This is a genomic window from Labilibaculum antarcticum (assembly GCF_002356295.1).
Taxonomy (GTDB): domain Bacteria; phylum Bacteroidota; class Bacteroidia; order Bacteroidales; family Marinifilaceae; genus Labilibaculum; species Labilibaculum antarcticum.
Genome location: NZ_AP018042.1, coordinates 5,363,449 through 5,478,791, shown reverse-complemented (window position 1 = coordinate 5,478,791; position 115,343 = coordinate 5,363,449). Strand labels below are relative to the sequence as shown.

General features: G+C 36.0%; 98 protein-coding genes (1 of these 98 running past the window's edge). 58 read left to right on the top strand and 40 right to left on the bottom strand.

What is annotated here, in order from left to right; genetic code table 11:
* Window positions 1-213: 213 nt before the first annotated feature.
* Together ALGA_RS21860 and ALGA_RS21855 are read left to right on the top strand one after the other, a co-directional pair.
* Entirely contained in the window at window positions 214-882 is a 669-nt protein-coding gene (locus ALGA_RS21860; RefSeq protein WP_096432980.1) for a DNA alkylation repair protein, read from the top strand.
* Window positions 883-927: 45 nt separating this feature from the next.
* Window positions 928-1,263, top strand: a complete 336-nt coding sequence (locus tag ALGA_RS21855) for a cupin domain-containing protein (RefSeq protein ID WP_096432978.1) — start codon at window positions 928-930, stop codon at window positions 1,261-1,263.
* Between the two features lie 25 nt (window positions 1,264-1,288).
* Here ALGA_RS21855 and ALGA_RS21850 read toward each other — a convergent pair whose 3' ends face one another.
* From ALGA_RS21850 to ALGA_RS21835, 4 genes are all read right to left on the bottom strand, one after another.
* Complete coding sequence (locus ALGA_RS21850; protein ID WP_096432976.1) at window positions 1,289-2,290, bottom strand: succinylglutamate desuccinylase/aspartoacylase family protein; 1,002 nt, start codon at window positions 2,288-2,290, stop codon at window positions 1,289-1,291.
* Window positions 2,280-3,155: a 30S ribosomal protein S6--L-glutamate ligase gene (gene rimK, locus ALGA_RS21845; RefSeq protein ID WP_096432974.1), complete on the bottom strand. Its 876-nt coding sequence runs from the start codon at window positions 3,153-3,155 to the stop codon at window positions 2,280-2,282. The genes ALGA_RS21850 and rimK overlap by 11 nt, the downstream gene beginning before the upstream one ends.
* Window positions 3,156-3,171: 16 nt before the next feature.
* Window positions 3,172-3,633 (bottom strand): ATP-dependent zinc protease family protein, encoded by a 462-nt coding sequence (locus ALGA_RS21840; protein WP_096432972.1) that lies wholly within the window; start codon window positions 3,631-3,633, stop codon window positions 3,172-3,174.
* A 242-nt stretch (window positions 3,634-3,875) separates the two neighbouring features.
* A complete protein-coding gene (locus ALGA_RS21835) occupies window positions 3,876-4,712 on the bottom strand; it encodes a mechanosensitive ion channel family protein (RefSeq protein ID WP_096432970.1) in 837 nt (278 codons plus the stop codon).
* A 317-nt stretch (window positions 4,713-5,029) separates the two neighbouring features.
* Here ALGA_RS21835 and ALGA_RS21830 point away from each other — a divergent pair, with 317 nt between their 5' ends.
* The 3 genes from ALGA_RS21830 to ALGA_RS21820 all read left to right on the top strand — a co-directional run bounded on the left by ALGA_RS21830 (window position 5,030) and on the right by ALGA_RS21820 (window position 10,433).
* Window positions 5,030-6,394, top strand: a complete 1,365-nt coding sequence (locus tag ALGA_RS21830) for an MATE family efflux transporter (protein WP_096432968.1) — start codon at window positions 5,030-5,032, stop codon at window positions 6,392-6,394.
* Between the two features lie 149 nt (window positions 6,395-6,543).
* Window positions 6,544-9,147 (top strand): T9SS type A sorting domain-containing protein, encoded by a 2,604-nt coding sequence (locus ALGA_RS21825; protein WP_096432966.1) that lies wholly within the window; start codon window positions 6,544-6,546, stop codon window positions 9,145-9,147.
* Between the two features lie 158 nt (window positions 9,148-9,305).
* Window positions 9,306-10,433: a lactonase family protein gene (locus ALGA_RS21820; RefSeq protein ID WP_096432964.1), complete on the top strand. Its 1,128-nt coding sequence runs from the start codon at window positions 9,306-9,308 to the stop codon at window positions 10,431-10,433.
* A gap of 360 nt (window positions 10,434-10,793) precedes the next feature.
* Here the strand turns inward: ALGA_RS21820 and ALGA_RS21815 are convergent, their stop codons facing one another.
* The 4 genes from ALGA_RS21815 to ALGA_RS21800 all read right to left on the bottom strand — a co-directional run bounded on the left by ALGA_RS21815 (window position 10,794) and on the right by ALGA_RS21800 (window position 13,648).
* Window positions 10,794-11,105, bottom strand: a complete 312-nt coding sequence (locus ALGA_RS21815) for an ASCH domain-containing protein (RefSeq protein WP_096432962.1) — start codon at window positions 11,103-11,105, stop codon at window positions 10,794-10,796.
* 52 nt (window positions 11,106-11,157) lie between these two features.
* Entirely contained in the window at window positions 11,158-11,589 is a 432-nt protein-coding gene (locus ALGA_RS21810; protein ID WP_096432960.1) for an NUDIX hydrolase, read from the bottom strand.
* A gap of 85 nt (window positions 11,590-11,674) precedes the next feature.
* Window positions 11,675-12,100, bottom strand: a complete 426-nt coding sequence (locus ALGA_RS21805; protein WP_096432958.1) for a VOC family protein — start codon at window positions 12,098-12,100, stop codon at window positions 11,675-11,677.
* 102 nt (window positions 12,101-12,202) lie between these two features.
* A complete protein-coding gene (locus ALGA_RS21800) occupies window positions 12,203-13,648 on the bottom strand; it encodes an SDR family oxidoreductase (RefSeq protein WP_096432956.1) in 1,446 nt (481 codons plus the stop codon).
* Between the two features lie 249 nt (window positions 13,649-13,897).
* Between ALGA_RS21800 and ALGA_RS21795 the strand changes: the two genes are divergently transcribed.
* From ALGA_RS21795 to ALGA_RS21760, 7 genes are all read left to right on the top strand, one after another.
* Window positions 13,898-14,893 carry a GntR family transcriptional regulator gene (locus ALGA_RS21795; protein ID WP_096432954.1) on the top strand — a complete coding sequence of 332 codons (996 nt, stop codon included), beginning with the start codon at window positions 13,898-13,900 and terminating at the stop codon, window positions 14,891-14,893.
* An 89-nt stretch (window positions 14,894-14,982) separates the two neighbouring features.
* The gene (locus ALGA_RS21790) at window positions 14,983-16,464 is read left to right on the top strand and encodes a xylulokinase (RefSeq protein WP_096432952.1); all 1,482 of its coding nucleotides are present in this window, start codon (window positions 14,983-14,985) and stop codon (window positions 16,462-16,464) included.
* A 45-nt stretch (window positions 16,465-16,509) separates the two neighbouring features.
* Window positions 16,510-17,835, top strand: coding sequence for a xylose isomerase (xylA, locus tag ALGA_RS21785; protein ID WP_096432950.1), 1,326 nt, complete (start codon window positions 16,510-16,512; stop codon window positions 17,833-17,835).
* A gap of 60 nt (window positions 17,836-17,895) precedes the next feature.
* Window positions 17,896-19,503 (top strand): D-xylose transporter XylE, encoded by a 1,608-nt coding sequence (gene xylE / locus ALGA_RS21780; RefSeq protein ID WP_197705648.1) that lies wholly within the window; start codon window positions 17,896-17,898, stop codon window positions 19,501-19,503.
* 270 nt (window positions 19,504-19,773) lie between these two features.
* Entirely contained in the window at window positions 19,774-21,960 is a 2,187-nt protein-coding gene (locus tag ALGA_RS21775; protein WP_096432948.1) for a GH92 family glycosyl hydrolase, read from the top strand.
* Window positions 21,961-22,004: 44 nt separating this feature from the next.
* Window positions 22,005-22,841: an endonuclease/exonuclease/phosphatase family protein gene (locus ALGA_RS21770; RefSeq protein WP_096432946.1), complete on the top strand. Its 837-nt coding sequence runs from the start codon at window positions 22,005-22,007 to the stop codon at window positions 22,839-22,841.
* 773 nt (window positions 22,842-23,614) lie between these two features.
* Window positions 23,615-25,105 carry a gluzincin family metallopeptidase gene (locus ALGA_RS21760; protein ID WP_145957698.1) on the top strand — a complete coding sequence of 497 codons (1,491 nt, stop codon included), beginning with the start codon at window positions 23,615-23,617 and terminating at the stop codon, window positions 25,103-25,105.
* Window positions 25,106-25,307: 202 nt separating this feature from the next.
* On the opposite strand, the gene ALGA_RS21755 is transcribed toward ALGA_RS21760, so the two are convergent.
* Both ALGA_RS21755 and ALGA_RS21750 read right to left on the bottom strand, forming a co-directional pair.
* Window positions 25,308-26,174, bottom strand: a complete 867-nt coding sequence (locus ALGA_RS21755) for a mechanosensitive ion channel family protein (protein WP_096432940.1) — start codon at window positions 26,172-26,174, stop codon at window positions 25,308-25,310.
* A 49-nt stretch (window positions 26,175-26,223) separates the two neighbouring features.
* Window positions 26,224-27,990, bottom strand: a complete 1,767-nt coding sequence (locus tag ALGA_RS21750; protein ID WP_096432938.1) for an APC family permease — start codon at window positions 27,988-27,990, stop codon at window positions 26,224-26,226.
* A 967-nt stretch (window positions 27,991-28,957) separates the two neighbouring features.
* On the opposite strand from ALGA_RS21750, the gene ALGA_RS23090 reads away from it, so the two are divergent.
* A complete protein-coding gene (locus ALGA_RS23090) occupies window positions 28,958-29,383 on the top strand; it encodes a BLUF domain-containing protein (RefSeq protein ID WP_162845514.1) in 426 nt (141 codons plus the stop codon).
* Window positions 29,384-29,471: 88 nt separating this feature from the next.
* Here the strand turns inward: ALGA_RS23090 and ALGA_RS21740 are convergent, their stop codons facing one another.
* From ALGA_RS21740 to ALGA_RS21715, 6 genes are all read right to left on the bottom strand, one after another.
* On the bottom strand, window positions 29,472-30,632 hold the full coding sequence (locus ALGA_RS21740) for a hypothetical protein (protein ID WP_197705647.1): 1,161 nt from the start codon (window positions 30,630-30,632) through the stop codon (window positions 29,472-29,474).
* Window positions 30,633-31,412: 780 nt separating this feature from the next.
* Window positions 31,413-31,964 carry a hypothetical protein gene (locus ALGA_RS21735; protein WP_096432934.1) on the bottom strand — a complete coding sequence of 184 codons (552 nt, stop codon included), beginning with the start codon at window positions 31,962-31,964 and terminating at the stop codon, window positions 31,413-31,415.
* Window positions 31,961-32,332, bottom strand: coding sequence for a hypothetical protein (locus ALGA_RS21730; protein WP_096432932.1), 372 nt, complete (start codon window positions 32,330-32,332; stop codon window positions 31,961-31,963). Before ALGA_RS21730 ends, ALGA_RS21735 begins: the two co-directional genes overlap by 4 nt.
* Before the next feature lie 36 nt (window positions 32,333-32,368).
* Entirely contained in the window at window positions 32,369-32,878 is a 510-nt protein-coding gene (locus ALGA_RS21725) for a M15 family metallopeptidase (protein ID WP_096432930.1), read from the bottom strand.
* A 3-nt stretch (window positions 32,879-32,881) separates the two neighbouring features.
* Window positions 32,882-33,400 carry a GRAM domain-containing protein gene (locus ALGA_RS21720; RefSeq protein WP_096432928.1) on the bottom strand — a complete coding sequence of 173 codons (519 nt, stop codon included), beginning with the start codon at window positions 33,398-33,400 and terminating at the stop codon, window positions 32,882-32,884.
* A gap of 135 nt (window positions 33,401-33,535) precedes the next feature.
* Window positions 33,536-36,091, bottom strand: a complete 2,556-nt coding sequence (locus tag ALGA_RS21715) for an AAA family ATPase (RefSeq protein WP_096432926.1) — start codon at window positions 36,089-36,091, stop codon at window positions 33,536-33,538.
* Between the two features lie 1,131 nt (window positions 36,092-37,222).
* On the opposite strand from ALGA_RS21715, the gene ALGA_RS21705 reads away from it, so the two are divergent.
* The 3 genes from ALGA_RS21705 (at window position 37,223) to ALGA_RS21695 (ending at window position 41,751) form a co-directional block, all read left to right on the top strand.
* Window positions 37,223-37,960, top strand: coding sequence for a DUF6261 family protein (locus ALGA_RS21705; RefSeq protein WP_096432922.1), 738 nt, complete (start codon window positions 37,223-37,225; stop codon window positions 37,958-37,960).
* Between the two features lie 624 nt (window positions 37,961-38,584).
* On the top strand, window positions 38,585-40,393 hold the full coding sequence (locus ALGA_RS21700; protein ID WP_162845513.1) for a SpoIIE family protein phosphatase: 1,809 nt from the start codon (window positions 38,585-38,587) through the stop codon (window positions 40,391-40,393).
* A gap of 575 nt (window positions 40,394-40,968) precedes the next feature.
* On the top strand, window positions 40,969-41,751 hold the full coding sequence (locus ALGA_RS21695) for a hypothetical protein (RefSeq protein ID WP_096432918.1): 783 nt from the start codon (window positions 40,969-40,971) through the stop codon (window positions 41,749-41,751).
* A 94-nt stretch (window positions 41,752-41,845) separates the two neighbouring features.
* On the opposite strand, the gene ALGA_RS21690 is transcribed toward ALGA_RS21695, so the two are convergent.
* The 3 genes from ALGA_RS21690 to ALGA_RS21680 form a co-directional block, all read right to left on the bottom strand.
* Window positions 41,846-42,421, bottom strand: a complete 576-nt coding sequence (locus ALGA_RS21690) for a hypothetical protein (protein ID WP_145957697.1) — start codon at window positions 42,419-42,421, stop codon at window positions 41,846-41,848.
* Window positions 42,422-42,543: 122 nt separating this feature from the next.
* Complete coding sequence (locus ALGA_RS21685) at window positions 42,544-43,635, bottom strand: acyltransferase family protein (RefSeq protein WP_096432914.1); 1,092 nt, start codon at window positions 43,633-43,635, stop codon at window positions 42,544-42,546.
* Window positions 43,636-43,776: 141 nt separating this feature from the next.
* A complete protein-coding gene (locus tag ALGA_RS21680) occupies window positions 43,777-44,373 on the bottom strand; it encodes an ankyrin repeat domain-containing protein (RefSeq protein ID WP_197705646.1) in 597 nt (198 codons plus the stop codon).
* Between the two features lie 296 nt (window positions 44,374-44,669).
* Between ALGA_RS21680 and ALGA_RS21675 the strand changes: the two genes are divergently transcribed.
* Entirely contained in the window at window positions 44,670-46,730 is a 2,061-nt protein-coding gene (locus ALGA_RS21675) for a helix-turn-helix domain-containing protein (RefSeq protein ID WP_096432912.1), read from the top strand.
* Here ALGA_RS21675 and ALGA_RS21670 read toward each other — a convergent pair whose 3' ends face one another.
* The 5 genes from ALGA_RS21670 to ALGA_RS21645 all read right to left on the bottom strand — a co-directional run bounded on the left by ALGA_RS21670 (window position 46,731) and on the right by ALGA_RS21645 (window position 51,921).
* Window positions 46,731-47,171: a hypothetical protein gene (locus ALGA_RS21670; protein ID WP_096432910.1), complete on the bottom strand. Its 441-nt coding sequence runs from the start codon at window positions 47,169-47,171 to the stop codon at window positions 46,731-46,733.
* Between the two features lie 35 nt (window positions 47,172-47,206).
* Window positions 47,207-47,848: a hypothetical protein gene (locus ALGA_RS21665; protein ID WP_096432908.1), complete on the bottom strand. Its 642-nt coding sequence runs from the start codon at window positions 47,846-47,848 to the stop codon at window positions 47,207-47,209.
* Complete coding sequence (locus ALGA_RS21660; protein WP_096432906.1) at window positions 47,832-48,317, bottom strand: RNA polymerase sigma factor; 486 nt, start codon at window positions 48,315-48,317, stop codon at window positions 47,832-47,834. The genes ALGA_RS21665 and ALGA_RS21660 overlap by 17 nt, the downstream gene beginning before the upstream one ends.
* A gap of 319 nt (window positions 48,318-48,636) precedes the next feature.
* Entirely contained in the window at window positions 48,637-49,953 is a 1,317-nt protein-coding gene (locus ALGA_RS21650) for an MFS transporter (protein ID WP_197705645.1), read from the bottom strand.
* A 51-nt stretch (window positions 49,954-50,004) separates the two neighbouring features.
* The gene (locus tag ALGA_RS21645) at window positions 50,005-51,921 is read right to left on the bottom strand and encodes a RecQ family ATP-dependent DNA helicase (protein ID WP_096433816.1); all 1,917 of its coding nucleotides are present in this window, start codon (window positions 51,919-51,921) and stop codon (window positions 50,005-50,007) included.
* 348 nt (window positions 51,922-52,269) lie between these two features.
* On the opposite strand from ALGA_RS21645, the gene ALGA_RS21640 reads away from it, so the two are divergent.
* The 4 genes from ALGA_RS21640 (at window position 52,270) to ALGA_RS21625 (ending at window position 58,257) form a co-directional block, all read left to right on the top strand.
* Complete coding sequence (locus tag ALGA_RS21640; RefSeq protein WP_096432902.1) at window positions 52,270-52,719, top strand: MarR family winged helix-turn-helix transcriptional regulator; 450 nt, start codon at window positions 52,270-52,272, stop codon at window positions 52,717-52,719.
* Window positions 52,720-52,795: 76 nt separating this feature from the next.
* Window positions 52,796-54,148: an MATE family efflux transporter gene (locus tag ALGA_RS21635; RefSeq protein WP_096432900.1), complete on the top strand. Its 1,353-nt coding sequence runs from the start codon at window positions 52,796-52,798 to the stop codon at window positions 54,146-54,148.
* Window positions 54,149-54,153: 5 nt separating this feature from the next.
* Window positions 54,154-56,466, top strand: coding sequence for a bifunctional glutamate--cysteine ligase GshA/glutathione synthetase GshB (gshAB, locus tag ALGA_RS21630; RefSeq protein ID WP_096432898.1), 2,313 nt, complete (start codon window positions 54,154-54,156; stop codon window positions 56,464-56,466).
* A gap of 186 nt (window positions 56,467-56,652) precedes the next feature.
* A complete protein-coding gene (locus ALGA_RS21625) occupies window positions 56,653-58,257 on the top strand; it encodes a fumarate hydratase (RefSeq protein ID WP_096432896.1) in 1,605 nt (534 codons plus the stop codon).
* Window positions 58,258-58,312: 55 nt separating this feature from the next.
* Here ALGA_RS21625 and arfB read toward each other — a convergent pair whose 3' ends face one another.
* Together arfB and trpB are read right to left on the bottom strand one after the other, a co-directional pair.
* Window positions 58,313-58,729: an alternative ribosome rescue aminoacyl-tRNA hydrolase ArfB gene (gene arfB / locus ALGA_RS21620; RefSeq protein ID WP_096432894.1), complete on the bottom strand. Its 417-nt coding sequence runs from the start codon at window positions 58,727-58,729 to the stop codon at window positions 58,313-58,315.
* 146 nt (window positions 58,730-58,875) lie between these two features.
* Window positions 58,876-60,078: a tryptophan synthase subunit beta gene (gene trpB / locus ALGA_RS21615; protein ID WP_096432892.1), complete on the bottom strand. Its 1,203-nt coding sequence runs from the start codon at window positions 60,076-60,078 to the stop codon at window positions 58,876-58,878.
* A 381-nt stretch (window positions 60,079-60,459) separates the two neighbouring features.
* Here trpB and ALGA_RS21610 point away from each other — a divergent pair, with 381 nt between their 5' ends.
* The 10 genes from ALGA_RS21610 (at window position 60,460) to ALGA_RS21565 (ending at window position 66,078) form a co-directional block, all read left to right on the top strand.
* Window positions 60,460-61,224, top strand: coding sequence for an SDR family NAD(P)-dependent oxidoreductase (locus ALGA_RS21610; protein ID WP_162845512.1), 765 nt, complete (start codon window positions 60,460-60,462; stop codon window positions 61,222-61,224).
* Between the two features lie 133 nt (window positions 61,225-61,357).
* The gene (locus ALGA_RS21605) at window positions 61,358-61,762 is read left to right on the top strand and encodes a DUF134 domain-containing protein (RefSeq protein ID WP_096432888.1); all 405 of its coding nucleotides are present in this window, start codon (window positions 61,358-61,360) and stop codon (window positions 61,760-61,762) included.
* A gap of 4 nt (window positions 61,763-61,766) precedes the next feature.
* Window positions 61,767-62,084: a NifB/NifX family molybdenum-iron cluster-binding protein gene (locus ALGA_RS21600; protein WP_096432886.1), complete on the top strand. Its 318-nt coding sequence runs from the start codon at window positions 61,767-61,769 to the stop codon at window positions 62,082-62,084.
* 10 nt (window positions 62,085-62,094) lie between these two features.
* Entirely contained in the window at window positions 62,095-62,280 is a 186-nt protein-coding gene (locus tag ALGA_RS21595; protein ID WP_096432884.1) for a DUF5320 domain-containing protein, read from the top strand.
* Window positions 62,281-62,294: 14 nt separating this feature from the next.
* Complete coding sequence (locus ALGA_RS21590) at window positions 62,295-62,492, top strand: DUF5320 domain-containing protein (RefSeq protein ID WP_096432882.1); 198 nt, start codon at window positions 62,295-62,297, stop codon at window positions 62,490-62,492.
* 221 nt (window positions 62,493-62,713) lie between these two features.
* The gene (locus tag ALGA_RS21585; protein WP_096432880.1) at window positions 62,714-63,052 is read left to right on the top strand and encodes a NifB/NifX family molybdenum-iron cluster-binding protein; all 339 of its coding nucleotides are present in this window, start codon (window positions 62,714-62,716) and stop codon (window positions 63,050-63,052) included.
* Between the two features lie 2 nt (window positions 63,053-63,054).
* Window positions 63,055-63,915: a damage-control phosphatase ARMT1 family protein gene (locus ALGA_RS21580; protein ID WP_096432878.1), complete on the top strand. Its 861-nt coding sequence runs from the start codon at window positions 63,055-63,057 to the stop codon at window positions 63,913-63,915.
* Complete coding sequence (locus ALGA_RS21575; RefSeq protein ID WP_096432876.1) at window positions 63,905-64,771, top strand: nucleotide-binding protein; 867 nt, start codon at window positions 63,905-63,907, stop codon at window positions 64,769-64,771. Before ALGA_RS21580 ends, ALGA_RS21575 begins: the two co-directional genes overlap by 11 nt.
* A 1-nt stretch (window position 64,772) precedes the next feature.
* Window positions 64,773-65,660, top strand: coding sequence for a P-loop NTPase (locus tag ALGA_RS21570; protein WP_096432874.1), 888 nt, complete (start codon window positions 64,773-64,775; stop codon window positions 65,658-65,660).
* Between the two features lies 1 nt (window position 65,661).
* Window positions 65,662-66,078, top strand: coding sequence for an acyl-CoA thioesterase (locus tag ALGA_RS21565; RefSeq protein ID WP_096432872.1), 417 nt, complete (start codon window positions 65,662-65,664; stop codon window positions 66,076-66,078).
* A gap of 200 nt (window positions 66,079-66,278) precedes the next feature.
* Here ALGA_RS21565 and fabF read toward each other — a convergent pair whose 3' ends face one another.
* The 10 genes from fabF to ALGA_RS21515 form a co-directional block, all read right to left on the bottom strand.
* Entirely contained in the window at window positions 66,279-67,526 is a 1,248-nt protein-coding gene (gene fabF, locus ALGA_RS21560; RefSeq protein ID WP_096432870.1) for a beta-ketoacyl-ACP synthase II, read from the bottom strand.
* A gap of 24 nt (window positions 67,527-67,550) precedes the next feature.
* On the bottom strand, window positions 67,551-67,715 hold the full coding sequence (locus ALGA_RS23715; RefSeq protein WP_096432868.1) for a 3-oxoacyl-[acyl-carrier-protein] synthase III C-terminal domain-containing protein: 165 nt from the start codon (window positions 67,713-67,715) through the stop codon (window positions 67,551-67,553).
* 20 nt (window positions 67,716-67,735) lie between these two features.
* Window positions 67,736-68,485: an NADH-quinone oxidoreductase subunit B family protein gene (locus tag ALGA_RS21550; protein WP_096432866.1), complete on the bottom strand. Its 750-nt coding sequence runs from the start codon at window positions 68,483-68,485 to the stop codon at window positions 67,736-67,738.
* 5 nt (window positions 68,486-68,490) lie between these two features.
* Entirely contained in the window at window positions 68,491-69,753 is a 1,263-nt protein-coding gene (locus ALGA_RS21545; RefSeq protein ID WP_096432864.1) for a malic enzyme-like NAD(P)-binding protein, read from the bottom strand.
* 10 nt (window positions 69,754-69,763) lie between these two features.
* The gene (locus ALGA_RS21540) at window positions 69,764-71,266 is read right to left on the bottom strand and encodes a hydrogenase large subunit (RefSeq protein ID WP_096432862.1); all 1,503 of its coding nucleotides are present in this window, start codon (window positions 71,264-71,266) and stop codon (window positions 69,764-69,766) included.
* A 92-nt stretch (window positions 71,267-71,358) separates the two neighbouring features.
* Window positions 71,359-72,783, bottom strand: a complete 1,425-nt coding sequence (locus ALGA_RS21535; RefSeq protein ID WP_096432861.1) for a complex I subunit 5 family protein — start codon at window positions 72,781-72,783, stop codon at window positions 71,359-71,361.
* A gap of 6 nt (window positions 72,784-72,789) precedes the next feature.
* Complete coding sequence (locus ALGA_RS21530; RefSeq protein WP_096432860.1) at window positions 72,790-73,419, bottom strand: hypothetical protein; 630 nt, start codon at window positions 73,417-73,419, stop codon at window positions 72,790-72,792.
* Window positions 73,420-73,429: 10 nt separating this feature from the next.
* Complete coding sequence (locus ALGA_RS21525) at window positions 73,430-74,335, bottom strand: respiratory chain complex I subunit 1 family protein (protein WP_096432859.1); 906 nt, start codon at window positions 74,333-74,335, stop codon at window positions 73,430-73,432.
* 1 nt (window position 74,336) lies between these two features.
* Entirely contained in the window at window positions 74,337-76,367 is a 2,031-nt protein-coding gene (locus tag ALGA_RS21520) for a proton-conducting transporter transmembrane domain-containing protein (RefSeq protein ID WP_096432857.1), read from the bottom strand.
* Between the two features lie 11 nt (window positions 76,368-76,378).
* Window positions 76,379-78,388, bottom strand: coding sequence for a proton-conducting transporter transmembrane domain-containing protein (locus ALGA_RS21515; protein ID WP_096432855.1), 2,010 nt, complete (start codon window positions 78,386-78,388; stop codon window positions 76,379-76,381).
* 137 nt (window positions 78,389-78,525) lie between these two features.
* On the opposite strand from ALGA_RS21515, the gene ALGA_RS21510 reads away from it, so the two are divergent.
* Complete coding sequence (locus tag ALGA_RS21510) at window positions 78,526-79,242, top strand: Crp/Fnr family transcriptional regulator (protein WP_096432853.1); 717 nt, start codon at window positions 78,526-78,528, stop codon at window positions 79,240-79,242.
* Between the two features lie 158 nt (window positions 79,243-79,400).
* Here ALGA_RS21510 and ALGA_RS23420 read toward each other — a convergent pair whose 3' ends face one another.
* A complete protein-coding gene (locus ALGA_RS23420; RefSeq protein ID WP_231706014.1) occupies window positions 79,401-79,514 on the bottom strand; it encodes a SulP family inorganic anion transporter in 114 nt (37 codons plus the stop codon).
* Window positions 79,515-80,021: 507 nt separating this feature from the next.
* Between ALGA_RS23420 and ALGA_RS21500 the strand changes: the two genes are divergently transcribed.
* The 4 genes from ALGA_RS21500 (at window position 80,022) to ALGA_RS21480 (ending at window position 84,557) form a co-directional block, all read left to right on the top strand.
* On the top strand, window positions 80,022-81,257 hold the full coding sequence (locus ALGA_RS21500) for a threonine/serine exporter family protein (protein WP_096432851.1): 1,236 nt from the start codon (window positions 80,022-80,024) through the stop codon (window positions 81,255-81,257).
* 707 nt (window positions 81,258-81,964) lie between these two features.
* Window positions 81,965-82,579, top strand: a complete 615-nt coding sequence (locus ALGA_RS21490; RefSeq protein WP_096432847.1) for a MarC family protein — start codon at window positions 81,965-81,967, stop codon at window positions 82,577-82,579.
* Between the two features lie 120 nt (window positions 82,580-82,699).
* A complete protein-coding gene (locus ALGA_RS21485) occupies window positions 82,700-83,128 on the top strand; it encodes a DUF1801 domain-containing protein (protein WP_096432845.1) in 429 nt (142 codons plus the stop codon).
* A gap of 409 nt (window positions 83,129-83,537) precedes the next feature.
* On the top strand, window positions 83,538-84,557 hold the full coding sequence (locus ALGA_RS21480) for a zinc-binding alcohol dehydrogenase family protein (RefSeq protein ID WP_096432843.1): 1,020 nt from the start codon (window positions 83,538-83,540) through the stop codon (window positions 84,555-84,557).
* Between the two features lie 451 nt (window positions 84,558-85,008).
* Here the strand turns inward: ALGA_RS21480 and ALGA_RS21475 are convergent, their stop codons facing one another.
* Complete coding sequence (locus ALGA_RS21475; protein ID WP_096432841.1) at window positions 85,009-85,863, bottom strand: AraC family transcriptional regulator; 855 nt, start codon at window positions 85,861-85,863, stop codon at window positions 85,009-85,011.
* A 597-nt stretch (window positions 85,864-86,460) separates the two neighbouring features.
* On the opposite strand from ALGA_RS21475, the gene ALGA_RS21470 reads away from it, so the two are divergent.
* The 11 genes from ALGA_RS21470 to ALGA_RS21420 all read left to right on the top strand — a co-directional run bounded on the left by ALGA_RS21470 (window position 86,461) and on the right by ALGA_RS21420 (window position 95,860).
* On the top strand, window positions 86,461-87,099 hold the full coding sequence (locus tag ALGA_RS21470; protein ID WP_197705644.1) for a nitroreductase family protein: 639 nt from the start codon (window positions 86,461-86,463) through the stop codon (window positions 87,097-87,099).
* 8 nt (window positions 87,100-87,107) lie between these two features.
* The gene (locus ALGA_RS21465; RefSeq protein ID WP_096432839.1) at window positions 87,108-87,404 is read left to right on the top strand and encodes a putative quinol monooxygenase; all 297 of its coding nucleotides are present in this window, start codon (window positions 87,108-87,110) and stop codon (window positions 87,402-87,404) included.
* A 623-nt stretch (window positions 87,405-88,027) separates the two neighbouring features.
* On the top strand, window positions 88,028-88,324 hold the full coding sequence (locus ALGA_RS21460) for a putative quinol monooxygenase (protein WP_096432837.1): 297 nt from the start codon (window positions 88,028-88,030) through the stop codon (window positions 88,322-88,324).
* A gap of 43 nt (window positions 88,325-88,367) precedes the next feature.
* Window positions 88,368-89,384 carry an L-dopachrome tautomerase-related protein gene (locus tag ALGA_RS21455; protein WP_096432835.1) on the top strand — a complete coding sequence of 339 codons (1,017 nt, stop codon included), beginning with the start codon at window positions 88,368-88,370 and terminating at the stop codon, window positions 89,382-89,384.
* A 60-nt stretch (window positions 89,385-89,444) separates the two neighbouring features.
* Window positions 89,445-90,233 (top strand): glycine betaine ABC transporter substrate-binding protein, encoded by a 789-nt coding sequence (locus ALGA_RS21450; protein WP_096432833.1) that lies wholly within the window; start codon window positions 89,445-89,447, stop codon window positions 90,231-90,233.
* A gap of 28 nt (window positions 90,234-90,261) precedes the next feature.
* Window positions 90,262-91,056, top strand: coding sequence for an SDR family NAD(P)-dependent oxidoreductase (locus ALGA_RS21445; RefSeq protein ID WP_197705643.1), 795 nt, complete (start codon window positions 90,262-90,264; stop codon window positions 91,054-91,056).
* A gap of 9 nt (window positions 91,057-91,065) precedes the next feature.
* Entirely contained in the window at window positions 91,066-91,941 is an 876-nt protein-coding gene (locus ALGA_RS21440) for a radical SAM protein (RefSeq protein ID WP_096432829.1), read from the top strand.
* A 41-nt stretch (window positions 91,942-91,982) separates the two neighbouring features.
* The gene (locus ALGA_RS21435) at window positions 91,983-92,528 is read left to right on the top strand and encodes a nitroreductase family protein (RefSeq protein WP_096432827.1); all 546 of its coding nucleotides are present in this window, start codon (window positions 91,983-91,985) and stop codon (window positions 92,526-92,528) included.
* A gap of 467 nt (window positions 92,529-92,995) precedes the next feature.
* Window positions 92,996-94,483, top strand: a complete 1,488-nt coding sequence (locus tag ALGA_RS21430; protein WP_197705642.1) for a phospholipase D-like domain-containing protein — start codon at window positions 92,996-92,998, stop codon at window positions 94,481-94,483.
* Between the two features lie 23 nt (window positions 94,484-94,506).
* Window positions 94,507-94,791, top strand: a complete 285-nt coding sequence (locus ALGA_RS21425) for a hypothetical protein (RefSeq protein ID WP_197705641.1) — start codon at window positions 94,507-94,509, stop codon at window positions 94,789-94,791.
* Between the two features lie 85 nt (window positions 94,792-94,876).
* On the top strand, window positions 94,877-95,860 hold the full coding sequence (locus ALGA_RS21420) for a cation diffusion facilitator family transporter (protein WP_096433809.1): 984 nt from the start codon (window positions 94,877-94,879) through the stop codon (window positions 95,858-95,860).
* Between the two features lie 55 nt (window positions 95,861-95,915).
* Here ALGA_RS21420 and ALGA_RS21415 read toward each other — a convergent pair whose 3' ends face one another.
* On the bottom strand, window positions 95,916-97,553 hold the full coding sequence (locus ALGA_RS21415; RefSeq protein WP_096432825.1) for a helix-turn-helix transcriptional regulator: 1,638 nt from the start codon (window positions 97,551-97,553) through the stop codon (window positions 95,916-95,918).
* Between the two features lie 207 nt (window positions 97,554-97,760).
* Here ALGA_RS21415 and ALGA_RS21410 point away from each other — a divergent pair, with 207 nt between their 5' ends.
* From ALGA_RS21410 to ALGA_RS21355, 11 genes are all read left to right on the top strand, one after another.
* The gene (locus tag ALGA_RS21410) at window positions 97,761-100,286 is read left to right on the top strand and encodes a sugar-binding domain-containing protein (protein ID WP_096432823.1); all 2,526 of its coding nucleotides are present in this window, start codon (window positions 97,761-97,763) and stop codon (window positions 100,284-100,286) included.
* Window positions 100,287-100,311: 25 nt separating this feature from the next.
* Entirely contained in the window at window positions 100,312-101,577 is a 1,266-nt protein-coding gene (locus ALGA_RS21405) for a glycoside hydrolase family 117 protein (RefSeq protein WP_096432821.1), read from the top strand.
* A 302-nt stretch (window positions 101,578-101,879) separates the two neighbouring features.
* Window positions 101,880-102,647 (top strand): hypothetical protein, encoded by a 768-nt coding sequence (locus tag ALGA_RS23295; protein WP_197705640.1) that lies wholly within the window; start codon window positions 101,880-101,882, stop codon window positions 102,645-102,647.
* Between the two features lie 402 nt (window positions 102,648-103,049).
* Window positions 103,050-105,053, top strand: a complete 2,004-nt coding sequence (locus tag ALGA_RS21395) for a fructose-1,6-bisphosphatase (RefSeq protein ID WP_096432819.1) — start codon at window positions 103,050-103,052, stop codon at window positions 105,051-105,053.
* A gap of 224 nt (window positions 105,054-105,277) precedes the next feature.
* Window positions 105,278-105,889 carry a leucine-rich repeat domain-containing protein gene (locus ALGA_RS21390; protein WP_096432817.1) on the top strand — a complete coding sequence of 204 codons (612 nt, stop codon included), beginning with the start codon at window positions 105,278-105,280 and terminating at the stop codon, window positions 105,887-105,889.
* Between the two features lie 435 nt (window positions 105,890-106,324).
* Window positions 106,325-106,699: a hypothetical protein gene (locus ALGA_RS21385; protein WP_096432815.1), complete on the top strand. Its 375-nt coding sequence runs from the start codon at window positions 106,325-106,327 to the stop codon at window positions 106,697-106,699.
* A gap of 111 nt (window positions 106,700-106,810) precedes the next feature.
* Window positions 106,811-107,302, top strand: coding sequence for a hypothetical protein (locus ALGA_RS21380; RefSeq protein ID WP_096432813.1), 492 nt, complete (start codon window positions 106,811-106,813; stop codon window positions 107,300-107,302).
* Between the two features lie 287 nt (window positions 107,303-107,589).
* Window positions 107,590-108,570, top strand: coding sequence for a bile acid:sodium symporter family protein (locus ALGA_RS21375; protein WP_096432811.1), 981 nt, complete (start codon window positions 107,590-107,592; stop codon window positions 108,568-108,570).
* Window positions 108,571-109,617: 1,047 nt separating this feature from the next.
* Window positions 109,618-110,910, top strand: a complete 1,293-nt coding sequence (locus tag ALGA_RS21370; RefSeq protein WP_096432809.1) for a hypothetical protein — start codon at window positions 109,618-109,620, stop codon at window positions 110,908-110,910.
* The gene (locus ALGA_RS21365; protein ID WP_096432807.1) at window positions 110,903-112,168 is read left to right on the top strand and encodes a hypothetical protein; all 1,266 of its coding nucleotides are present in this window, start codon (window positions 110,903-110,905) and stop codon (window positions 112,166-112,168) included. Before ALGA_RS21370 ends, ALGA_RS21365 begins: the two co-directional genes overlap by 8 nt.
* 408 nt (window positions 112,169-112,576) lie before the next feature.
* A complete protein-coding gene (locus ALGA_RS21355) occupies window positions 112,577-113,218 on the top strand; it encodes a transposase (RefSeq protein ID WP_096432803.1) in 642 nt (213 codons plus the stop codon).
* A gap of 143 nt (window positions 113,219-113,361) precedes the next feature.
* On the opposite strand, the gene ALGA_RS21350 is transcribed toward ALGA_RS21355, so the two are convergent.
* Window positions 113,362-115,343 carry the 3' portion of an AAA family ATPase gene (locus tag ALGA_RS21350; protein WP_096432801.1) on the bottom strand. It continues 1,576 nt past the right edge of the window, so only the last 1,982 of its 3,558 coding nucleotides appear in the window; the start codon falls outside the window, past its right edge; the stop codon is at window positions 113,362-113,364.

Below are 115,343 nucleotides of genomic sequence, written 5' to 3'. Positions count from 1 at the left end.
TAAACTTAATAAAAATAACAATCTTTACCTATTGACATTGCAATCATACTTTCTTAATTTAAAATTTAGAAAGACAATTAATATGATGTTTACTATGCAATGCAATCAAGCCTAAATCGGTTATGCTAATTTCTTTTATAATAGAGGATCTAATAAAATGAAAATAGTAAACCGAAATGCTTTAGGTAAAAAACGAAAAATCGCTCGTTGATAATGGAAACACAAAATATTGGGACGGATAAAATTGTAGAAATTTACAAGAAGAATGCTAATCGTGTGTTCGCAATACGAATGGAATCTTATATGAAAAAGCATTTTTCTTTCTTGGGAATTCCAAAATCTTTGAGAGCAGATATAAGCAAAGAGTTTTTACAAGGGAAAAGCAAAAGTAAGGAGATTGATTGGGAATTTGTATTTCACATGTTTGATTTACCTTACCGGGAGTATCAGTATTTAGCTTTGGAATATCTGCGTAAGCTTGAAAAAAATCTTCAGAAATCGGATATTGAGTTGATTGAAAAATTGATACTTACAAAATCGTGGTGGGATTCAGTTGATTCTTTAGCTCCTCTTGTTGGTGTTTTGTGTCAAAAATATCCTGAGTTGAAGAAAGAGATTCTGGAGAAGTGGATTTTGAATTCAAATATATGGTTGAAAAGGGTAACGATCATTTTCCAACTAAAATACAAAAACGAAACCGATACCGAATTTCTAAGCAAAGCAATTCTTTCAAATAATCTGAGCAAAGAGTTTTTTGTGAATAAAGCAATTGGTTGGTCTTTGCGTCAGTATTCAAAGTATAATGCTGATTGGGTAAAAGTATTCATTTCAAGACATTCATTAGCACCATTAAGTGTTCGTGAAGGAAGTAAGTACTTGTAAATTAAATGTTGATGATTTAGTGTAAACCTTTAATTAATAAAGAGTATGGACAATATTTATCCTGAAATGATTAAAAATCTTCCAGAAGTTGAGCTTCCTTATACTGGAGTTCGTGCTTGGCTGCTGCAAGGAGAAAATCAACAAATTGTATTCTTTGATTTTGATGGTATCGGTGAAATTCCCAGACACTCTCACGGAGCAAGATGGGGAATTGTGATAGCAGGGGAAATGGAACTCTGCATTGGGGGAGAAAGGACGATTTACAAAAAGGGAGATTGCTACAATATCCCTGAAGATGTTTTACATTCAGCAAAATTCATTAGTAGAACTATTCTTATGGACTATGTTTCAGAGAAAGACAGGTATACTATAAAAAAATAGCCAAACGAATTGGCTATTTTGTTTCTTATTCTACCAGATAGTCCGGAGAGATTAAATCATTATTAAATTCGTCTATTTGAGTTTCTAGGCTAACATGAAAAAGAGCATCCCCTTTATGCACCATAGGCGCTGTGTTTACGCAAAATACGTAACAGTCAAACGGAGCAAAAACTTTCTTTTCATAGTCTCCGTATGGATCGGTTATTTCTCCCAATATTTGTTTTTTAACCACCCAGCTTCCATTTGTAACCCGTAATTGAAACATCCCGGAATTGGGTGCTCTTAACCATTGAGCTTTAGGAATTACCACGGGAGATTGTTTTAATTCCAGATCTCCATCCTGTAATCCTAAATATTTCATCACGTTTACTGCTCCTTCTACTCCGCAACTTATAACTTCTTCATCCAGGTCATTCGATTTTCCACCTTCAAACAGTAAAATCGTTTTTCCCAAATTGCGAATGGTATCACGAACAGATTTAGAAATGTATTCGGAATTTAATATGAATGGCGCATTAAAAATTCGTGCAAGTTGCAGAGATTCTTCTTCTTTGGTGACACAACGGATCTGAGGGAAATTAGATCTGTCTGCTCCGCCAGAATGAAAATCGATCACATAATCAACTTTTGGCGCAATTTCTTTTGTGAACCGGTAGGCAAACTGACTTGCAAGAGAACCATTTAAATAGCCAGGAAACATCCTATTCAAATCTCTTCCGTCGGGAAATTCCCGGCGAAGATTTAAGAAGCCAAAAACATTAAAAACGGGTATACAGATAATCATTCCCCTTTTGGGCTTATTGTATTTTTTTCGAATAATGTTACGAACAATTGCAATTCCATTGACTTCATCTCCGTGCACACCACCCATTAAAAGTAAGGTTGGACCATCTTTTTTTGCCCGTTCAACAATTACAGGCACCCTAATACTATTTCGAGTGTGTAATTTAGCGACTTCCAATTCTAAGAAAGCACGTTCGCCTCTCTTAATTTCCTTACCTAGAATAGTAAACTTATCATTCAACATTTCTTTCAATATATCTGATTATTTGCTTCGCAATGTCCTTTTTTGTAGCCATTTCGATACCTTCCAAACCAGGAGATGAATTTACTTCTAAAACCAATGGTCCGTTTTCTGATTGCAACATGTCTACTCCGGCAATGCCTAATCTCATTGCTTTTGCTGCCTTTATTGCTGTATTCTCCTCTTCGTCCGTCAATTCAATGATGGTTGCAGAGCCTCCCCGATGAAGGTTTGATCTGAATTCGCCTTTTAAAGCTTGTCGCTTCATCGCGCCAATCACTCGTCCATCAACCACAAAAGCTCTTATGTCAGAGCCTTTCGATTCTTTAATGAACTCTTGTGCAATCACTCGGGCTTTTAGTCCGTTAAATGCTTCAATAACCGAAGTGGCGGCATTTTGAGTTTCTGCTAAAACAACACCTAATCCTTGAGTTCCTTCTAAAAGTTTAAGTACTATTGGAGCACCTCCAACCGATTGAATAACGTGATTTACATCTTTTGTGTAGTTTGTGAAAACCGTTCTGGGCAAGCCTACGCCTGCCCGCGATAAAACCTGCAAGCTTCTTAATTTATCCCGTGATTTTATTAGAGCTTCAGAGGTAACAGCAGTAAAGGTTTTCATCATTTCGAATTGGCGAATCACTGTTGATCCATAGAATGTTACAGAGGCACCAATTCTTGGGATTATAGCGTCTACATCCTCTAGATATGCTCCATTGTAAAATATTTTCGGATTCTTTTTTTCAATTTCTATAATGCATTTTAAATGATCCACAACAAGTACTTCATGGCCTCTTTTTTCGGCTGCTTCCACTAATCTTCTGGTAGAATATAGCTTAGGGTTTCTTGATAATATAACAATCTTCATAATATGTATTTAATTTTTATTGAATGCACTCTGAGTCGCTGCTGTTTTTTTGTTTCAATTTGAAAGAAATATTGCGCTTTGAGGTATCAACAATAAAATTTTTATTTAATAGTTTTCTTCCGATTAATATTGGATATTTCATTTCACTACGTTCACTTAAGGAAAGTTCAATTGAGAACTCCTTATTAAATAGAATAATGTTCGTTTGAATTACAAATCGATTTTCTGATTTCCCGAAGGAATTTTTGATTTTTTTCTTCTTGTAATTTTTTACAACAAACTCTTTTTCATTATAATCTGGATGTGATGGATCTAAAAGTCTGAATTTTAAATATCCCTCAGCACCTGTCTGGCATTCTTCAATTTGATGGCAATGAATAGAGGAAGTGTAAGCTCCAGTATCAACTTTTAAATCAATATTGAATAAATGTAAATCCGGAAAATCAGCTTTGTCAATTTTCCCAATGATTATTTTCATGTGAATAAAATTTCATTATTTTTTTGGGGAAGCTTTCAGCAATTTTAAATATACAGAAATTAATTGTAATCCTTCTTTTGATCTTCAAGCCTTCTAAACTTCACTGCAACTGATATGTATACCGATTTATCTCTCTCAATTAAAAAAATCACTCAAGCTTGTATTAAAGTTTATTTCGGTACAATAGGTTACAATTATTTAGATAGGCAAAAGGATACTATTCATAAGTTGGTTAATTAACATTATATTTCCTTTTTAAAATGAACATCCATTTGTGGAAAAGGAATTGTGATATTCTTTTCTGTAAATTTTCGATTTATTATTCGGCGAATATCACTTTTTACTTTACCAATTCTAAAAATATTTTTACTGAAGAATAGCAGCTGAAAATCCAATGATGAATTCCCAAAATTTAATAATCGTGCTTCAATTGACTCTCTTTCATCAATGTCTGGATGCTCAAAAGCACTTTCTTCCAATGTTTTAATAATTAAATCAACATCACTGCCATAAGCAACTCCAATATCTATTCTAAATCGTGTTTTTTTAGATTGATGACTCCAATTAATTACTTTGTTAGTTGTAATTAGTGAATTGGGAATAATGATGGAAATATCATCTCTGTTCAGACCTTTAGAGGTTCGCAATCCAATGCTTTGAATTTTTACAACGTCGTCATCAATTTCCAATACATCATCAATTTTTATTGATCGCTCGGAAAGCAGAATAATCCCTGAAATTACATCATTAAAAGTTTGTTGCAAGCCTAAGCCAACACCAACTAACAAGGCTGCAGAACCGGCAATAAGCACAGTCACTTTTATATTAAAAGATTCCAGAATAAGGCCAATAGCCATAACCCAAATTACATATTTTATAATCTGAAAGAGGGCATAAGTATTACCCGTATCAGTTTTTATAAATTTCTGCTTTCGAAAAAGAGCTTTCTTTATTAGGTAAAGAGAGAGTTTAGTCAGTACATAAATTAGTAAGATACTTACCAGTGTAAAGACTCTGATTTTATGATTGTCAATGCTTATGAGTTCAAACTCTAATATCTTGCTAATTGTTTCTAACATGTTCGGTCTTATTTTTGAATGCTGTTTTTGAAAGATCTTAATTTCGGAAATAAATTTCGCAAAAGAACTATTATTTTTTTATATAATCTGCAAAAGTTTCATGAATATTAATAATTATTAGTGCGGTTGTTATTAAAACAGAATTCTAAACAGAATTAGTTTGAGAAAATGAGGGATACAAATTGCTTATTGATACCCTGTCTTTCTTGCTTCTTTACCGCAAAATTGAATGTGTTTACCGACTTTTAAACTTTTTTAGGAAAAAATATTGAGTGCGAGCGGGCATTAGTGGTACCTTTGTGCGACTAAATGAACTTATGGATAGGAATAGTAAAAATGTGCGGGAATTGGAGAGTGCGAGTATCAAGAGCTTGCTGTGGAAGTATTTTTTACCTGCTTTTACCGGGGTCGTTATTAATTCCTTGTACAATGTTGTCGATCGAATTTTTATTGGTCAAGGGGTTGGGGCAATAGCCTTATCAGGCCTAAGTGCTGTGTTTCCGATAATGCTCATCATGATGGCATTTGGAATGCTTATTGGGATTGGTGCAGGAGTCCGGGTCTCTATTAATCTTGGGAAAAAAGATTTTGGAAGAGCCGAATGGGTTTTGGGAAATTCATTTGTTCTCATGATTATTGTTTCTGTTATTATTACTGTAATTGGATTTTCAATAAAGGATCCCTTACTTAGGATGTTTGGAGTGGGAGATGATACCATGTCTGTAGCCAATGAATATCTGAATATCATTCTTTACGGAGCAATTTTTAGTGTGGTTGGTTTTTCACTCAACAACCTGATCCGTTCCGAAGGAAACGCCAAAATAGCGATGTATTCTATGCTGATTAGTGCGGGTACAAACGTCATATTAGATCCCATCTTTATTTTCGTTTTGGACATGGGGGTTGCCGGAGCAGCTTATGCTACTATCATCTCACAGTTTATTCTTTGTATATGGGTAATTCGCCATTTTTTAGGACCCAAATCCATAATTAAGCTTCGATTGGTAAATTTTAAATTGAATTGGCAGATTGTTTTTTACATTTTAACAATTGGCTTCGCTCCATTTACCATGCAATTGGCAGGTAGTTTTGTTCAGGCATTATTTAATATTCAGTTGGTTGAGTATAGCAACGATATCGCCATAGCTGCAATGGGTATAATTAACTCTATTGCCATGCTGATTGTAATGACTGTGGTGGCTTTGAATATGGCGGCACAGCCCATTTTCGGCTTTAATTATGGGGCGCAAAATTACGCCAGAGTTAAAGAATGTTTGATACTTTGCATGAAAGCGGCTACAGGAATCGTGATTGTTGGTTTTCTTGGGGTGCAGTTATTTCCGGAATTAATTGTGAAGGCTTTCAATAATTCCAATGCAGAACTATTACAGGTTGGATCTCACGGTTTACGGATTATATTGCTTGCTCTGCCTATTGTAGGTTTTCAAGTAGTTGTTGGAAATTATTTTCAATCCATCGGAAAAGCAGGCATTTCAGTTATGCTAACATTAATGCGTCAGGTTATTTTGTTAATCCCAATCCTTTTTATTCTTCCCACTTATTTTGGTTTAAATGGTGTTTGGTTTGCGAGTCCGATATCTGATGTTGGTTCAGCCATTGTGTCGGGTGCATTTCTGATAAGAGAATTAAGAAAGTTAAATCGGAAAATTGAACTTCAATAAAAAACAAACTGTACTAAGCTTACTTTTAATACGTTTGAGTATACACATACAGAGAGTTGTGTATTCTAAATAAGTCTCCAATGTATCTTTTTCAATTTCAATTCCTTGATTTTTTGTAATTTGATGTTTGTAATAAATTTACGAATACAATGAAGGGCTTCAGAACAATCATATTATTTCTATTTCTTATCCAATCCTTTTCTCAGGCTTTTTCTCAGGTGAATGAAAACAGACCTAGGCTAGAGTTGGGGAAAGAGAGGTTTGATTGGCTGAAATCAAATATTACCGGTGGAGATAGTGGAGACACCTATAATACATTCAAGAATAGCTACAATAATAATTGGATTACAGATTCGGATCACTATTTGGCAGGTTCTAATTCCAGTGAGTGGACTTACGATTGGAATGATGGTGATGCATTTATGTTATCGAAAATGACTGCTTTTCTATTGCAATTGGAATCTGATGATTTGTCTAAGGCAAGATGTGAATTCATTATAGATACTTACGTCACTTATCTGGATGGAATTAATTTTGATAATTATTCAGGAGATACACAAGAGAATTTACTGCGCGATAATTGTAATTACGGGGCTATTCTTCTCGATTGGACTTACGATTATATTCCGCAATCGCTCAGACAAAACTTATCTACTTCTTTTTATCGGGTTTTGGAATATTTTATGGAGAATTATATTCTTACACCATCTGGGAATAGCTATGTATCCAGTCATAACATTCACAATTGTATCATGACAATGCGTGCAGCCATTGCACTGCATGGAGCCGATGGACTATCTTTTTCGCAACTGTCGCAAGTCAATTCCTGGTATCTAATTTTGTTGGGAAAATGGGAAAACGGAATTCTTCCTGCCTTTGCACACTTTCGTGATGATGATGGCGGATGGAATTGGGGGGCAGCCTACGGAATGATAAGTTTACCCAGCCAGTATCAGTTTTTTGATGATATGCTTTATGGAACAGATCGTAATTACTACCAAAGCCAACCGTGGATAAAGGAATCGATCAATCAGTATTGGTATTTTTTTCGGCCCGACAATTATTGTATTCATCTGGGAGATGCTATTGTAAATTTGGATCAGGCAAATCAGGCTATGTATCGTAATGCTGCCGAGTTTGAATATCCCCGAAGTCAGTATATGGTGCAATTCTTCAATCAATCTCAATATCTACACAATTCGGTATTGGTTTTTAGTAAGCTGATGTATAAAGATTTTACGGCTTCTTATGTGCCACATCCACAGCCACCTCTAAATTATTGGGCCGATAAAACAGGTTTGTCGGTGAGTCGTACTTCCTGGAACGAGGATGCGACTATGCTTTGGTTTTACAATGCACCTGCTAAGCGTGCAGATCATGAGCATCGTGATAACAATACATTTACTATTATTAAGGATAAACCATTGATTTTGGATGCTGGGTTTTATGATTCTTTTGGAACTTCTCATTATAATAATTATTACTCACGAACCATTGCTCACAACTCAATTTGTGTTTACGATGGAACGGAAAGCTATCATAATTTTGGTAGGAATGTTTCCAATGATGGCGGACAAATAGAATCAGATCGATTGGAAAATTTAGATGATGTTTTTTCATCTGAACACAGAAGAGGAAAATGGATGCATTATGCTTCCGGCGATGATTATTCATATCAGGTAGCAGATGCGGCAGCTTCCTATCAAGCAAACAAATTGGATCGTTTTGAACGTCGGTTATTGTTTCATAAGCCCGATCGGGTGATAGTTTTGGATCATCTTCATTTGTTAAATACAAGTTCCCGAGTGCGTAAAGCAAAATACATTAATCATTTTGTGAACAGACCTGATATCAGCGGAAGCGTTACCAACACCCAGGTAGAAAATAAGATCATTACCTATAATGGAAAGGATTATAAAACGGCAAATGGAAAAGGAAGTGTTGCCATTCGAACACTTTTACCGGAACTTAGTAAAACCACTCTCGTTGGTGGAAGTGGTTATGAATATTGGGTGGATGGGACCAATTATCCACCAAACCGAAGTGTCGATTTGGAAAATCAACATCCCGGTTTTTGGCGCATAGAAGTGGAACCTGTTGCCGTTAAGGAGAATACCGTTTTTTTGCATACCATCAAGATTGGAGATAATATCAATGTGGCCAATGCAGGAGGTGAACTGTTTTCAAATGAAAGTACCCTAGGTGTCGATTGGGAGAATCACTTATACCTGTTCGATGCGCAGGGAGATACTGCATCAGTATCTTATTCTGTTCAAGACATTGCTGGTGGTAGAACAATGAAAATATTTGCTTTGGATATGAAAAGCAATACGTCTTTTGGAGTATTTGTAGATGACGTATTAGAACGCTTAGGGGATTCCAATTCAGATGGGATTCTAGAAATAACGGTAGATTTGGCTATTGGAAATCATACGGTTCTTGTTCGAGACACCATTGCAGGCGATCCAAATCCGGGTACCGATCCCGACCCAACTGAACCAAGCGAAGATCCTTCGGGTGAGGTGAAAGTTTATCCCAATCCCAATAAAGGAAAATTCTCTGTATCTATTGAAAATGATACGGTAACAGAGTTTGAAGTCAATGTTTATGATTCAGAGGGACGGATGCTTTCTCAACATCAAAATTCAAGTAATAAATCTGATATGGACTTGAGTGCTTTATCGGCAGGAATTTATTTCCTGGTTATCTGTTTTTTAGACAAAACAGTGAAGAAGAAGATTGTTGTCATTTAATAAATCCGTCCAGTTAGAATATATTATACCATTTAAAATAATTCGTGAGCCATTGCGATGGAATAAAGTAGGAATCTATGTTGAGCATAGTGAAATGTAGTCTGCTAATTTATCCAATCGGTATTGTTATCTTTAGGCTTCTTATAAAATAACCACACATGATTAAACGAAATATTCTTATTATTGCTTCAATCCTGATGATTGCAGCTTGCCAAAACTCTAAAATTAAATCTTCTGTGACTCAAAATTCTTACTCTTTTTTTCTGGGAACATACACCGATGGTGAATCCAATGGAATTTACAAGTTGAAAATGGATACTGCCGGGCATATGAATATGATTGGTTTGGTTGCAGAAACTAAAAATCCATCCTATTTGGCTTTTGCAAACAATCAAAAAACTCTTTTGGCTTCAAATGAAATCAATTTAGACAATAATATGGGAACGGTTGAATCGTATCAGATTGGTGATTCCTTGAAATTGATTAGTCGAAAAGAAAGTGGAGGAGCACATCCTTGTTTTGTTACCGTAAACAATGAGGGAGTTGTTCTAACAGCAAATTACACAGGTGGTAATATTGGTTATTTAAAAATTAATGAGGGAGGAGAATTATCTGATCTTTTGGATGTGCAGCAACACACCGGTTCCGGAACGGTTGCAAATCGTCAGGATAAACCACATGCACACAGCGTTTGGTTTCAGCCCAATTCAAATCATATTATTGCAGTCGATTTGGGAACCAACGAATTGTGGATTGCAAGTATCGATTCTACCAGCAATCAATTTGTGCCGGCAAAACAGGCAAAAGTTTCTTTGGCCGATGGAGCCGGACCAAGGCATTTGGCTTTTCATCCAAACGGCAAATACTTTTTTGTGATCAACGAGATTGACAATACCATTAGCAGCTTCTCAATTTCGGATAATCATGAAATAAGTAGGTTTGGGAATGTCAGCACGCTGCCAGCCGATTTCGATGGTGTAAGCAATACTGCCGATATACATATTTCGAAGGATGGGAAATTCTTGTACGGATCGAACCGGGGACACAACAGCATTGTAATTTTCGGAGTGCAGGAAGATGGAGCCTTAAAATTGATTGGGCATGAACCCACGAGAGGTGATCATCCGCGTAATTTCAGCTTATCGCCCGACGATAAATTTCTACTGGTTGCCAACAAAAACACCAACAATATTGTGAGTTTCAAAAGAGATTCTGTAACCGGCATGTTAACTTTCGTTGATGAAGTAAAAGCACCCAGTCCTGTTTGTATTCTTTTTCAGAAATAGGATTTTTAAGCTTAAATGATCTCAAAAATCAAGTTTAGATCAAGAATTTTTAATATTGAAGCTTTGGCTTGGAAAGTAAAAAATGTGATTTGTTCATGTGTAGAAATTACATCTTAACTATTTAGTCTGTTCATAATAATTACTGCTAATCAAGCAGCAGAGCTGCGTAATATTTGTAGCCTAAAGAATAATATTAATCTAAAAGCCGCAGTCGTGAAAATCCCAAGAGATTTTCACGACTGCGGCTTCTTTTTTCTAATTAAGCTATGGCTACAAATATCATGGTGCTCTGCACCTGTACGTGCAGAAAGTGATGATTTTAGAGTCATTTATTTAAAATTTAAAACTGATTTTTCAGTTTTAAATAAAAATGCGTTTAAATTCAATCAACATTAATAAATCAGTTTTATGCAGATGAGGGTAGAAAGTTAGTAAGGCATACCACAGTTCATCTTTGGATTTAAACCCGTCTTTATTCACCTCTTCCAAACTCATTTTTTCAAAGCTCTTGTGCGAAACGGCTGTAATTTCAATGGGAAGTGATTTCCCATTTCCAAAAATTGCTTTTCCCGCACCCAATTCAGGAATTGGTTCATCGATGCGAGCCGTTTGTGTTTTACTTCCTTTAAGAACAGGAATGTAAAAGTCTTCGTGAAAATGAATTTGAGACATGGCTTTTGTTATTGTAGTTTTTGTAAATCAAATGATTCTGCGATGAAAATGTCTAGATCTTATTCGAAAACTCTTTTACTCTCTCAAAAATCAAATTCTGAATATCCGGATAGGTCAAATCTCTGGGTAGAACTTTGAAAAGCTTGACTTCTGCAATTTCATGTTCGGGTAATTTACCCAATTGTTGAATACTGGCAAAGAAGATTCTGCCCGATTTGATTTCTCCCTGCCATTCGTAGGAATAATCGAAAACAGTGCGTAAACTAAAATGGGTCGCACCCGTTTCCTCATACAATTCCCGTCGAGCGGCAGCCAAGGCCGATTCCCCTTTTTCGATATGACCGGCAGGCATTTCCCAGGTTTCCCGCAAGTGATGGCGCACAAATACCCAATTGTTTTGATAACGGGAACAAACAATGGAATACTTCAATTTTTCCGATGCAATGCTAAAAGGGGCGTGAAACTCTACAATTGGTTTACTCATGTGTGTTTAAACTGAAAGTGTATTGTTTAATTTAAAGTCCAAACAAAGTAAGTAATGTTTTTAATCTTTTATTAATAAGTTAAAATTATTCTGAAGTAGATTTTCCTTTGTACATTTCACTGAATGGACCTTCAATTGGTTCCCAAAGCTCTACTTTATTTCCTTCAGGATCGAGTATCCATCCAAATTTACCATATTCAAATTCCTGCATTTCTCCAACAATTTCAACACCTTCTTCTTTTAGTACTTTCAGCAATTCAACTAGGTTTTCAACACGGTAATTGAACATGAAATCTTTTTTAGATGGCTCAAAATATTCCGTTTTATCTTCGAAAGGACTCCAAATTGTAAATGCAGTTTCTTCAGGCTTGCTGGTTTTTTGCCATTCAAACATTCCACCATGTTCATCCGGACATTGTATGCCTAAGTGCTTGTTATACCATTCTCTTGTTCCTTTTGGATCTTGTGATTTGAAGAAGATTCCTCCGATTCCTGTTACACGTTTTTTCATTTAGCTACACTTAAGTTTTAGAATTGATGTCCATATGGAAAATCAGGAAATAACTTTGTGCTGATTACTAATATCCTTTGAGATTCCTTTGTGCTTAATTCTTTATTTATTATTATAATTAATAATCCCTTTCACCATTCCTCTGAAGATAAAAAGATGAAATGGATAACTCAAAATCCAATACAATCTGCCCATAATTCCTTTGGGACGAAATGTTGCTTTTTGGGAGATGAAATTTTCATTATTCTTTCTACTGATTGTGAATTCGAGCCAGGCTTCACCGGGTAAAATCATTTCGGCATACAACAAGAGTCTTCCGCCTTCTTTATCGGCAAGCAGAACACGCCAAAAGTCAAGAGAATCACCTATTTCTATTTCGGTTGGGTGCCTGCGTCCTCTGTTTAGGCCAACACCCCCAAAAAGTTTGTCGAGCAAGCCACGTAAATGCCAAAGCCAATTGCCGTAATACCAACCTCTGTCGCCGCCTAAAGCCCAAACATTCTCAATCACTTGTTCCGGATTATTTGTAAATCGATAACGCTTATCATCGGTGTAACATCCAAAATCAGGGGGTTCAACATACTTCATTTTATCATTGGTCAGTATGCCGCTGCTCAGAGCATCTGTCCATGAAGAGATAACCATTTGCTGTTTAATTTTTCCGGTTGCTCTCTCTATGGCTTCTTTGTAGGGCATTAAGGTAATTTGTAGTGTTGAGGCCAAATTATTCGGACGGCAAATCACTTCAATTTTCATACTGTCGACCAGATTTAAGGCCAGATTATAGGATGTGGAAGTGATGAAATATAACCAATAGGAAGATAGTCGGGGAGTCATTACCGGTAGGGTGGTGATAATCCGCGGCAGCTTTCTGACTTCGGCATATTGTTGAAGCATCTCTTTATAGCTTAAAACTTCAGGCCCACCAATGTCAAAAGTTTGATTCATGCAATCGTTGTGATCGATAACCTTGGTTAAAAAATCAATAACGTTGCGGATTGCAATGGGCTGGCATTTTGTAAGCAGCCATTGAGGTGCTACCATAATCGCTAGTTTTTCAACCAAATCTCTGATGATTTCAAAAGAAGCACTTCCCGAGCCAACAATAATTCCAGCTCGTAAAATGGTATGATAACTTCTGCTTTTTTTTAGAATACCTTCAACCAGTTTCCTTGATTCCAGGTGTCTCGAAAGCACTTCCACATTGGCAATTCCACTTAAATAGATAATTTGCCGGTTTTGTGTGTTGTCGATGTAAGCTACAAAGTTTCGTGCGCAGGTTTGCTCCAATTCTTCGAATCCATCTGTACTGTGAAGCATGGAGTGAATCAAATAGTAGCTCACCTCAATATCCAGAGGTAGTTTGCTTAAAGATTGTAAATTCAATAAATCGGCTTCGAAGACCTCCAAATTGGGATGATCAATCTCCTGTGGTGTGAAGCGTTCTTTATCTCTAACACAGCAAACAACAGTATGCCCTTGTTCCAATAGTATAGGCAATATTCGTTTGCCAATGTATCCGTTAGCTCCTGTAAGTAGTATTTTCATTTAAAAATAAATTTGTAGGATTAGATATACAATAGTTCATTAAGGTTTTGTAAAATCCCGATTTACAGCCTGATTAACTCAGTAATCATCTGCTGTAAGGCTTAGGAAATAAGCGTGCTGCAAATCAATCTAATATCTCATGATCTGACCTATCAATTTACTAAATAAACAGCTTAGTTTATACAGATTAAAAATTTATTTATACATTTGAGCCATAACAGAACAGAACACTTGAATTATAAATTACCTATGAAGGCATTCCAATTTACTCCAGATAGCAACTCTCCAATACCAAAATTTCAACAGTTAATACAAGCCTTTCAGGATGCAATCAGTCAAAAAATTCTCCATCCAGGCGATGTATTACCCTCAGTAAATGAGATGTGTAGAGAATGTTCTTTATCCAGAGATACTGTTTTTAAGGCATATGCTGAATTAAAGAAAAGGAATGTGATTGAATCTGTTCCCAATAAAGGATATTTTGTTTCGGGTGAAATAACCAGAGTATTTTTGTTTTTGGATACTTTTAAAGCCTACAAAGAGGTTTTGTACGATAGTTTCAGAAAAAATTTAGCGGCCAATGTAATTGTTGATCTTCATTTTCATCATTACAACATAGATGTTTTTAAATCTCAAATACGGGAGAGTGTTGGGAAGTACAGCAAATATATCATTATGAATTTTGATCATCCTGAAGTTGCAGAATCTTTGAAGCAGTTGGATCCGAAGAATGTAATGATTATTGACTGGAATATTAACGCCGATGATCAACATTCCCAGATATTTCAGGACTTTGGTGAATCTGTTCTAACTTCTCTGCAGTCTGGTTTAGAGGAGATTAAGAAGTACAAAGAGTTCTGTATGATTTACCCGGATTACACCTACCATCCCTACGATACAGTAGAGTCTTTTCTTCGTTTTTGCAAACAAAACAAGATAAAACATTCTATATATACCGATTCAGATGCCATTGAGGTGAAAAAGGGTTCGGCCTATTTTTCTGTAAGCGATCGGGCAATGGTTAAGATCCTGGATAAGGCTAGAGACAAGAATCTTGAATTTGGTAAGGATATTGGACTTATTTCCTTTAATGAAACCCCAATGAAAAAATATATCGACAAAGGAATTACTGTAATCTCAACAGATTTTGATCTAATGGGTAAAAAAGTTGCTGAGTTTGTAACCACCTCTGAACGTGTGATTTATCATGTGCCGACTCAGCTAGTAATGAGGGAATCGTTATAATTTATTAAAAGATGTTTTTTTATTTGAAAAAGATTTCTAAATTTGTAACGGAACAGAACAGAGCAGAACGGTCAAAAAAAGAATAGAAAATGTATTTATTAGGATTAGATATAGGAAGTTCATCAGTTAAAGCATCATTATTGGATGCTGAGAGTAGCAAATGTTTGGCTACCGATTTTTTCCCAAAAAAGGAAATGCGAATTACGGCACATGAAATTGGTTGGGCCGAGCAAGATCCTGAAATGTGGTGGAGCAATCTAAAGCAGGCAATCAAAAGTGTAATGCAAGCGGCTAATGTAGATCCAGAAATGGTAAAAGCCATTGGTATTTCTTATCAGATGCATGGTTTGGTTTGTGTTGACAAGGATTTGAAGCCAGTTCGTTCCTCCATTATTTGGTGTGATAGCAGAGCCGTTGAAATAGGCGATAAAGCTTTTGCCAGTATTGGAAAAGACAAATGTCTTTCGCATTTGCTGAATTCTCCAGGAAATTTTACAGCCAGCAAATTGGCTTGGGTAAAAGAGAATGAGCCTGAAACATTTGCGAAAATTCACAAAATAATGTTACCCGGAGATTTTATTGCGACGCAATTAACCGGAGAAACCTGTACTACAGTTTCAGGTTTGTCGGAAGGTATTTTCTGGGATTTTAAAAACAATTCAGTTTCGAAAGATGTACTGAATGCTTATGGTTTATCGGCAGACATATTGCCAAGAATTGTAGATACTTTCTCAAATCAGGGACAAGTGCTTCCTGAAATGGCTAAGGAACTTGGCATTTCAAGTACTGCTATTGTTTCCTATCGGGCAGGTGATCAGCCAAACAATGCATTGTCTTTAAATGTTTTAAAGCCAGGAGAGGTTGCAACAACAGCAGGAACTTCGGGTGTGGTATATGGTGTTAGCGATGAGGTGACGTTTGATCCTTATTCAAGAGTGAATTCATTTGCTCATGTAAATCACAGCGCAGAAAACAATCGTCTTGGGATTTTGCTTTGCATTAATGGAACCGGAATTATGAATTCATGGTTGAACCATAATGTAGCAAAAGGTTTGTCTTATGCTGAAATGAACGAAAAGGCAATGGAAATTCCTGTTGGATCGGATGGCATAACTATTCTGCCATTTGGTAATGGTGCAGAGCGTGTTTTGAAGAATCGCGAAATAGGTGCTCAAATTTTGAATTTAAACCTGAATCGACATACTGATGCTCATATTTACAGAGCAGCGCAGGAAGGAATCGCATTTTCATTCTATTATGGAATGGAAGTAATGAAAGAAATCGGCGTACAGCCAAATGTAATTCGAGCCGGACATACAAACATGTTTTTAAGTCCTTTGTTTAGAGAAACCTTAGCAACCGTATCGGGTGCAACTATTGAATTGTACGATACCGATGGTTCATTGGGAGCAGCAAGAGGAGCAGGATTTGGAGCAGGCATTTATTCCTCATTGAAAGAAGCTTTTGCAGGATTGGAGAAAATCAGTACAATCAAGCCTGACGAAAACCTTCGGGAAGAAATGTTGAAGGCATATGATCGCTGGAACAAAGAATTGAAAAAGAATTTATAGTAGATAGCTAATAAACAGATTGATAATTTAATAAGAAAGAACATCATGACTATTCTAAAAGGAGACAAAGAGTATTTTCCTGGAATTGGTAAGATTGCTTACGAAGGACCAGAATCAAAAAATCCTATGGCATATAAGTGGTACGATGAGAACCGCGTTGTTGCAGGTAAAACTATGAAAGATCATTTGCGTTTTGCAGTGGCTTACTGGCATACTTTCTGTGGTGACGGTGGAGATCCATTCGGACCGGGAACTCGGAAATTTCCTTGGGGAAACCAAGCTGATCCTATTAGCGCTGCTAAATCAAAAATGGATGCTGCATTTGAATTTATTACAAAATTAGGCGCTCCATTCTACTGTTTTCACGATACCGATGTTGTAGGAGAAGGATCTGTTTTCGAAATTGAGAAGAGATTGTCTACTATGGTTGACTATGCGAAGCAAAAGCAAGCAGACTCAGGAGTTAAATTGTTGTGGGGAACAGCGAATGTATTTTCGAATGCCCGTTACATGAATGGTGCTTCTACTAATCCTGATTTTAGTGTAGTTGCCAATGCGGGTACTCAGGTTAAAAATGCATTGGATGCTACTATCGCTTTGGGTGGTACTGGTTATGTATTTTGGGGAGGTCGTGAAGGTTATATGTCTCTTTTCAATACCGATATGAAACAAGAATTGGATCATATGGCGCAATTCCTGACTATGGCTCGTGATTACGGTCGTAAGAATGGTTTCGAAGGAACTTTCCTTATTGAGCCTAAGCCAATGGAGCCAATGAAACACCAGTACGATTTCGACACAGCTACCGTAATGGGTTTCTTAAACAAATATGGTTTGGCTGACGATTTCAAAATGAATATTGAAGTAAATCATGCCACTCTTGCAGGTCACACATTTGAGCACGAATTACAAACTGCTGTTGATAACAACATGTTGGGTAGTATTGATGCAAACAAAGGTGATTACCAAAATGGATGGGATACTGATGAATTCCCAACAAGCATTTATGAAACTGTTGCGGCCATGTTGCCAATTCTTGAGAATGGCGGATTTACACAAGGAGGTATCAATTTCGATGCAAAAATGAGACGTAATTCAACTGATTTAGAAGATATCTTCATGGCTCACATTGGAGGAATGGATGTTTTTGCCCGTGGTTTGGTTATTGCTGATAAAATTAGAACAGAATCTTCATACCTGAAAATGAAGAAAGATCGTTACTCTTCTTTCGCATCAGGAAATGGAAAAGCGTTTGCCAATGGCGATCTTAGTCTTGATGATCTTAGAAAGATTGCTCAAGAAGTTGGAGAACCAAAGCAACTAAGTGGAAAACAAGAAATGTTAGAGCAGTTGATTAACTGTTATATTTAAATAACTAAATTTAAACTCCCGTGAAATAACTTGCGGGAGTTTACTTCTAATTCCAAACCCATGTCTCAAACCCAAACAAAAGGGAGTACAATGTTTATAGTAGGAATTACTTTAGTGGCTACACTAGGGGGATTGTTATTTGGATATGATACTGCCGTAATTAGTGGTGCTACTGAAGCCCTAAAAATATTTTTTGTTACTCCATTAGAATCCGATCCTGCACTCGCATTGAAAGTTTTAGGAGAATACAAGATTATTATTTCTCTTTGTTTTGTAGTTGTTTCCTTACTGGTTTCCAGCTTCATGTTTCGCATGTATGGCAAACAAAAGGGAATTATTTACAGTGCAATTGTAATTCTTGCAGCAGTTGTAATTTGGTATACCCAATTCTGGGTATCTGTAAACGAACTTACCGAAAACACCATAAACTCGATTAACGGTTTTACCATAGCAAGTGCTATTATTGGGTGTGTAATTGGAGGTTCTATTTGTGGTTATGTTAGTCAGAAGTTAGGAAGGAAAAGAGGATTGGTTTTAGCTGCTATTCTATTTACCATTTCAGCTTTAGGTTCTTCAATGCCAGAAATCATGAATGTTTTTGGTACAAGTACCATTAGTGCATTTATCTTTTATCGCATTGTAGGAGGTATTGGAGTTGGTATTGCATCTATGCTTTCGCCGATGTATATTGCGGAAATAGCACCAGCAAATATTCGGGGTAAATTGGTTTCCGGAAATCAATTTGCAATTGTATTTGGAATGTTGGTAGTCTATTTTGTGAATTATTTTATCGCACGAAGTGGTGATGCTAATTGGTTGAACGAAATAGGATGGAGATATATGTTCGCATCGGAAATAATTCCAGCATTCATCTTTTTAATCATGTTGTATTTTGTTCCTGAAACACCACGATATTTAATCATGAAATCGCGCGAAGCGGAAGCTGAAGTGGTATTGAATAAAATAGTAGGAACAAATAAAGCTCCTCAGCTACTGGCTGATATCAAGGAGTCATTAAAAGAAAATAACGCTCCATGGTTAACTTTTGGAGGATTAATTATAGTTATCGGAGTACTATTGTCTGTATTCCAGCAATTTGTTGGTATAAATGTAGTGTTGTATTATGCTGCTGAGATTTTTAGAAACTTAGGTAGTAGTACCGAAAATGCTTTGTACCAGACAATAATTGTTGGAGCGATAAACTTGATATTTACCGTACTTGCCATTTTTACTGTCGACAAGTTTGGTCGTAAGCCATTAATGATTATTGGTGGTGTAGGAATGGGAATCTGTATGTTCGCATTGGGTTTCGCATTCTATTTTAACCAATTAGGTTTGGTTGCTTTGTTTGCCATGTTAGGATACGTTGCCTTTTTTGCAATGTCCTGGGGTCCAGTCACCTGGGTGTTGCTTTCTGAAATATTCCCGAATTCAATTCGTAGTGCCATGTCATTGGCCGTTGCCGCTCAGTGGATGGCTAACATGATGATTTCATGGACATTCCCAATGATGAATGATAACTCATGGTTAACAGGTATGTTTCATCACGGATTTTCGTATTGGATTTATGGGCTAATGGGATTATTATCAGCATTTTTCGTATGGAAAGTAGTTCCTGAAACCAAAGGAAGAAGTTTGGAAGACATGGGGAAATTGTGGAAAAAATAAATTTAAAATAGTTTATAGTTAGTTAGTTAGTAGTTGTACATGTTTATATCCATTATCGTCAATTAATAGATAAGTTGGTGGGTTTTATTGGTTTAAGATAATGGATATTTTAAGGATCGGCTGGGGCCGATCCTTTTTTTATTCTTGTTTATTCAAATCATGAGTGGGTATTGTTCTTTTGCGTATATTTGACCGCATAATCTCCAAAAGCCAAATTTCCATATTATTTCTGATTTTTTACAAGATCAGAAATTCAAACTATTATAGAATATGAGATTATTAGCCACCTGTTGGGCAATGATTTGTCTTTTTGCGTGCAGTGAAAAGAATGTAGAAAGTGAGAACAAACTTACCAATTACGTAAATACCTTTGTAGGGACTGATGGTCCTGGGAATACCTATCCTGGTGCAGTTTCTCCTTTTGGAATGGTTCAGTTGAGTCCTGATAACGGTTTGCCCGGATGGGACCGGATAGCAGGTTACTTTTGGCCTGATTCCACCATTGCTGGATTTAGCCACACGCATTTGTCGGGAACCGGAGCGGGAGATATGTATGATTTATTGTTCATGCCTATGAACAGTCGATTTACTGAAAGTTTAACTCCTGAAGGTGATTACCGTCCGTATTCTAAATTTTCTCACGACAGAGAAGAAGCATCGCCAGGATATTACAAAGTTGATTTGCTAAGCTCCGGTATTGTTGCCGAGTTAACCACGACTAAGCGGGTCGGATTTCACCGTTATACTTTTCCAGCCGATAAAAAATCACAGATTATTTTGGATTTAGGCTACAAATTGAATTGGGACAATCCATATGCCACACAAATTACCATCGAAAATGATTCTACCATTTCCGGCTATCGAAAATCCAACGGATGGGCCAGAGATCAGCATGTGTATTTTGTGGCTCAGTTCTCTAAAGCTTTTAAAAGTGCTGATTTGTTCGAAGCAGATGCAAAATCAGTAAAGAGTGAAGTGAATGGAGCAAAAACCAAGATTGTTGCCAATTTCCCAACTTCGGAAAACGAACAAATATTAGTTAAGGTGGCTTTGTCGTCGGCTTCGGTTGAAGGAGCAAAGAAAAACCTGCAGGCAGAACTGTCGGCTTGGGATTTTGACGCCACCGTGAAAAATGCCGATCAGGAATGGGAGAAAGTACTTTCGCAGATTGAAATTACCGGATCGGAAATTCAAAAAGAGATTTTCTACACCAATTTATATCACCTGTATCTAACACCTTCACTCTTATCGGATGTGGATGGAATGCACAAAGGAGCAGATGGAAATTACCACAAAGCCGAAGGATTTGATCGTTACGACACTTTCTCTTTATGGGATACTTACCGAACAGCTCACCCTTTGTATACCATTTTGTGTCCTGATAAAGTGGGAGATTTTATCAAGTCATTTTTGGCACATTACGATGAAACAGGCTTGTTACCGGTTTGGTCGCTGGCAGGAAACGAAACCAACATGATGATTGGTTACCATGCTGTACCTGTAATTGTTGATGCCTATTTCAAGGGAATTGAAATGGATGCTGAGAAAGCCTTTACTGCTTGTAAAGTATCAGCCATGGAAAAAGGCAGGGATATTGAAGAATACATGAAATTGGGTTACGTTCCTACCGATGCAGAAGGAGAGAACTGGTCGGTTTCCAAAACCTTGGAGTATGCTTACGACGATTGGTGTATTGCACAGTTGGCAAAAGCTTTGAACAAAGAAGAAGATTACCAGTACTTTTTAAAGCGTGGTGAGAATTGGAAGAATTTATACGATCCTAAATCGACTTTCTTTCGTCCGAAAGATGAGCATGGCAAGTTCATTCCCAATTTTGTTGCTAAAGATTACACCAATTACTATTGCGAAAGCAATGCCTGGCAATACTTCTGGTATGTACCGCAAGATATTCCTGAATTTATAGCCACTGTTGGCAAAGAGAAGTTCACAGCCAAATTAGATTCAATGTTTACTTACCATCCGGCAACGACCGACGACCTGCCTATTTTTAGTACGGGTATGATTGGCCAATATGCTCACGGTAATGAACCAAGTCATCATGTTGCTTATCTATTTAACCATATTGGTCAGCCTGAAAAAACACAGGAAATGGTTCGCAGAATAATCCGTTCTCAATACACAAACAAGCCTGATGGGTATTGTGGCAACGAGGATTGCGGACAAATGTCAGCTTGGCTGGTGATGTCTTCACTGGGGATTTACCCAACAAATCCGGCCAACGGAATTTACGATTTAACTTCTCCTTCAGTAAGCAAGGGAGTGATTCATCTGCCAAACGGAAAAACCTTTACAATTTCTACGGAAAATCAGGCCGTGCAGAATCATTACATTCAAGCTGTTTATCTGAACGGTGAAGAATACAAAGAGCTAACAATTACTCACCAACAGCTTATGCAGGGCGGAGAATTGAAATTTGTTTTAAGCGCTGATAAATAAAGAACCTGAATTGGAATTGCAACACAATTAATAAAAAACCGATAATGAAAAAATATATCTTTCTTTTGCTTGTTCTATTTGCCTTTGGATGCACCGAACAGAAACAGCCGCAAAAATTTATGACCTATAATTTGCGCTACGATAACCCAAATGAGGGTGTGAATCGTTGGGATGCTAGAAAAAGCAATGTGGTTGATCTGATTGCAAAATATAGTCCTGATGTGTTCGGTACACAAGAGGGACTTCATCATCAGCTGGCCTATTTGGATAGTGCACTGACAGATTATTCTTACGTGGGAGTGGGAAGAGATGATGGAAAGAAAAAAGGGGAGTACTGTGCTGTTTTTTACAAGCCGGCAAAATATGATGTAGTTCAGCAAGCTACTTTTTGGTTGTCGGAAACTCCGGAAGAAATTTCAGTAGGATGGGATGCGGTATTGGAGAGAATCTGCACCTATCTGCTTTTGGAAAATAAACAAAGCGGTGAGCGGTTTTATGTATTCAATACTCATTTCGATCACATTGGCGAGCAAGCGAGACAAAACAGTTCGAAGCTGATCTATAGTAAAATCACTGAAAGTAATCCTGAAAACTATCCTTGTGTTTTAATGGGTGACTTTAACCTTACTCCCGAAACCACAGCTATTCAGTATTTGAGTACGGTGCTGGATGAAACAAAAAGTTTGGCTGGCGAAAACATTTTAGGCCCACAGGGTAGCTTTAACGCATTTAAACATGCCGAGCCAGTTACCGATCGTATTGATTATATATTTATTAGTAAAGGCGATGGCAAGGTTAATCAGTTTAAAATTATTGATGATCAGGTGGATGAGCGATATCCTTCTGATCATTTACCCGTATTTGTTGAAATAGAATTTTAATTCTACCACATACATACAATGAAAATCCTTAGGAAATGTCCTGAGGATTTTTTTTGCATTATAGAATTCTTTGCTATTGGAGAAATAAGCCTATGAAGCACTTTTATATGTAAATTAAATTGGTTGGCAATGGGATAGACTTCGAGATATGCAGGGGCGAGAGAAAGTAAGAGATAGTAGGAATGATATTTTATGAATTGTATACCCATAGAATCAATATTTTATAATATGATGGACTTCTATTGAGGTAAATTTTGATAATGTTTAATTATTCATAATGTGGGTGTGCTTGTTAAGTTAATTTATTCGATTTGCTTGACATTTAGATATTAAGATTGTAAATTTGTTGAAGTGTTTTTATTTAAATAAGGAAAACTCTCAATAAAAAGAGGAGCTCGTATCAGGCAAAACTCCTTGGATATTTTGTAAATATTTTTATAATTATAAAATGAAAGTTGAAAGATTTACAAAAGAATAAACCACTGCTATCCTCATCTGCAATCCTATGATCATACTGTGTTCCAATTAGCAATGGCTATTTGTGCAAGAAGCATAAAGTAGTTCAATTAACTTGTTGCGTAAGCAGCGTTTTATCCAAACTTATTACTACGATCAACAAGAGATATGATCGTTTCGCTCAGGATTGGTTGCTAATTATCTCTGATTAATTAATTATACCCAAATGTAGTTAAGGCTCATAGTTAATGAAATGTGTGTTCGCAAAAGGATTTTTCATTCCTATGAGCATATTTAAAACCTTAAATACAAATGATATGTTAGTCAAAGAATCAAAAATGAAAACAGATGGGCAAGTAAAAGACCCACTTGTACCTGAACCAACTCAACAGTTTTACGATGAATTGATTGGTCAGCGTCATGTTATCCAAGCCAATGTGCCACTGCCAAGACCAAACCCTGTTCCAAATCCATTTACTGTACCTGTAAGTTTTGGAACCAGAATGTTGATTTGGAAACAAGATCCATCTCTAGGAAGCATTGGACGACGGATAGAATATCTACCGGGAGTTGTTCTGGATGGTCCTAGAGATTCCCGTATTAAAACTGTACTGCATACGGTAACTCCTGTTCACCGGAATATGTATGGTGATTTTATTTTTCACGGGGATACTCCTGAATCGGATTGTGCACATACCTTCACTGTTGTATGGAATACAATTAAAATGTATGAACGTGCCCTAAACGGAAAACGAATTCCATGGGCTTGGAATACAGATGGAAATACCGATGTATTAAGTCTGCATCCAAGGGCAGGAGTGGCTGCCAATGCTTATTACAGCAGGTATCATAAATCTCTTAATTTCTTCCATTTTATTCCAAATGGAGAAATAGACAACATTTACACTTGCAGATCATTGGATATTGTTGCTCATGAAACAGGGCATGCTATTCTCGATGGCTTAAAGCCTAATTGGATTAGCACCAAAAATATTCCGCAAACCGGAGCTTTGCATGAATCATTCGCAGACCTTTCGGCAATATTCCTTGCTCTATCGGATCTTGATCAGGTGGAATCGTTTATTTCCATTACCAAAGCTAATTTGCATGCTAAAAATTTCCTTGCTGCCTTGGCCGAGGAATTGGGTGATGCATTAGGACGCCCAATGGGATTGCGGAATGCTGATAATAACTTGCGCTTAAGTGAGGTGAGTAATTTGGTTCATGATATTTCTCAGGTGTTTACCGGAGCGATCTATGATATTTTAGCGGATATCTTCGCGTTCGAATACCGGAAAAATATTAATCATAGCCGTCCTAGTCATATTTTACTAGACGTAAATGAAAAGCTTTGTAAACTTTTGCTTAAAGCCATTATTAAGTCGCCAGAGAAGAGCGCCACCTTTACCGATGTGGCAAATAATATGCTTAAGATTTCAAAACAACAGGGCGACCCTGCTATTTACAGAAGTTTTATCCGAAACCGCTTTACCTACAGAGAGATTGTACTGTCTTCAACTCCATTAACTATTATGACAAAAGGATTGGTTGATTTTACCAATGAAAATTTCATTGATGGAGGCGAAGATCTTATTAATCTGAAAATTGCATTGCCAAATCATCCTTCTATAACAGCAAATCAAGATAGATCAGGTTGTTGTGGTACAATGCAGTCAATAGAATTCGATCAGGATATAAAGAATATGGAAAAAGACCTGATTGAACTTCGTAAAAAGTCGGGTATGCTTCTATCTGATGAGCTTATTCTTCGCGATGAGTTGACTGAGCTTGAAAGAGAATTTAAGTAATTGAAAATGATTGTTTTCCGGATATGTTCGTAAGCTGAACCAGAAAACGTTTACGACATGCTGAGTTTTTAAGATACGGGTTGACTTTCACAAATTTCCTGTTGGTAAATTTGTTAGCGCTATAAACAAGCTCTTTCTTTTGAATCATTCATTCAAAAGAAAGAGCTTGTTTTTGCTCCTTTTTTAAAGTGATTATTCCTTTTTAAACTGTTCCTGCAATTTTATTTGTTTGTATAATCTGATTGTTGTAGTTTTTTATTTCAACAATATCGGCAGGTAAATAGATACCGTTTTTATTTAGATCCTCAACAATTCGAATGAGTATTTGCGACTTGATCTGCAGATGATAAGCTTTTGATTTCAATGTAAAGGTATCTATCCAATACAAGATTCTCATATTTACAGTACTCGTAGCAAGTTCATCCACCACTACCATGGGTTTCTTATCTCCAGTTAGAACTTCCGGGATTTCGGCTAAAATGCTTTTGAGAATGTCCGAAACTTTTTTAAAGTCGACATTGTAGTCCAGTCCTATGGTAATTTCATACCGCAAATATCCATCAATGGTATAGTTGAAAAGCGGAGATTTAATGATCTGAGAATTAGGAATGTAAACATCCTTGCCATCCAGTGTTTTAAGAATACTTTCCCGAAGATTCAGCTCACTTACATATCCAATCGTACCATTTGTTTCAATGAGGTCTCCGACTTTAAACGGACTTTTAAATGCCATTAAAATACCTGAAAGAAAATTTTCGCCGATGTCTTTAAAGGCAAAACCGATTACAAATGTTGTGATTCCTGCACCTGCCATTATATTTTTGGCTATTCCTCCCAGTCCGATGATATGTAGGAACAAAACAAATCCTGTTATAGTGATAATAAAAGCAACTATTTTCCCTAAAAATTCAGCGAGTAGGGGATTCTTAGTTTTTGGCTTAACTCTTTTGGTTATGACTTTTTTTATTAGCCATGAAGCCATTATAAACAAGAAAAGGACGATTATTCCCAATCCAATTTTTGGAAGTAATTCTATTGTTTTGTTCGATATTTCCTGTAATTCGATCATGTTGGTTAGGTTTTAATTTGTAAGATTAAATGAGGCATTCGAAATAGATTTAGATGATTAGTCGAACGCCACCCAATTCTTCTACTTTGTATAGAAAATGATCGCCTGGTGATGCTATGAACATGAAGTTGATAGGAACTTTCCATTTGGCCGACAATTCTTTAATTAGTTCCGGACCGAATATTCCTTCAATAATTAGTGCTTCCACTTCAATTTCCGGGTATTCTTCATTGATAATTTCAACCACTTTCTTAAAGCTTGCAATAAATTCAGATTCATCTTCTTTTGATGGGTCAACGACATGAACAATTTTTAGGTTCTTTGTATGTTCATTGCTTTTTATATACAACATCACCTTGTTTAAAATGGCAATATTGTCTCTTTTTGCAAAGTAGATAAACTGTTGAGCATTAATCGAATTAATAACATTGTTTAGGTTGCTGCTAATTTGCAGAAACCAGTTTTTAATGTAATTGAAAATATAAATGGAGACACCAAGCAGGCCTCTGAGTATGGCAACCCGGTTCAGCATTATCGAAATAAAAATAATGGCAGGTATAAAATAGCTTAGAAATACACTCACATTCGAAGGAGCGTTTTCACTCTGAGGTTCCATTATGACATTTCCTACAAGAGCAACTATTACGGCTATTATTGCTACGATAACACTTAGCCAGGTTGCAGTTTCGGGACGTGGAAGTTTAGCCCTTCTAACCTTTAGTAGGATATTACCAAATCCGAAGAGAAACATAACAGATAAAAAGGAAATGGTGTAAACTCCGGCCAAAACCCCAACATTTCCATTTGTGATTAGCAGAACAGAAACAGATAGGATAAAGAACATGATAATGATTCGGTAGGAACTTCCCTTTTTGTTTTTTCGCAAGAAAAACTGGGGTAAAACACGGTCCAAAGTCATTCGTTCAAGTAATCCTGAAACACCAATGTAAGAAGTTAAAACCGCTCCACTCAAAACAAGTACTGCATCAATGGAAATTAGCGTTGACAACCATTCTCCGGATGATAAACTCCCCATGTGTGACAGTAGTGTTGTAGAGTATTCTGATCTTATTTCGGGAATAGGAACCAGACTTAAGGCAAGGAATGCCATTAAGGGATTGATGATACTAACCACGATCCACATGTTTAAAAGTGTTTTCCGAAAGACTCCCGGTTGTTGTTCTTCAACAAAATTCGCAGAACTTTCGAATCCCGATATGCCGAGCATGGAGGCTGAAAAACCTAAAAATATAGCTATGGTAATACTACCTTCTACGGGTAAGTTCCAGTTTTCTAAGAATTGAGAAAATCCATTTATAAGCAAATGTTTTATTATAAATACAGCTAATAAAGACAGCGAAAAAAGATGGAAAATAAAGATGCCAGTGGCCACTTTCGAGGATTCTGTTATCCCGGAAATGGTGAGAACGGCAAAAACCAGTAGTAGACCAACTGTAGCGATCATAATTGGCAGCTGACTAAAAATGTGATGACAGTAATGCATTGCCTCGTTGGCAGATATCACCGCAGTGGCCATATAAGAAAGTATGGTAAGGGTTGCCGCTAAAGAGGCTGTTGATTTGCTTGTGGTGTTCAGCAATGCATTATATGCACCTCCATTTAAGGGAAGCGCACCCACAACCTCGCCGTAAATTTTTCTGAATAAAAACAGAACCACAGCAACAATGAGTAGGGTGATCCATGCATATTGGCCGGCAAAACCAATCGAAAGGGCTGATACATATAGTACAGAGGAGCTAATATCATTCCCGCAAATAGCTGTTGATGCCAAGACACCAAGTTTTTTCTTATTCATTTTTAGATTGAATTTAACCGTTTTTGTAGTTGTAGTTTTCAAAATTAATTGATGTGAAGGAATTTAATAGATTCCTGACAATCAATTATTTTGAATTGCTATTTGAAAGTACATAAAATTTAAGAATAAATAGAAATTATGAAATATCTGTGTGTACTTATTTAGCTTGAAACAATTCAGGCTTACAGGCCTTGGTTTTGCAACGTTTCTCCCTTTTTTAAAGGCGAGATGTCCGAAGGACAGAGGGGTGTATTTTATTTCGTTTTACATTTTGATTTACTTCTCGTTCACCCTTTCGCCTGTTGGTACTTCCTCTTGAGAAGGGAAGATTTGGTTTTGCAACGTTTCTCCCTTTTTTAAAGGGAGATGTCCGAAGGACAGAGGGGTGTATTTTATTTCATTTTACATTTTGATTACTTCTCGTTCACCCTTTCGCCTGTTGGTACTTCCTCTCGAGAAGGGAAGATTTGGTTTTGCAACGTTTCTCCCTTTCTTAAGGGGAGATGTCCGAAGGACAGAGGGGTTTATCTTATCTTAATTCTTATATTTTGATTTACTTCTCGTTCACCCTTTTGCCTGTTGGCACTTCCCCTCGAGAAGGGAAGATTTGTTTTGTGAACGATTCTCCCTTTTTTAAGGGGAGATGTCCGAAGGACAGAGGGCTGTATTTTATTTCGTTTTACATTTTGATTTACTTCTCGTTCACCCTTTCGCCTGTCGGCACTTCCCCTCGAGAAGGGAAGATTTGGTTTGCAACGATTCTCCCTTTTTTAAGGACAGAGGGGTGTATCTTATCTTACATTTTGAATTACTTCTCGTTCACTCTTTCGCCTGTCGCTCCCGAATTCTGTGGTTATTCCAAGACCAAAGCCAGCAATGCGCTTATTTATTTTTAACTACAGGTCTTTATTTTTCCTTTTGGAGAAGTATTGGTATATTTAGTAAACAAGAATCAAAATCCCAAACAATGGCAGATTTAATCCATATTGTCTATCTGAGTTATTCCTCAAAAGAATTATCTGAAAGGGAATTGAATGACTTATTGGCAACAATCCGTAGAAAAAATGAGATTCAAAACATCACGGGTTTGCTTCTCTATAACGACGAAGCCTTCATTCAGGTTATTGAAGGCGACAGAGAAAATATACATCGGGTTTTCGATCTCATTTCTAAAGATTCACGTCATACTAACGTCCTTAAAATTTTGGAAGAGCCAATTACCAAACGAGCTTTTCCAGACTGGTCAATGGGTTTTCGTAAAGTTACTAAGGAGCAGAACATGCAATTACCTGGCTTTTCTGATTTCATGCAAAACAAGCATTCTGAAATTGATTACGAGGAATGTGCAGAAGCAGTCAGGCACCTCTTGTATAGTTTTCGTAAACACATCTAAAATCAGATATTTTTAAAACAAAAAAAGAGATGCAGCTTAAAGCTACATCTCTTTCCATTCATTATATTGTGTAATCTATTCTACTTGATTAAAAGTAGTATCCAACATTAATATTGAAACGCATTTCCCAGTCGGCATCAACTGTTCCTTCAGCTAAGGCACCAGTCCATTGAGATCCTAACCAAGGTTGATTTTTACCTGCAGCCGCATCGAAATAGGTGTAAATATTACCTGCTGTAAACATAGCACCGGTAACATTCATCATTGAATCTTCGAAGCTGCTTTCAGCCTTATCCATATATCCAAAATCGTTGTAAATAACTACATTCGATACAGGACCCCATTCCAAAGGAATAGAATAACTTAATCCAAGAGTGTAAATGCTAGCTTCGGCAGCAACCAAATAGGGAGCACCATAAGCAGCCATTGCAATAACATCATCTCGTTCACCATCTGGATTCTCAGGACTGTATTTGTAATTAGCTACTTGAGCTTTTACGCCAAATTGACCTGCGGTTAATTCGTAATAGGCAGCAAGAGCATAATGGTTTCCGATTTCTTCGGTATCCAAATTGTACAGGCCTCCGTATTGTGCAGATACACCTATACGTTGCTTGATATTCTCATTTTCAATTTTATAGGATAAGTCTCCATTCACTTGATTCACCTCTTTATTTCGGAGAATCATATTGCCTTCACTATTAATTGAGCTAACATCATAAGAATAACGCGCACTTGATAGATCTGAATTGTTTCCAAATTGAAGTTCTTCCGCATTTTTGAAGAAAGCCAGACTGTAGTCCCATTTCTCACCTTGATGAGTATACTTTAGTCCCATATCATGATCATCTTCCAAACCAACATAGTAATTTAAGCTAAAGAACCATGAGTTTGAATTGTATTTGGTGATACCAAAAGGCACCTGAGTTAAACCGAATTGCAATTCGTCACTTTCATTAAAATCGTAAGCAATCCAACCTTGTTTCAACATAGCTCCACCAAAACCTTCGGAATAGAAGCGATATTCTGCATTAAGTTTTAAACCTTTGTATTGTGCTTTGGCATTTAATCGAAATACATCGAAACCTAAATCGCCGCCACGTTTTTGTTGTGCATCTTTCCAAGTAGAATTATTGTAATTAAATCGTAATGCACCACCAATATCAACAGTCGCTTTTTCTTGTGCAGTTGCGGTAAAAATAGTAGAGGCAAGGAAAATTATTCCCAGCCAAGTTCTTAAATAAAACATAGATGTAAATTAAATGAATATAAAATCATGCGGAAAATTGACCGTATGTTAAGTAATACTTCTTTCGAAGGATATTATATTTGACTTATTTTAATTAGGATGGAGGCAGGACTTTATTGGGCAGTATTCTGAAAGCAAGAAACTGAAAGCTATCGATTCTGGTATTTTTTTTATTGTGAAGTTCACGTATTTCTAATCCCATAGCGTGCAAAAGTAGGTATTATTTACTTACCTGCAATATAATTAATTGATTTATAAGTATATTCCATTTTGGAATGGATAAACATTTGTCTTTTAACTGTTAACTTAAATCGGTACTGTCTAGCTTGTGAATAATTCGGAAGGGATTGAGCCTGAATGGCAGTAGGTGGGACCTACAGCTATGAATGATCGGGATGAGAAGAGTCCCAATGGGCTTCAATATTTAAAGCAATTACTTTTTATCAAAACCAACACCATTATTTTTTAAGAATTGTATCTATTCTGCACGTAAATGACGTTTAGAGTGACATTCTTCCGTGCATTTACCTGTATCTGTAGAGGTTGACTTGTAGCTTTGTTGAAACAATTCCCTCAAGCACGGCTCTTCTCCTCAAAAAGAAAAGAGTATCCATTTTCCAAATTTATTAGGCTGAGAGTCGCGTTTTTCTCTCCTGATGGGGAGGGATAGATGTAGGTTTTTTTGAGTGTTTTTTCATTTCTTAGTGCTTCGGATTGTGAGCGGATGTAATTCCAAAGGGTGTTCATCTCCCAAAGAGGATGCACTGCTTCTGCACTTTCCTAACGAGTAACCAACACCCCAACCAATATTCCTACGCCCACGCCAGCAATGCCGGTCAATAGCTTTTGTCCTCGGGCATTCCATTTTTCTTTGCGGATCAGCTCATTGGCACGATCGAGGTTTTGCATCGAATAGTCGAGAGATTGTTGGGAGTATTGCAATGTTTTCTGCGTGTTTTCCAAAGATTTTTGGGTGTATTCGATAAAATCGAGAGTCGTCTTTTCGGTTTTACGGCTGTTGGCCAGTAGTTTGCTGTACGATAATTCGTGTTCCTCCAATCGGGCCTCGTAAGCTTTTAGTAGGTTTTTGCATTCCATGCCATCATCTTGCAAAGTGGCTTGGTGGATGCTCTTGTAAAATTGGTATCTCGTTTTATTAATCAGATACATGGTATCGCAAACAACAACCAGTGTATCGCCAACCAACAGTTGCAAAGGCGATTGGTTCGATGTGCAATATTGCAGAGGCGATTTTTTTAAGCCCATGTAATCTTGAGCGTTGGCGGCACAGCTAAAAGTTAAAATGACCAGCAGTAGTAGTGTGTTCTTCATAATTCGAATGTGTTAGCGTGTTTTTGCAGTTCTTTTTTCTTTTCTTCCTTTTCCAGAATCTTTACCTTCAAAACTTTCAGTTCTGCTTTGTTCTTCGTTCTTCTTTGCAGTTCCTCTAACTCGAGAATGTCCCGTTCATTTTTCAGGATTTTCAGCTCGTTTTCGGTAAATGCCAGTTTGTTGAGTACGAGAGTTAGGGATTCTTGTGTCTTGCCAATGCTGTCTTTTAAAACAGACAGCTCGCTGTTTACCTGATTAATAGTATTCTGGGTTTCTTTTAGTTTGCTGTTGCCCGATACAACAAAATAGAGTACCACCACAAGTAAAATGGTGAGCACGATGTTAAAGGCATTTTTAAAATTTTCCATAAGGGGAGGGGAAATGATTTTCGAATTTATTGGGACTTATGCTATTTCATAATTCATTTTAGCCAGGTAGGTATCAATAGGCATGGCTTCTTCTTGGGTTTTGCTGCGCAGTTCGAAATGCGAGAAATTCCAAGCCTGTATTTCTTGCAAATCAAGAAAGTCTTTTTTGTTATGATCCTTGATTTTCCAAAAACCACCCCAATGCAAATGAAGACCTTGCGTATCTTCCAGCTGGCCCCATATACTAAATGCGCTTTGGGCAATGCTTAAAAAAGCTTCCTTATTTGCCCAGGTGTAGCTTCCGTTGATGTGAGGAATCAAATCCAAAGCCATGCCATACTGATGATGGCTTTTACTTTTTGTGCCATTGTGTTTCGATGCGCCTTGGGCAAACAATTCCTTTTGTTGCGAAGCACTGCGCAAACCACCATCGGCAGGCACGCCAAAATCGAAAGCCGACTGCGTTAAACATGCATTTGCCAATAGCCGCAAAAGCTCATGAACTTCGCCTAGCCGTTCTTTTGATGTTTTTCCGAATTTGTACATGGCTTATTTTTTCTTTTGTAATTGTTCAATCCATTCATCCCGATTATTCAGAACCAAATCGTATTTCGAATTGTCTTTTGTTGCTATTTGCAAACCATTGTCAACAATACGGCTTGTTATTCTTTTACTGATTTCTGTTATATCGTTTAAGTCAATAGAGGTTTCCCCTTTTTGGAGATTGTATTTGTGAGCGTTGAAAATCAATCGTTTATTGGTTAAAAATAACTTGCCGCCAACAGTCACCCAAGCCCCACGAAACAAACTGGCACCATCTTCATAAATAATTGTTTCATTCTCATCCATTTCTGGATTTTTAACTTTAGAAAGCATTTTTGGCGCCAATTTTTCCATTACAAATGGAAAGCCTATTCCAAAGAGTATCGTGAAAAACAGAGTCTGAAATGCCATACTCCTGATGGTGTAAAAATCGAATGCATCATGCACAAGCAGGAGGATGCCACCATAGACTATGCCTGTGAACAAAGCAAATAGGATTTTTTGTTTAAAACTGAGTTTTTTCATTTGTTTACTGATGGTTAGTAGATGGTATTTGGTTCTTGTTGGTTGCTTTCAATATCTAGTTGTACTGAATTTAATTTGGGCAACAACCTTTCAATTTATCGGCCACTTGGCAATTATTGGTTGCTTTTTAAAGTTTTAATTTAAAAAAGCTTTCCTTATAATTTCAAAGTCTCCAAAATCAGATTTCAATTCCCTTAAAGTCGGGGGATTGAAAATAGCTGTTGGATTACTATGCCCTTTGATATAACCACAACTTCGTTCAAAAATTTCATTCAAATTATCTTTGTGAGTATTAATCAACTCACCATCAATTTTAACAAACTGAGTTAAGGCAACATTTTTTTGATACCTTTTTACAGTGCCTTGAAAAATTTCATATTCTATTAATAGTTCAATTGCAGAGCGTAGATACCCATAGCCATCTTCTGCAACGTCTGCTTCAGGACGATCTTTAGGTGTATTGTTTATAATCAGATTAATTTTTGAAATATAACTTTTCACCTTATTTATTTCTTCCTCAGCTTCAGAAACAAATCCTGTTTCATCATATTCATTTTTTGTATTATAAAATTTATACTTAAGAGCTTTAAAAGTTTGCTGTTTACTGAAAAACAAGAAGCTATTGAATAAAAGTACACTATGTGTAAATATTACAACTTGTCTATCTTTTGAAAGCTTAATTAATCGCCTAGCAACATCATCAATTATATGATGATCAAGACTGTTAACAGGGTCGTCAAAAATAACAGGAGCAATAATATTATCAAGTTGTAATTCTGTTAAAAATTCTGCCAAAGCAATGGCTTTTTGCTCTCCTTCGCTTAGTATATCAGTTAGATTATGAGTATTAATTTTTGGTGAAACTTTAGATTTACCTCTATCTGTACCAAAACTTAAATCAATATTAATATGCGCTTTCCTAAAAGCTTTTAATTCTTCTTTGAATATTTTATCAAAGTTTGATTTAATTAATAAATCCCTTGCTTCTGTTGTTTTCCTACTTATTGAATTTGTACTAAAACTGCCTAACTTGGAATTTAACTTAGAAACAATTTTCATGTTAGAAATAGCTATTTTTATTTCTGTAACTTTTTGAGAAAGTTGTTTTCGATCTTTCAATTCAGCAATCTTACTTTTCAGATCTTTTTCTTTCGTTGCAAGATCAGATGATAGAGTTTTCTTCGTAGTTAAAATTCTTTTTAGATCATCCTTTTTATTGTTAAGAAAGTCTATATAGGTCTGATATTCAAAATTAAATTCCGTAGTCTCTTTAATGTCATCAGTAGCAAATTTAGTTTTCAGTCCTTCTAAAACTCTGTTGTACTCTAAAAGTTCAGGTGGTTGTATTGGCTTTTGATTTGTATCTAGGCCAATAGTTGCTTGATGAAATTTTATATTCGTATCAATCTGAGTAACTTTTGCTATTAAGTTGTTTTTTTGAAGTTTCAATTGAGATAAGTTCTCCTGAGTTTTATCATTAAGCAACGTTCTATAACTACTTAGTAGAGTTTTGGCAGTATCATCAAGGGATTGATTACAATAAACACAAACATTTTCACTATTGGGATATTCAGGCTTACTGAGAATTTTTATATAATTTTCAGCAGCCTTAATAAATAAACTAAATTGCGTTGTTTCATAAAATTCTATTCCGTTTGTTTCAGCTATTTCCTTTATCCCTGTTTGAGCTTTATTTTCTAAGACTAATATTTGCTTGTTAAAATTGACAATTGCTTGACAATTTTCTTTAGTTATAACCTTTTTAGCATTCTCTATTTTAATTACTAGAGAACCTATTTCCGTTATTGAAGCATTTAAATTTTGAATTACAGCTTCTAGAAGCTTTTTATTTAAATTAGATAATTCTTCTTCATAGACTTTTAAAGCCTGCTCTTGTTCTGAAGTAATTGTTGATAATTCAATTAATTTTTGTTCTGTTGATTTAGATGAAAGTGATGAAATATAAATTTGCTGAGGACTTCCTGTGCTTAAGTTCCCCGCAAAATTTATTGTTGTAGGATATTGGGTTATCTTGTTCCTTAATAAGGTAGTTAGTTCATTTAATTCTGAGATAACAATACTAAATAAATGAAATCCTATTGGCGACACAATTAACTGTCTGTCTGAAAGAGAAATCTGTACACAGTTGTTGTTAAAAACTGAAATACTCTCTAAATCATTATTTTTATTAGTACCATCCCAATCAAATGTATCTGGCAAGTTATTAGCTTTATATTTTATAGTTGCTGTCTTGGATTTAGAAGTTCCAAATATATTTGATAGAATTGTGTTGTTATCATCATAACTGAAACCGAGATTTTTCAATATTCTTCCATAACCAGTTTTACCTGTACCATTTTCCCCAAATATTACAGTTAAATTATCACTAAATTTTAAAGTTTGATTTTTGGCAAGTCTATTAACACCAGTAACGTTCGTTAATGACTCTAATTCAATCTTCTTATTGGTTGGAGTATAAGTCGGTTTTGTTATAGCAATAGCAGGTAATCCTGAATGTAAACTTATGGATTGCAAAAAGTAATTTAAAACTGATTCTCTTTCTGTTATTGAAAGATTGTTTTCTGTTGTTACAATCTCACTTATAAGAAGCTTTCCCCAATCATTATGGGTTTCCGCCCATTCCCATAGAAAATCTACTATTTCTTTTTTATTAGTTGTTGTTGAAGCCATTTTGCTGTTCTATTTTTTTGTTTGATTTTGGTTGACGGTAACAATAGGCATCAATAATAGTGTTTCTTCTCTTTTATCTATTAAAAAGGCGTGTTTCTAATACCTATTTATATGTGTTTAGTTGTTTCTTAATAAAGCGATAAAACCTCACTGTCTGTTAAAAACAATGAGTTTTCACAATTGAATTCCGAATGTAAGCATAAAAATAAAAAAGGAGGGTGTTTTTCCTTGTTAGAATCAATCCTTATAATTAATTGTCGGTTAAATGGCTGTTTGTGCTTGTTGCAGGTGTTGTTGGTTTTGTATATGCATGCATAAATTGTGTTGCTTGGCCAAATGTGTTTGTTAGTCAGCTTAATTGATTCACTTACTGAAGCTCATTGTTCATTATTCCTGTTTTATGATTTTGCATCCGTTTAACCGTAAAAATAAAATAAATGCAATTTTTTTTTCACAACCGCGAAAGCGCATGTTTATTACAATTTCTGCCAAGTAACTACATAATAGTTGGGCTGTAATTGTAAAAAACTTCAGTTAAGATTTTTATTGTTTATTAATTTATTCATAACTTAGGAATGGTTTTGTTAAAAAGAATGACTCGGCCGAGGCATTTGTTTCACTAAAAGTAGGAGTAGAGGAAGTTGGGGAGGATGACAGCAGCAATCATCATCAGCGAGGGGCATCAGTTTATGTCCAAACTAAGAAATGCTAATGTTTATAGGCTTTTCATGATGCTGGTGACTGTTTCGCTTTGGAGCGAAGGCTTCCCCGGCATAAAAAGGGAGTCATTCGCAGGGAGCGAAGGCTATTTCCTCATGCTGAGAGCTTAATCGCTTTGGAGCGAAGGCTTCTCCGGCATAAAAAAGAAGGTTTTTTAGCTGTGCGATGGCTTGTTTTTTATCAGGGAAACTGTTTCGCACCAATGCGAAGGGTCTTTTGCCATAAAAATGGAGCAATCCGCTTGGAGCGAAGAGGCTTTCGGCACCAAGAAATCAACATCGCTCGCGTGCGAAAGCTTCATCGTTATAAAAATGGCGATCTTGAGCAAAGCAGAAGAGGGTATCGTGTATTGGTTTGCTGCTTATACTTATTGAATTGAAGATTATTTGTCGAATATTAAATTGTAAAAAAATGAAAATTGAAGGCTTTAGTGAAAGTAGATTCAGAAATGCGGAGTTTGTATCGCTTGGATACGATGTTCTTAAAATCACAAAAGGGTACGATTGGGTAGGGCTTGGTATTCCTGGATTTTATATTGGTGTTGAAACCGGTTTGGGTAATTTGGTTGGGCAGTTGAATAAACTGAGTACGGTAAGCGAAACTGCAGGAGCCGAGCTTGCCGACAAGTATTTTAATAATGCCTGGCGGGCTTTTAAATTGATTTGTTTGTGTTACGAGTTGCATCCGGATGAGGAAAAGCGCACGGCTGCAGGTGTTTTAATTAATTTGAGTAAAACGCATGGCTATAACCTGCATCAGGAAAGCTGGCAGGAGCAAAATGCAAAAGGCAAAATGTTTTTAGCCGATTGCGAAACTATTCCTGAGGCAAAAGCGGCTATCGAGAAATTGGGTATTAAAGAGATTGTTGATAATGTGCGAGTGGCTATGGAAGCGCTTATTGAATCGATTGATGAACGAAGTGATAAAAATGCTGATCAAAAACGAGAGAACGATACCAAACTGTTTCGTAATAATCTTGCAGAAAGTTTAGACGGAATGTTTAAATATATGGAATCTATGTCGAGCATAAGTGCGGGTGGTGACCTAGATTCAATCATTAAAAAAATTAACGAGAGCATTCTTAAATTGGAAATGTCGCAAAAGATGAGAGGCAGTCGAAAATCAGAAGAGCTCTCAGAAAAAGAATAGGTTATTTGTTTATGAGTTTTTTTCCCCTGACAGATCGTTAACTGTCGGGGGATTTTTTTGTTGAATGAAAGTGCCTCAATTCCGGTACTTCTTTCCGGGGAGAATGGGTGCCTATTCTTCTAATTTCTCGCAAAAAAGCAGGCTTTTTTTACTGAGTAATAGGCTCAGGTTTTGAGAATTGAAAGAATCCTAAAGTGCTTGGGTAACTTTATGAATAGAGAGTGAAATACTTATTTGTTCTCATTATTTCTATTTGTGACTTGATATTGTTAATATATTAAATCATATAACTGTTTAGTATATTACACTTTTAAGGGGTATGCTCTTAAACTATAATATATAGTTTTATAGCATCTCTGTTTGACTTACTTTCGTAATATATATATATGGTAAATATGATGGTTTAGTGTTTATCTCTTTTAAGTGTTTTTTTGCTCATTAAATTATTAAATGCTCAACAGACAATTTATCACGTCCTCATTTTTAAAGCATATTCTATCTAAGGATGGAATTTTTATTAAAACATACAAGTTTACTATTAGGCGAGTAAATATTTTTATTTTAATCATATTTCTTTTTGTATTAAGTATATTATACTTATCGATTTATAAGGCTAGAGAATACATGCTCGAGGATCTTTTAGATGAAAAGATGGGCTTGGTAGAAGATAAAATGGATGCTTTCTTTTCTCAGGCTGAAGATAGCTTCTTTGTAGCCTACGATAGAGGAGTTCTTGGTGTTTATAAAGATTTGAATGTTGAACAGATGAATCGAATGTTTACTCCGGTACTAGATAATTTCAAATTAGTTTCGACAGTTTGTCTTGCTGACAAAGATGGCAACAATTATATGCTGATGCATTCGGATGACTTCTACGTAAATGTAATTACCCAACAGGACTTAAAAAGCCACAAACAGCTAAGATACAAATGGAGGAAATGCGGTGGAGAGCATAGTTTATTGATGAAAGACAGCCTTGAATATTTTTTTGATCCCCGAACAAGACCATGGTATATAGGAGCTCCTATTTTGGGAGATAAAACTGTTTTTTGGACCAAACCATACCGGTTTATGTTTACCGATATGTCTGGACTTACCATTTCGAAAGCTTGGAAGGATAGGGGAGGTGAAAAGCATGTTTTATCTTATGATGTGTCTATATTTGATATTTCCTGGTTTACGTCTCAGATGGAGATCTCTCCGAGAGGAAAAGTCTGCATTCTTACTGATGACAATTGTTATTTGGGCTTACCAAAAGATGATCGTTTTAAAGAGCCCAATGATTTGCTGGACTATCTTTTGATTAAAGCTGATAGTATTGATATTCCCGAAATGTTGACAGCTAAAACAGAAGTGCTTAAATATAAGACTCAGAAAGAGCTTTATACCTACTACTTTCATGGAGAAAAATATTTTTTGGAGGTAAAGCCATTTACTCTTGGGGATAGTACGTTCAAAATACTAATGTTCATTCCCGAGGATGATCTTACTAAGGACATACAAATATTTAGTTGGATTGTAATTGTAATCCTATCTGTTATTGCAGTAATGACCTATGGTATTGTGCAGGCAAATCAAAGCAAAAGAAAAGCCAATAATTTACTTTCCATTCAAAAGCAGGAAATAGAATTTAAAAATCAAAAGATAAATGATAGTATTTCCTATGCAAAGCACTTACAAGAAGCTATTTTGCCTTCCATCGATCAGATAAACAAATTGCTGCCCCATAGTTTTATTTTTTATCGACCCAAAGATGTCGTTTCCGGCGATTTTTATTGGAAATATTCTTTTGATTCTATCTTGTTTTATGCTATAGCTGATTGTACTGGTCATGGGGTGCCAGGAGCCATGGTAAGTGTTGTTTGCGTTAATGCGTTAAACCGTGCAATAAGGAAACATGGAATTGTTGAACCGGGAAAAATTTTAGATCATGTAAGAGAGCTTGTGATAGATGCATTTAGTCAGAATCAAAATGAAATGGCGGATGGAATGGATATCGCTCTTTGCTGTTTTGATTTTGAAATGAATAAGTTATGGTACGCGGGTGCAAATAATTCACTCTACAAAGTAAGTCAGATTAAAAAAGGTGTTGAAATTCCAATGAAATCAATTTGTAATGCTGACAGAATTCTTCATGATTATCCGGCAACCAGGCAACCAATAGGAAAGTCTGATCGTGCTGAAAAGTTTGTCACTCATGAAATAGAACTTGAAAAGGGAGATTGTATTTATATGTTCTCCGATGGCTTTTCAGATCAGTTTGGAGGGCCAAAAGGAAAGAAATACATGAGTCGGGCTTTTAAGAAATTCTTGCTTTCCATTAGTGATAAACCAATGGAAGAACAGAAGGTATTAATGGAGAAGGAATTTCAAGAGTGGAAGGGAGAATTGGAACAGGTGGATGATGTTTGTGTTGGAGGAGTAAAAATATAATTTAATAGAGCATTTGCTTTAAAGCTGTGTTCTCCTTCCAGGATAGGGAAAAGGGTGAGATTCTTTGATTTCTGCTCAATCACCCCTTCGCCTGTCGGCACTTCCCCTCGAGAAGGGAAGACTTGCTTTGTAACGGTTTCTTACTTTTTAAGGGGAGATGTGTGAAGGATAGAGGGGTGCGGTTTGTTTCTTTTTATGTTTTCTATTTTGATTCCTGCTTAATCACCCCATCGCCTGTCGCTTCCGAAAGCTTTCCGGATTCTCTCGAGAAGGGAAGGCTTGGTTTGTGATGGTTTCTCCCTTTTTAAGGGGAGATGTCCGGAGGACAGAGGGGTGCGGTTTATTTCATTTGGTGTTTTGCATTTAATTTATTTTTGGATCACCCCTTCGCCTATCGGCACTTCCCCTCGAGAAGGGAAGACTTGGTTTCTTTCAACGATTTAATTGTTATCATGACAAGGCTAAATTATTATGAATATCTATTTGATAAAATGGAAGTGATTGTCTGTAATTTCTCTTTTGTACAAAATCATAAAAAGCTGTAACTTAAGTCTTATTCATTAAAACTGCTTGTTATGAAAAAACTACTGCTATTTGTCGCCATGGTATTGTTTTGCGGTACCGGCATGGCACAGCAAGAAAGATATCTGGTTTTTGAATTTATGAAAGTTACCAATGATCAGGAAATAAATTATTGGGAGACCGAAACTTTCTGGGAGAAAATACATGCCGAACGGGTTAAAAACGGAGAAATTCAAGGTTGGGATTTATGGTCCTTAAAACCTGGCGGTACAGAGCAAGGCTATCAGTACGTAACCGTAACCACCTACAACGATCCTGTAAAAGCTTTATCGGATGGAGATGTGTTGCTTGCTGCTGAAAAGGCTTACCCCAACATGTCGGATGAGGAGTTGATGAAAGCATTGGCGGAGGGAGAGAAATCAAGAGAACTTAGTAAGAGGATGTTTTTAAAAGTTGTTGCTGCTACTAAAGATAACTTTAAAATGGAGGTTGGTACAGTAATGAGAATGAATTTTATGGAGGCAATTGAGGGTAAGTTTGATGAATATGAAAAAGCCGAAGTTGAATTGTTTCTTCCCATACATCAGAAAAGAGTGGATGCAGGTACACTGAGCCATTGGGCTTTGGCCAGAGTTCTGATGCCTTCGGGCAGTAAAGTTCCAACCACTCACATGACTTTTGATATGTTTACAGGTTATCTTCACTATTTTGATGCTTATGGTCGTAACGAAGTATTTAATGTTGATGCCGCTACCCAAATGAAGATTGATGCAGCTCTAAAGACAAGAGATTTGAATTGGACCTACTTGGGAACCATGAAGAAAACTGTGAAATAGACCTTGTTATACTGATAATAAAAGAGGATAAGATTACTTTCTTATCCTCTTTTATATTTTCAAAAACTACATGAACCAAAACTAGTTATCATTTCTAATTTGTATTCATAATAACATACCAGTCCCATTCGTTTGGATCTCCAACACCAACACTCGGAGTGTAACGAAAAACGCCAATTTTTTTACCACTTTCAAGATACCTCGACACAATTGATAAATGATTAACTGCATTCCAAATGGAATCAAGAGGATATTCAAGTCCTTCTTCCGGGAAAATGATTTGAAATTCATCATTGACCGGTTTTTCAACTGGAATTTCTAAAGTGGCAAACTGGGAAGGATAATAGAACCATTTTGGGAATCTTAAATGTCCGGTACCAGCCCAAACGATGGATCCATTAAAAATACACTCCTTACTTGGCTCATAAAATAAACGGATATTCCCAAAATCTCCAGGAGGATCGTAATCTACACCAATAGGAATTGTATCAGCATCTGAATATTCAGCATGCAGAAAAAGCTCTGTGCCTTTCTCAAATTCGTAACTCGTGTAGTCTACTTGCAGCAATAAAATACTCTGCTTGTGTTCGTGAAAATAAACATCATCCGAATCGTCTAAACAACTCGTCATTACTCCTAGTAATACAAAAAACAGCCATCTCTTCATCATCACAAATTTTTAAATTACCAATATAATCACAACAAAAATAATGCCTTAGTATTTCGGTTTTTGTGCAATTAGACTCTTGTTTTTACTGATGAAGAGATTTGGAATTGCTTGCTTTCAGCGATTTAACATTTTACGCTCTGCTCTACTATGTCTTTCGCTTTTTTTCCTGTTTTAAGACCAAACAGTGGTCTTAGAAAACCAATTTTCTTAATAAGCAATTCGTAAAGAGTAAAAGATCCTACCGATGTAAAAGCGATAACAGAAAAGAATTTAGCGAAAACCGGCATTTCAATAGGCAAAATTAGGACTGCACCCAGAAACATAAATGCCATGTGTAAAATATAAATAGGATAGGCTGCCTGACTAAGGTAGCTAAGTGCTTTACTTGGTTTATTCAGGTATTTATAGGCAAAGCCGAATACAGCAAAAATCCAGATGTTAGATTCTATTGACATCAGGTAGTTCGGGGTTTTAAGCTCAAAAGCCAGCAGGCGAATAAGGTACAATGTCAATGCAATGCTCAAAAATAACCATCTCCATGTAAGTATGGTATTCCAAAAATTAGAGCCAGTCAAAACAAAGCAAAAGCCGAATAGAAAAGCAAGCAATCCTAAAAAGAAGCCGTGCCAGGTCATGGCATACATTTCAAAAGGGTCCGGATTTACAATTACTGCTTCCAAAGCAAATGGAATAATTACGATTAGCAATCCCAATGGATTCTTCATCAGTTTCCTAAACCACTGCATTATTTTTCCATCTTCGTTTTTCTTTAAATAATAAAAGACAGGCGATAATAAGAGCACATAAATAAAGATGTTGGCCAAAAACCACAGATGACTTGGGTTTGGAAGATAATTTAAATCTTGCTGATAATAGTTTTGCCAAATAAGAACGTGCAAAGGAACAATGAAAAACATTCCGAACAGAAAAGGTAGAAATATTCGCTTCGATCGCTCGGTAAATAATTGTTTCCAATCTCTTTTTCGGATGGCAAAACATACGCCCATGCCCGAAACGAAGAATAATAAAGGTATTCTCCAGATGTTTAACATGGCCATTGGAATCCATAATCCTTCAAGCGATTGTTCGCTTTGAATAAACTGAATGAAGATTCCCCAAGGTTGAAAAATAATAGCAATATGGTATATTAAAAGCAATCCGATGGTTATTACCCGTAACCAGTCTATATCGTATCTTCTTTCTGATGTTGTCATCTCGTTTGTTTTTTATTCCTCGTTTTCACACCCTTTTCCCTGTGGGGATCTCCTCAAGGAAGGGGAGATCCCTTTAATTCAGGATTCAGATTGATGTATAAATGAATTGCATTGGTAATTCACTATTTATTGCTCATCATTCTACTTCAGTAGTTCCGCAATTTTCGGACGGGTTGTTTCTAAAAACTCATAGTCAAGCTTTAAACCCAAAGGGCCAAGATCTTTACCAATCTGCTGGTAAATTGCCTTTACACTATCAAAAGGTGCTTGAACAGATTCTAAAGCTGTTGAGCCATAAGAGTTTTTTATGCTTTGGTCAGCTCCCTTTTTTAGTAATGCCTCAACAATTTCGGTTCTGCAAAAGAATGCAGCTGTATGTAATGGCGTTGATCCGTCGTTACTTGTACTATTCAAATCGGCACCACCATTAATTAAGGCAATTGCGACATCTGTTTTTCCAAAAGTACTTGCAATTTGTAATGGGGTAGATCCGTACTGATCTTTTGCATTTAGGTCGGTACCAACAGCAATGTGTTGATTAGTGGCATTTACATTACCCATAAAGGCGGCGGCAAAAATATCCACACTTGGTGTTTTTACACTTGTTTCGGTATTACTTGCGGCATCCTGTTTTTTTGTTGTACTGGTACAGGCAAGCATACTAATGAGGAGTGCTACAAACATTGTTGTTGAAATTAGTCCGGCTAATTTTACTGTAAATTGATTTTGCGTTTTCATAACTGATATATTAAAAAGTTCAACGTTAATTTTCTACTGTAAAGGTCTGGCAATTCGTGATGCACAACCAATCAGTCATGAAGCGAATGATGTCAAGTTTCATGAAGCACTAACAATTATGACGCATGGATATAAATTATGACGCAAAACCCGATGCGTAGGTAAAAAACAAGTGGGATTTTAAAATTATCTTTCTTGAAATAAGCCTGTTCTAAGAGTCGTTCTATGATTGTATCTTTATGCAATCATTCGTATCTTTTCGCAATAATTTACAATTCCATTTAGCCCATTTTAAAATGCCAAACCAGCTTCCTGCCGAAAATGAATTTTTATTGAAAATCACCGAAATTATCGAGAAGAACATTTCGAATGATCAATTTGGGGTATCGGAACTTGCTGATGAAGTAGGCATGAGTCGGTCTAATCTCCTGCGGAAAATTAAAAAGTTAACCAATCTGTCGGTTAGTCAGTTTGTTAGGGAGGTGCGATTGCGAAATGCCATGGAATTCTTGAAGCAAAATTCCCTTACTGTTTCCGAAATCTCCTATCAGGTTGGATTTAGCAGTGTTTCTTATTTCATAAAATGTTTTCGTGAATTGTACGGCTATCCTCCCGGAGAAACAGGAAAACAGGAAACAGAGAAACAGGAAGAAGCTCCGCTTGTTGTGCCAAAGTCTGGAAAGAAGTTGGGCGTGGTGCCTGTTGTAATATCCTTATTTACGATTGCTGTTCTTGTTTTCTTTTTACTAAAACCGGCTTCCCCTGAGAAAATTGAGATTGAAAAATCGATTGCTGTTTTGCCATTTAAAAATGACAGTAACGATTCAAGCAATGTCTATTTTATTAATGGTTTGATGGAATCTGTATTATCAAACCTGCAAAAGATCGAAGATGTAAGGGTAATAAGTAGAACCTCGGTTGAGAAATACAGAAACAGCACTAAAACAATTACTGAAATTGCAGAAGAATTGAATGTGAGTTATTTTGTGGAAGGGAGTGGCCAGAAAATTGGTGATCAGATTCTTCTAAACATTCAGTTGATAAAAGCGTCAAACGATAACCATTTATGGGCTGAGCAATACAACAGAGAAGCAAAAGATGTATTCGGTTTGCAGAACGAAATCGCAAAGAAAATTGCCAAGGAAATAGAATTGATTATTACCCCTGAGGAAGTAAAACAAATCGATAAAGTTCCAACAGAGAATCTGGAAGCTTACGATTACTTTTTAAAAGGACTTGATTTGTTTCATAGTGGGAAGAGAGAAGGTTTGGAAGAATCCATTACTTATTTTCAAAAGGCCATTGAGCATGATCCTAAATTTGCCCGCGCTTACGCTGATATTGCTATGGCTTACTATTATCTGGACATTGCCCGGGCAGAAAAGATACATACGGCTAAGATTAATGAGAATGCTGATAAGGCACTGTTGTTTGATTCGAAATTGCCACAATCTCTGATTGCAAAAGCATTGTATTACATGAATAAACACGAATTCGAAAAGGCGGTACCCTACTTAGAAAAGGCATTGCATTACAATCCAAATTCGGCTTTGGTTATCAATTTTCTCTCCGATTATTATACTACTTACATGCCCAATACGGGTAAATATCTGGAATATGCCTTAAAGGGCGTTCGCTTGGATATTGCCGCTCAGGATTCTGTTACGGCAAGTTATATTTACCTGCATCTTAGTAATGCTTTTGTGCAAACTGGGTTTGTTAATGAAGCTGAATTGTACATTAACAAATCACTGGACTACAATCCTCAGAACATGTTTTCGGAATATGTAAAAGCCTATATTTTGTATGCGAAAAATAAAGATTTACCCAGGACAAGAGATTTATTACTTGCCGTATTTGAGAAGGATACCACACGTCTGGATGTTCTTCAGGAAATAGGTAAAGTTTACTATTACTTGCGTGATTACGAGACTTCTTACGCTTACTATAAACATTTTATTGCAGCAAAGGAAAAGTACAATTTGAGTATCTACCCGCAGGAGAACAGTAAGATTGCCAGGGTATATGCCGAAATGGGAATGAAAGAAGAATCGGAAAAGCTTTTAAAAGCATATTTTGAATATGCTTCCAATGATAAATCGATTTATAAAAATGCCAGTTTGGCTATTTATTACGCACAAAAAGATGATGAAGAAAAGGCCTTGAAATATCTTCAACTATTTTCTGAAGAAGAGAATTTACAGTATTGGCTCCTTCTTTTTTTAGAAATTGACCCCTTGGTTGATAATATCAAAGACCTTCCCGAATTTAAAAAAATTATGAAGCGGATTAAGAACACGTTTTGGGAAAACCATAAAGAAATAAAGCTTGCCCTTGAGAACAAGGAATTGCTTTAATTAGCAGATGCATTCTAAATTTAGTTGATTCCCATTTTGTTCTGCCTTTTTATCAAAATGTATTCCTACAGATATTCCTATTGCCAAACCAAGTATCAAGCCCATGCCATTGTTATCAAATGAGGCGGAAAACGCCACTCCTAGAGCCACTCCAATAGCCATGTAAAGATTTTTGTAGTGGTTTTTTGTTACCAGATTAAGTTCTTTTTCAATTAGTCTCAGAGTTTTGTAATGCACTTTCCTCAGAAGTTTGACCAATTTTTTATCCGTTTCTGAAAATGAATTAATCGTGGCAATATCCGTATTAATTGTGTTTTGTATATTTTCCGGTACTTCTCTTTTATTTAACTCATCAATCAAAACCTGTAGCTTATTATATGCTTTTGTAAGCTTTACATCTTGCTCAGCAATAGTTCTTTCTTCTATTTTATGAATTGTCATGTTCGTGTAATTAAAATTATTATTCTGAATGAAAATTAGGCTCTCAATTCTTCAATATCTGCAATTAGTTCATCTAGCTTTCTAAATACCTGGCCATAGATTAAACTCACATCAAAATTGTAAATTCGATCGCCAAAGTAGGCTAACAAACCTGTAATGATCGCAATTGGAATTGTCCATAGTACCGGTATGTTATTTACAAGATAAATTTGATTAGGTCTTTCTAATATCCCTTTAAATGTCTCCTGAATATCCTGCGAAAACCAAAACCCCAATACCATAAAAAGAAAAATTAAAGGATAATAATATCTGGCTAGCTTCCTGTTTACAGCAAGTTGTTCTTTCATCCAGTTGTTAAATGATTTAAGATATTGGTAACTACTTACATTTTTATCAATTTTAATTAGGCCTTTCATTAATCTTCTATTGACAAGTACTATAGCATTTAAAATGAAAAAATATCCAATCCCCATAATTGGGATTCCCACTATAGCGGAAGCAATTAAAATTACGAATGAGCCTATAAATAATGCATTCAGGTTTATTCTGAACATTCTTTTGAATTTATCGATGATGTGTTTCGATTTTTGATTGTATAAGTCATTTAGTTTTGGGACTACCAATGCATCGCTTTCTAAAAAACCTTCTTTCCAAATTGTTTCAATTGACTTTTCCATCTAGTATTTTTTTAAGTCGTTCTTTAATTCTTTTAACCCGCACACCAATGTTGTTCGGATTTGTGCCAATAATTTCTGCTATTTCCTGATAGGTTTTTTCCTCCAGATAAAGCAATATGACCGCCCTGTCTACCTCCGATAATTGCTTGATAGCATTATAGAGATGATTAAGAGATTCATCGTCAAAGGTCCGATTGTCTTCAGCTACCACGTCTGGTAAATGATTTGAAGTAACATGATGTTTACTATTTTTCTTTAGTAAGGTCAGGCAAACATTCAAAGTCAATCGATAGATCCATGTCGACCATTCAGATTGTCCTCTAAAATTCTCATTACTTCTCCATATCTGTAAACAAACCTCTTGGTAGTAATCTTCGAAATCTTCCTGTGTGTTCGTATACGCCCTGCATATCTTAATGATAATGGCAGCATAAGGGAGAATTGATGATGTGTAAAAATCGTTACTCACTATAGTTTTTTCTTAATTAGTGGTAGAAATATAATATTATTACACCCAAAAGAAGATCTTTTTTTTTAATATGATATTTGGACTTGTTTTCGCAAGGGAATAACTACCGGTATTGGCTTCTTTTTTTCTTAGAAATAGATCCTTTGGTTGATAATAGTAAAGACCTACCCGAATTCAAAAAAATTATGAAGAGGCTTACAACGACCTTTTGGAAAGCTCATAAGAAAATTAAGCTTTCCCTTGAGAAGAAAGAGTTGCTTTAGTTACCAACTGCATTCTAAATTGAGTTGGTTCGCATTTTGTTTGGCAATCTGTTTTTTTATTGCAATTGCGGGTTTTTAGCTTTTACCGAGAAAATTAGTAAGATAACAACACTAACAACTCCAGCGTATCCGGCAATCCGGTAACTATCTGTTAACGTGTAAATTCTACTGAAAAAAAGTGGAGCTATTGCACTTGAAAACACAACTAAAGACATTGCAAAACCACTAATCGCACCTAAGTTTTTACGTCCGTAAAAGCGAGGCCAGGTAATTGAGGCCAGCACAGAAAATAGTCCGCCCATAATTCCGGTTCCTAGTATCAATACGTAGTAGCCAATTTCGTAATCTAATATAGCTACACCCAAACTTGACAATAAACAGCCAATTAAGAAAACAACAAGTAGCTTTTGCATTCTAATGTAATCACTAAGAATATTACCTGAAATAGCAGTAATTATGGAGATAATGGAGGCTGGAATAAATACGCCCAGAGCCTTCTCTTCGGATAAGCCACAAGATTCGAAAATCGAAATTATGTTGAATGTAAATCCCGTTATAAAAAAAGAATTAAAACTTAAGGAAAGAGCAAACACCCAAAATACCCATGTACTTTTTGCTTCTTTTAAAGTATATTGTTTTTTTGTTTTAAAAGTTGGAAGGCTTTTTACTTTGGGCTCAATTATTTTCCCATCAGGAATTAGTCCACATTCTTCCGGATTATCCCGATAGAAAAGAAAAGCAAAAATAACAAATATGAAAGTAAGTAATGCCAATATCTGATAGGCAGTACTCCAGTCAAAACGAGTAATAATCAGAGCAATAAACAGAGGAGATACAGCAAATCCAAAAGATTGAAGTGCGCTTGAAATGCTATTGGCTAAACCTCTGCGTTGGTCGAACCATTTCATTATCATGTTGCGCGAGGCTAAGGTTAATACTCCCTGACCGGAAAAACGCAAAAAGAAGAATAAAAGTGAGATAAGAATAAATGAGACTGTTGAAAATCCAATATTGATATATTGTGATATTGCTTCGCTTAATAGGTGCGAAAATGAAAATAAAATTAGAGTGACACCCAATCCTAATGCAGCAATTATTGCCGTAAAACGAGATCCAAATTTATCGTAAATTTTACCCGCATAGGTTAAGAAAAGAGAACTTCCTACCGTACCTATTAAATAGGCTAAGCTTAACGCATCACGACTTAATTGCAAAGAACTAATTAGGTAATTGGTAAAAACGGAAACGCCCATTGTTTGTCCGGGAATACTGCAAAGTACTCCAATAGTACCCGCAAACATGGCAATCCAGCCATAAAATAATGGAGATTTTGCCGGGGCAAATGGGAAATTAGGATTTCTTTTCAAGGTCAACGAGGTATTAATTTGAGAGTGTAAAAGTAAGTATAAAAAATTGAGACTCTCTTAATTTATGTTTTCTTTTACCCATTCTAAAACATCACCAAATCGGTAATTTTCGAGAGAGGAAAAGTGCTTCTCATTTTTCAATTTTAAACGGGTGAAAATAGGCGTGTTTATGCCACACAAAAATTTGGTAAGTAGTTCATCCGTTAAATGATCACCAAATTTGGTAATGGCAGATTGACAGATTTCTATATAATTATATTCGTGCAGGTTTTTCAGCTCGTGTGATTTCGCAATTTTTACTGCTCCCGAATTGCAAACAGAACAGTGACCACACTTTTCCCATTCGGGATGTTCTCCAAAATAATTCGCCAGATTTTTACTGATGCATGTTTCGGATTCGAACAGACTTAGCATTTTACGAATTCTGTTCACTTCAACTCCTTCTTTCTTTTTAAAGCTGTCGTAAAGTTCTTGGGCTACTTCATCGATATCAAAATCTGGATTTGTAACGGCAAAAACATCAACCATTAGTTTCGCTTCCAAATTGATTAATTTCTCAGCATCAAAATATTCAAGAGCTGAGACAACCCGGTTTCTATCTGTCGAATAATTTTGACTGATAGTGTTAAAATTTACCGTGGTCCATTTCCTGGCTTTTTCGGAATGATCGAAAATAGCCTGAATAAATTTCTTTCGTTCTCCTTGGAACTTTTCGATGATACTTTTTTCATCCCTATTTAAGCTAAATCGATAGTCTGCAAAGTAACTGTACTGAGGTTTGATAATTCCGCGTATCTCCATGTAAACCAGCAAGGTCTTGATGGGTAGAATTCGGATATTAGTATAGGCTGGAAGTGTATTTAACTTGATTTCCCAGCTGGTTTCAGCCTTTTTTACGCGTCTTAGAATTTCCTTTATGCCTGATAGGGCAGGTGTGTCTCCAAATATGAAATTCTCAAGCACATTCACATTGTCATGATTTGCTAAAACAATGCAGTCTGATTTTATTCCATCGCGACCCGCCCTTCCAATTTCCTGAGAATAGTTTTCTGTTGATTTTGGAAGATCGTAATGAATCACATATCGAATGTTCGATTTATCGATTCCCATTCCAAAAGCAATTGTTGCCACCACACAATTTATTTTATTAGCCATAAATTGATTTTGAATTTCTTCACGATCTTCACTTTTCAATCCGGCATGGTATGCTTTGGAAATAATTCCTTTTGATGATAAAATGGTTGAAACTACTTCGGCCGTTTTTTGTTGAGTTACATATACAATTCCGCATTCATTTTTACGGGAAAGAAGTAATGAGATCAACTTATCGTTTTTCTTCGATTGAATGACAGGAATAACATTCAAATTTAAATTAGATCGGTAAAATCCGGTAATTATTACCTGCTCTTTTGCTATGGCAAACTTTTTACTCATGTCTGCTATAACTTTCGGAGTTGCAGTTGCAGTAAGTAAAAGTACTTGTTTGGCCTTGAAATCATCCCGGTAATCAGGTAGTTTTAAATAATCAGGTCTGAAATTGTGTCCCCATTCCGAGATGCAATGTGCTTCATCAATAACCAGTAATGAGATTGGAATGTCTTTCAAAAATCTGCGAAAGCGTTCATTTTTAAAACGCTCAACCGATATCATTAAAATTTTATGTCGTTTGGCGCGAATGCCATTCATAATGTCTTGTTCTTCCTCTTTCGAGAGAGATGAATCAATACGCACTGCCGATATATTCTTCGATTGAAGAAAATCAATCTGATCTTTAATCAAGGCCAGTAATGGAGAAACCACTACGGTAATTTCAGGAAGTTGAAGAGCTGGGAGCTGGTAACAAAGAGATTTCCCAGATCCCGTTGGAAATATGGCTATTGCTGATTTTCCTTCCAGTATATTAGAGATAACCTCTTTTTGTCCTGGTTTAAAATCAGAAAATCCAAAATTATCTTGTAACAGATTGTGTAACATATTTTGCAATTGCATATTGAATAAAAAGTACAGGAATACACTTAAATTGTGTATCGCGCTTATGAATTAAAGATCTTAGTTTTGTACCAAAGAGCAAAATTAATCAAATTAAAATACATTTTTGGGAAATTGCAGTAAGAAGTATTTGTTATTGTTGCAGTGTAAGGTTTATCATTCTGATTAAGAGGACTCGCATTAGGGTGTAGAGCAGGAAAATATAAATGTATTTAAATGCATACGTTAAAAGATGTTCCTAATACCTGTTTATTCGAAGATGATAAGGAATTCTTGTTTGATCTTAGCGAACAATTTCGTTAATTTGCATCGCAAGCGATATAAATTAGAAATATGGACAATCTAGCAAATAAGGAGTTCGATTCTCTTAAATTAGAGAATCAATTGTGCTTTACTATTTATGCTGCCTCTCGGCTTATGACCAGACAATATCAGCCTTATCTGGATCAACTGGGAATTACTTACCCACAATATTTGGTGCTATTGGTTTTGTGGGAGAAGGATGGCATTGGGGTCAATGAAATTGGATGTAAACTTTATCTGAATACAAATACTTTAACACCTCTTTTGAAGCGCATGGAACAGCTTTCATTTCTTCAAAGAAATAAGTGTTGCAACGATGAAAGAAAGGTCCTCATTTATCTTACCGAGCAAGGAAAGAATCTTAAAAATAAAGCGAAAAGCATTCCTTTGAAAATGACAGATTCTCTTAATTGCGATATGGAAAAAGCAATTTGTTTGAAAAAACAATTAGAAGTTTTGATCAATAAAATGCTTAAGTAGTTTAGTCCTTGTTTATAGCAAAATCACATTCATTTTTTATTACTATCCTTTTGCACTCACCTATGATGTATAGTAGATGTTAAAATTCATTTCCAGTTTACTTAGAAGAGAACAGGAATATTCGGCGGTTGGGAAAAAACTGCTTCAGCTAGCTTTCCCAATTATCGGCTCGTACCTTTTGCACATGACCTACAATCTTACCGATATGATTTGGGTAGGATATTTGGGAAGTGGTGCAGTTGCTGCGGTTGGTTCTGCAGGGTTCTTTTTACAGCTGGGTTGGGCTATGGCTTCGATTGTAACGGTAGGTGCAAATATTAAAATTGCTCACTCGGTAGGTGCCGAAAACATGAATGCGGCAGGCAGATATTCAACTGCAGGTTTGTGGGGAATCGGTAGCATTGCAATTTTGTTTACCTCGATATTTTTAGCCATTCCCGAACAGTTCATCGGCTTTTTTCAAATGAAAGATGTCCATGTTAACGAAATGGCTGTTTCTTATCTGATAATTAGTGCTTTTGGTATCATCATCAGTTTTGCTAATCTGTTATTCATTAGTATTTTTAATGCACACGGTAAAACAAAAATTTCTTTCAAAGCGAGTATTATTGGAACCTTGTTGAATATTGTGCTTGACCCATTGTTGATTTTTGTATTTAAAATGGGTGTTGAAGGTGCTGCTATTGCAACAATTATAGGTAGGGGAAGCAGTCTGGCGTATTTCTGTTTTGTGTATAAAAAATTCGATACTATTTATTTTAGGGGTTTATTGCCGAATGCAACAAAACTAAAAGACTTATTCAGGGTCGGATTACCTGCTGCTATTCAGCGTATTTCGTTTTCAGTAATTTATATTTTTCTGGCAAGAATCATTGCTGAATGGGGACCAAATGCCATTGCAGTCCAAAAAATTGGTGTTCAAATAGAGTCGATTACATTTATGATTGTTGGCGGAATTATGCAGGCCGTAACTATTATGGTGGGGCATAGTTATGGAGCCAAGAACTTAACTGAGGTTCCTAATATTTACCGGGCAGGTTGGCGAATATCCCTAACTGTAGGCGCAGTAACTACATTGATCTTTTTGCTTCTTCCACAAACTTTATTTTCCATTTTTGTACCTGAGGCAGAAAGTATTTTAATGGGAAAAGATTATTTAATGATATTGGCTGCATCGCAATTATTTATGTGTTTAGAAATGATTAGCGCAGGAGTGTTTAATGGATTAGGAAAAACAAAAATACCTGCAACTGTAAGTGTGATCTTTACTTCATTACGACTACCGGGTGCATATATTCTTGGTTTTTATACTTTTTTAGGATTAAACGGAGTCTGGTGGAGCATCACCGGAAGCAGCATATTAAAAGGCATAGTTCTTTACTTTTTATTACGAACTTATTTAAAAAATAATACATTTGGTAAATTCTAACATATATGAATCATTTAATTAATAATATCAATGAAGCTCTTCAGTTAGAAGGGATTCGCGAGAGTTTGAAGAACGGTCAATTTGGCATTGAAAAGGAAAATGTGAGAGTCGATTACGCAGGTAATATGGCAACGACACCACATCCTGGAATTCTTGGTGATAAATTTCAAAATCCTTTTATTACAACCGATTTTTCGGAAAGTCAGGTGGAGATGATAACACCTCCTTTGCATAGTATTGCTGAAGTTCATGGCTTTTTAGAGACCTTGCAAGATGTAATTTCTGAGAATTTAACGGATGAATTACTTTGGCCACAAAGTTTACCACCATTATTGCCTCAGGAAGAAGAGATACCGATTGCTAAGTTTGGAGAGAAAGGGACTCATAAAGAGAAATATAGAGAAGAATTGGCCAATCGATATGGGAAAGAAAGACAAATGCTTTCCGGGATTCACTTTAATTATTCACTAACAGAAAGATTGGAGAGAAAATTAAAAAAAGCGAGCAATTGGGACGGTGATTTGGAGAGCTTTCGTGAGGCCATTTACTTGAAAATGGTTCGGAATTTTATGCGCTACCGATGGATGCTGATCTGGTTATTTGGGGAGAGTCCAATTTCTGATCCTTCTCTAAAAATGAAATCGTTAATTACAGGAAAGAAGAGTTTCATGAGCTGTGGGAATGCTATTTCCATTAGAAACAGTTCGATGGGATATCGAAATATCGAAGAGTTCTTTGTTGATTTTAATGGATTGAAAGATTATAAAGAATCGGTGGCTGAATTGATTGAATCTGGCAAAATAATAGCAGGAGAGGAGCTTTATCTACCTATCCGAATAAAATTCGACGAAAAAAGCAAGAAAATATCTCATTTGGAAGTTCGTATTCTCGATTTAGATCCATTTGAAAAATCAGGAATCTCTAAAAACCGTTTGTATTTTACGCATTTATTCCTGTTGTATTGCTTATTCACAAATGAGAGTGAAAAGTACAATGAAAAAGAGCAAAAAATAGCGTCTAATAATCAGGATTTGGTAGCCTGTCACGGCATGAATTCAGAATTGATACTACCGAATTCCGAAGGAGAGGAAATTTATGCATCCAAAATGTTGCAAGATCTGCTTTCGGATATCACCAATTTTGTAAAAGAATCTGGATTAAGTACTGATTCTGATTACCAGGGATCGCTTGATGAAATTGCTGATTTTATTAAAAATCCGGATCTTAGATCTTCTTATAAGGTGAAACAAAGAATTATTGAGGAAGGCTTTATTAATTTTCATTTGAATAAAGCCAAGCAGTATAAAGAAGAAAGTGAAATGAGTGGTTTCCGTTTCCACGGATTTGAAGATCTGGAATTGTCATCGCAATTATTAATGAAAGCGGCTTTGCGAAGAGGTGTAGAGTGTACTATTTTGGATCGTAGTGAAAATTTCATCAGTCTTACACAAGGAGAAAAAACAGAGTATGTAATGCAAGCCACCAGAACATCATTAGATAACTATTCAAGCGTTTTAATGATGGAGAATAAGCTGGTTACGAAGAAAATTCTTGAAAAGGCAGGAATTAGAGTTCCTTCGGGCTTTGATTATCAGGATGCTAGGCAAGCACGTTCCGATTTCGACTTGTTTGAGGGGAAAGGCATTGTGGTAAAACCAAAATCGACCAATTATGGTTTGGGAATTACGATCTTAAAGGAGAATAAGAACGAAGAGGTGTATAAAAGAGCTGTTGATATTGCCTTTGAGCACGATGGAAGTATACTAATAGAGGAATTTATTTCGGGCAGAGAATTTCGATTTTTTGTGATCAACGATCAGGTTTGTGGAATTTTACATCGAGTTCCGGCTAACGTGAAAGGCGATGGGATAAAAAGCATTCGTGAGTTGGTTGAAATAAAAAATCAGGACCCGTTACGAGGAATAGGATATCGAACACCGCTTGAAAAAATTCGATTGGAAGAGGCTGAGGCAATGTTTTTAAAGGAACAAGGCTTAAGTTTCGAAAGTGTTCTTAGTAAAGATAAAGTGGTTTACCTAAGGGAGAACTCAAATATTAGTACCGGTGGCGACAGCATTGATTACACAGACGATATTCATCAGTCATACAAAGATATAGCAATAGAATCATCGAAAGCGCTAGGCGTTCAAATTACAGGCTTGGATATGATGATTGAAGATGTGGATCAGCCGTCAACAAAAGATAATTACGCAATTATTGAAATGAATTTCAATCCGGCAATCCACATTCATTGTTATCCTTATATAGGAAAAAACAGACAGTTGAACGAGAAGATTTTGGATTCATTGGGATTTTAATATTATCTGAAAGAATCGAAATCATTGAGTTTATGTTGCAGGGCAATGTTTTAGAATAGCTAATTTATTAAACAGCAATCTGCAATTTATCTTATATTTGTCTATGACTATAATCAAGGATGAATATTTCAATTTTTGATTGTTGCAATTTGACTTGTTAATACAAAATTATAAAAACATTATATCATGTCTGATTTTCATTACCAGAAACCATTTCCAATAACAAAGGATACAACTAAGTATCGTTTGCTTACAACCGATTACGTTTCAACTGTTGAAGTTGATGGACGAAAAATTTTAAAAGTAGATCCAAAGGGACTTGAAATGCTTTCGAAAGAGGCATTTTCAGATGTGTCTTTTTACTTGCGTCCAGCTCATTTAAATAAATTGAAGACAATTCTTCAGGATAATGAAGCGTCAGATAATGATCGTTTTGTAGCCCACACCATGTTGCTGAATCAGGTAGTTGCTGCCGAAGGTGAATTACCTACTTGTCAGGATACGGGTACAGCAATTGTTGTTGCGAAAAAAGGAGAAGATGTTTACACCGGAGTTGATGATGCAGAGCATTTGTCTAAAGGTGTTTATGATACTTATCAGGAGAGAAATCTGAGATATTCTCAGGTTGTTCCTTTCTCGATGTTCGAAGAAAAAAATTCAGGAAATAACCTTCCTGCACAAATTGATATTTACGCCAACAAAGGGAATGCGTACGAATTTTTATTTGTAACCAAAGGTGGTGGATCAGGAAACAAGACCTTCTTGTATCAGGAAACTAAAGCTCTTTTAAATGAAGCGAGCTTAACTACTTTTATTACAAACAAACTTCGTGATTTGGGTACTTCGGCTTGTCCTCCTTACCACTTGGCATTAGTTATTGGTGGAACTTCTGCTGAGGCTACTTTAGCTACTGTAAAGAAAGCGTCAGCTGGATATTACGATCATTTACCAACAGAAGGTAACGAAGGTGGCCAGGCATTTCGCGATTTAGAGTGGGAGAAAAAAATTGAAGAGATTTGCCAAAAGAGCGAAATTGGAGCTCAGTTTGGTGGTAAATATTTCGTTCACGATGTAAAAGTAATTCGTTTGCCTCGTCATGCTGCTTCTTGTCCTGTAGGTTTGGGTGTAAGTTGTAGTGCCGACCGTAATGTGAAAGCGAAAATTACTGAAGAAGGAATCTATTTGGAAGAATTGGAAAGAAATCCATTTCAGTACCTACCAAAAGAGGCTCCACACTTGAAAGATGCAGTTGAAATCAACCTGGATCAGCCCATGGAGGATATTTTGAAGGAACTGACTAAATACCCAATTAAAACAAGATTGAGCTTATCAGGAACTTTGATTGTTGCCCGCGATATGGCACATGCACGAATCAAGCAAATGTTGGATGAAGGAAAAGAAATGCCTGAGTATTTCAAAAATCATCCTGTATATTATGCTGGTCCAGCAAAAACTCCAAAGGGAATGCCTTCTGGAAGTTTTGGACCAACTACTGCGGGCCGTATGGATTCTTATGTAGGACCATTTCAAAAGCTGGGTGGTTCTATGGTAATGGTTGCAAAAGGGAACCGTTACAAAACAGTTACCGATGCTTGTAAAGAGAATGGTGGATTCTATTTGGGATCAATTGGAGGACCTGCTGCAGTATTGGCTAAGAACAGTATTAAATCTATTGAGGTAATTGATTTTCCTGAATTGGGAATGGAAGCGGTTCGTAAGATACGTGTGGAAAATTTCCCTGCTTTTATCATTGTTGATGATAAAGGAAATGATTTCTTCGCAAATATGTAATTGAAGTTTTCGAACAAAAATATAGGGTGATCCATTGGGTCACCCTTTTTTAGTTCTATAATTCAGGTTTTTTTCTGTTTTCCTTTTTTTGTGCCTGCACCTGTTTTCCTTCTAACCTTCTTTCTTTAGAAGCCCGTGTTGGTCGGGTTTTTCTTCTTGGTTTTACAGGAGTTAGAGCAATTTCGATCCATTGGTAAAACTTCTTAATTGCAACTTCCTTATTCTGAACCTGAGAACGCTCTGTTTGTGCAGTTACCGAAAGTATACCCAGATTACTAATGTGGTGATATAACTTTATAAAGATCGTTTCTTTCTCTTTTTTTGTTAATATTTTCGATTCAAAAACGGCAAACCGAAGCTCAACTTTTGAATTTACTTTATTTACATTTTGTCCTCCAGGCCCACTACTTCGGGAAGTAATGAATTCAAATTCATTGCTTAGGTCTTTTGTAAATTTATATTTATCCTCCATAATACTACAAAGGTAAGGTAAAAATGAAGAATGAAACAAAACAAATGTTTCAAGTAGTATGACAAATGTTTATTCTTTGGATATAGAATAAAAAAATGCCACCTGATAAGGCAGCATTTTAGTTATATATCGAATTTCAACACTTCTTATTCAGGTAATCCGTACGTATCAACAATAAAGTCGAGATCTTTATCGCCTCTGCCACTAAGATTCACTAAAATAGATTGTTTTGGATTTTCCTTAGCTAATTTAAATGCATAAGCCATAGCATGTGCACTTTCTAATGCAGGAATAATTCCTTCTTCACGACTCAATTCGTAAAATGCATCAATACATTCTTTATCAGTAATTGAATGGTATTCTGCCTTTTTTAGATCTTTAAGCATCGAATGTTCAGGGCCAACACCCGGATAATCCAATCCACTGGCAACAGAATATACAGGATCTGGTTCTCCTTTTTCATCCTGAAGAAGATAGCATTTGAATCCGTGTATTATTCCTGGCTTACCTAAAGTTAAACTTGCGGCATGTTCTCCTTTTTTAAAAGAGAGACCAGCAGGTTCTACACCGTGCAATTTGCACTCATCATCTTCTAAAAATGCAGAGAAAATACCAATTGCATTACTGCCTCCACCAACACATGCTACGACATTATCTGGAAGTTCCCCCGTCATTTCCTGAAATTGGTCTCTTGCTTCAATTCCAACTACGCGTTGAAAATCACGAACCATCATTGGAAATGGGTGCGGGCCAACAACAGATCCTATGCAATAAATTGTATTAATCGGATCTTGCAGGTAAGCCATAAAAGCGGAATCAACAGCCTCTTTTAATGTTTTTAGTCCGTGCGTAACCGGAATAACCGTAGCTCCCAGAATTTTCATTCTTACTACATTTGGATGTTCTTTCGCGATGTCAACTTCACCCATGTGGATTTCACATTCCAAACCAAAGTAAGCCGCAGCTGTAGCCAATGCAACCCCATGTTGTCCGGCTCCTGTTTCAGCAATCAGCTTTTTTTTGCCCATGTATTTGGCTAAAAGAGCCTCTCCCATACAATGATTAAGCTTATGTGCTCCGGTATGATTAAGGTCTTCACGTTTGAGATAAATTCGACCGCCGTATTTATTGGATAAGCGGTTGCAATAATAAACCGGAGTAGGGCGTCCTTGGAAATGTTTACGGATACTTCTTAATTCTGAGATAAATTCATGAGATTTACTAATAGAATAGTAAGCGTCATTAATTTTCTTCATTTCTTCTTCTAAAACTTCAGGAATAAAACTCCCTCCGTACTCTCCGAAATATCCTTTTTCGTCAGGATTGGATTTGAAATAGTTGGTTGACATTCTGCTAAATATTTTGGTTAATGATAAAACTATTTATTTAAAATTACATGTGGTTTGTAGTTTAAAATAAAATAACCGGATCCATAAAGATGAATCTCCAGAATCCGGTTTTATTTTTGTCGCCTAACTCCTTTTCACCTCCAGCTGGGAATACTATTGGAAAAGATTATAGATTACTCGCACCCCAATAAGAAATGGCCAAAATTAAACGACAAAAACAAAGATATAAAAATTAGTCCATTTGACGATAATGTGATCTGTTCAAATTCATTCAACCATCTAAATAGAGTCTGCACGATAATTTCGATTGCTATTGAATTAGGATATTTGTAAATTGTGTAGAATCAATTCAAATAAGTTAAACCAAAAATGGAGGTTGTGATGAATGAAATCAAAGTGTCCCCTAATGGTAGGGTAGCTTTTGTAAGTGGAGCGAATAGAGGAATTGGTAGAGCAATAACTATCGAGCTACTTGAGAAAGGCGCAAAGAAAGTATATGCCGGAGTAAGAAATCTAAAATCGATGGATGATCTTAAACCAGAGTATGGAGCGCGTTTAGTGCCTGTGTTTTTGGATTTAAGAGATGATAAATCAATTATTAAAGCCACAAAATTAACGAAGGATGTAGATATTTTAATTAATAATGCAGGTGTATATGAATCTGGAGGATTCTGCTCTGATGAAACATTAGACAGTATGGCGGTAAATTTTGAGGTAAATGTTTGGGGATTGGTCAAATTAACGGTTTCACTAATAGATCGATTAAAACAGAGAGAAATTGCAGCCATTGTAAATATTTCTTCGGTATTAGGATTAGCCAGTATGCCGATTGCTGGAGCATATTGTGCTTCGAAGGCGGCTGTTCATAGTATTACGCAAGGCTTGCGCGGAGAACTATTTATGACTAACATTCTCGTAATGGGAGTATACCCGGGACCTATTGATACTGAGATGACAGAAGATTTGGAAATGGAAAAGGATTCACCTGTAAATGTTGCAAGAGAAATAGTTCAAGGCTTAGCAGACGGTAATGAATATGTATTTCCAGATGTTATGTCGAAGCAAGTGGGGGAGTTGTATTTAACCGAGCCGATAACTGTAGAAAGACAATTTGCTCATTTTGTTTCTCAAGTAGAAGAAGCATAAAATTGGAAAATATTTAATAATTTACAGAGGCTGCTGAGGCCTCTTTTTTTCTGCTGTAAAACGCAGGAATTATTGAGTGTGTAAATTTGCGAAATGAGAATATTCTCACTAACTTTGTATAAAATTAATCCATATGCCAAGAAGAATTAGATTACGTAAGGTCGTAGAACCGCCAAGATTTAAAGGATATAGACCTTTTGGTGTGAGTTCTAAGAGTCGGAAATCAGTCGATTTACTTTATGAAGAATATGAAGCTTTGAAATTAGCTGATTACGATTTCCTAAAACATGATGAAGCAGCTGGGTTAATGGGTGTGTCAAGGCCAACTTTTGCACGAATCTACGAAAGTGCAAGAAGAAAAATTGCTATGGCCTTGGTTGAAGCAAAGGAAATAAAAACTGTTTTTGGGAACGCAATTATGGATAAAGACTGGTATTTGTGCTCAAAATGTAATGCAAGGTTTAATATTCCAGACACAATGGATAAAGGAACTTGTCCGGCTTGTAATTCGAAACAAATCGAATTACTAAATAAATAAAAATATGAAGACAATTATTACATCAACAGGAAATCAATTGAATTCCGTTTTTGATTTACGTTTTGGAAGAGCTAGTTGGTTTTGTTTATATGATGATCAATCAGGTGAAATCAGTTTTATCGAGAATGAAAATATCAACGCGCAAAGTGGAGCAGGAACCAAAACTGTAGAAAAAGTAGTTGAACTAGGAGTTAAAAAAGTGATTTCGGGTGATTTTGGGCCTAAAGCCAAAGAATTACTTGAAAAGTTTAATATTCAAATGGTGTTGTTGCAAGATGACAAGAATACGATGCAACGCATTATAGATCAATTGAAATCTTAATCAAATTATTATGCCGCACTTGGATGGAAAAGGACCTGAAGGAGAAGGTTCAAAATCGGGAAGAGGACTAGGACAATGTTCTGAAGTAGACCAAAATACTTTACTAGAGAAGTTAGGGAAAGGTTTGGGATTGAAACGCAAAGGGGATTGTGGTAAAGGTCAAGGTAAAAGATTGAAAAGTAGTAAATCAATTTAAAAAAGGAGGTTGAAATGCCTGGATTAGATCGAAGGGGTCCGGAGGGCAAAGGTGCCCGCACTGGCCGAGGAATGGGACGATGTAACAGTAATAGTAAGATTGATTCTGAAAATGAAGTTCAAGGTGAAACTACTGAAAAAGGCAGGAGACAAGGATTTGGCTTTGGACAAGGGAGAGGACAAAGGCTTCGCCGAGGTAGAATGAATGATTAGAAATCTGTTTTTTTGTTTCTTAAAATGTCCTGATTAGTAAGAAACACAAGGTTTTTGCTCCTGTACTTCTTCACGAATTATAGGGGTAGATCTTGTGTTGAAGTGCTATTCTTATCGTTTTTTTTGGGATAGGAGCGATATTTGAAATAAAAAATAAATACATATTGATAGTATTCCCTGTTGTATGGGATTAGTTTAACTTTTTTTGAAAATACACTTATATGAAAAAGAAAATTGCAGTTCCGGTTAAGGAAGGAATTTTAGATGGACATTTTGGCCATTGTTCACATTTTGCATTGCTTGATGTAATGGATAATACTATTGTTGCTGAAGATTTAGTTGCAGCTCCACCACATGAGCCTGGATTATTGCCTCCATTCTTGGCTGATTTAGGAGTTACTGATGTAATTGCCGGAGGAATGGGAAATCAAGCGATCCAAATCTTTAATAAACACAATGTAAATGTATTTGTTGGAGCTCCTCAAATGGGTGCAAAAGAATTGGTTACTGGTTTTTTGAATGAAAGTTTAAGCTTTACTGCTAACTATTGCGACCACTAAATATGGACAACAGGTGTTTGGCTTGCCATTCCAAAACGGTGGATTTATTAATTGACAAATTTAATCTTCAGGGGAAAGTCGCCAGCGATTTTTCCTCAGAAGTAAATCATTTACTTACAGATTTTACGCATCTCTCCAATCCTTATCTGGCATTGTTGATTCATCGTTTGGCGAAAAAGAAAATACAAAATAACGATTTGTATTTAGAAGAGAAGAAGTATGCAAATGCAATTTTGTTTTCGCAGTATGAAAAATGGAATTCTTTTGTGACTCAACAGAATGAGCCTTTACACATTGCATCAAAATTAGCTGTTGTTGGGAATATTATTGATTATGGTGCACACAGTGTGCCTACTGATATTCCGGCCAAAATAGAAGAACTCCTCGCACTTGATTTTACTTTGGATGATAGAGCTCAGATGTTTGCTGAAATAAAAAAGGCAAATTCAGTTTTGTATTTGGGGGATAATGCAGGAGAAATAGTTTTCGATAAGCTTTTCATTCAACATTTGAATCATCCTAATTTAACTTATGCTGTGCGGGGAACCCCAATTATTAATGATGTGACTCTTGAAGATGCCGAGCAGGTTGGAATGCAGGAAGTTTGTAAATTGATTTCCAATGGTCATGATGCACCTTCAACTTTAGTGGATAATTGTTCTATAGAATTTCAAGAACTGTTTAGAAAAGCAGATGTTGTGATTTCTAAAGGACAAGGTAATTTTGAAGGTTTACTAAATGAAAAAAAGGAATCGCTTTATTTTATGCTGATGGCAAAATGCGATGTAATTGCAGAAATGTTGGACGTTTGTAAGGGCGATTTGATTATCACAAAAAACAGAAAAGGAGATTATGGCATTTAAAGTAGCTATTGCGAGTGGTAAGGGAGGAACTGGAAAGACAACATTTGCGGTTAATTTGTTTTCTTCGATCAATGAAAATTGGACAAGAAGTGTACAGTTGGTTGATTGTGATGTTGAAGAGCCAAATGACTTGCTGTTTTTTCCCAATTTTTCGGTTAAAAGTGAAAAGCCGGTAGAACATGTAATTCCTGAAATTGATACTGCTAAATGTACGTTTTGTAAAAAGTGTGAAGATTATTGTGAGTTTAATGCAATAGTAATGATGCCATCGATGCAGTATGCTACTGTAAATAAGGATTTGTGTCATTCTTGTGGTGCTTGTTTTGTGGCCTGTGAGTTTGATGCTATTCATGAAACCACAGATACTATTGGAACGGTGACTAATTACAATATTGGTAATGAGATGAGTCTGATGGAAGGAAACTTACGTATTGGATCTCCATTACAAACCATACTAATTAAGGATTTAAAAAACAATTTAGTTGGAGAACATGATATTTTGATTTACGATGCTCCTCCGGGTACCAGTTGCCCGGTTGTAGAAACTATTTCGGATGCTGATTTTGTGATTTTGGTGACTGAACCAACTCCTTTCGGAGTATATGATTTGAAGCTGACGGTTGACTTATTGAGAGAGGTAAATAAACCTTTTGGTGTTTTTGTAAATAAAGCTGGATTAGGAAATTCTGAAGTTTATGAGTTTCTGAAAGCAGAAAATATTGATTTGTTGGGTGAAATTCCTTTTAGTAAAGAATATGCAGGTTTATATTCCAAAGGTGAAATTGTGCGTTGTGTTCCACTTGAATTTGCAAAGGTGTATAAAGAGGTGGTTGAATATTTGAAAAAATTGAATTAATATGAAGGATATAACTATTCTTAGTGGTAAGGGGGGAACAGGAAAGACCAGTATTACGGCAGCTTTGGCTTCTGTAATTGAAAACACTGTTTTTGTTGATGCGGATGTTGATGCAGCTGATCTTCATATTATTTTTCAACCAAAAAATAAGGAGACTCATGTATTTGAGGGAGCATGGGTTGCTTCCATCGATACAGATTTGTGTACTAATTGTGGTCTTTGTCAACAACATTGTAAATTTGAGGCAATTCATTTTAAATCGGATGGAGGATTACAAATTGATCCATTTGCCTGCGAAGGTTGCCGTCTTTGCGAACGTGTTTGTCCTACGCAAGCTATCAGTTCAATGCGAAGTATAAATAACCATTGGTATGTGTCTGATACACGTTTTGGTCCGTTGGTTCATGCTAAAATGGGACCAGGAGAAGAAAACTCCGGAAAACTGGTGACTCAAATCCGCAAAAGCGCAAAAGATATTGCACTGGAAATTAAGGCTGATTTTATATTGAATGATGGCCCTCCCGGAATTGGATGTGCAGCTATTGCATCTATTACCGGAGCTGATGCTGTAATTTTGGTTACAGAGCCCAGTAAATCAGGATTTCATGATATCGTCCGCTTGATTGAATTGGTGCAGTCGTTTAATATACCGATGTACGCATTAATCAATAAATTTGATATCAACTTAGATATTACCAAGCAAATGGAGAGCTTCTTTGCCAGGGAGGGCATTCAGTTGATGGGAAAACTTCCCTTCTCCGAAGAAATGGTTTATTCCATGGTTGAGAAGAAAACAATGGTGGAGTACAATAAAGATTCTGAGATTGTCAATACACTATCGGAGCTTTGGAAGAAAATAGCCAGTTCTGAATTAAAAATGGAGCACTGATATGATTGAAGGGGAGTGCAAAATACGGCCAAGGTACGACGAGGTTGATAAGATGGGCTATGTATATCATGCAAACTATGTCAATTATTGTCATCATGCCAGAACGGAATTGCTACGACAATTCGGAATTAATGATAAGGTGCTGGAAGATCACAATATCATGCTTCCTGTAATTGAGATGAACCTAAAATACCTGAAGCCAACAGGATATGATGAGGAGTTGACCATTCGAACTAAAATAAAGGAGTTGCCCAGGGTTCGTTTTAGATTTGAGTTTGTATTTGAAAATGAAAAAGGAGAGAAGGCCTGTACTGCCACATCTACGGTGGTTTTTGTGGATAGTAAAACTCGCAAACCACATCAGGCACCCGATATAATTATAGATGCGCTTACAGCTGAATTTGAGCTGGTAGTCTAAAATATATTTTTCATGTTTTTATAATTAGGGTTTTTACATGAAAAAACCGGACTTTTAGGTGTTCAACCTAAAGTCCGGTTTTATTTTTTTGTGAATTGTACTGTATTTTTATTGAAGTACCTAAGTATCTAGCTAGTTCAACTTCTCTTTTTTATGGGTTCGGCTAATACGATTTGTCTAATCGTGCTAAAGCGGTTGGTTTATCCTTTATATTTTTTGAATATCGAGACAATAATATGTCCACCAAATCCAAAAGTATTGTTTAAACATACATTTACTTCTTTTTTTACCGCCTTGTTGGGAGTAAGATTCAGTTTTGAATCAATTGCTGGGTCTAACTCATCCAAATTAATTGTAGGTGGAATAATACCTGTTTCCATTGCTTTAATACAAGCAATAGCTTCAACAGCTCCAGCAGCACCTAACAAGTGACCAGTCATTGATTTTGTAGCACTAACATGAAGTTTATCAAGTGATTCCTCGAAAACAGAACAAATCGCTTTACATTCACTTAAATCGCCAACAGGAGTAGAAGTTCCATGAGTACTCACATAATCAACATCTGAAGGAGATATGCCGGCCTCCTCGATTGCATCTTTCATGGCGGCGATTGCACCAATTCCATCAGGATGTGTTGCAGCAATATGGTAGGCATCCGAAGCAAAACCACCTCCGGCAACTTCAGCATATATTTTTGCTCCTCGTTTCAATGCATGTTCTAATTCTTCCAACATAAGTACGCCACCACCTTCGGCCATTACAAATCCGTCACGAGAAACATCAAATGGACGTGAAGCTTGATCAGGAGCATCGTTGCGTTGTGATATGGCTTTCATGGAGCTAAATCCACCTAATCCAGATTTACTTATACAAGCTTCTGAACCTCCGGCAAATATAGCTTTTGCCTTACCTAGTCGGATGATATTAAATGCATCAACAATAGCATTATTACTTGAAGCACAGGCTGATGTTGTTGTGTAACTCACTCCACGTAAAGCATATCGGATTGAGATTAATCCGGCAGCCATATTTGAAATCATTTTAGTTATAAAAAATGGACTAAAACGTGGAACTTCTTCATTCTTACCGAAATTAAGTACTTCTTCTTCAAATGATTGAATGCCGCCAATACCTGTACCCCATATTACCCCAAATTTTCCTAGGTCAAAATCTTCGAGCTTAATTCCAGAATCTTTAACACATTCATCCATTACTGCAATTGCATATTGTGAAAATAAATCCATTTTACGAGCTTCGGATTTACTCATATATTGTAATGGATCGAAGTCTTTTACTTCCCCAGCAAATTGAGTTTTAAAGGCAGAAGCGTCAAATCTTGTTATTTTAGAAACACCACTTTTACCAGCTATTAAATTATTCCAAAATTCGTTTACATTCTTACCAATTGGGGTTATTGCCCCTATACCTGTAACTACAACTCTTTTCATCTTATTTAGTTTTTTGCAGATTTATTATTTTGAATATGCCCCTTTTAAAAAGATTGATCTCCATGTATAATTACCACCAAATGTGGATAAAATAAAATGATCTCCCTTTTTAAGTATTTTTAAAAGTTTCCTAAGGCATAAAGGAATACTTGTGGTTGTGATGTTTCCATATTTTTCAATGTTAATCATCACTTTATCTTTGCTGATTCCTATTTTTTCCTTGTTAAGGAAAGTACACCATTAATAAAACTTAGAGGATGCACCGGATTACCTGACACATATAAATCAACATGATGTTTCGATAAAAAACTTCTGTCAATAGCTGGACTATCAGCAAATATTCCTCCACTAATAGCGTCGACTCCAACAAGAATAATTATTTTTGGTTCTGGTATAGCATCATAACAACGTTGCAAAGGTTCAGCCATATTTTCAGTTATGGGACCAGTTATAACTATTCCATCAGCATGACGTGGCGAGGCTACAAAGTCGATACCAAAGCGACTCATATCAAACTGCACGTTGTTTGATGAAGTTAACTCCCACTCGCAACTATTATCACCACCAGCCGACACCTGTCTAAGCTTTAATGATCGACCAAATAAACTATAAATTTCTTTTCTGACACTTTCAGTATCCATCTGAATAGGTTCATCAATGCCTTCGTAAATAATTAAATTTTCTCGGATGTTTGTCGAAAGTTTATAGTCTTTAGTAAACTTTATTTTATCTGGAAATTGCACAGCACATTCTCCGCAATAGGTACATTTGCCAAGGTCGATGCTAAAGGGAGCACAGCTAATGGCTTTTGTCGGACATAAATCAACCAAAATTTGTTCATCTACTTTGTTTTTTGAAATTACAGGTCTTCCCCTGAAAATACCAGGAACTTCTACCTTGGTAACATCAGGTATAAACTGTTTACCCTGATGCCAAACTATTTTAAGGTTATCGAACATGTTTTTTATTTTATTATACGTTTATCTAATTCTTTTATATAGCTTATCATATCAGGAATATCTATTCTGGCTACCCCGCTATCAATGGCAGCTTTTGCCACGGCAGGAACAATAGTTCTCAATAATCTTAAATCGGAAGGACGCGGAATAAAATAATCGCGACCAAATGAAAGCGATTCACTGCTATCAATACTTAAAAAGGGTTCTTTAGCGATAGATGCTAGTGCATAAACGGCAGCTTTTTTCATTTCCATATTAATTTTTATTGCCCTAACATCAAGAGCGGCTCTAAAAATATAGGGAAACCCTAATACATTATTTATTTGATTAGGAATATCGCTGCGACCAGAAGCATAAATAATTCCAGATTTCGCCTTAATGGCCTCATTGTATGTAATTTCGGGATTTGGATTGGCCAAAGCAAAAACAATGGGATTCTCGGCCATGGACTGAACCATTTTAGGAGTCATTAGATTTGCTTTAGACAGTCCGATAAAGACATCGGCACTTTCCACAGCTTGTGCTAATGTGCTTAAATTGGTGTTAATAGCAAAAGCTTGTTTATATTTACTAAGGTCAATTCGGTTTTTTGAAATAACTCCTTTGTTATCGAGCATCAATAGATTTTCTTTTTTTACTCCGAGCGACAAATACATATTTGAGCAGGCCATAGCTGCTGAACCAGCACCATTAACCACAATCTTAATGTTTTGCAGTTTTTTACCGGCAATTTCACAGGCATTTAGCAAACCAGCGGCTGATACAATGGCTGTTCCATGTTGGTCATCGTGCATTACCGGAATATTAAGGGCAGCAATTAACCGTTTTTCAATTTCAAAACATTCCGGAGCTTTTATATTTTCAAGATTTATTGCCCCAAATGTAGGCGACATGGTAATTACCGTCCTAACAAAAATATCGACATCAGTTGTATCCAACTCAATATCAAAGGCATTTATATCTGCATATTTTTTAAGTAACATGGCTTTGCCTTCCATTACAGGCTTTGAAGCCAAAGCACCCAAATTGCCAAGTCCAAGTACCGCAGTACCATTCGTAATAATAGCAACAAGATTCCCCTTAATCGTGTATTTATATACATCATCAGGATTTTCTTTAATTCTCAGGCAAGGTTCAGCAACCCCTGGGGTGTATGCCAGAGATAAATCGTATGCAGAATCACAAGGTTTACTGGATATTACTTCAAGCTTACCTGGTCGTTTGCTAGTGTGGTAAAGTAGTGCTTCTTTATTTAATTTAGTATCCATTTTCGTCTTGTTATAAGTCGTGACCACAATAGGAAAGATTAAAGCTTTTGTTACATATCGGGAAATCTGAAATCTCATTGTTTCGAACAGCTTGAGCCAGAGCCATCCAATTGTGGTGTGATGGATCTTTTATTTTATAAGTTTTTAAATTTCCATCACCATCGGTAATGGCACAATGACAGATTTCTCCACGCCAGCCTTCTACCAAAGACAAGGTGAATTTTTCTTTTCCTGACTTAAAATCGGTTATTGTTGGTTTTTTGAAATTAGGTATGTTTTCCAGCAATTTTTTACAATAACTGATGGATTGTAATATTTCTTCTCTCCTTAATCTAACTCTTGAATACACATCACCGTGATGTTTAACAATAGGCTCATGAAGGATTGTTTGACCATATAGGTTATTTGGGTGGGATAGGCGAATATCCCGATTTATGCCACAAGTTCTTGCTACCATTCCAACAGCGCCAATTTCAAATGCTTGTTCGATTGTAACAATTCCGGTTCTTTCCATTCTTGCCAGTGTACTGGGTAATGAAAAGAACTTTTTAGACATTTCGTTAAAATCTCGTTCATATGCCTCAAATAATTCGATCAGTCTCTTTGCTAAATCTTTAGTAAACGGGTAATTTATTTTTCCTGGTCGTATTAAACCTTTTGCAAGTCTATTCCCTCCCCATTCCTGAAAAAAATTAACAATAGGTGTGCGCAATCTTCCATAAACTGAATTTCCTAATTGATAGGCTATATCGGCACAAACACCTCCGAGATCACCGGTATGAATAGCGATTCTCTCTAGTTCCAGAGCAATCGTCCGCGAATAATGCAAGAAATCATCGGTTTCGTATTCACATAAACTTTCCCATAAATTTGAGAAAGCTGTAGAGTGGCCAATTGCGGTATCTCCTGCAATATTTTCAACTATGGTAGCACGTTCCAGAAGTTTGGTTTTTTTCAGCATTAATTGCTCAATACCTCTATGCTGATAGCCCAATTGAATTTCTAAATGTAGAATTTGTTCACCATTGCAAATAAACCTGTAATGCCCAGGTTCAATAATCCCTGCATGAATAGGACCTACGCCTACTTCATGCAGTTCTTCACTATCGGCCTGAAAGAATGGATAATCGGCAATGCCTTGTTTTTTATTCGCCCTGTTGTGTGCAAAACGCATTGGTTTTAACCACGGATGATCGATATAATCTATTCCGAAATTTTCATGAATCTCACGTTCAAACTTCTCGAAGTTATGATTATGATTTGTTAAAGAAGAAACTTTATCTCCAACATTTATAGTGGAGGAATTAATAAAGATTTTATGGGTATCATCGTCGGCAATGCAACAGAATAGTTTTATTTGCGGTTGTTCGTTAATAGCGAAAAAATTTACACAATGCTTTTCTGTATGATCTTTTAATAAGGATATATTTTCTTCAAGAAAATCTTGATATCCTAAAACAGGAATATCCTTTGTATTAATGGTTTGATTATTATGGATGGAAATGTATTTCATGTTTCTAAATTTTGTTATTCAATTGCTTCATAGAACTTACTTTACAGTTTTTCTAATGTGAGAAAAGTAATTTTAAAGACTTGTTTTATTTTTTATTGAATAAGTGTAACAGCCTCCTGAATCAAATTAACAAATTCAGCTGGAGGGTTATAAGCTAAGTAAACACTTAGTGCTAGTAAGATATATTGAGAAACAGAATCTAATGGATTTATTCTTGGGATCTTACTTTCATCAATAGATAGAGGAGGAGTAAATAAGAGTTTAAAAATATTGGACCCAAAACCCCATATTATCATGGTCAGTAAAATCAATACAAGAATTAGAATTAATATTTGGTGTGCTTCAAAAAGTGATTGAAATACTAAAAATTCACTGATAAACAATCCTGAAGGTGGCATAGCCGTTGCCGAAATAAAACCCAATAAAATGACAATGGCTCCTGTTTTATTGTATTTAAAGTAGTGGCCCACATCATTGATGCTCTTACTTTGAAAAACTCTGTATATCTGATTAAACTGAAAAAACAAACTGGGTTTTACAAAAGTATGCAGAATAATGTGAAGAATTGCAGCATAAACACCAATTCCACCAACTGCCAAGCCCAGCATTACAATACCCATATGTTCAATACTTGAATAAGCGAACATTCGTTTAATGTTCTTTATATGAGTCATATAAACCGTAGCAACAAATATTGACAATACGGCCGAAATAATAATGATAACAGATGCCCAATGTTGAATTTGCGTATGAGAGACAATTCCATAAATACGATAAATTCCAATAAATCCCATGTTCATTAAAACACTTGAAAACATTGCTCCAGCTGGTGCCGGTGCTTTATCCTTGGCATCGATACCTGCTGTGTACATGGGTACCAAACCAATTTTTGCAGTAAAACCTGTAAAGATAAAAAGGAACGAAAGTTTTAGCCAAAAAAGGTTTAACATGTCGTAATGTTCCATTATGGAATCAAAGGACATATCTTCAATACCGGCCTGCTTCATGGCAAGGCTCAAAAAAAGAATGCCTATATAGATAAAACTAATGCTGAGGGCACATATAAAGACATATTTCCATACCCCTTCAAGTGCTCTGATGTTACGGTGATGATAGATTAATGCAGATGCACTTAGTGTGGTCAGTTCAACAAATATCCACGTAACAGCAATGTGATTCGATAAATATGCCATACTACATGCAGACAGCAACATGATCATAGAAGCAAAGAAAAGACCACGACTATGTGGGGTTTCATCGTGTGTTGCTATATAAAGATAACAATGATATAGGGTTGGAATACTTACAATACACAAGGCAAAGAGAAGTAAAACTCCTATCGCATCGGGTTTAAAATATACAAACTCTACTATATTAATATGATTGTACTCATAGAATCCTAATGCCCAAAGTAAAATTGCATAGATTATAACCAAGGTGTAATTAACGATGGTATTCTTATTGAAAAAAAGCAAACTGCAAATAAGAAGCGTACCTAATAAAAATATTGCTATCATTATGAATTAGTCTTTAAGTTTTCGTAAAAAATTGACATCGGGGTCTTTTATAACATCTCCTAATTTGTTGAAGAAAATCCCGAGGATAAGAACACTGGCAAATATGTCTAGCATAATTCCAAGGTTAACTAGCATAGGCATTTCGTTTCCCACTGCGAGAGCCAGCACAAATACACCATTTTCAATTATCAGATAACCTATTACGTGTATAATAATTTTTTTTCTTGAAACAATTAAGTATAAACCTGTAAATAAATTAGCTAAGGCAACAACAAAATAAGTTTTATCAAGGTATGTGTCTTCAATGGAACTTGACAAAATAATAGTAATAATGATAATAGTTGTCACAATAATTAAAGAGATGAAGTTTGGGAGGTAAGGCTCTGCTTCTCTGGTAATTTTATTCCTTTTTATAAGGTATTTTATAAAGAGAGGTACTGCTAAAGCTTTAAAAATAATGGTTTCTAACATGATGAGTATTAGGTTCCAGGTGTTAATCTCCGTAAGTGATAAATAGGTTACCCCAAAAAGAATGAACCCCTGGAAAATAAGAATATTTATATAGGTGTATATCCTATTGGCAATACTCATAAAGAGTACTGTTATCGCAAAAACTATTAATAAAATATCAGTCATATTCGTCGAGTTAAATAAATTTTCCTAATACCAGTAGTACACCAAAAAAGATAAGTAGTGAAATTGAAGTAAGCATGAAAATAAATTGAGGGTTGTGGCTCATTCTAAACCTTGCCATAAACGATTCAAGAATGCCTACGATTATTGCAAAAACTGTTTGAATGACTATAAATAAAGGAATTGAAATTTGTAGAGAAACAGATCCAATAAAGAAATTAGCGATTAATGCGCCATACATAGCAAATTTTAATGGTGTGGCATATAAAATAACTCCCAAATCAAAACCACTGTTATCCAATATCATAACTTCATGAACCATAGTTAGTTCTAGGTGTGTTTTTGGATCATCAATAGGCATGCGGCTATTCTCAATCATTGCGATTAAAACCAATACAAAGGTGGCCAAGGTTCCTATCATATAGGAAATGTACGATCCATAATTGAGTGCGGTAAATATTTCGTGAAAGGAAGTGTGTCCAGTAAATAAAGCCAATGATCCCATAATAATAAAGAATGCGGGTTCAACCAACATTGAAAAAAGGGCTTCTCGACTTGCTCCCATACCTTCAAAACTACTTCCTGTATCTAAGGCAGATATAATCAGCATAAATTTACCCAAGCCCAAAATATAAGCAAACATCACAAAATCGCCACCAAACGAAATAATCCCAGGTATATTCCCGTGGGGGATCATTAAAATTGCCATGATAATGGAAGAGAAATAGATTGTTGGTGCAATCTGGAATATTATACTGGTTGTTGTACTATAAACAGAACCCTTTCTCCAGAGTCTGACTATATCTCTCATTGGTTGCAAAATATCTGGACCTTTTCTACCCGAGGCTAGACTCTTGGTGCGTACCACCAAGCCCATGAAAAAAATACTTGCTACTATTATAAGTAAAAAGCTAAGCATATTATAATTGATTTAAAAAATTGATTAATACGATAATTTTTGAAATAAGTATTGGAGACAAAATAGCTGTAATCAAAAAAATTGAGCCATATAAAATGTATGACTGAATGTTACCATTCTGAAGAAAAATAAAGCGATTTAATATCTTTTTAAATAAATAAATAGGTTTGTCGATAAGTACATGTTCTATTCTATCATAAGGATGAGTTGTTGAGTGAATTTGATTAGGATAGATACCATCAACATTTTCTTTCTCTTTTTTTATGTATAGTATAGGTTCGATTAATTTTCGATAAGTGCGTATGAACGACGAGGCTGTATATTGTATTTTGTTTGTTTTTCCGACATATCCACACCCCCAAGTTATATTAGCTTTGCGTACACGCTGTTTAATTATTTGTCGTTTAAGAAGAAAGACAAAAGCTGTGAGCAACACAAATCCAAATGAATAGAAACCAATACTGGTTAATTGGTTTAATATTCCATGTAATGGGCTTAGCAATAATGGTTCTTGTTGCATGTTGAATACTCCTATAACCTTAACAAGTGCTGAAGAAAATAGAAATGGCAGTAAACCAATAATTAGTATGGCCAAAATAATGATGTAGAGTGGAAAATTACGATTTGTTGTTTCAATATCTGTATCAGTTTTTAATTCGGAACGTTTTGTTCCCAAAAAAACAATCCCGAATGCTTTGGTAAAACAAATCAAAGCCAAACCACCAATAAGTACCAATGCTAATATTGAAAACAGCATGGTTAATGTGAGCCTAAAATCGTTTGAACCCAAGCCTTTGAATAATCCATTGTAGATGAAAAATTCTGAAACAAAACCATTAAAAGGTGGTAAACCACAAATTGCCAACGAACCAATTAAAAAAAACCAAGCTGTATTGGGTATTTTCTTTATTAACCCACCCAATGATTCAATATTCATTGTATGGGTAAATTGATAAACATTACCAGCACTAAAAAAGAGCAATGATTTAAATAATGAGTGGTTAAGGGTGTGAAGCAATGCGCCTCCGAAACCTGCAATAATTAGCCATTGATTACTTGTTCCTAAACCAAGGCAACCGAGTCCAATGCCCATTCCGATAATGCCAATATTTTCAATGCTATGATAGGCTAAAAGTCTTTTGAGGTTATGCTGAATAATTGCCAACATTACACCATACAGCCCAGTTATAATTGAAATAGTTAGAATGAAATATCCAATAACTGTAAAATCTGTTTTTAATAACGACAACATTCGTAAAATGCCGAAAATGCCAATTTTAATTATTACTCCCGACATGATGCCCGAAATATGAGCCGGAGCAGCCGGGTGAGCCAAAGGTAACCAAGTGTGAAAAGGGACAAAGCCGGCTTTTATTGCAAAACCAATGAAGAATAAAATAAACAAACCGATTCCCATTGATGGGTGTAAGGCTGAATATTCTGTAATTGCTGAGAAATCAAAAGAACCCGTTTTTACTTTTACCCAAATAAATGCAAAAGTTAAAAATAGGATGGAAATATGTGATTGAACGAAAAAATTAATCCCTGCCTTCAAGGTCTCTTTTTTATAATGTTCAAATATGATTAGGATGAATGAGCCGATAGCCATTATTTCCCAAACAATGAGGAATATAATTGCATTTTGTACAATGCAAATATCAATCATTGCTGTAAATGTTACTATGTATGTTATGGCATGTAGTTGAAGATTACTGGTTTGCTCCTGATATTTTTTCATATACTGAATGCCATACCAAGCTCCTGTTAGAAAAGTAAAACCGATAATTAGAATAAACCATGCCGACAGATAATCAATTTTTATCGGAATGGTTCCTGTTATAAATGATCCACTGTAGCTATAGAATAATTGACCCTTTGAAAAAACCTGAAAAGCCAAAACAAATGATAGGATCACTTGCAGCGTAATTGCAATTAGTGAAGCAATTCCAAGTTTCTTCGAGTTCAAAAAAGGAAAACTCGCAAGCGAAAAAATAGCGATTAAATTAAGTGTCAGGATCAGGTATTCATCCATGCTTTCTGATTTTAACTGATTAAACTAAGTACTGTTCCGATAAAAACCATTAGAATAAAAAATAAGCCATAAATAACATAGGATTGAATTTTACCGTTTTGTATAAACTGAAAATAATTCAAGACTAATGTCATTCGTTTAGTAATTGGCAATACCAAAAATCTTTCTAATAAATCGAAATAATAGGTAGAAAACTTATAATGTGTTGGGTATAACTGTGTTTTTGAAATTTTATCTCTAGCCTTGCGTTCGTTTAGCACGAAACCAAATAGGCTACCAAATGTGCGGGCATAGGAACGACCTGAATATTGTGCTTTCGGAATTGGTGCTACATAACCACATTTCCATGTTTCGTATAAAGTAACCTTTCTTTTTTTAATCAATTGAAACCGGACGATTAAAATCAGTGCCAATAAAATTATAAAGTATATACTTAAATGCCCAATAGTAGCTAGGTTGGTACTGATAGTTTCTATTTGTGAAACATTAAATATTAATTTCGTTGTAAAGATTGAATGAATAATATTTAGAGTAATTCCAAAATAAAACTGAGGAAAAAAGGCAACTGATAACATGACTGCTACAATGAGGTATTGTGGAAATAGCATAATGAATGAAGCCTCGGTTGGTGTGTTATGTAGTTCTGATCTTGGCTGTCCTAAAAACATGATTCCAAACGATTTTGTAAAGCTTATAATGGATATTCCTCCTACCAGTACTAGTCCAACAATGGATAATACAATTAGTATAACATGTGAAATGCCTGATACAGAGAATAAACCATGGAACAAACCGGAATAGATTAGATATTCTGAAATAAATCCGTTAAACGGAGGTAAACCGCCAATTGCTAATGCGCCAACTAGAAAAAACAGGGCTGTTTTTGGCATCGATTTTATTAGTCCACCCAGTTTATCAATATTTCGGGTATGTGTTTGTTGATATACACTTCCAGCGCTAAAAAATAAGAGGGATTTAAATAAAGAATGATTTAAAGAATGTAATAATGCCCCCCCAAAACCAAGGATAGCAAGCATATCTTTATGTGCTCCAATTCCAATAAGTCCTAAACCAATTCCAATTCCAATAATCCCAATATTTTCGATGGTACAAAAAGCCAATGCACGTTTAAAATCATATTTAACAGATGCATTTATAATACCATAGAGTGCTGTAATTACTGATAGACTCAAGATAACTTCTCCAATTATAAACCAGTCGTGAGTGATGTAAGAGATAATACGAAATATTCCGAAAATGCCTAATTTAACAATTACCCCAGACATTACCCCTGAAACATGCGAAGGAGCAGCCGGATGTGCATGAGGTAGCCATGTGTGGAAAGGCAGAAAACCTGCTTTTATAGCAAATCCAATAAAAAAGAGAATAAAAATCCAAATGGAATGTTGGTTTGAAACCACAGAACTTAAAGAGGAAAGGTTAAAAGAGCCGGTTTCAGCAAATAGCCAAATTACACCCACGGTTAAAAAAACAACGCTTAAGTGCATCTGAATTAGATAATTAAGTCCAGCTTTCAGCGTGTTTTTATTTTGATATTCAAATATGACAAGCATTAACGACGAAATAGACATGAGTTCCCATGCAACAAGAAAGATGATTCCATGGTCGAACATGCACACCCATACCATTGAAATGTGAAAAAGAATATAAAATATCCAATGAAATCCTATGTTTGTTTTTAAATGTTGATATGATTTTAAATATCCACTACCAAATAAAGCTCCGTTTATTGTAGTAAAATTTATAATTAATATAAACCATGCCGAAAGATTGTCTACTTGAACATTAATAAGGCCACCAGGTAAATGAGCCAAAAGGAGCGTCCCTGTTTGAGCATTACCCATTAAAGCCAAAACCGACGGTATTGAGGTAAGTATAGAATTGATTAATACAACAACAATAGCCACCCAGGCTCTATTTTTACTTGGTACTACTGCTATTCCAAATATTCCAGCGAGTAGAACAAAAAGGGTAAGTAATGCTATTTGTGAAACTTCCATATGAACTAGTTAATCGTATTCGTTATTTTTATTAACAGAGACAAAAGTAGTCCTAATTTTTTTGGAATAATTGATTTGAATCAATGATATAATTGATTGTAACTAATTATTGATACTTTTGTAATGAGATATAGATTATGGAAGATTCATTAAGTAAGATACGAGAGCGTTTTCATTTGAAAAGAGAATTTGATTTTGAAAGTTTGCCAGAACACGTGCAGATAGATTTTACAAATCAAATGATTGTTAAGCGTTTCAAGAGAGGTCAAAATATTTTTACGGAGGGAGCTTTCCCTTCGGGAATTTATTTCGTAAAAAAAGGGAAGATTAAAAAATTTAAAACATTGAATAGCGGTAAAGAGCAAATTATATATTTGTGTTGCGAGGGTGAAATGATAGGTTATGCGGCCTTTATGGGTGAAGAGAGATATCACGATTCAGCGGCGGCAATTACGGAATCATTGATAGGGTATATATCGAAAGACCGCCTAGTATGTTTACTGGATAAGCATCAGGAATTAGCCAAATTGCTAGTTATGAAATTAAGCCACGAATTTGGGGTGATGGTAAATTTTATTGCTACGTTCACTAAAAAAAGTGTGAGAGAACGGGTAGCACTCACTTTGCTAATATTAAACGAAAACTTTCGACAAAATAAAAACATCGACAACGAAATTGAAATAGAGCTTACACGCGAAGATTTTGCCAATATTGTTGGGATTGCAGTTGAAACTTTGGTGAGAATTCTTAGTAGTTTTGCCGACGAAGGTTTGATTGTAAAAATAAAGCGAAGGATTATTGTTAAGAAGCCGATGGATTTATTTACAATAGCAGATTTAACAGATACCTTTTGATTGAAGCATTTAATTTAATGGTGTAACAATACTAGAATAACTGTAGAATCTTTTACGATTGAATAATGGTACAACTTGCTTCAGAAATTTCGAATTGGTGAACGATACCATAAATAATTACGATAAAAGCTCCCGTAGGCCCTCCAATTTGAACACGACTACCACAGGGAAATGATAAAATCACCCATAATTTCTGATATTAAACCCTTTTCAGGCGAAATACCTGATGCAATAACAAATGCAATGGCTAGGGGCAGAGCAACAATTCCCACAATGATACCTGCAAATAAATCTTTCTGGAAAGCTTGTGCATTGTAGCCTTATAGTACAGTAAATAATTTAGGCTTAAAGGTAGATTTCATTTGTTTGTATTTTTGATTATTCCCCCGTTAAATGGTAAAACGAAACGTTCATGTAAATATCTGTTGAGTAATAAAACGCAACAGTTATGGCTGTGAGGCATTAATTAGTTTTGATTAATTGAAGCTGCAGGAGTAATGCATATTGGCTCTCGTTATCCTCGAACACGGCAATATTTTTAGAGAAATTGAAACAAATTTATATTTGCTCTTGTTTCGAAGAAAAATATGCGACTAATAATGCACACGGCTTAAGTATTGGTGCCCAAATAAATTGTAGTTTTGTGTGGTTTTAAAAGTATTGATTAGTAGTTGTCAGTCAACAGTAATCAGTGAACGGTTGGCAATAACAAAATTAAACGTTTAGGTGCATAGCACCTTAGCTAACCAGTAATAATCATGTAGAACAGAAAATAAAGCATGCAGGTTCCCGGAAAATATAAATTCATAGTACAATTGGGTAAAGCACTTCATACCTATGGCGTTCCTTCCTATAAATCTCAAATTTATTTAACTGATATTGCCGGAAAGAAGGGCATTAAGGGAAATTATATGGATACACCCACATGGATCAACTATGTGTTTTACGAGGAGGAGGAGCAAACCTACAATTATGTGGAGTGTGTGCCACCTGGGGATTTGAATTTAGGTGCCTTGTCGCGAATTGTTGAAATTACCAATGATGTGCTATCAAATAAAATTAGTTTTGACGAAGCAAAAATTGCCATCGAAAAATTAAAGACAGCACCTTTTTCTTATGGCAAATTGACCGAGTTGGCCGCTTTTATTCTTTCGGCAGGTGCATTTAGCATGATATTGGATACCAGCTGGGCGTCAGCCATAACTGCCTCTGTTATTGGCGCCGTAATTTATGGCATCACTTTGCTGGCTCAAAAATCTGGATACATTCGGAGTGCTTTGGAATCGTTAATTGCCTTTGTGGCCACACTAATTGCGGGTTTGTTGTCTTTGCAATTTGATCAAATCAACATTTCCATGACCATTTTGGCATCTATTATTGTGTTTATTCCCGGTTTATCGATCACTACCGCATTGGAAGAGATCACTTCGCGAAGTCTGGTGTCGGGAACTGCAAAACTTTTCGATGCCTTGGTATCGCTCTTTAAGCAATTTTTTGGTGTTGTTTTGGGCCTGGCAATTCTTCCTTTATTTGTTGATCTTCAACCTAATCATGTGGTGAATGATATACCCGACTGGCTTGACTATTTAGCAATTGTGGTTTTGGCACTTAGTTTAACGGTTGTATTTAAGGTGAGAACAAGGGATGTTTTGTATTGTGTAATTGCCGGATTTGTAAGTTTTTTTACCACCGCATTTTTCGATTTCACAGGGATTTTAGTCAGCATATTTATCGGAACTATTGTGGCCGTGAGCATTAGCAAGTTGTTTAGTAAAATAACACGATCGCCCCAATTGGTGTTTTTAGTGCCTGGAATCATAATGCTCGTTCCCGGAAGTAAAGCATTTATTGGTTTAAGTAGTGTATTCCTCGATGCACCGGGAGTGCAGAACAACATGGGATCGCAGGTGCTTTATATTTTTATGGGTATTATTGGTGGTTTAATCTTCTCAGGTAGTTTTATGGACAGAAACATTAAAAAAGCATCCTCGAAAAGCATGTTGCCAGTGCAGTAAAAAATTCTTCTTTCCTTTTTTAAAAAGGCTTTAGCCACATAAAAGAAATAATATGAGTTGGTAAGAGGATGAAAATGCACACGGTATTCTCTACAAAATAACAGAGAGGCTCTTTTTAAGTACGATTTATATTCCCGATACTAAATTCCAACAGACCAAGCTTGGCCCAATTTATTTGCCTTTTTTTTTAATTTGTTCAAATATAAAATACATTGTCGTATGCTTTGAGTAACATTGTTCGGACAGAAACAATATTGAAGAAACACCTAATTTAACAAACTGTAAAGATTGGAAATGGCAATTAAAACATTCCATACGATCGATTGATCAATTCGAGTTTTTAACAGGAATAAAATTTAAGGACAAAGAAAAGCAAGATTTAGTAAAAATGTAAGGAATAACTATAGCTATTCGCACACCTTAATTAACAACATCAATATTGCCAGAAAAATTAAGAATATAAATGTTTATTACAAACAAATTTAATATGGGAAAAAATAGCTTTTGCACATTCGCATCAACCTGCCCTTTATACCAGGAGAAGGAAGATAAAAAAGGAACGGATTTAGTCATTTATAAAAACGTATTCTGCCATCGTGGTTTGGACGGTTGGAATAATTGCAAGCATTATTTAAATTTAATTAATAACAATTCTTCTTCTGATTAACAAGCACGATTCTATTCTGAAATAGCGATACCATTCATTTATGATAGATTTTATTCGTTCCATAACTCTGCTGTTAGTATTACTTAATCCGTTTTTGATAATTGTTTATTTAATAGATATAGTAAAAAAGAAAACATCTAAAGAGTTTTCCAGAATATTGATAAGAGCAGGGATCATTAGCTTCATTGTTTTTTCATCATTTGCAATTTTGGGAGACACTATTTTTAGAAATGTTTTTAATGCTAGTCTTGCTTCCTTTCAAATATTTGGCGGCATTGTTTTTCTTCTAACTGGTATACAGTTTATATTTAAAGGAAGTGCTTCAATTGAATCTCTGCGAGGAGAATCAAAACATATCGCCGGAGCCATTGCAATGCCTATTTTTATTGGTCCGGGAACAATCAGCTATAGTATTCTTATAGGTGAAAGCTTAAGTAAGACGAATGCAATACTTGCAATTGCCAGCACTATTCTAATTTGTGTTTCAATCATTATGCTGTTGAAAAAACTGCACGATAAAATCCACGTTAAAAAAGAGGAGTTGATAGAACAATATATTGATATTGCAGGTAGAGTGATGGCTTTGCTTCTTGGTACAGTATCTGTTGAACTAATCATGTCGGGATTAAATTTCTGGATAAACCAAAAATTCTAATTCAATGCACATAACTGAAATCAGCAAGTTTTATTACTGATTAAAACTTTTGTAAATTCACATAGCAAATAATTAAACCCTACGGTGTTTATTTAAATTTGGTATTCAATTTGAAAACTGATGAATGATTTACAAATACAAACAAAGCCAGAAGTTGATTTTGTTTTCAACCAATACCCTGATTCGGTTCGGAATAAGATGTTAGCCCTTCGGAAATTGGTTATTGAAACTGCTAAAGAAATTGAAGGAATAATAAAACTGGAAGAAACACTAAAATGGGGTGAGCCCAGTTATTTGACTAAAGGAGGTAGTACGCTCAGAATGGACTGGAAATCAAAAAAGCCTGATCAATATGCGATGTACTTTAAATGTACAAGCCGACTTATTGAGACTTTCAAGCTTATTTATAAAGACAATTTTACCTACGATGGGAATAGGGCAATTATTTTTAGAATTGAAGATAGAATTCCAAAAGACGAATTGAAAAAGTGTATTAAAGCGACATTGACCTACCACAAGGTTAAACACTTGCCAACATTAGGGATTTGAGGTAAAACACTGCATTTAACACATAGACCAAGCTCCCAGTTTGGTCTTTTTTATAGTCAAACAATAAAATGTCATATTCTGGATCAGGATAAGCCGACCAATAAAAAATGTCTTTAGAATCCTTGTACATACAACCAATTAAAGTACAATTATATGCATTTTAATTACAATAGCTCTGATGTTTTGTATGTCTAGATTTGTATTGTAATTATTACTAATCAACTGAAATAAGAATAGTCATCAAAACTATTTGTGCAGCAGTTTGATATTTCGGTAATTACATAAAGAGTAAACACATATAAAATTATAAACATATGAAACGTCCATGACAAGGATATTTTGACACACAGGGGGATGATTATTCCAGCATGGTAAGTTCCATATGGCAAAAACTTAAAATTATAAACATATGAAAGCAATAGGATACAAGCAGGCAGGTGCTATTACCGCTAAAAATTCATTGATCGATTTTGAAACAGGAATACCAGAAGTAGGAGTACGTGATCTTTTAGTTGAGGTGAAGGGCATTTCAGTTAATCCTGTAGATGTGAAAATTCGGGCCATGGCACAGTTTGGACCCGAAGAAGGGCAAAACAAGATTATTGGATGGGATGCTGCAGGTATAGTTCGTGAAGTAGGTAGCGAGGTTAGTAAATTCAAAGTTGGCGATGAAGTTTTTTACGCAGGAGAGTTTACTCGTGCTGGTTCTAACGCAGAATTTCAAGCGGTTGATGAGCGTATTGTTGGTAAAAAGCCGAAGTCATTAGATTTTGCCGAAGCAGCAGGTTTTCCATTGACTTCGATTACTGCTTGGGAAATTTTATTCGATTCTTTCGGATTGAAAGAAGGAGAAGGAAAAGGTGAAAGCATTTTGATAATTGGTGCTGCTGGTGGAGTAGGTTCTATCATGATTCAATTGGCAAAAAAATTGACGGGATTAACTGTCATCGCAACGGCATCTCGTCCGGATACTATCGAGTGGGTGAAGAAAATGGGTGCCGATCATGTCATCAATCACCGTGAATCATTAGTCGACCAAATGAAAGAACTAGGTCTTTCACCACGCTATGTGGCTTCATTGAACGGAACAGAGGAACACTTTACGGGTATTGTTGAATTGATTCAGCCTCGTGGACATATTGCTTTGATCGATGATCCTCAAACTTTGGATATCGCTTCAATCAAGTTAAAGGCCTTAAGTTTTAGCTGGGAATTCATGTTTGCCCGTTCTTTATTTAAAACAGATGATATGGTAAAACAGCATGAATTGTTGAATCGTGTATCTGAACTTGTTGATGAAGGAAAATTGATTTCAACTGTGACCACCAATTTAGGAATAATGAGTGCAGAAACCCTTAAAGAAGCACACGCACAACAGGAGAGTGGTCGTGTAATTGGTAAGAATGTACTAATCGGTATCTCAAAATAATAATGAAATTTAGGAGAACTATAGCTGAGGATAGATGATCCTGTGAATACATTTTCATAGTCGTCTTTTAGTTAGCTAAACAAATACTAATGTGAATTAGACCTGGCAGATTTTCGAAATCAGGCAGGTCTTTTTTTGTGAAATAGTTTGTGCTATTCTATATCTCTTGCTTTCAGGTAATAAATAACAAGAAATGAAAATTATTGAAGGAGTAAAATGATGCTAAAGCAAATAGTAGAATGTTTAATATCAGTTGGCTAAAGCCAAACTGTAATAGATAAAATTACAAAGGAGTTATTGATGAACACAAAATATCTATTGCAGTTGCTTTCAAGCAACAGATAGAGAGAAATTTAAAAATAGGCTTTAGCCACATAAAATAAATAATATGAGTCGTGTGCTATAATGAATTAGCTGTGAAATCCTCGTTTTTATTATTGGCAAGAATTTATTAAGCGCAACAAATCTGACTACTATTCCTAAACTCCTTAACTGTCATTCCATAAACCTTTTTGAATGATTTGGACAAATGACTGCTATCCGTAAAGTTTAGCTGATAGGCAATTTCTTTTAAGGAAAGATCGGTATGTAAAACCTTCGTCTCAACAATTCGAAGTTTCGATTTTATAATGTAGTCTGCTAAACTGATACCCGCTTGTTTCTTAAAATATTCAGAAAAATAGGTTTTAGATATGCTAAATTTATCGGCAAGCAAGGGTATTCGTAAATTGTCACTATTAAAAATATGAGTATTGATGTATCTCAGGATATCGCCAAAGCGATTGTCTATTTCATTAGCCTGATCTACATACCTTTTCTCAATACTTCTGGCCAAAATATTCAGAATTGAAGCAATAGATCCAGCAATGATACCTTCAGAATAGCTGTCTGCGGCCAAATATTCCTGATAAATGGATTTGATGTTATCGATGATAAAGTTTCTCTCTCTTTCTGTCGATATAATATCACCTGGCACTTTATTGTAGTTGGCAATTATATAGGCAATCTTATCAAACCAATCTTTATAGCTGGTAAGGCCACCATCTTGTAAAAAGTAATTATCGGTAAACCGGATGAGGTGAAATCTGGAAGGCTCATCAATTTTAAACGAGTGACAATCTAAAGGAGGAAGGAAGAAGATATTTCCTTCCTTATAGGCAAACTCATGTTGATTAATACATTGAAAACCTGAACCTTTTTCAACATATACAATCTCAAAGAAGTTGTGTTTATGCGGTCTTTTTTCCCATGATGACAGTTCTTCAATGTGAATTTCAAATAATTTATTAGTTGATTCTACAAACATGGTAGCTATATTGGTTTTATGGTTCGAATATACGCAATAACTACTGATTAAGGATGTTAATAAAAGGTTAATGTTGCTTTCAGACAGTTAAATCCAATAAAAGTACAATTAAATCCTTTTTATATACAACAAGCACAACTTGTTTTAATCAAAATAACAATGCTTTTGGATACCATTATATCCAATCACGATACAATCTGTAAGAGCATAGTCAGATATATCTTTGTTGCATGGCAATGGAAAACAGAGCTCTGCTGAATTTGAACTTAAACAGAAATAAAAACAGTGTGAATATGAAGAAATTAAGTATTCGTGATGTAATCTAATTGTTGTTGTGTTTAAAAGGTTCGTTATTGATAGTATAGCCTGATTTTACTGAAATATCGGGTGTTTTGATGAGTAATCATTAGTTGTGTAGTTTAAACCGTTTTTATTACAATGTTATAAAGCTAGTGATAGTGTATATTTGTGATGTCAATTTAAAAGAGAGCTTAGTTAAATCAAGTCTTGTGGCAGATGAGTTGCACAAATCAATTGGGGTAAATGAAGCTTGTGATTTGGCTATGGAACTATATTCGATTGTGAAGTTTAAATTGAATGATTAATTTTTTATCAGATAAAAAAAGAAAGCATATGAGTTTTATTAAAAGCATGCAGGAACGTTATTCTACTAAAATGTATGACGCTTCAAGAAAAATTAGCCAGACACAAATAGAAGAACTTAAAGAAATTTTAAGAATGAGTCCGTCTTCTATAAACAGTCAGCCTTGGAATTTCACATTTATTTCCGATATCGAAACAAAAAATGAATTGGCAAAAGTATCACAACACAATAGTGAGAAAGTACAAAATTGTGATACTCTAATAGTGTTCAGCAGAACAAACAATGTTCAGAGCTTTGAAGATGAACTTGCAGAAAGATTACCAAAAGGTGCAGTTGGTTACTATAATCAATTTTTAAAACCAAAAACGAACGAACAGAAAAAAGACTGGTTTGAAAAACAAGTTTATTTGGCATTAGGCGTATTTTTAAGTGCTTGTGCCAATATGGAAATTGATTCGACCCCAATGGAAGGGATTGAAGCGGAAAAATACGACAAAATATTGGGTTTAGAGGATTACAGCTCCATAGTTGCTGTTGCCATTGGGCACAGAGATATGGAAGATTTTAATCAACCAGAGAAAAAAGCAAAATCAAGAAAGATATTAAATCAAGTAATAAATTCAGTTCAATAAGAAATATCATGGCAGATCAAAAATTAACTATTGCAGCAAGAATTTTAGTAAAAGAGGGAAAAGTAGATTTAGTAAAAGCTGAATTACTTAAGCTAATTGACATTACTAGAGCTGAAGAAGGATGCATTAACTACGATTTACATCAGGATAACAATAATAAAAACTTATTCTTATTCTATGAAAAATGGGAAACTTATGATTTTTTGCAAAAACACTTGAACAATATACACTTTGTAGCTTTCCAGAAAGCAACAGAGGGTGCAATTGAAGAATTTGTTGTAAATGAAATGACACAAATTGCTTAGATTATAAAAAAAAGAAAGAATGGACGCAATTAAAATGATTGAAGAACGTAGAGCATGCACCTGCAACTCCACGAAAAAAGGTTGATGATATTTTGCGTTTCGTTTAGATTTTAGAAAAGTACTGGTGCGGATTTGTAATCCGCACTTTTTTCAATATTACCAATCCGAAAAGGATAGGGTATTCTCAATTCATAAATTTTGGCCAAGTTCTCAGCTTGGCCTTTTTTATTGTCCAGAATAAAACACCTTGTCTGAATTTGTAGTAAGCAATAAAATGATGCTAAAGCAAGGCAATAGGAACATTTTAATATCAGTTGGCTAAAGCAATTGTGCTTATGTGGCCTTTTCTCCCATGATGACAGTTCTTCAATGTGAATTTCGAATAATTTATTAGTTGACTCTATCGGTATGGTAGTAATATTGGTTTCTTGGTGTAAAACGAGGAGGTATATATCGTAATGGGTTACTAATTTTGCTTGAAATTGGTATTTATTGCCAATTATCCAATAAATCTACAATTCAAACCATTTTTGTTACAATGTTATGGACTTGGTGATCGCGTAGGTTTGTAATATCAATTTCATAAGAGAGTTCAAACAAATTAATAGTTAAAGTATACAATCATGGCAAGTCAGAAATTAACAATCGTAGCTAGAATTTTAGTAAAAGAGGGAAAAGTAGATTTAGTAAAAGCAGAATTGCTAAAATTGATTGACGTAACAAGAGCAGAAGAAGGATGTATTAATTACGATTTACATCAGGATAACGAAAATCCAAACTTCTTTCTTTTTCATGAGAACTGGGAAAATCGTGAGTTATGGCAAAAACACATGGATGACGCTCATTTAGCTGAATATCTGAAAGCTACAGATGGTGCCGTTGAGGAGTTTATTGTGACTGAAATGACACATATCGCCTAATTATTTATAGAAAATCAGTTTTAAAATTAAGAATACAAAAGACATGAGAAATTTAAATATCAAATTATTAGTAGCAGCTATGCTTGTTTTATTTACAAGTGCTAGCATCAGTGCTCAAACGACTAAACGAACAGAGACAGTTGTTTCATCCGAAACAGTTAGAGCAGGGAACATGACTATCACCAAGTCCGAAAGAATGTTTGTTTCAATAAATCCACTAATGGGCGGAGACGTAAGGGTATACGAACTTATGAAAGATGGCTCTCACAAACCTTACCCAAACGATGAGTATTCTAAAGGAGAGAATTCTATTATCAAAGCAATTATTGGTGTCAGAGCTGATAGTAAAGATAATCTTTGGTTGTTGGATATGGCAAAGAATCAATTTATAGTTTGGGATACTAAAAATGAAAAATTGGTGAAAATAATCGCTATTCCTGAAGATGTAGTAACGCCATTTAGCTTTTTGCAAGATTTTGTGATCGATGAAAAACACAATCGTGTTATTATTGCTGATATGACTCAGGGAGACTTGAAAAGTGCTCCAACTCCTGCCTTTATCGTTATAAATACCAAAACGGGTGAAGCAAGAAGAATGGCCGAAAGTCACTCTTCGATGATGCCTGATTTTGAAGGCGGTTTTGCATTGAATCCAATAGCTATCGACCCTAAATCGAAATGGGTATACTTTGGTGCTTTACACGGCAAAAAAATATATAGAGTGGCAGCTAAAAGCTTCGATACTAACGAAGAGTTAACAGCAGGTATTGTAGAATATGCTCCAAAATCATATAGCGACGGTATTGCTGCTGATAAAAAAGGAAACATTTATGTAACTAATATAGAGAAACAAGAAATTGGTGTGTCTAACGATAAAGATGGATTCAGAACCATTGCAACACTTCCAAAAGGACAAACATGGCCTGATGGATTACACCTTGGAAATGACGGATATCTTTACAGTACAGTTGATCAGTTGAACAGGGTACCTGCTTTTAATAATGGAATAGACGACAGCGTAGGACCATTTATAATTGTTCGCACAAAATTAGTTAAGTAAATACTTTTTATTAGGACTGCGACTCAAAATCGCATTCCTAATTTGTAATCAAATAAAATCATGTCTAAAAAAATAAGGATAGGAGTAACCGATTTATCGTTTCATCACCTTGCGGCTTCATTGGTGGCTACTATTTTAAAGGGAATGGGTTTTGACGTTGAACGAGTATATTCTCCACACGAAGAAAATTTCAAAAAACTTAAGGCAGGCGAAGTGGATCTATTGGCTTCAGCTTGGTTACCATCTAGTCATGGTGCTTATAAGGCAGATACCGAAGAAGTCATTTCATTAATTGAATTAGGTTTGCATTACGAGCCATATGCATTGTGGGGAGTTCCCGATTATGTTCCTGTAAAAGATGTGGCAGAGGTTTCGGATCTTTTAAAACCTGATGTTATTGATAAAATGAAACCTACAATCCAGGGGATTAATCCAGGAGCAGGAATCACACGTTTTTCTATTAAAATGATGGATGAATATGGGCTTAATGATGCAGGCTACCAATTTTTCCCGGGTACTGAAGAAGATTGTTTAAGTGCTTTTGAACAAGCTGTAGAAAACAAAGAGTGGGTGGTTGTGCCATTGTGGAAACCTCAGTTTTTACATTACAAGTACAACATTCGCGAAATAAAAGAACCTAAAGGCCTTCTTGGTATTGTTGATAGAGCAGTGCTTCTTTTGAGAGAAGACAAAAAGGATTTATTTACCAAGGAACAAATACAAAGCTTGGATTCTTTACGATTCTCAAATGATATTATTGCTGAATTGGACTATAAAGTTTGCAGAGATTGTGCAAAGCTGGATGAAGTGACAAAAGAGTGGTTGTTAGCACATCAATGGATTGAGTAATTAAATGTGAAGTTAAAAAAGCAAGATGATGAAGAACATATTAATAACAGGTAGTACAGACGGAATTGGAAAGCTTGTTGCCATAAAATTAGCAAAAGACGGACATTCGATTTATGTACACGGAAGAAACGAAGAAAAAGTTGATACTGCGATATCTGAAATAAGATCTAAATCAGGAAATGATAAGGTACATGGGTTTGTAGCCGATTTATCAGATTTAGATGCCGTAAAAAAAATGGCTCAGCAAGTTAGAGATCAGGTGTCACAAATTGATGTTTTAATTAATAATGCGGGTGTTTTTAAGACTCTGAATTTTTATACTAAAGATGGTTTAGACCTTCGATTTGTTGTTAATTACTTAGCTCCTTTTTTATTAACAAAGGAATTACTTCCCCTTGTAAAAAAGGAGAATGAAGCTCGTATTATTAATTTAAGTTCTGCAGCACAAGCAAACATTTCTTATGAGGCTATGATCGGCAAAGAAAAAATATCTTTCAACGAATCGTACGCTCAAAGTAAATTGGCATTAACCATGTGGAGTTTTCATTTGGCCAAAGAACTCGAAGGTATTGCAATAATCGCTGTAAACCCAGGTTCCTTGCTAAACACGAAAATGGCCAATGCAGCCTATGGTCAATATTGGTCACCAGCGAATAAAGGTGCTGATGTTTTATACGACTTGGCAGTTTCGGAAGATCACAAAGGCATTAGCGGAAAGTACTTCGATAATGATAAAGGTGAGTATGCCAATGCACATCCACACGCTTATGATGAGCTTGAAATTAATAAGCTGATTGACTTTACAAATAAATTGATTGATTAAGAAACGAATATGAATTATACAGGGCCGGTTTACAGGCCTCCTTATGAAGCGAATACGCTGTTGCTACAGGTAACAGTAGGATGTGCACACAACAAGTGTACATTTTGTACCATGTATCGGGATGTGAAATTCTCGATTGATAAAATGGATCAAATTGAGAAGGACTTGCAGGAAGCAAAGCAATTGTATGGCAATGTAAAGCGCATATTTTTGGTAAATGGGGATGCTTTTGTTCTTTCTGCTAAGCGTTTAAAGGCTATTGCTGAAATGATTCATAGATACTTACCTCAAGTTGAGGTGATTACCATGTATGCGTCAATCAACAATATTATCGGTAAAACGGATGAAGAGCTGGTTGAGCTGAGTAAGCTTGGTATTGGTGATTTGTGGGTTGGTGTTGAAACAGGCCTGGGAGACGTACTTGACTATCTTAACAAAGGTGCTTCACTTGCGGATGCTAACAAACAATTGGAGCGTTTGAATAAAGCTGGCATTACTTTCTTTTATGGATTTATGTTTGGAGCTGCCGGAAAAGGCAGGGGAATTGAAAATGCTGAGGCGAATGCAAAATTGATCAATAAAGTTAGGCCTTTGGGTATTGTTCCAACCACACTAAATGTAAATGAAGGAACTAAGCTTGCTAAAGATGTTGCTGAGGGTGTTTTTGAGATGGCTAACGAACAGGAAGTGTTCGAAGAGCAGAAGAAAACAATTGAGTTGGTAGAAGTGGATACTTACTACATGGGGATTCATATCATAAATTCTGTGAGTTTTGATGCGGAACTCCCAAATGAAAAACAGGCCGCCATTGATAGGCTAAACGATGCCATTTCGAATACGGATGAGGCAGTTTTGAACAGTGTCCCTGAGCGTCATACAATTTAAATATTTAGATACAGATACTAAGAACCATAAAATACAAGGAAATGGATGCAATTAAAATGATTGAAGAACGCAGAAGCGTTCGTAAGTTTAAAAATGAAATAGTAGATCGTGAAACGATGAAGGAAATCGTATCGATTAGCCGATGGGCACCTTCGTGGGGGAATTTTCAGGTAGCCAGATATACATTGGTTGATGACAAAGATGTAATTGCGAAACTGGCAACTGATGGTGTTGATGGATTTATTTATAATGTGAATACCTTAAAAGAAGCGAAAGGTGTTGCAGTACTGAGCTTTGTAAAAGGCAAAAGCGGCAAATTGGAAGGTGATGATTATGCAACTTCAAAAGCAAGTGTTTGGGAAGTATTTGATGCTGGTCTGTCTTGTCAAACCTTTTGTTTGACAGCTCATGCCAAAGGTGTTGGCACTTGCGTTTTGGGAGTTATTAATGATAAATCCATTTCTGGCATAGTAGGTCTGCCTGAAGAAGAAACTGTAGCCGCATTAATTGTTTATGGTTACGAGGATGGAGAGCATGCACCTGCAACTCCACGAAAAAATGTTGATGATGTATTGCGTTTCGTTTAAATATAAGAAAGGTGCTGGTGCCGATTTGTAATCCGCACCTTTTCTCAATATTACTACTCCGAAAAGGATAGGGAATTCTCAATTCATAAATTTTGGCCAAGCTCTTAGCTTGGCCCTTTTTTTTATCCAGAATAAAAACACCTTGTCTGAATTTGTAATAAGCAATAAAATGATGCTAAAGCAAGACAATAGGATATTTTAATATCAGTTGGCTTTAGCCAAACTGGAATGGATAAAAAATACAAAGCATTTATTGATAAAAGGAGAAAGTGAAGCATTTATTGCTCTTGCTCTTAAGTGACCGATAAAAGGTTTTTTTTTAATAAGGCTTTAGCCACATAAAATAAATACATTACTTTTAAACCAATATGGAATTTAGTAGCATTTCAACCGCAATAACACGCATGATAAATCAAATCAAATTCAGACTTAAATTTAAAACCTATTGTCTGCTTATGTTAATTGTAATGACATCTTGCACAGAAAAGAAAAAGAGTATCGTAGAAACAGATTTTTGTTCGAGTATTCATAGAAATGATAATGTAACCCTTTCGAAAGAATTGAAAGATATTGACTCACTAATGCAAACCAAAACAGGAGTTTATGTGCTCGAGGATGGAAGCGGTTCGCTGGTAGTCAGAGCATGGTTAAGTGAATATTCCGAAAAGACGATTGATATTCAGTACTTTATTTTTTCAACAGATAATGTGGGTCTTATCGCTTGTGATTATTTAATAAGAGCAGCTGATCGTGGCGTTAAAATTAGAATTATTGTTGATGATATAATGCTTGATGCAGATATTCAGGATATATTAATCTTTGCATCACATGAGAATATTACGCTTAAAATATATAATCCAGGAGTCAATTTGGGGAAGAATATATTTAATAAAATAAAGAAGTTGAGTACCGACTTTAGATCAGCTAATCAACGGATGCATAACAAAACGTTAATAGTAGACGGTAAAATAGTTATCACGGGCGGAAGAAATATTGCCGACGAATATTTTGACTATGATCATGAGTATAATTTTAGGGATAGAGATATTCTGTTGTTGGGTAAAGAGACCGAAAAAGTGACCAATTCTTTTGATGAATTTTGGAATAGCTCTTTATGTGAAAATGTTGAAAGTGTAATTGAAGATGAAACTCTGGATATTAATTCGGATAATAGATTTGATAAGCTTCATGAGTATGCATGCAATCCAGATAATTTTTGGCCACAAATAAGAACAAGAATAGAGAATTTACCATTTACATTTAAGACAATTAAAAATTCTGGTGATTTGATTTGGGTAGATGAGGTTCATTTTATTTCTGACATACCAGGTAAAAATGATGGGACAAATGGATTAGGTGGAGGCGGTGCAACAACTAGTGCTTTAATCGATTTGGTGAAAAGGGCCAAACATTCCATTGATATTCAAACACCCTATTTAATTACCACTGAATTGAGTCAAAATCTATTTCGGGAAGCTGTAGAACGGGGTGTGAGAGTTCGAATACTTACCAATAGTTTGGCATCAACAGATAATGTAGAAGCATTTAGTAGTTACCAAACAGATCGGGAAAAACTCTTGGAAACGGGTGTTAGAATATTTGAGTTTCGGCCTGATGCAGCAGAATGCATCAAAATAATGACAGGGGAATTGCGGGCAAAATTGGATCACAAACCAATATTTGGGCTTCATGCAAAATCTATGCTTATCGATGGAGAAATAACGGTTATAGGAACATTTAATTTGGATCCTAGAAGTGCAAATTTAAATACTGAATGCATGGTTATTGTTCATTCTGAGGAAATCACCAAAGGTGTATTAAAGGGGGTGGAAGAGGAATTTAAGCCCGGCAATTCCTGGGAAACAACATTAGACTACAATCCTGACAAGGAAGTAAATAAGTACAAGCGTTTAAAAACCTGGACGAGAAAAATCCTTCCAAAGGAAATTTTATAGAATTTATAAAACCATTGTAATTAATGGTAAAATTCATTCTTGTGTTTTTGATCAATCAGTATTCTAGAATGCAAAAACGAATTACAATAAAAGGAGTCTTACTAAGTCGTAAAATTGAGCCGATGTATCCTTATCACAATAAAATAAAACAACGTATTAAGAACAACGAATTGGAGCGTTATGAATACGTAGAAAAATACAAAAATATTTGTCCATGCATGTTGCTTTATTTTTCTACAGAACCTAAAATCAGACCTATCCGGGAACATCGGTTCAAAGAATATGAAGAGATTTTCAACAAGTTTTAATCTAAAAAGAAGATGATTTCCACTTTACTAAATGATTGTACATTATTCGTTTAGATTTATTGCTTTATATTCCATAAATTTGGGTATGCACGTAAATGATAAAAGAATAAAATTGATTGTTCAGCGAAGAATTGTATTTTTTTCTGTTATTATTTTTATTGCCAAAATTGGAGCTTACCATCTAACCAATTCGGTAGGAATTTTAACGGATGCCTTAGAAAGTACCGTAAATGTTGCTACAGGTTTTATTAGTCTTTATAGCATTAGCGTAGCTTTGAAACCACGAGATATCGATCATCCGTTTGGTCACGGTAAAATAGAATCGATATCGGCTTCCATTGAAGGGATTTTGATTGTGTTGGCAGGTCTGGTTATTATTTTCGAAGCAGTTAAACGTTTGTATAATCCCCGTGAAATTGAACAACTAGATATTGGAATTCTGATAGTAGCTGTGGCAGGTTTACTAAATTACGTATTGGGTTACTTTAGCATTAAAACTGGAGAAAAACACAATTCAATTGCTTTGGTTGCTGGGGGAAAACATTTGCAATCGGATACATACTCTACCATAGGTCTGGTTGTTGGTTTGGGGGTGCTGTTGCTAACAGAAAAAGCATGGCTCGATAGTGCAATTGCCATGCTGTTCGGTTCAATTATTATTTACACTGGTTATAAAATTCTAAAAGAAACAACATCAAATTTAATGGATGAGGCTGATTTTAAGTTGTTGAGTGACATGACTAAAATTCTGTGGGAGAATAGAAATAAAAACTGGATTGATATAAGCAATTTGAAATTATTGAAATATGGAGATGCCTATCATATTGATTGCGACCTGACATTACCTTGGTACATGAATATTGCCGAAGCTCATAAAGAGGGGGATGAGGTAGCTAATAAGATCTCAGAATATTTTCCATATCCTATCGATTTCACAATACACACGGATGCCTGTAACAGCAAAATGTGTAAGAATTGTTCCATTTTCGATTGTAAATTTCGCGCTTCCAAATTTGAGGAAGAAACAATTTGGACCATTCAAAATTTGATAAAAACGGCAGTAATCTAAATCATCAGCAATAAAATTTGATTTAGGAATGTTTCTTTTAGCCTTGCTCGAGGCTTTAGCCAAGTCTTTCCAGATGTTTAAACAAATTATCTTCACGATCAAGCTCCATCTTTTTCCGTAATCTGTACCTCAAGGTGTGTACACTTTCGGTAGAGATCCCTAATAGTTTGGCAATATCCTTACTCGAGAAATTGAGTTTTAACAGAGCACAAAGTTTTCGTTCTCCAGCGGTTAGTTTTGGATATGCTGCGTTTAAATTCTTAAAAAACGATTCGTTAACTGATACAAAACGCGCTTCGAATTGTTTCCAGTTTTGAGCATTGTTATGAGAAATTGATTTAAATATTTTTTTCACCTCCAATTCACTCGGTGGATTTGGTGTGTTTGTTAAGCTGTTTTCTAAAGATTTTAATAATTCATCTTTTTCTATTAATTGTAATGCTGATATTGCCAATTCCTTATTCTTAAGCTCAAAAAGTTCCTTATTTTTGTTGTTTTCAAGTTTCTGGTTTGTTTTGGCCAATTTTTGTTCTGTTTGGTGCTTTGTATTTAGGTGTCGGATATAGAAAATAACGATGATGGAAATGAATAGCATGGTTCCGGAAAACAGCATTTTCTGTAAGAACCAAATTTTATCATCTTGTTCTAATTGTGACAATCGTTGTTCCTGAATTAATTGTGATTGAGCCTCTTTTTCCTTTCTGAATTCATCACTTATTTCAAACAAAGGTCTGTTGTTTTCACTTCGGCTATCAAATAATTGTTCATTTAGAAGTTTGGCCTCACGAAGTTTTTTAAAGGCATTTTTATAATCTCCCATGCTCAAATAAAGATCAGATAGTTTTTGGTGAACTCTGGGAATATAGTTCATATGCCCTTTAGAGCTTTCGCTGATTTTAATGGATAACTTATAGTAATCTTCACTTTTTTTATTAATACCTAGCTTTTGGTAGGCATCTCCTATAAACGAATAGAGAATTACCAAATAAGCAGGATCATTTTTGAGAAACCAAGGCTCAACAGCTTGCATTTTCTGAAGAGCTTGTTGAGTATGGTTTTGGCTCAATTGGTAGTAGCTTTGCTCCACCAGAAGATACTCACTAGCAGATACATTCTCACCACCAGAGTAATGAATCATGAAACAGCTATCTAGGTATGCTTTAGATTTGGAAGCGTTGTTTGCTTCACGAAATAAGGTGGTTAATCCATAATAGTTGCCTTTAAGGCTTTGTCGGGAAATTTCACCTTGTTTTAGAAGTTCTTTTTTGATTTTTAAAGAAGATTGGAAATAACTAATCGCTTCATTCTCTCTTTCGAAAAAAGAATAGAGCCATGCAATCTGCTCATGAGATTGAGCTATAGTTTTCAAATCTTTTATTTCGTCGGCCAATAAAAGGGCATCCCAATATTGTTGGTAAGCCTTCGAATAGGACGCATGGTGGGAGTAGATTGTACCAAGCCTTGAAAGGGTTTGAATTGCCTTTAGAGTATCTCCATTTTCAATATGTTTTGAATATTGATTTTGGAGTTTATAAATCATCTCTTCGGAAAATTGAGAAGTAAGACCATTGTTTGTATTTAGGTTGTAAAGATGATTTATTGTTGAGTCATTTACTTGTAATTCCGTCTGATTTTGGCTCAAAAGGAATAGTGGCTGAAATAAAAATAGAAGTATGTAAAGTCTATGTGCCATTTGCTTGTCTTGTATAGTTGTGTTTTTATCTAAAAACCTGTAGACATTGGTGTAAAGGTATTTGTTTCGAGTTCGTTGTCCAGAAAAAAAAGGCTCAAATAGAGGGGGTGTTCAGTTTTTGTTCAGGTTAAAAGTTCTTTTTTAATGATTTCCCATTGCATATTTGAGTAATACATTTGAATAATTACTTAATCCCTTACTGCAGGTATGATAAATAAAATAACTATTGGATTGTTGTTCTTTCTCATGATAGGATGTCAATCGGTTCAAGATTCCAAACGAGAATCGGATTTTAATTTTGGATGGAAATTTTCCTTGGAGCACGCCAACGAAGCGTATGCTGTAAATTTAGATGATTCCGCATGGAGAGAAGTAAATCTTCCTCACGATTGGAGTATTGAATTTCCTTTTGACTCAATAAAAGGAGAAGGATGTACAGGATATTTGCCTGGAGGTTTAGGATGGTATCGCAAGCATTTTACTGTAAATGCTTCCGCAGATGAATTAACTTACGTCTTATTCGATGGGGTTTACAATAACTCTGAAGTTTGGCTGAATGGCAAAAGAGTAGGTGAGCATCCTTATGGATATTCTCCGTTTTATTTCGATTTAACACCTTATTTAAATCCGACAGGAAAAGACAATGTTTTGGCTGTAAAGGTTGATCATACAAGATATGCTGATAGCAGATGGTATACGGGTTCAGGTATCTACCGTAATGTGAAGTTGGTAAGTGTAAATAAATTGCACATTCCAATTTGGGGAAGTTTTATAACAACACCTAAAGTCTCTGTAGAACAAGCTAGCGTTTCTATTGATATCACGGTTGATAATGATTTTGATACCGAAAAATCATTTAAAATTATTACAGAATTCTATTCTCCCAAAGGAAATAAAGTAAAAGAAATTGCTTCTGATGATATTGAATTAGTATCTGGAACAAAAACTTTTAATCAGACTGTTGAGATTGATCAACCTGAGCTGTGGAGTGTTGATACACCAAACTTATACAAGGCTGTTTCTAAAATTGTACAAGGAGAAAATAGTGTTGATGTATACGAATCTACATTTGGAATTCGCTCTATTCGTTTTGATAAAGAGGAAGGTTTCTTTTTGAATGATGTAAACATGAAGATCAAAGGTGTATGTCAACACCACGATGGAGGATTAGTAGGAGCCGCTGTTCCTAAAGGAGTTTGGAAACGACGTTTGCAAATTTTGAAAGATGGAGGATGTAATGCTCTTCGAATTGCACACAATCCCGCATCAGAAGAATTGCTTGAATTATGCGATGAAATGGGATTTTTGGTGCAAGATGAATTTTTCGATGAGTGGGATTATCCAAAAGATAAGCGCGATAATATGAACGAGACTCATGATGATTATATTTCTCGTGGATATGGCGAGCATTTTCAAAAGTGGGCTCAATTTGATTTGAAGAATACCATGTTGGCTCATCGTAATCATCCTTCTGTATTTCAATGGAGCATTGGAAACGAGATCGAATGGACTTATCCTCGTAATAAAAAAGCGACAGGTTTCTTTAATAATATGGATTGGCAAGGAGGCTATTTTTGGTCGCAACCGCCATTCTCTCCTGAGAAAATTCGTGCAGAATACAATAAAATGCCTGCGTTAGAGCATACTATTGGCGAAACAGCAAATAAATTAGCTACTTGGACAAAAGAGTTGGATACAAGTCGTCCGGTAATTGCAAATTGTATTTTGCCCTCAGCCAGTTTCGAATCAGGTTATACTGATGCGTTGGATATTGTAGGTTTTAGTTACCGTCGGGTAATGTATGATTACGCGAAGAAATATTATCCGAATAAAATTGTAATGGGCACCGAGAACTTGGGGCAATGGCATGAGTGGAAGGCCATCGAAGAACGTCCGTTTGTGTCAGGAACATTTTTGTGGACAGGTACTGATTACCTTGGAGAAACAAATGGACGCTGGCCACAAAAAGCGACTGCAAGTGGATTGGTCGATTTGGCTGCATTCCCAAAACCGTCTTACCACATGTATAAAACACTTTGGTCCAATGAACCACATATTTATATTTGTTCAAATTCTACGAAGGATTCTAATTATAAAGTGGGTGAATCGGGGAATGTAGTAGAGAAGAAAGCAGGTGCCTGGGAACATGCTTTGTGGGAATGGTACGATGTAATTGAGCATTGGAACTACACCGACGAAAAGAATGTAATTGTAGAAGTAATCTCTAATTGTCCTGAAGTAGAATTGTTTTTGAATGGAGAATCTATGGGAATCAAAAGTTTGAGTAGTTTTGACGATCGCATTTATAAATGGGCGGTTCCTTATAGTAAGGGTAAGTTAGAGGCAAAAGGAGTAAAGGATGGTAAGGAAATCTCCTCTCAAATTGTAACATCTACCGAACCTGTGAGTATTCAACTATCAGTTGATAAAACAAGTTTAAATGCAGATGGTTACGAGGTGGCACACATTATCGCTCAGCTCCATGATAAGGATAACAACCCGGTGATTGTTTCCGAGGCAAGCATCAGTTTTGAATTGGATGGAGCAATCAAATTGCTGGGAGTAGATAATGGATCTGCAAAAAGCACTCAGACTTACCAATCGAACACTGTTTATACAAATAAAGGGCGTTGCTTATTAATTGTACAGTCGACCACAAAAGCTGGTTCTGTAGATATTTCTGCCAGTTCAAATGCAATTAAAAGTAATGTCATCAAGCTGACAGTTAAATGATTTTAAATAAAATATTTTTTCAATTATGATACAAAAAACATTATCGAGGATAATATTGGTTGGCATTTGTGCTGTATCTGTTTTTGCATGTAAGGCTCAAACAAAAAATACGGATGGATTTCCATTTGTACTGCCAAAAGAGAAACCTAACAGAGCTTTAAGTGCGGCCATGGAACGCAATTATGATGCATATTTGGCACCTACACCGCAGGAGAACGAGCTTTATTCCCAATTTAAATACACAAAGTTAAAAGGCTTTGATTACAATAATGATGACGGAACCATTTCCCGAAGAGATCCTTCAAAGGTGATTTTAGCCAATGGAAAATATTACGTTTGGTACACACATCGTGACACACCAACACCTCCGCAGGGAGCCGAAAAATGCAATGATACTATTCCTTCCAGTGATTGGGATTTATGTGATATTTGGTATGCAACCAGTAAAGATGGATTTACCTGGGAGGAGCAAGGCGTTGCAGTACCAAGACCGCCTAAACCAAATGTAGGTTGGCGTTCGGTAGCTACGTCTGATATTTTGGTATGGAAAGGTAAATATTACTTGTACTATCAGGGATTTATGGAAGCAAGCGGTAAACGTGGAGATGATTGTCCCGTAGCTGTTTCTTATGCTGATTCACCTGATGGTCCGTGGACTGCTTACAATAAAGTGGTAATACCAAACGGAGCTGAGGGCGACTGGGATCAATTCTCAATTCATGATCCTTATCCATTGGTATATAAAGGGAAAATATATTTGTACTATAAATCAGATGCAAACGGACAACCAAACTTGGTTCGTATGCAAGGTTTAGCTGTTGCAGATAATCCATTGGGTCCATTTGAAAAAAATCCTCTGAATCCGGTTATCAATTCGGGACATGAGACAACTCTTTTTCCATTTAAAACTGGTATTGCAGCATTGGTAATACGTGATGGTAACGAGCATAATACAGTTCAGTATGCCGAAGATGGAATTAACTTTAACATTGCGTCAATTACGTATTTAATGCCAAATGCGGGAGGTCCATATATTCCTGACGCGTTTACAGATACCAAAGATGGTCGTGGTATAACCTGGGGAATTTCACACTTTACAACAGTTACTTCGTGGGCAACCAATCACGCTGTTTTAACACGTTTCGATTGTGACTTGAGTCAGGATGTTAACGATCCTTCTATGAAACATTCAAATACATACTATAAGCCAGAGTTCTACTACAATCATGGTTTAAATGGGAAACAACGAGAGCGAGTACAGCAAGAAAATAAACGTTTATTGGACCAATAGAAAATTTTCACAAGAAAGAGGGTGTCCAATTTTTGGACACCCTCTTTTGCTTTTCACAATAAATTCTGTGGGAAAGTCTACTTTTCGTGGTATAGAGCTGGTTTTAGTTGTATGATTTGCATTTGTTTTACTGAGAACAGACTGTATAGCCTTTATCTCTGATTTTAAGTCTATATTTGCAAACTGTTAAAAGATGAAAACAAGACTGCTATTTCTTGACCGAATCTGTTGAGTAATGGAGAATACTTATCCACTTAGAAGGATAATACCAAACAGTAGATATATAAATAATTGACAATAATATGAAGGATCTTTCCCAAATAGAGAAGATAAACACAGTAATTGCAGAATACTTTACTACCAATGCAACACTTACAATAGTACCCGTAAAAGAGCTGATGCCTGCTTTTATTAAAGCGGGGATATTTGCAAAAGACATTAAAAAAGGATTGCCAATTCGCTTAGTTCTTAGAGAGCTTGATGAAAGCAACGAGTTGGCTTTAATACCCTTTGTTCATGCTGAAAGACATGGTGAACATACTTATTGGTACTTTATACCGACTAATTCAACTGCTCCAGAGACAGCCTACAAACAGGAAACAAAGAAACTGGAAAATGATGTTTTAGCCATTCGTGCAAACAGCGACGAAACATATGTTATCTCATTATGCGATGAGGTATTATCACTAAAAGCCGATCGTCAGAAAAGATTTCCTTTCCTTTTGGGTGATCTGCATAAAAATGGAAAAACTCAAACCAAGCTTCCGGTAGATGCTTACTATGAAGAATTGCAATTGGTGATAGAATATAAAGAAATACAGAATTTCAGACCTGTTGTTGCCTCTCATAAAATTGATGAAGAGGAAGAGGAGGAAGGCACTAAGATTTTATCACGTGAAGAGCTGCGAAGAACATACGATGAGAGAAGAGCCAAAGTTCTTCCAGAGAATGATATTTCATTGGTCGTAATTTCTTATTCGGATTTTGAGTTCGATAATGAAAACAAAATTATTCGCGATAAAGAAAGCGATCTTACTACAGTGAAAAAAGCATTGAGAGACTTTCGTTAGTAAAGGATAAAATGCTAATAGATATAGAGCTTGACAGGACTGAATGATCAGAACTGCCAAGCTTTTTTTTGTGTTCTTAGGTTTTGTAAATTCGATACTCCTCCTTAAAAAAATAAGATCAATTCAGGATTGATCGAAAGTTTATGCTGAGTCCAATTTGTGCTTTTAAATTCTCCAACTAGTGCTCTACAATCTGGTTTAGGAGTGGATTAGAAAACAGGGGAATTCTTTTTGCATGCTCAACAATAAAAAAAATACGTAAATTTAGCTTTCTTCATAGCTGATGATCGGGAATATGTAATCTTATAATGGCTAAATAAAGGTGGAAATGAATGCAGGAAACTCTGATCAGGAATGGATAAAGTGAAGAATTTAATGAATCAATTACATAAAAAAAGATAAATGAATCTTAACTACCAAAAGGATGAATTGTTACAAAGCAATTCTAGTGAAGACGAATTAAAATTTCTAAACCTGCTTGCTGAAAAATTCCCATCAGTTCAAGCGGCTTGTACCGAAATTATAAATCTTGAATCAATAATGAATCTGCCCAAAGGGACAGAGCATTTCCTTACGGATATTCATGGAGAATATGAGACTTTTAATCATGTGTTGAGAAATGCTTCGGGTATGGTGCGCAAAAAAATTGATGTTGTGTATGCGAATACGATGCTCGAAAAAGAAAAAAATCAGTTGGCAATACTGATTTATTACCCTGAGGAGAAGCTCAAACTCATTACCAACGAACAGGAGGATTTGAATCAATGGTTTTCAATTACGCTTCGCCGCTTAATCGAAGTGGCCCGCGTATCGGCCGATAAGTACACCCAATCGAAGGTAAGAAAGGCGATGCCATCCGATTTCGCCTATGTGATTGATGAGTTACTGAATGAACCTAATGCGAAGAAAGAAAAGTATTTCGATTGCATCATACAATCGATTATCGATGTTGATCGGGCCAATCAATTTATTGTGGCGATCAGTAAATTTATACAACGTTTACTAATTGATCGTCTGCATATAATTGGGGATATATATGATAGAGGACCTTTTGCCGATAAGGTAATGGATGTAATACAGGATCATTATTCGGTAGATATTCAGTGGGGAAACCACGATATTGTATGGATGGCTGCCGCAACAGGAATTCGTGCCAGTATAGCCGCTGTAATTCGTTTGAGTGCCCGATACAACAACCTGGATACTCTCGAAGATGCCTATGGAATTAATCTGATGCCTTTGGCTACCTTCGCCATGAAAGCCTATGAGGGCGATCCCTGCGAAGCTTTTATCCCCAAAAATACACCTCCTGAAAATATTGGTTCTACGCAGATTAAACTGACCAGTAAAATGCACAAAGCCATCATGGTGATTGAGATGAAACTGGCTGGTGAAATCATTCGCCGCAGTCCTGAAATGGAGATGGAAGATCGATTACTGCTCGATAAAATCAATTATGAAAAAGGTACGGTGACTATTGATGGTCGGGAATTGGAGTTGAACGATAAATCATTTCCTACCATTGATCCTAAAAATCCTTATCAACTAACTAAAGAGGAGACCGAGTTGGCTGAAAAGCTTCGTTACTCATTCTTGTATTGTGAAAAGTTGCAACGCCATATAAAAACATTATTTTCCAAAGGAAGTACCTATCTATCCTATAATTCCAATTTACTATTTCATGGTTGTATCCCTCTCGATGAAAAGGGGAATTTGAAAGATCTTACTTTACAAGGTGAAAATTACAAGGGAAAGGCTCTTTGTGATCAATTTGATTTAATTTGTCGGCGAGCTTACTTTAACCGTGAGCATCCTGAAAGAACGAGTAAGGATCGGGCCTACATGTGGTACCTATGGAGTGGAGCTTATTCACCTCTTTTTGGGAAGAAGAAAATGGCCACTTTCGAACGCTATTTTCTCGACGATAAGGAAGTGCAGCGGGAGGAAAGCAATATGTATTATAAACTAAGAGATGATTCGGCGAGCTGTTGCCGTATTTTAGAGGAATTTGGACTCGATCCGGAAGTTTCGCATATCATTAATGGGCATGTGCCGGTAAAGGTTGGGAAGGGCGAAAGTCCGGTAAAAGCGGATGGTAAACTTTTTGTAATTGATGGAGGAATGTCAAAACCCTACCAAAAAGTGACCGGCATTGCGGGCTACACTCTAATTTACGATTCTTATAGCTTAATTCTTGCGGAACATACCTCTTTTGAATCAAAACGAAGAGCTATTCTCGATGAAGTTGATATTGTTTCAACCAGAAGTATGATTGAGCACGCTACCAAGCGAATTCATGTGGGAGATACTCATATAGGAGCCAATTTGCGTCAACAAATTCAAGACTTGAACCGACTACTGGATGCCTATCGGAAAGGGATTGTGAAAATTAAAAGTGTAGGATAAGAGGAACGTTTTTCGATACAATAAGAATTTGAAGATGGGTGAGTTCTTCAATTATATTCTAACTTAGAGAGGGAAGGGCAAAAGATAATTATCCATAGTCCATAATTTTATAGATTTAACTTGGTGAAATGCCATGGCATTTGGGTGTTTTTTTGTTTGGTATAAAATAGTACGTTTAGGCAATTTTTGTATTCGTGCGAAATAAACAGTAAGAATTATTGAAAATGGAAGACTCACATACAATTGAAGAGTTAAATACTCAGCTAAAATGGGGGGTAAAACAAGTAAAGAAAGTTACTTGGCTGATAAAAGGCTATCAGCTTAATGAATTTGCTCAGGTAACACATTTAAATATTTCAAAAAAGAATCTGAAAGGCATTTGGCCTCCTGCACTTTTTAAATTAAAGCATTTAGAATTTTTAGATATTCAGGAAAATGAACTTAAATCTATTCCGGAAAAAATAGCAAATTTAAAGTGTTTGAAATGTATGGATATTCGTCGGAATCAAATTAGTTTATTGCCTCAATTAATAACTCATTTGCCCGTACTCCAAAAATTATATCTAGGTGATAATAAATTCACTGTAGTGCCCAGTATTCTTTTGGATTGTCCCAAATTAGAAGTCATTGATTTTACTAATAATCAGCTAACCGAAGGGATAGAATACCTTTTGAATTCAGCATCTATTACTCACATTTATTTGAGAAATAATTGTATCAAGTTGTTTCCATTTCATCTTCTTAAAAGCAATAAACTTATAGAGCTGAATCTAATGGAAAATGAAATCGAAATTATTCCTAAGGAGTTACCAGCCATTGGATATTTCATATTTTAATATGATTTTTGTTGAAGATGTTTTGCTTCAGTTATTTAAGGAGTGAATCCTCCTGATTGCATGCAGCTGTTTTTTGGATTTTTAATCCCGTTAAGCGGCTAAAACAGCCGGAAAGCATTGGTTTTAGTTTAAAATGGAGCGGAAAGAACTCTTCAAACTCATGAAGAACACTCCAAACACAAAGGAAATTATCAGGAATTGTTTGGCTTGATCGCAAAATATGCACCACATTCCTAACCCTTTTATTATTCGTTGTCCACTCCAAGTTTGCCGATACAGCCTGTGTCCACAATCATGAACATGAAAATAGGTCACAATAAAAACGAAGGATTGAGAAGTGCTTATTTCTTACTTTGTCATAAAAAAAATAAAACAAAACTAAAATTTTATCGATAAAAAAAATACATTTGTACCCGTCAAAATAAATTTTAATTGGTGAAAACGAATTTCGGGAAATACTGTATCACAAAACTGGTATTGCTACTAAGCCTTAGTAGCTTGCTGTGTATTGCCGGTGCCTACCAAATTCAAACATCTCTTCAATTCAATCAAAAGGATAAGCAGGGTGTAACTACACAGTATAAAATTCATCAGGACGGTTTAGTGGCTGATTCTGAATATGATTTTTCTGCATCAGCTTTAGGTTCCATTCCTTCAGTAAAAGAAAACAGCAGCCGTTTAAGTGCAGCTCTCCATTCTTATAATTGTTTGATTCGAAGCCGATTTACCCAATATGCTTATCAGTTCCAAAATATCCGTTTAAATTACCGTAAAGCGGATTTACTGTACCCATCCCATTATTTTTGGTAATCCATTTTTCTTCTAAAAGAGCATATCTGCATGCTCAAATATTTTAGTTTCGGTAGAGGCGTATTTTATACCGCCCCTAAATAATCTTACCTATTATTTAAAAAGAAGAAGATGGATTTAACAACAACCGTTGTAGGACTTAGTATGCTTGGACTTTTCATTGTTCCAATTGCTATTATGAGTTCTAAAAAGAAAAAGAAAGATCAGGTTTTACTGCTGAAACTAAAAAGCTTAGCCTCCCAAAACAATTGTGAAATATCAAACTATGATGTTGAGTCAGAATTTGCAATAGGCATTGCAAATTCGAAAGATTTTGTCTTTTTTGTTCGCAAAATAGCGCAATCAGAAAAACTTTTGGATGCATGTATTCCTTTGATTGAAATAAAGGAATGCCTGCTGCAATCGGCTAAACGAACCGTAAAGTTGCAGAAGTCAAGCGTGATGGTTACCGACAAATTGGAGCTTGTTTTTCAACCTGAAAAGAAAGACAAAACTGCTTTCACATGTCTTCTGTATGATTCAGAAATTAATCCGCAATTGGTCAATGAAATTCTAATAGGACAAAAATGGGTTTCAATAATTAATGAAGCGATTAAAAATTGACAACTAGTAAATCCCCTTACGAGTAAGGGGATTTTTTTTGTATTTCTTACAGGATAAGATCCCATCTGTATCTGTCCTTAAAAACGAGTTTGTTTGAATCTTTGCTGTAGTTGATTACCTGTAACTTACGGCAAGATAAAAACAGAACTCCAGCGGCAGGCAAATGGAGAAAAGAGCTTAGTGGCTCCGTTCAAAAAAAAATGATTGCGGCCTTTAATTTTTGCTTTTTTTTGTACAACAAAGGCGCTAAATACTTAGTTTCGTAATCGCATTAAATAACTGAATAGATGAAGCTAAAAATAGATGGATTTGTTGTTGCCATTGTGGGCGTAATTGTAACGGCTTACTTTTTTCCGCAATGGGGAAGCAAGCAGAGTGCAATCCCTTTCAACCTAATTGGAAGCATCGGCATTTCTTTGATCTTCTTTTTTTATGGCTTAAAACTAAGTCCGGAAAAGATGAAATTCGGACTAAAAAACTGGAAACTGCATCTTATGGTGCAAACTTCTACCTTTATTCTATTTCCCTTGCTTGTACTTGCCTTTTATCCCTTTTTCGCTGGTAAGGCAGACCAAACAAGCTGGTTGGCTTTTATGTTTTTAGCGGCACTGCCATCTACCGTATCGTCTTCGGTTGTGATGGTATCCATTGCCAAAGGAAATATTCCTGCGGCTATTTTTAATGCAAGCATTTCCGGTCTTATTGGAATTGTGATTACTCCTCTTTGGATGAGTTTGTTTTTACAAAATGCGGCTGCCGATTTTGACTTGGGGAGCACCTACCTAAAGCTGATTACTGAAATTTTACTGCCTGTATTTTTAGGCGTGGCCTTGCAGCGTTATTGGGGCGATTTTGTAAGAAAACACTCTCGTTACCTTAGCTTATTCGATAAATCGGTGATTCTTTTAATCATCTTCAAAAGTTTTGCTGAATCCTTCGACGAACACATTTTTTCCTCGGTAAGTGGAAGCGACTTTCTCATTCTACTATTGGCTGTTCTGTCCTTGTTTTCGTGCATCTTTTTTCTTACCCGCTTTATTTCAATGCAGATGGGCTTTAGTCTCGAAGATCGGATTACGGCCCAATTTTGTGGTACCAAAAAATCGCTGGTACACGGTACCGTATTCTCTAAAATTCTATTTCAGAATACCCTTTCGATAGGCATGACCCTCCTTCCGCTTATGCTCTTTCACTTTATCCAGATATTTATAATCAGTATTGTTGCATCGAGAATGGCCCGAAAACAAGAACTTGCCATAGCAAGCTAAGCCCAGCATTTGCATGCACTCCTCAATTTCTAATTCAAATTGGGTAGGAACAGTTTACAAAATAAAAGAATGGAAAGGTGGAAGCTCCGGCTGCTAGGTTTGTTCTTTCACTTTCGTGGATTCCTACACAATACCGTCTCAGGACAGATATAATAATGCAATCGATTATGCCCGTTAAAAAGGAGTCGTAAGAGTTTTCTTGTTTTAGAAACCCAGCTTGCGCAGCTTTGCAATCCGGGGCAGAGAGTTTCGGATTTCTAATCCTGTTGCCGAATCGATCGCGAAATTTAAAATGATAAACGCTGTCAGGTGCAAGCACGCTTACAGGTTTTATAAATAACACCAGCTCCTGCAGATTTGTAATCTGCAGGTAAAGAGTACAGGATTTTTAATCTCCTGGTGCTCTCACTCCAAGTGAGGGTACCAGTAATTATGTCCTTATGCGATAGTTTAGAGCAGGAGATCGCCAGCAACAAGCAAGCAGCTTAGCAATTGATGTGGCCGGTATTGCGCGAGGTTTTTCAGGGGAAACCTGACAGCATACTTGCACCTGTCAGCGTTGAAAGGGAAGAACTGCTAATGGCTGCCGAAGCCCAAGCGAAATACAACTAAAACAAGCCCCCGCAGCTTTGTAATCTGCGGGCAGAGTTTAGGATTTTTAATCCTTCTCGAAAAGATACAGACCCTTCAATATTTCGACAAGCTCAATACAGCGCAAGCTTAGGGACCAAAATGGAGGAGGTGTCGAGCTTACCTTCTCATTACTATCAGCCTCAATAGCTGTCGGGATCAAAAACCGGTCAGGTCTATTTGTAGTAATCGATTCCCAATCATTCCTTTATTTTCATTACCTCAAATCTTTGTTTCGCATGTATTCAAATATGGCTCAGTCTTCGCACCAGCTAAAGGGAGTATAGGTTCGCAAGTACAAATAAGAATGGAATAGTTACATAAAACTGCTTTGTTTTGTAAAATAAATACAGGTGTTTTATTTTTATTTGCGAGTATATTGTTAATTTAACAGTTGCATTTTAAATAAGCTGCCCGATGTCCAAAAAGAGAAAGAAAATAAAACAACAAGAAGGAAGGAAGAAAGAAAACCATCCAAGTAAAAATCCGGTACTTAAGAAAACATATTTAAAAATTTTAGAACACGTATGTTCTCAAACCGATTGTGAAACCGCTTTTAAATTGCTTTCAAAAGATGAAAAAACGAATGCCTTCGGACATCGGGTTTATGTAGAATCTCTTAAATTTGAGAATAAAGGGGCTGTTGCAAAAGACGCATTAAAATTCTTTACAAGTTATGTACAAAATTTTTATTCTGACAATATTTTAAAACTGCAGCGGGATTTGGAAGCCGAACTCACCAATTTTGAAATTCTTGTTGGATTGCAGTTTTTAACTTCGCTTGACTATGTGGTAGGTGAAAGAAAGAAGCAATTGCAAATTGCCTTTACTCCTATGCGGGTAAAATTGGGTGCTTTGGAAGAAATGCTTCAGACAATTGTTTATCATTATGCGATTACTGCCAATAGCACCAATATTTTTAATGATACCGTATATAATCTGAAGTTTGATTTTGATGTGAAGAACTATCCAACAGTCGGGATGCATTATTCTTCAAATTTAGAGGCTATCCCATGCCGTTCTAGTAATTATATTGAAAATGGTAATCTCAGGAAAGTATTTCAATTAGGGTATTTGGATTATGGCTTTACTATGAATTGGGTGTTTGTACCTGTAAAAAGCCTTCAGGGAGTCTACCGTGGTGATAAAAAGGAATTGCCACTGTGTATTCAAAATCACGCCTATAATCGGTTGTTGGAGCGATTAAAACCTCTATCTGGTATAGATATTATCCATCAACTTAGTTATACTTTACAAACTTCTCTTAAGATTGAAATCTACAAGGGAAATATTTTGATTCCATATTTTCATATAAATCTAAAATGTGGTTATTTCTTAGGCGTAATTAATAAAAATAGATTGATCATTAAGACATTTTTATTTTTGACTCATCATTATACACCTGAAGGTGATAAGCTTGAAAAAGCATTGGGTTTAAGTAAAGAAGAAATATCGTACTGGAAAATTGGCAGCCTTGAAAATTTCTTTGGTTCAAATTTGGAGACTAATCATGAAATGATGGAAGCATTTGAGGATGCAGGAATAAGTCATTTATTTACTGTACAATCATTAGGCTATGAGAAGGAGCAGAGAAATTACAATTGGGAAGCTTTAAACGAATATATCAATCTGGGTAAAACAGAACTATTTGATGAGGGAGCAGAAGATGAAATGTTAGAAGAATTGGTTGAGGAGGGGCTAGATGAGTAAGAAACGAAAAAAGAAAACACCCGCTCTAAAGTACAATGAAAGGGCTGCCATAAATGTCAATTTTAATCGAATAAAACAAGTGTGTGAGATTCTTGGCTGTGCTGATGCCTTGCGTATTTTAACACAACAGGAGATTGAAGAAGTTTACCAGCTTCGCATGCATTTTATGCAGCCAAAAATGATGGCGGGGCATAAGATCAGTAGGGAGAAAATGAAAATCTATAGCCACTTCAGTCAGCTGTTTTGCAAGCAGGAAAAATCCGTTTTGGTAGAAGGGCAAAAGCCGGTTTCGGTGATTACTATGGTGGCCGTTGAGCGATTCATAGCATGGCACTCCTATGTTCCTGAAACAAGAAGTATTGAAATTAGAACGGCGTTGCATGTATTATTCGGGCATTTTGCTAAAATTGAAAAACCAATAACGGATTTGTATTGGAATTACAATAGGATACTTGCTTTATCGAATCCATTTACTACAACGATGCACACTTTCAAAACTTCATATGAATACAGAAAAGATGATGTGCATGGTTTGTATCATACGCTAAGGATATTTAGTGTTGAACCACGGGTTAGTAAGGTTAAAATAAATGGGATTAAAAGAATTGCCTATCAGATAGGCTGCCAAAGTGTAAATGATGAACCTCATTGGATCAGTATTTCGGCTGCTAAGCTATCCAGTTTATACAAAGGAGATGAGGCAGAACTTCCTGTCTTCATTCAAAATCATGCTCTGATAAGATATCTAAGCCGGATTAAACCCATTAAAAAGGATGCTGGACAATCTTACATCGGTATTAGTATTAGGAATAAAGAACCAATTATTTATCGTAGAAATGTATTGTTTCCGATCTGTTACAAAGATTTTAAGGTGGGGTATTTTATTGCGAGGATAGTGGGTGACAAGCTCGTAATCAGCACTTTCCTCTTTGTTACACAGCGTGGAACTCCCGAAGGAGATAAACTGGAAAAATTATCAGGTTTAAGCAAAGAGGAAATAACGTATTGGAATATTGCCAAACTAGACGTGTTTGCTTCCAGCGAAATGAATCCTGAACAAGGGATATTTACACTTTTTAAAGAATGTGGTTTGGATTATCTTTTTGATGCGGCGAAACACATCGGGGAAAATGAAAATTACAGTTACAATTGGGATGCTTTTAATGAATACATGAGAAAAGGAAAAGAGCTGTTGAACGATGATTTAGAGGGGGACGCTGAAGAAGCGGACCTGCAGGAGGAAGATGCCTGGCTTTGAATACAGCTCCCGCAGATTTGTAATCGGCAGGCAATAAGTTCAGGATTTTCAATCCCCTATGTGTTTTCACTTCGGGTTCGGATATCACTAATATCCCAAACTAAACACCTAATTCCATGACCCTAAACGACTGCCTGATTTGGATGAAGGAATCCAAAGATTGATATGACGAAGCCTGCACCAATAGCCTATTCGTTATCAGAATACCGGTTTTTTTGTCAGAAGCAGATACATCCGTAAAGTAAATTTCTTTTGTGTTTTGGAAATCATTTTTTTTGTAATTAGCAGAGATGCGATGCAAATCAATCATTTTTGCGCAGAGACGCGATGCATCGCGTCTGAATAGGATAATTAGATTGGATAGATACGTGATGTATCGCGTCTGTACGATGAATAAAATCTATAATAATGGACGGAAAATTTCAAAATAAATACCGGATCCCATCTGCCCGATTAAAAGATTGGGATTACGGATCGAATGCCATTTATTTTGTGACCATCTGCACGCAGCACCGCCAACATTATTTTGGGGAAATTTCCAATGGGAAAATGAGATTGAATGAAATTGGGGAATTGGCGGCAAGCGAATGGCTGAAAACACCTGGAATCAGACCCGATATGAATTTGGAATTGGGCGAATTTGTGATCATGCCCAATCATTTTCATGCCCTAATCACCATTGGCAAAAATAATTACAATACCCATACAGACGCGATGCATCGCGTCTCCACAGGATGCACATTACCTCTTCACAGGATGCATCGCATTTCCAATGATTTTTGTACAGACGCGATGCATCGCGTCTCTACAAATGCGAAATTTGGATCACAATCCAAAAATTTGGCATCAATTATTCGCGGATTCAAATCATCGGTAACCATTAATGCCCGGAAAATCAATTCTGAATTTACATGGCAAAGCCGATTTCACGATCACATTGTCCGCGATTTTGATTCCTTCCATCGCATCGAACAATACATCCAAAATAATCCATGCAAATGGATAGAGGATCTTTATTTAATTTACATCACGACATCTAATAACAGATAATCCTCCTTTTATGGGAGGATTTTTTTTGTGCATCAGTTTCTTAGGGGAATCAAGACAAAACTTGGTTATTCTCTTGAAAAAAAAGCTGCACCAGTTATTGGGTGCAGCGTTTCTGTTTTTATTCATCTTTTAAGAGGGGAACATCATCTGATTTCAATATGGCTGTTGCCAGCACTATCTTTCACCAGCTCTATTTGGGTGCTGATGCGTTCCTTTAAAGCTTCCACGTGACTAATGATACCAATGGTGCGGTTGCTTTCGGCTTGCAAGCGCTCTAAGGTGCACAAGGCCAGTTCCAGGGTTACCTGATCCAAACTTCCGAATCCTTCATCAATAAAGAGGGTTTCCAGTTGGGTATTTTGTCCTGCCAAATCCGATAAGCCCAAGGCCAAGGCCAGCGAAATCAGGAAACTCTCACCGCCCGATAGGGTGCGAACCGATCGTTCCTCGTTGCCTTGCAGGGTATCCACCACAAAAAGGTCTTCGTTTTGCTGCGGATTGTATTTTAAGAGGTAGCGCTGATCCAGTTTCATCAGATGCAAATTGGCCAAACTCAACATCTGCTGAAGCGTTAGTTCCTGAGCAAACTTGCTGTACTTATTTCCGGTAGCATCGCCAATTAATTCATTCAAATTGGCCCATCGTTTCACTTCCTTTCTTTGCACTTCCAGTTCTGTTAAAAGACTACCAGCACGTTTTCGGTTCTCCTTGTCTTGCTTTAGTTGTTGTTCAAAGGCACCTAAACTTTTGTTGGCATCTCCCAATTGAGCATCTTCCTGCTTTTCTTTTTCCAGAAGTTCTTCGGTAGCAATCGCTGTAAGCTTCAATTTAATTTTGGCTAGTGCTTCCTGCAGGTCTTTTTCACTTTGCTTACGGGCGGTTTCTCTATTCTGAAGGGCATCTTGTCTGTTCTTAATTTCGGCCGCTTTCCCCTCGGGTAAAATGGCGTTCATGGCAAGCTCCAAGCTGTCAAAAGAATGTTTCTGAACAAGAGCTAGTAGTCGTTTGAACTCCTCGGCATAGGCTATCTCTAGTTTGCTGGCGTTTTTTGTTTCCTTGTCGGTTTGTTCCTGCAAGTAGGTTATGTTCTGCTTAATGCTCACTTCCTTTTTCGAGCTGTCTTGCAGCTTAGCACTGGCCAGTTCCAGCTTCTTATCGATCTTTTCCTGTTCTTCCGCTGGCAATTTATCGCCTAGTAATAGCTTTCGTTCCTGCTCAACATCCAATTTGTTCTTTGCAAGTTTGTTTAAATTTGCCGTTTTCTGTTCAGCATCTTTGTTGGCAATCTGTATGTTCTCTAGTCCGGCTTTTATCAGTTCGTTTAGCCGTAGTATATTTTTATCCTGATGTAAAAGCTCTTCTTTTTTGTTTTGATACCCAAGGTGAAGTGCATGCAAGGCCTCCAGTTTCGATTTCAGATTGGTTTCGTTCTGAATAAAGTGCTGCAAGTTGCACAGACTGGCCTCGCTTTGTTCCTGAGCTTCAGCAATCAATTTCACTTTCTCGAGTAGGGGCGCCATCACCTGCAAATTCTGAAGCATGTTTTCTCTGGAATCGAAGTTTTTTGCAGAAAGCTCTATTTGCCGGGCCCAAATTTTATGTTCTCCGGCAATAATTTTCAGAGCATCCTGATCCATTACAGTCAGTTCGGTTTTGATTTTCAACTGTTCTTCCTCAAAGGCTTTTGAATTTTCGTTCAGCAAGATCTTTACTTTTTCAAGTCGATTCAGTATGCTTTTGTTATCAGCTTCGAGCAGAATCAATTCTTTTTGTTTTGTCTCAATTTCTGAGGCAAGCTTTTTTAGTTCAGTCTGCAGCTGTTGCTTTTCTTTCTTACTTTCCTCACTCTTGTTTTCGTAGCTTTTTACGTACGGATGATGTGTTGAACCACACAAAGGACAAGCTTCACCGGCAACCAGTTGCTCCCGTTTGTCTTCCAAAGAAGATTCCAGTTGCAAACGCTGCAGCCTGATGCTTACCTCTTCTTCTTTCAGTTCAAGCACTTTTAATTTAGGCTTTTGATCCTTCAAAAGATTTGCTGCTAACTCGATGGACCGATTGTTGGCTTTTAATTGTAAATGCAGCTCCTTATTTTCCTGATGATCTTTGAGGTAATATTTTTGCA

What these genes read in the sequence shown, in the direction of transcription:
- ALGA_RS21860 (WP_096432980.1), top strand. Translation starts at nt 214, where the DNA reads ATGGAAACACAAAATATTGGGACGGATAAAATTGTAGAAATTTACAAG.
- ALGA_RS21855 (WP_096432978.1), top strand. Translation starts at nt 928, where the DNA reads ATGGACAATATTTATCCTGAAATGATTAAAAATCTTCCAGAAGTTGAG.
- ALGA_RS21850 (WP_096432976.1), bottom strand. Translation starts at nt 2,290, where the DNA reads ATGTTGAATGATAAGTTTACTATTCTAGGTAAGGAAATTAAGAGAGGC.
- rimK (WP_096432974.1), bottom strand. Translation starts at nt 3,155, where the DNA reads ATGAAGATTGTTATATTATCAAGAAACCCTAAGCTATATTCTACCAGA.
- ALGA_RS21840 (WP_096432972.1), bottom strand. Translation starts at nt 3,633, where the DNA reads ATGAAAATAATCATTGGGAAAATTGACAAAGCTGATTTTCCGGATTTA.
- ALGA_RS21835 (WP_096432970.1), bottom strand. Translation starts at nt 4,712, where the DNA reads ATGTTAGAAACAATTAGCAAGATATTAGAGTTTGAACTCATAAGCATT.
- ALGA_RS21830 (WP_096432968.1), top strand. Translation starts at nt 5,030, where the DNA reads ATGGATAGGAATAGTAAAAATGTGCGGGAATTGGAGAGTGCGAGTATC.
- ALGA_RS21825 (WP_096432966.1), top strand. Translation starts at nt 6,544, where the DNA reads ATGAAGGGCTTCAGAACAATCATATTATTTCTATTTCTTATCCAATCC.
- ALGA_RS21820 (WP_096432964.1), top strand. Translation starts at nt 9,306, where the DNA reads ATGATTAAACGAAATATTCTTATTATTGCTTCAATCCTGATGATTGCA.
- ALGA_RS21815 (WP_096432962.1), bottom strand. Translation starts at nt 11,105, where the DNA reads ATGTCTCAAATTCATTTTCACGAAGACTTTTACATTCCTGTTCTTAAA.
- ALGA_RS21810 (WP_096432960.1), bottom strand. Translation starts at nt 11,589, where the DNA reads ATGAGTAAACCAATTGTAGAGTTTCACGCCCCTTTTAGCATTGCATCG.
- ALGA_RS21805 (WP_096432958.1), bottom strand. Translation starts at nt 12,100, where the DNA reads ATGAAAAAACGTGTAACAGGAATCGGAGGAATCTTCTTCAAATCACAA.
- ALGA_RS21800 (WP_096432956.1), bottom strand. Translation starts at nt 13,648, where the DNA reads ATGAAAATACTACTTACAGGAGCTAACGGATACATTGGCAAACGAATA.
- ALGA_RS21795 (WP_096432954.1), top strand. Translation starts at nt 13,898, where the DNA reads ATGAAGGCATTCCAATTTACTCCAGATAGCAACTCTCCAATACCAAAA.
- ALGA_RS21790 (WP_096432952.1), top strand. Translation starts at nt 14,983, where the DNA reads ATGTATTTATTAGGATTAGATATAGGAAGTTCATCAGTTAAAGCATCA.
- xylA (WP_096432950.1), top strand. Translation starts at nt 16,510, where the DNA reads ATGACTATTCTAAAAGGAGACAAAGAGTATTTTCCTGGAATTGGTAAG.
- xylE (WP_197705648.1), top strand. Translation starts at nt 17,896, where the DNA reads ATGTCTCAAACCCAAACAAAAGGGAGTACAATGTTTATAGTAGGAATT.
- ALGA_RS21775 (WP_096432948.1), top strand. Translation starts at nt 19,774, where the DNA reads ATGAGATTATTAGCCACCTGTTGGGCAATGATTTGTCTTTTTGCGTGC.
- ALGA_RS21770 (WP_096432946.1), top strand. Translation starts at nt 22,005, where the DNA reads ATGAAAAAATATATCTTTCTTTTGCTTGTTCTATTTGCCTTTGGATGC.
- ALGA_RS21760 (WP_145957698.1), top strand. Translation starts at nt 23,615, where the DNA reads ATGTTAGTCAAAGAATCAAAAATGAAAACAGATGGGCAAGTAAAAGAC.
- ALGA_RS21755 (WP_096432940.1), bottom strand. Translation starts at nt 26,174, where the DNA reads ATGATCGAATTACAGGAAATATCGAACAAAACAATAGAATTACTTCCA.
- ALGA_RS21750 (WP_096432938.1), bottom strand. Translation starts at nt 27,990, where the DNA reads ATGAATAAGAAAAAACTTGGTGTCTTGGCATCAACAGCTATTTGCGGG.
- ALGA_RS23090 (WP_162845514.1), top strand. Translation starts at nt 28,958, where the DNA reads ATGGCAGATTTAATCCATATTGTCTATCTGAGTTATTCCTCAAAAGAA.
- ALGA_RS21740 (WP_197705647.1), bottom strand. Translation starts at nt 30,632, where the DNA reads ATGTTTTATTTAAGAACTTGGCTGGGAATAATTTTCCTTGCCTCTACT.
- ALGA_RS21735 (WP_096432934.1), bottom strand. Translation starts at nt 31,964, where the DNA reads ATGAAGAACACACTACTACTGCTGGTCATTTTAACTTTTAGCTGTGCC.
- ALGA_RS21730 (WP_096432932.1), bottom strand. Translation starts at nt 32,332, where the DNA reads ATGGAAAATTTTAAAAATGCCTTTAACATCGTGCTCACCATTTTACTT.
- ALGA_RS21725 (WP_096432930.1), bottom strand. Translation starts at nt 32,878, where the DNA reads ATGTACAAATTCGGAAAAACATCAAAAGAACGGCTAGGCGAAGTTCAT.
- ALGA_RS21720 (WP_096432928.1), bottom strand. Translation starts at nt 33,400, where the DNA reads ATGAAAAAACTCAGTTTTAAACAAAAAATCCTATTTGCTTTGTTCACA.
- ALGA_RS21715 (WP_096432926.1), bottom strand. Translation starts at nt 36,091, where the DNA reads ATGGCTTCAACAACAACTAATAAAAAAGAAATAGTAGATTTTCTATGG.
- ALGA_RS21705 (WP_096432922.1), top strand. Translation starts at nt 37,223, where the DNA reads ATGAAAATTGAAGGCTTTAGTGAAAGTAGATTCAGAAATGCGGAGTTT.
- ALGA_RS21700 (WP_162845513.1), top strand. Translation starts at nt 38,585, where the DNA reads ATGCTCGAGGATCTTTTAGATGAAAAGATGGGCTTGGTAGAAGATAAA.
- ALGA_RS21695 (WP_096432918.1), top strand. Translation starts at nt 40,969, where the DNA reads ATGAAAAAACTACTGCTATTTGTCGCCATGGTATTGTTTTGCGGTACC.
- ALGA_RS21690 (WP_145957697.1), bottom strand. Translation starts at nt 42,421, where the DNA reads ATGATGAAGAGATGGCTGTTTTTTGTATTACTAGGAGTAATGACGAGT.
- ALGA_RS21685 (WP_096432914.1), bottom strand. Translation starts at nt 43,635, where the DNA reads ATGACAACATCAGAAAGAAGATACGATATAGACTGGTTACGGGTAATA.
- ALGA_RS21680 (WP_197705646.1), bottom strand. Translation starts at nt 44,373, where the DNA reads ATGAAAACGCAAAATCAATTTACAGTAAAATTAGCCGGACTAATTTCA.
- ALGA_RS21675 (WP_096432912.1), top strand. Translation starts at nt 44,670, where the DNA reads ATGCCAAACCAGCTTCCTGCCGAAAATGAATTTTTATTGAAAATCACC.
- ALGA_RS21670 (WP_096432910.1), bottom strand. Translation starts at nt 47,171, where the DNA reads ATGACAATTCATAAAATAGAAGAAAGAACTATTGCTGAGCAAGATGTA.
- ALGA_RS21665 (WP_096432908.1), bottom strand. Translation starts at nt 47,848, where the DNA reads ATGGAAAAGTCAATTGAAACAATTTGGAAAGAAGGTTTTTTAGAAAGC.
- ALGA_RS21645 (WP_096433816.1), bottom strand. Translation starts at nt 51,921, where the DNA reads ATGTTACACAATCTGTTACAAGATAATTTTGGATTTTCTGATTTTAAA.
- ALGA_RS21640 (WP_096432902.1), top strand. Translation starts at nt 52,270, where the DNA reads ATGGACAATCTAGCAAATAAGGAGTTCGATTCTCTTAAATTAGAGAAT.
- ALGA_RS21635 (WP_096432900.1), top strand. Translation starts at nt 52,796, where the DNA reads ATGTTAAAATTCATTTCCAGTTTACTTAGAAGAGAACAGGAATATTCG.
- gshAB (WP_096432898.1), top strand. Translation starts at nt 54,154, where the DNA reads ATGAATCATTTAATTAATAATATCAATGAAGCTCTTCAGTTAGAAGGG.
- ALGA_RS21625 (WP_096432896.1), top strand. Translation starts at nt 56,653, where the DNA reads ATGTCTGATTTTCATTACCAGAAACCATTTCCAATAACAAAGGATACA.
- arfB (WP_096432894.1), bottom strand. Translation starts at nt 58,729, where the DNA reads ATGGAGGATAAATATAAATTTACAAAAGACCTAAGCAATGAATTTGAA.
- trpB (WP_096432892.1), bottom strand. Translation starts at nt 60,078, where the DNA reads ATGTCAACCAACTATTTCAAATCCAATCCTGACGAAAAAGGATATTTC.
- ALGA_RS21610 (WP_162845512.1), top strand. Translation starts at nt 60,460, where the DNA reads ATGAATGAAATCAAAGTGTCCCCTAATGGTAGGGTAGCTTTTGTAAGT.
- ALGA_RS21605 (WP_096432888.1), top strand. Translation starts at nt 61,358, where the DNA reads ATGCCAAGAAGAATTAGATTACGTAAGGTCGTAGAACCGCCAAGATTT.
- ALGA_RS21600 (WP_096432886.1), top strand. Translation starts at nt 61,767, where the DNA reads ATGAAGACAATTATTACATCAACAGGAAATCAATTGAATTCCGTTTTT.
- ALGA_RS21595 (WP_096432884.1), top strand. Translation starts at nt 62,095, where the DNA reads ATGCCGCACTTGGATGGAAAAGGACCTGAAGGAGAAGGTTCAAAATCG.
- ALGA_RS21590 (WP_096432882.1), top strand. Translation starts at nt 62,295, where the DNA reads ATGCCTGGATTAGATCGAAGGGGTCCGGAGGGCAAAGGTGCCCGCACT.
- ALGA_RS21585 (WP_096432880.1), top strand. Translation starts at nt 62,714, where the DNA reads ATGAAAAAGAAAATTGCAGTTCCGGTTAAGGAAGGAATTTTAGATGGA.
- ALGA_RS21580 (WP_096432878.1), top strand. Translation starts at nt 63,055, where the DNA reads ATGGACAACAGGTGTTTGGCTTGCCATTCCAAAACGGTGGATTTATTA.
- ALGA_RS21575 (WP_096432876.1), top strand. Translation starts at nt 63,905, where the DNA reads ATGGCATTTAAAGTAGCTATTGCGAGTGGTAAGGGAGGAACTGGAAAG.
- ALGA_RS21570 (WP_096432874.1), top strand. Translation starts at nt 64,773, where the DNA reads ATGAAGGATATAACTATTCTTAGTGGTAAGGGGGGAACAGGAAAGACC.
- ALGA_RS21565 (WP_096432872.1), top strand. Translation starts at nt 65,662, where the DNA reads ATGATTGAAGGGGAGTGCAAAATACGGCCAAGGTACGACGAGGTTGAT.
- fabF (WP_096432870.1), bottom strand. Translation starts at nt 67,526, where the DNA reads ATGAAAAGAGTTGTAGTTACAGGTATAGGGGCAATAACCCCAATTGGT.
- ALGA_RS23715 (WP_096432868.1), bottom strand. Translation starts at nt 67,715, where the DNA reads ATGATTAACATTGAAAAATATGGAAACATCACAACCACAAGTATTCCT.
- ALGA_RS21550 (WP_096432866.1), bottom strand. Translation starts at nt 68,485, where the DNA reads ATGTTCGATAACCTTAAAATAGTTTGGCATCAGGGTAAACAGTTTATA.
- ALGA_RS21545 (WP_096432864.1), bottom strand. Translation starts at nt 69,753, where the DNA reads ATGGATACTAAATTAAATAAAGAAGCACTACTTTACCACACTAGCAAA.
- ALGA_RS21540 (WP_096432862.1), bottom strand. Translation starts at nt 71,266, where the DNA reads ATGAAATACATTTCCATCCATAATAATCAAACCATTAATACAAAGGAT.
- ALGA_RS21535 (WP_096432861.1), bottom strand. Translation starts at nt 72,783, where the DNA reads ATGATAGCAATATTTTTATTAGGTACGCTTCTTATTTGCAGTTTGCTT.
- ALGA_RS21530 (WP_096432860.1), bottom strand. Translation starts at nt 73,419, where the DNA reads ATGACTGATATTTTATTAATAGTTTTTGCGATAACAGTACTCTTTATG.
- ALGA_RS21525 (WP_096432859.1), bottom strand. Translation starts at nt 74,335, where the DNA reads ATGCTTAGCTTTTTACTTATAATAGTAGCAAGTATTTTTTTCATGGGC.
- ALGA_RS21520 (WP_096432857.1), bottom strand. Translation starts at nt 76,367, where the DNA reads ATGGATGAATACCTGATCCTGACACTTAATTTAATCGCTATTTTTTCG.
- ALGA_RS21515 (WP_096432855.1), bottom strand. Translation starts at nt 78,388, where the DNA reads ATGGAAGTTTCACAAATAGCATTACTTACCCTTTTTGTTCTACTCGCT.
- ALGA_RS21510 (WP_096432853.1), top strand. Translation starts at nt 78,526, where the DNA reads ATGGAAGATTCATTAAGTAAGATACGAGAGCGTTTTCATTTGAAAAGA.
- ALGA_RS21500 (WP_096432851.1), top strand. Translation starts at nt 80,022, where the DNA reads ATGCAGGTTCCCGGAAAATATAAATTCATAGTACAATTGGGTAAAGCA.
- ALGA_RS21490 (WP_096432847.1), top strand. Translation starts at nt 81,965, where the DNA reads ATGATAGATTTTATTCGTTCCATAACTCTGCTGTTAGTATTACTTAAT.
- ALGA_RS21485 (WP_096432845.1), top strand. Translation starts at nt 82,700, where the DNA reads ATGAATGATTTACAAATACAAACAAAGCCAGAAGTTGATTTTGTTTTC.
- ALGA_RS21480 (WP_096432843.1), top strand. Translation starts at nt 83,538, where the DNA reads ATGAAAGCAATAGGATACAAGCAGGCAGGTGCTATTACCGCTAAAAAT.
- ALGA_RS21475 (WP_096432841.1), bottom strand. Translation starts at nt 85,863, where the DNA reads ATGTTTGTAGAATCAACTAATAAATTATTTGAAATTCACATTGAAGAA.
- ALGA_RS21470 (WP_197705644.1), top strand. Translation starts at nt 86,461, where the DNA reads ATGATTAATTTTTTATCAGATAAAAAAAGAAAGCATATGAGTTTTATT.
- ALGA_RS21465 (WP_096432839.1), top strand. Translation starts at nt 87,108, where the DNA reads ATGGCAGATCAAAAATTAACTATTGCAGCAAGAATTTTAGTAAAAGAG.
- ALGA_RS21460 (WP_096432837.1), top strand. Translation starts at nt 88,028, where the DNA reads ATGGCAAGTCAGAAATTAACAATCGTAGCTAGAATTTTAGTAAAAGAG.
- ALGA_RS21455 (WP_096432835.1), top strand. Translation starts at nt 88,368, where the DNA reads ATGAGAAATTTAAATATCAAATTATTAGTAGCAGCTATGCTTGTTTTA.
- ALGA_RS21450 (WP_096432833.1), top strand. Translation starts at nt 89,445, where the DNA reads ATGTCTAAAAAAATAAGGATAGGAGTAACCGATTTATCGTTTCATCAC.
- ALGA_RS21445 (WP_197705643.1), top strand. Translation starts at nt 90,262, where the DNA reads ATGAAGAACATATTAATAACAGGTAGTACAGACGGAATTGGAAAGCTT.
- ALGA_RS21440 (WP_096432829.1), top strand. Translation starts at nt 91,066, where the DNA reads ATGAATTATACAGGGCCGGTTTACAGGCCTCCTTATGAAGCGAATACG.
- ALGA_RS21435 (WP_096432827.1), top strand. Translation starts at nt 91,983, where the DNA reads ATGGATGCAATTAAAATGATTGAAGAACGCAGAAGCGTTCGTAAGTTT.
- ALGA_RS21430 (WP_197705642.1), top strand. Translation starts at nt 92,996, where the DNA reads ATGACATCTTGCACAGAAAAGAAAAAGAGTATCGTAGAAACAGATTTT.
- ALGA_RS21425 (WP_197705641.1), top strand. Translation starts at nt 94,507, where the DNA reads ATGGTAAAATTCATTCTTGTGTTTTTGATCAATCAGTATTCTAGAATG.
- ALGA_RS21420 (WP_096433809.1), top strand. Translation starts at nt 94,877, where the DNA reads ATGCACGTAAATGATAAAAGAATAAAATTGATTGTTCAGCGAAGAATT.
- ALGA_RS21415 (WP_096432825.1), bottom strand. Translation starts at nt 97,553, where the DNA reads ATGGCACATAGACTTTACATACTTCTATTTTTATTTCAGCCACTATTC.
- ALGA_RS21410 (WP_096432823.1), top strand. Translation starts at nt 97,761, where the DNA reads ATGATAAATAAAATAACTATTGGATTGTTGTTCTTTCTCATGATAGGA.
- ALGA_RS21405 (WP_096432821.1), top strand. Translation starts at nt 100,312, where the DNA reads ATGATACAAAAAACATTATCGAGGATAATATTGGTTGGCATTTGTGCT.
- ALGA_RS23295 (WP_197705640.1), top strand. Translation starts at nt 101,880, where the DNA reads ATGAAGGATCTTTCCCAAATAGAGAAGATAAACACAGTAATTGCAGAA.
- ALGA_RS21395 (WP_096432819.1), top strand. Translation starts at nt 103,050, where the DNA reads ATGAATCTTAACTACCAAAAGGATGAATTGTTACAAAGCAATTCTAGT.
- ALGA_RS21390 (WP_096432817.1), top strand. Translation starts at nt 105,278, where the DNA reads ATGGAAGACTCACATACAATTGAAGAGTTAAATACTCAGCTAAAATGG.
- ALGA_RS21380 (WP_096432813.1), top strand. Translation starts at nt 106,811, where the DNA reads ATGGATTTAACAACAACCGTTGTAGGACTTAGTATGCTTGGACTTTTC.
- ALGA_RS21375 (WP_096432811.1), top strand. Translation starts at nt 107,590, where the DNA reads ATGAAGCTAAAAATAGATGGATTTGTTGTTGCCATTGTGGGCGTAATT.
- ALGA_RS21370 (WP_096432809.1), top strand. Translation starts at nt 109,618, where the DNA reads ATGTCCAAAAAGAGAAAGAAAATAAAACAACAAGAAGGAAGGAAGAAA.
- ALGA_RS21365 (WP_096432807.1), top strand. Translation starts at nt 110,903, where the DNA reads ATGAGTAAGAAACGAAAAAAGAAAACACCCGCTCTAAAGTACAATGAA.
- ALGA_RS21355 (WP_096432803.1), top strand. Translation starts at nt 112,577, where the DNA reads ATGGACGGAAAATTTCAAAATAAATACCGGATCCCATCTGCCCGATTA.